The 112,159-nt window shown below is 74.9% G+C and carries 103 protein-coding genes, 1 pseudogene and 1 riboswitch (1 of these 105 cut by a window edge); of the genes and pseudogenes, 59 read left to right on the top strand and 45 right to left on the bottom strand.

Annotated features, from left to right (window positions below; all coding sequences use genetic code 11):
* Positions 1-109: pseudogene (locus ABD358_RS28435) on the top strand (HAD-IC family P-type ATPase); the annotation flags it as partial.
* 109 nt (positions 110-218) lie between these two features.
* Here the strand turns inward: ABD358_RS28435 and ABD358_RS15875 are convergent.
* Positions 219-392: a hypothetical protein gene (locus tag ABD358_RS15875; protein ID WP_344631667.1), complete on the bottom strand. Its 174-nt coding sequence runs from the start codon at positions 390-392 to the stop codon at positions 219-221.
* A gap of 220 nt (positions 393-612) precedes the next feature.
* Entirely contained in the window at positions 613-1,860 is a 1,248-nt protein-coding gene (locus tag ABD358_RS15880) for a DUF1266 domain-containing protein (RefSeq protein ID WP_344631668.1), read from the bottom strand.
* Positions 1,861-2,028: 168 nt separating this feature from the next.
* Between ABD358_RS15880 and bla the strand changes: the two genes are divergently transcribed.
* The gene (bla, locus tag ABD358_RS15885) at positions 2,029-2,952 is read left to right on the top strand and encodes a class A beta-lactamase (protein WP_344631669.1); all 924 of its coding nucleotides are present in this window, start codon (positions 2,029-2,031) and stop codon (positions 2,950-2,952) included.
* Positions 2,953-3,013: 61 nt separating this feature from the next.
* The gene (locus ABD358_RS15890; protein ID WP_344631670.1) at positions 3,014-4,684 is read left to right on the top strand and encodes a pentapeptide repeat-containing protein; all 1,671 of its coding nucleotides are present in this window, start codon (positions 3,014-3,016) and stop codon (positions 4,682-4,684) included.
* A gap of 466 nt (positions 4,685-5,150) precedes the next feature.
* Here ABD358_RS15890 and ABD358_RS15895 read toward each other — a convergent pair whose 3' ends face one another.
* From ABD358_RS15895 to ABD358_RS15905, 3 genes are all read right to left on the bottom strand, one after another.
* The gene (locus ABD358_RS15895; protein WP_344631671.1) at positions 5,151-5,429 is read right to left on the bottom strand and encodes a GlsB/YeaQ/YmgE family stress response membrane protein; all 279 of its coding nucleotides are present in this window, start codon (positions 5,427-5,429) and stop codon (positions 5,151-5,153) included.
* A gap of 507 nt (positions 5,430-5,936) precedes the next feature.
* A complete protein-coding gene (locus ABD358_RS15900; RefSeq protein ID WP_344631672.1) occupies positions 5,937-6,359 on the bottom strand; it encodes a DUF1622 domain-containing protein in 423 nt (140 codons plus the stop codon).
* Positions 6,360-6,686: 327 nt separating this feature from the next.
* Positions 6,687-7,688, bottom strand: a complete 1,002-nt coding sequence (locus ABD358_RS15905) for a phosphotriesterase family protein (protein ID WP_344631673.1) — start codon at positions 7,686-7,688, stop codon at positions 6,687-6,689.
* A 160-nt stretch (positions 7,689-7,848) separates the two neighbouring features.
* On the opposite strand from ABD358_RS15905, the gene ABD358_RS15910 reads away from it, so the two are divergent.
* The 7 genes from ABD358_RS15910 to ABD358_RS15940 all read left to right on the top strand — a co-directional run bounded on the left by ABD358_RS15910 (position 7,849) and on the right by ABD358_RS15940 (position 14,276).
* On the top strand, positions 7,849-8,481 hold the full coding sequence (locus ABD358_RS15910; protein ID WP_344631674.1) for a TetR/AcrR family transcriptional regulator: 633 nt from the start codon (positions 7,849-7,851) through the stop codon (positions 8,479-8,481).
* 93 nt (positions 8,482-8,574) lie between these two features.
* Complete coding sequence (locus ABD358_RS15915; RefSeq protein WP_344631675.1) at positions 8,575-9,789, top strand: acyl-CoA dehydrogenase family protein; 1,215 nt, start codon at positions 8,575-8,577, stop codon at positions 9,787-9,789.
* Positions 9,786-10,673 carry an SDR family NAD(P)-dependent oxidoreductase gene (locus tag ABD358_RS15920; RefSeq protein ID WP_344631676.1) on the top strand — a complete coding sequence of 296 codons (888 nt, stop codon included), beginning with the start codon at positions 9,786-9,788 and terminating at the stop codon, positions 10,671-10,673. Before ABD358_RS15915 ends, ABD358_RS15920 begins: the two co-directional genes overlap by 4 nt.
* Positions 10,670-11,422 carry an SDR family oxidoreductase gene (locus ABD358_RS15925; protein ID WP_344631677.1) on the top strand — a complete coding sequence of 251 codons (753 nt, stop codon included), beginning with the start codon at positions 10,670-10,672 and terminating at the stop codon, positions 11,420-11,422. The genes ABD358_RS15920 and ABD358_RS15925 overlap by 4 nt, the downstream gene beginning before the upstream one ends.
* 1 nt (position 11,423) lies before the next feature.
* Positions 11,424-12,533 carry a phosphotransferase family protein gene (locus tag ABD358_RS15930; RefSeq protein WP_344631678.1) on the top strand — a complete coding sequence of 370 codons (1,110 nt, stop codon included), beginning with the start codon at positions 11,424-11,426 and terminating at the stop codon, positions 12,531-12,533.
* A 43-nt stretch (positions 12,534-12,576) separates the two neighbouring features.
* Positions 12,577-13,248: a histidine phosphatase family protein gene (locus ABD358_RS15935; protein WP_344631679.1), complete on the top strand. Its 672-nt coding sequence runs from the start codon at positions 12,577-12,579 to the stop codon at positions 13,246-13,248.
* Between the two features lie 59 nt (positions 13,249-13,307).
* On the top strand, positions 13,308-14,276 hold the full coding sequence (locus ABD358_RS15940) for an NADPH:quinone oxidoreductase family protein (protein ID WP_344631680.1): 969 nt from the start codon (positions 13,308-13,310) through the stop codon (positions 14,274-14,276).
* A gap of 114 nt (positions 14,277-14,390) precedes the next feature.
* On the opposite strand, the gene ABD358_RS15945 is transcribed toward ABD358_RS15940, so the two are convergent.
* From ABD358_RS15945 to ABD358_RS15980, 8 genes are all read right to left on the bottom strand, one after another.
* Positions 14,391-16,610 (bottom strand): NADP-dependent isocitrate dehydrogenase, encoded by a 2,220-nt coding sequence (locus tag ABD358_RS15945; protein WP_344631681.1) that lies wholly within the window; start codon positions 16,608-16,610, stop codon positions 14,391-14,393.
* A gap of 200 nt (positions 16,611-16,810) precedes the next feature.
* The gene (locus ABD358_RS15950) at positions 16,811-17,593 is read right to left on the bottom strand and encodes a LysM peptidoglycan-binding domain-containing protein (protein WP_344631682.1); all 783 of its coding nucleotides are present in this window, start codon (positions 17,591-17,593) and stop codon (positions 16,811-16,813) included.
* Positions 17,594-17,636: 43 nt separating this feature from the next.
* A riboswitch (cyclic di-AMP (ydaO/yuaA leader) is annotated at positions 17,637-17,810 on the bottom strand.
* Positions 17,811-18,257: 447 nt separating this feature from the next.
* Positions 18,258-18,716, bottom strand: a complete 459-nt coding sequence (locus ABD358_RS15955; RefSeq protein ID WP_344631683.1) for an SPW repeat domain-containing protein — start codon at positions 18,714-18,716, stop codon at positions 18,258-18,260.
* 194 nt (positions 18,717-18,910) lie between these two features.
* Entirely contained in the window at positions 18,911-19,669 is a 759-nt protein-coding gene (locus tag ABD358_RS15960) for an ABC transporter ATP-binding protein (protein WP_425576351.1), read from the bottom strand.
* Between the two features lie 31 nt (positions 19,670-19,700).
* Positions 19,701-20,669: an ABC transporter ATP-binding protein gene (locus tag ABD358_RS15965; protein WP_344631684.1), complete on the bottom strand. Its 969-nt coding sequence runs from the start codon at positions 20,667-20,669 to the stop codon at positions 19,701-19,703.
* Positions 20,666-23,518 carry an ABC transporter permease gene (locus tag ABD358_RS15970; protein WP_344631685.1) on the bottom strand — a complete coding sequence of 951 codons (2,853 nt, stop codon included), beginning with the start codon at positions 23,516-23,518 and terminating at the stop codon, positions 20,666-20,668. The genes ABD358_RS15965 and ABD358_RS15970 overlap by 4 nt, the downstream gene beginning before the upstream one ends.
* A gap of 1 nt (position 23,519) precedes the next feature.
* A complete protein-coding gene (locus tag ABD358_RS15975) occupies positions 23,520-26,885 on the bottom strand; it encodes an FtsX-like permease family protein (RefSeq protein WP_344631686.1) in 3,366 nt (1,121 codons plus the stop codon).
* A gap of 68 nt (positions 26,886-26,953) precedes the next feature.
* A complete protein-coding gene (locus ABD358_RS15980) occupies positions 26,954-27,553 on the bottom strand; it encodes a LysE family translocator (protein WP_425576352.1) in 600 nt (199 codons plus the stop codon).
* A gap of 525 nt (positions 27,554-28,078) precedes the next feature.
* On the opposite strand from ABD358_RS15980, the gene ABD358_RS15985 reads away from it, so the two are divergent.
* Complete coding sequence (locus tag ABD358_RS15985) at positions 28,079-29,416, top strand: aminotransferase-like domain-containing protein (protein ID WP_344631688.1); 1,338 nt, start codon at positions 28,079-28,081, stop codon at positions 29,414-29,416.
* 128 nt (positions 29,417-29,544) lie between these two features.
* Here the strand turns inward: ABD358_RS15985 and ABD358_RS15990 are convergent, their stop codons facing one another.
* Both ABD358_RS15990 and ABD358_RS15995 read right to left on the bottom strand, forming a co-directional pair.
* Positions 29,545-30,039, bottom strand: coding sequence for an NUDIX hydrolase (locus tag ABD358_RS15990; protein ID WP_344631689.1), 495 nt, complete (start codon positions 30,037-30,039; stop codon positions 29,545-29,547).
* Between the two features lie 104 nt (positions 30,040-30,143).
* On the bottom strand, positions 30,144-30,935 hold the full coding sequence (locus ABD358_RS15995; RefSeq protein WP_344631690.1) for a glutamate racemase: 792 nt from the start codon (positions 30,933-30,935) through the stop codon (positions 30,144-30,146).
* Between the two features lie 317 nt (positions 30,936-31,252).
* Between ABD358_RS15995 and ABD358_RS16000 the strand changes: the two genes are divergently transcribed.
* Together ABD358_RS16000 and ABD358_RS16005 are read left to right on the top strand one after the other, a co-directional pair.
* Complete coding sequence (locus ABD358_RS16000; protein WP_344631691.1) at positions 31,253-31,747, top strand: DUF6643 family protein; 495 nt, start codon at positions 31,253-31,255, stop codon at positions 31,745-31,747.
* 36 nt (positions 31,748-31,783) lie between these two features.
* Positions 31,784-32,617 carry an MOSC domain-containing protein gene (locus tag ABD358_RS16005; RefSeq protein WP_344631692.1) on the top strand — a complete coding sequence of 278 codons (834 nt, stop codon included), beginning with the start codon at positions 31,784-31,786 and terminating at the stop codon, positions 32,615-32,617.
* Positions 32,618-33,073: 456 nt separating this feature from the next.
* Here ABD358_RS16005 and ABD358_RS16010 read toward each other — a convergent pair whose 3' ends face one another.
* Positions 33,074-34,387, bottom strand: a complete 1,314-nt coding sequence (locus ABD358_RS16010; RefSeq protein WP_344631693.1) for a helix-turn-helix domain-containing protein — start codon at positions 34,385-34,387, stop codon at positions 33,074-33,076.
* 373 nt (positions 34,388-34,760) lie between these two features.
* Here ABD358_RS16010 and ABD358_RS16015 point away from each other — a divergent pair, with 373 nt between their 5' ends.
* Both ABD358_RS16015 and ABD358_RS16020 read left to right on the top strand, forming a co-directional pair.
* Positions 34,761-35,345 carry an Rv1733c family protein gene (locus ABD358_RS16015; protein WP_344631694.1) on the top strand — a complete coding sequence of 195 codons (585 nt, stop codon included), beginning with the start codon at positions 34,761-34,763 and terminating at the stop codon, positions 35,343-35,345.
* Between the two features lie 146 nt (positions 35,346-35,491).
* Positions 35,492-37,957: a right-handed parallel beta-helix repeat-containing protein gene (locus tag ABD358_RS16020; protein WP_344631695.1), complete on the top strand. Its 2,466-nt coding sequence runs from the start codon at positions 35,492-35,494 to the stop codon at positions 37,955-37,957.
* Positions 37,958-38,160: 203 nt separating this feature from the next.
* Here the strand turns inward: ABD358_RS16020 and ABD358_RS16025 are convergent, their stop codons facing one another.
* Complete coding sequence (locus tag ABD358_RS16025; RefSeq protein ID WP_344631696.1) at positions 38,161-39,087, bottom strand: LysR family transcriptional regulator; 927 nt, start codon at positions 39,085-39,087, stop codon at positions 38,161-38,163.
* Between the two features lie 170 nt (positions 39,088-39,257).
* Here ABD358_RS16025 and ABD358_RS16030 point away from each other — a divergent pair, with 170 nt between their 5' ends.
* Positions 39,258-40,709, top strand: coding sequence for an MFS transporter (locus ABD358_RS16030; RefSeq protein ID WP_344631697.1), 1,452 nt, complete (start codon positions 39,258-39,260; stop codon positions 40,707-40,709).
* Positions 40,710-40,858: 149 nt separating this feature from the next.
* On the opposite strand, the gene ABD358_RS16035 is transcribed toward ABD358_RS16030, so the two are convergent.
* Complete coding sequence (locus ABD358_RS16035) at positions 40,859-43,270, bottom strand: hypothetical protein (protein ID WP_344631698.1); 2,412 nt, start codon at positions 43,268-43,270, stop codon at positions 40,859-40,861.
* A gap of 220 nt (positions 43,271-43,490) precedes the next feature.
* Here ABD358_RS16035 and ABD358_RS16040 point away from each other — a divergent pair, with 220 nt between their 5' ends.
* The 3 genes from ABD358_RS16040 (at position 43,491) to ABD358_RS16050 (ending at position 46,131) form a co-directional block, all read left to right on the top strand.
* On the top strand, positions 43,491-44,360 hold the full coding sequence (locus ABD358_RS16040) for a DeoR/GlpR family DNA-binding transcription regulator (protein WP_344631699.1): 870 nt from the start codon (positions 43,491-43,493) through the stop codon (positions 44,358-44,360).
* Positions 44,361-45,039: 679 nt separating this feature from the next.
* Complete coding sequence (locus ABD358_RS16045; RefSeq protein ID WP_344631700.1) at positions 45,040-45,381, top strand: hypothetical protein; 342 nt, start codon at positions 45,040-45,042, stop codon at positions 45,379-45,381.
* A 168-nt stretch (positions 45,382-45,549) separates the two neighbouring features.
* Complete coding sequence (locus tag ABD358_RS16050) at positions 45,550-46,131, top strand: ATP-binding protein (protein WP_344631701.1); 582 nt, start codon at positions 45,550-45,552, stop codon at positions 46,129-46,131.
* 223 nt (positions 46,132-46,354) lie between these two features.
* Here ABD358_RS16050 and ABD358_RS16055 read toward each other — a convergent pair whose 3' ends face one another.
* Positions 46,355-47,587, bottom strand: a complete 1,233-nt coding sequence (locus ABD358_RS16055; protein ID WP_344631702.1) for an ROK family protein — start codon at positions 47,585-47,587, stop codon at positions 46,355-46,357.
* Positions 47,588-47,681: 94 nt separating this feature from the next.
* On the opposite strand from ABD358_RS16055, the gene ABD358_RS16060 reads away from it, so the two are divergent.
* A complete protein-coding gene (locus ABD358_RS16060; RefSeq protein ID WP_344631703.1) occupies positions 47,682-48,416 on the top strand; it encodes a maleylpyruvate isomerase family mycothiol-dependent enzyme in 735 nt (244 codons plus the stop codon).
* 193 nt (positions 48,417-48,609) lie between these two features.
* A complete protein-coding gene (locus ABD358_RS16065) occupies positions 48,610-49,395 on the top strand; it encodes an AfsR/SARP family transcriptional regulator (RefSeq protein ID WP_344631704.1) in 786 nt (261 codons plus the stop codon).
* 365 nt (positions 49,396-49,760) lie between these two features.
* Here the strand turns inward: ABD358_RS16065 and ABD358_RS16070 are convergent, their stop codons facing one another.
* Positions 49,761-50,495 (bottom strand): TetR/AcrR family transcriptional regulator, encoded by a 735-nt coding sequence (locus tag ABD358_RS16070; protein WP_344631705.1) that lies wholly within the window; start codon positions 50,493-50,495, stop codon positions 49,761-49,763.
* Between the two features lie 156 nt (positions 50,496-50,651).
* Between ABD358_RS16070 and ABD358_RS16075 the strand changes: the two genes are divergently transcribed.
* Positions 50,652-51,116, top strand: coding sequence for a nitroreductase family deazaflavin-dependent oxidoreductase (locus tag ABD358_RS16075; protein WP_344631706.1), 465 nt, complete (start codon positions 50,652-50,654; stop codon positions 51,114-51,116).
* Between the two features lie 55 nt (positions 51,117-51,171).
* On the opposite strand, the gene ABD358_RS16080 is transcribed toward ABD358_RS16075, so the two are convergent.
* Positions 51,172-52,380, bottom strand: a complete 1,209-nt coding sequence (locus ABD358_RS16080; protein WP_344631707.1) for a geranylgeranyl reductase family protein — start codon at positions 52,378-52,380, stop codon at positions 51,172-51,174.
* 159 nt (positions 52,381-52,539) lie between these two features.
* Here ABD358_RS16080 and ABD358_RS16085 point away from each other — a divergent pair, with 159 nt between their 5' ends.
* Entirely contained in the window at positions 52,540-53,901 is a 1,362-nt protein-coding gene (locus ABD358_RS16085) for a dipeptidase (protein ID WP_344631708.1), read from the top strand.
* Positions 53,902-53,988: 87 nt separating this feature from the next.
* Here ABD358_RS16085 and ABD358_RS16090 read toward each other — a convergent pair whose 3' ends face one another.
* Positions 53,989-55,017: an NUDIX hydrolase gene (locus ABD358_RS16090; RefSeq protein WP_344631709.1), complete on the bottom strand. Its 1,029-nt coding sequence runs from the start codon at positions 55,015-55,017 to the stop codon at positions 53,989-53,991.
* A gap of 83 nt (positions 55,018-55,100) precedes the next feature.
* Complete coding sequence (locus tag ABD358_RS16095; protein ID WP_344631710.1) at positions 55,101-56,042, bottom strand: ROK family protein; 942 nt, start codon at positions 56,040-56,042, stop codon at positions 55,101-55,103.
* A 194-nt stretch (positions 56,043-56,236) separates the two neighbouring features.
* On the opposite strand from ABD358_RS16095, the gene ABD358_RS16100 reads away from it, so the two are divergent.
* The 3 genes from ABD358_RS16100 to ABD358_RS16110 all read left to right on the top strand — a co-directional run bounded on the left by ABD358_RS16100 (position 56,237) and on the right by ABD358_RS16110 (position 58,547).
* Complete coding sequence (locus ABD358_RS16100) at positions 56,237-57,235, top strand: LacI family DNA-binding transcriptional regulator (protein WP_344631799.1); 999 nt, start codon at positions 56,237-56,239, stop codon at positions 57,233-57,235.
* A 143-nt stretch (positions 57,236-57,378) separates the two neighbouring features.
* Complete coding sequence (locus ABD358_RS16105; protein WP_425576348.1) at positions 57,379-58,149, top strand: SDR family NAD(P)-dependent oxidoreductase; 771 nt, start codon at positions 57,379-57,381, stop codon at positions 58,147-58,149.
* A gap of 26 nt (positions 58,150-58,175) precedes the next feature.
* The gene (locus ABD358_RS16110) at positions 58,176-58,547 is read left to right on the top strand and encodes a MerR family transcriptional regulator (RefSeq protein ID WP_344631801.1); all 372 of its coding nucleotides are present in this window, start codon (positions 58,176-58,178) and stop codon (positions 58,545-58,547) included.
* Between the two features lie 95 nt (positions 58,548-58,642).
* On the opposite strand, the gene ABD358_RS16115 is transcribed toward ABD358_RS16110, so the two are convergent.
* The 4 genes from ABD358_RS16115 to ABD358_RS16130 all read right to left on the bottom strand — a co-directional run bounded on the left by ABD358_RS16115 (position 58,643) and on the right by ABD358_RS16130 (position 61,686).
* Entirely contained in the window at positions 58,643-59,605 is a 963-nt protein-coding gene (locus ABD358_RS16115; protein ID WP_344631711.1) for an electron transfer flavoprotein subunit alpha/FixB family protein, read from the bottom strand.
* Between the two features lie 57 nt (positions 59,606-59,662).
* Positions 59,663-60,448: an electron transfer flavoprotein subunit beta/FixA family protein gene (locus tag ABD358_RS16120; RefSeq protein ID WP_344631712.1), complete on the bottom strand. Its 786-nt coding sequence runs from the start codon at positions 60,446-60,448 to the stop codon at positions 59,663-59,665.
* A gap of 110 nt (positions 60,449-60,558) precedes the next feature.
* Positions 60,559-61,137, bottom strand: a complete 579-nt coding sequence (locus ABD358_RS16125; protein WP_344631713.1) for a flavin reductase family protein — start codon at positions 61,135-61,137, stop codon at positions 60,559-60,561.
* Between the two features lie 99 nt (positions 61,138-61,236).
* Entirely contained in the window at positions 61,237-61,686 is a 450-nt protein-coding gene (locus tag ABD358_RS16130) for a TlpA family protein disulfide reductase (RefSeq protein WP_344631714.1), read from the bottom strand.
* A 155-nt stretch (positions 61,687-61,841) separates the two neighbouring features.
* Between ABD358_RS16130 and ABD358_RS16135 the strand changes: the two genes are divergently transcribed.
* Positions 61,842-62,249 carry a DUF4395 domain-containing protein gene (locus tag ABD358_RS16135; protein ID WP_344631715.1) on the top strand — a complete coding sequence of 136 codons (408 nt, stop codon included), beginning with the start codon at positions 61,842-61,844 and terminating at the stop codon, positions 62,247-62,249.
* 146 nt (positions 62,250-62,395) lie between these two features.
* A complete protein-coding gene (locus tag ABD358_RS16140) occupies positions 62,396-63,115 on the top strand; it encodes a lysophospholipid acyltransferase family protein (protein ID WP_344631716.1) in 720 nt (239 codons plus the stop codon).
* A gap of 59 nt (positions 63,116-63,174) precedes the next feature.
* Here ABD358_RS16140 and ABD358_RS16145 read toward each other — a convergent pair whose 3' ends face one another.
* The 3 genes from ABD358_RS16145 to ABD358_RS16155 all read right to left on the bottom strand — a co-directional run bounded on the left by ABD358_RS16145 (position 63,175) and on the right by ABD358_RS16155 (position 66,517).
* Positions 63,175-64,290 (bottom strand): threonine aldolase family protein, encoded by a 1,116-nt coding sequence (locus ABD358_RS16145; RefSeq protein WP_344631717.1) that lies wholly within the window; start codon positions 64,288-64,290, stop codon positions 63,175-63,177.
* Complete coding sequence (locus tag ABD358_RS16150) at positions 64,269-65,042, bottom strand: SDR family NAD(P)-dependent oxidoreductase (RefSeq protein WP_344631718.1); 774 nt, start codon at positions 65,040-65,042, stop codon at positions 64,269-64,271. The genes ABD358_RS16145 and ABD358_RS16150 overlap by 22 nt, the downstream gene beginning before the upstream one ends.
* A gap of 62 nt (positions 65,043-65,104) precedes the next feature.
* Entirely contained in the window at positions 65,105-66,517 is a 1,413-nt protein-coding gene (locus ABD358_RS16155; protein ID WP_344631719.1) for a DUF6421 family protein, read from the bottom strand.
* 367 nt (positions 66,518-66,884) lie between these two features.
* Here ABD358_RS16155 and ABD358_RS16160 point away from each other — a divergent pair, with 367 nt between their 5' ends.
* Positions 66,885-67,568, top strand: coding sequence for a glycerophosphodiester phosphodiesterase (locus ABD358_RS16160; protein ID WP_344631720.1), 684 nt, complete (start codon positions 66,885-66,887; stop codon positions 67,566-67,568).
* On the opposite strand, the gene ABD358_RS16165 is transcribed toward ABD358_RS16160, so the two are convergent.
* Positions 67,552-68,133, bottom strand: coding sequence for a GNAT family N-acetyltransferase (locus tag ABD358_RS16165; protein WP_344631721.1), 582 nt, complete (start codon positions 68,131-68,133; stop codon positions 67,552-67,554). The two genes, ABD358_RS16160 and ABD358_RS16165, sit on opposite strands and share 17 nt — an antisense overlap.
* A gap of 66 nt (positions 68,134-68,199) precedes the next feature.
* Here ABD358_RS16165 and ABD358_RS16170 point away from each other — a divergent pair, with 66 nt between their 5' ends.
* From ABD358_RS16170 to ABD358_RS16195, 6 genes are all read left to right on the top strand, one after another.
* Positions 68,200-68,592, top strand: coding sequence for a VOC family protein (locus ABD358_RS16170; protein WP_344631722.1), 393 nt, complete (start codon positions 68,200-68,202; stop codon positions 68,590-68,592).
* Between the two features lie 135 nt (positions 68,593-68,727).
* A complete protein-coding gene (locus tag ABD358_RS16175) occupies positions 68,728-69,300 on the top strand; it encodes a DUF5134 domain-containing protein (protein ID WP_344631723.1) in 573 nt (190 codons plus the stop codon).
* A gap of 82 nt (positions 69,301-69,382) precedes the next feature.
* Entirely contained in the window at positions 69,383-70,324 is a 942-nt protein-coding gene (locus ABD358_RS16180) for a M56 family metallopeptidase (RefSeq protein ID WP_344631724.1), read from the top strand.
* A gap of 91 nt (positions 70,325-70,415) precedes the next feature.
* On the top strand, positions 70,416-71,093 hold the full coding sequence (locus ABD358_RS16185; protein WP_344631725.1) for a phosphatase PAP2 family protein: 678 nt from the start codon (positions 70,416-70,418) through the stop codon (positions 71,091-71,093).
* 2 nt (positions 71,094-71,095) lie between these two features.
* Positions 71,096-71,818 (top strand): HAD family hydrolase, encoded by a 723-nt coding sequence (locus tag ABD358_RS16190; RefSeq protein ID WP_344631802.1) that lies wholly within the window; start codon positions 71,096-71,098, stop codon positions 71,816-71,818.
* Between the two features lie 142 nt (positions 71,819-71,960).
* The gene (locus ABD358_RS16195; protein ID WP_344631726.1) at positions 71,961-72,620 is read left to right on the top strand and encodes a TetR/AcrR family transcriptional regulator; all 660 of its coding nucleotides are present in this window, start codon (positions 71,961-71,963) and stop codon (positions 72,618-72,620) included.
* Here the strand turns inward: ABD358_RS16195 and ABD358_RS16200 are convergent.
* A complete protein-coding gene (locus ABD358_RS16200) occupies positions 72,611-74,095 on the bottom strand; it encodes an LVIVD repeat-containing protein (RefSeq protein WP_344631727.1) in 1,485 nt (494 codons plus the stop codon). The two genes, ABD358_RS16195 and ABD358_RS16200, sit on opposite strands and share 10 nt — an antisense overlap.
* 187 nt (positions 74,096-74,282) lie before the next feature.
* On the opposite strand from ABD358_RS16200, the gene ABD358_RS16205 reads away from it, so the two are divergent.
* Complete coding sequence (locus ABD358_RS16205) at positions 74,283-75,026, top strand: DUF305 domain-containing protein (RefSeq protein ID WP_344631728.1); 744 nt, start codon at positions 74,283-74,285, stop codon at positions 75,024-75,026.
* A 115-nt stretch (positions 75,027-75,141) separates the two neighbouring features.
* Positions 75,142-76,521, top strand: a complete 1,380-nt coding sequence (locus tag ABD358_RS16210; protein WP_344631729.1) for an FAD-dependent oxidoreductase — start codon at positions 75,142-75,144, stop codon at positions 76,519-76,521.
* 51 nt (positions 76,522-76,572) lie between these two features.
* On the opposite strand, the gene ABD358_RS16215 is transcribed toward ABD358_RS16210, so the two are convergent.
* Positions 76,573-76,932, bottom strand: coding sequence for an ArsR/SmtB family transcription factor (locus ABD358_RS16215; RefSeq protein ID WP_344631730.1), 360 nt, complete (start codon positions 76,930-76,932; stop codon positions 76,573-76,575).
* A 110-nt stretch (positions 76,933-77,042) separates the two neighbouring features.
* Here ABD358_RS16215 and ABD358_RS16220 point away from each other — a divergent pair, with 110 nt between their 5' ends.
* The 5 genes from ABD358_RS16220 (at position 77,043) to ABD358_RS16240 (ending at position 81,938) form a co-directional block, all read left to right on the top strand.
* Positions 77,043-78,125, top strand: coding sequence for an NADH:flavin oxidoreductase/NADH oxidase (locus ABD358_RS16220; RefSeq protein ID WP_344631731.1), 1,083 nt, complete (start codon positions 77,043-77,045; stop codon positions 78,123-78,125).
* Positions 78,126-78,193: 68 nt separating this feature from the next.
* Complete coding sequence (locus tag ABD358_RS16225; protein WP_344631732.1) at positions 78,194-78,871, top strand: uracil-DNA glycosylase; 678 nt, start codon at positions 78,194-78,196, stop codon at positions 78,869-78,871.
* On the top strand, positions 78,868-79,887 hold the full coding sequence (locus ABD358_RS16230) for an N-acetylglucosamine kinase (RefSeq protein WP_344631733.1): 1,020 nt from the start codon (positions 78,868-78,870) through the stop codon (positions 79,885-79,887). The genes ABD358_RS16225 and ABD358_RS16230 overlap by 4 nt, the downstream gene beginning before the upstream one ends.
* A 143-nt stretch (positions 79,888-80,030) precedes the next feature.
* Entirely contained in the window at positions 80,031-80,981 is a 951-nt protein-coding gene (locus tag ABD358_RS16235; protein WP_344631734.1) for a sirohydrochlorin chelatase family protein, read from the top strand.
* Between the two features lie 267 nt (positions 80,982-81,248).
* Positions 81,249-81,938 carry an HAD family hydrolase gene (locus ABD358_RS16240; protein WP_344631735.1) on the top strand — a complete coding sequence of 230 codons (690 nt, stop codon included), beginning with the start codon at positions 81,249-81,251 and terminating at the stop codon, positions 81,936-81,938.
* Positions 81,939-81,958: 20 nt separating this feature from the next.
* Here the strand turns inward: ABD358_RS16240 and ABD358_RS16245 are convergent, their stop codons facing one another.
* On the bottom strand, positions 81,959-82,576 hold the full coding sequence (locus tag ABD358_RS16245) for a TMEM175 family protein (RefSeq protein ID WP_344631736.1): 618 nt from the start codon (positions 82,574-82,576) through the stop codon (positions 81,959-81,961).
* A 345-nt stretch (positions 82,577-82,921) separates the two neighbouring features.
* On the opposite strand from ABD358_RS16245, the gene ABD358_RS16250 reads away from it, so the two are divergent.
* Positions 82,922-83,161, top strand: coding sequence for a hypothetical protein (locus tag ABD358_RS16250; RefSeq protein ID WP_344631737.1), 240 nt, complete (start codon positions 82,922-82,924; stop codon positions 83,159-83,161).
* A gap of 74 nt (positions 83,162-83,235) precedes the next feature.
* On the opposite strand, the gene ABD358_RS16255 is transcribed toward ABD358_RS16250, so the two are convergent.
* On the bottom strand, positions 83,236-83,658 hold the full coding sequence (locus ABD358_RS16255; RefSeq protein WP_344631738.1) for a YjbQ family protein: 423 nt from the start codon (positions 83,656-83,658) through the stop codon (positions 83,236-83,238).
* 93 nt (positions 83,659-83,751) lie between these two features.
* On the opposite strand from ABD358_RS16255, the gene ABD358_RS16260 reads away from it, so the two are divergent.
* The gene (locus tag ABD358_RS16260; protein ID WP_344631739.1) at positions 83,752-84,912 is read left to right on the top strand and encodes an NAD(P)-binding domain-containing protein; all 1,161 of its coding nucleotides are present in this window, start codon (positions 83,752-83,754) and stop codon (positions 84,910-84,912) included.
* Positions 84,913-84,994: 82 nt separating this feature from the next.
* On the opposite strand, the gene ABD358_RS16265 is transcribed toward ABD358_RS16260, so the two are convergent.
* A complete protein-coding gene (locus tag ABD358_RS16265) occupies positions 84,995-86,011 on the bottom strand; it encodes a LacI family DNA-binding transcriptional regulator (protein ID WP_344631803.1) in 1,017 nt (338 codons plus the stop codon).
* Between the two features lie 156 nt (positions 86,012-86,167).
* On the bottom strand, positions 86,168-86,488 hold the full coding sequence (locus tag ABD358_RS16270) for an L-rhamnose mutarotase (RefSeq protein WP_344631740.1): 321 nt from the start codon (positions 86,486-86,488) through the stop codon (positions 86,168-86,170).
* Positions 86,489-86,731: 243 nt separating this feature from the next.
* On the opposite strand from ABD358_RS16270, the gene rhaI reads away from it, so the two are divergent.
* The 8 genes from rhaI (at position 86,732) to ABD358_RS16310 (ending at position 96,404) form a co-directional block, all read left to right on the top strand.
* A complete protein-coding gene (rhaI, locus tag ABD358_RS16275; protein WP_344631741.1) occupies positions 86,732-87,892 on the top strand; it encodes an L-rhamnose isomerase in 1,161 nt (386 codons plus the stop codon).
* A 4-nt stretch (positions 87,893-87,896) separates the two neighbouring features.
* The gene (locus ABD358_RS16280) at positions 87,897-89,951 is read left to right on the top strand and encodes a bifunctional aldolase/short-chain dehydrogenase (protein ID WP_344631742.1); all 2,055 of its coding nucleotides are present in this window, start codon (positions 87,897-87,899) and stop codon (positions 89,949-89,951) included.
* A 96-nt stretch (positions 89,952-90,047) separates the two neighbouring features.
* Positions 90,048-91,538, top strand: coding sequence for a rhamnulokinase (locus ABD358_RS16285; protein WP_344631743.1), 1,491 nt, complete (start codon positions 90,048-90,050; stop codon positions 91,536-91,538).
* Positions 91,529-92,317 carry a (Fe-S)-binding protein gene (locus tag ABD358_RS16290; protein ID WP_344631744.1) on the top strand — a complete coding sequence of 263 codons (789 nt, stop codon included), beginning with the start codon at positions 91,529-91,531 and terminating at the stop codon, positions 92,315-92,317. Before ABD358_RS16285 ends, ABD358_RS16290 begins: the two co-directional genes overlap by 10 nt.
* The gene (locus ABD358_RS16295; protein WP_344631745.1) at positions 92,314-93,861 is read left to right on the top strand and encodes a lactate utilization protein B; all 1,548 of its coding nucleotides are present in this window, start codon (positions 92,314-92,316) and stop codon (positions 93,859-93,861) included. The genes ABD358_RS16290 and ABD358_RS16295 overlap by 4 nt, the downstream gene beginning before the upstream one ends.
* The gene (locus ABD358_RS16300; protein ID WP_344631746.1) at positions 93,858-94,511 is read left to right on the top strand and encodes a LutC/YkgG family protein; all 654 of its coding nucleotides are present in this window, start codon (positions 93,858-93,860) and stop codon (positions 94,509-94,511) included. The genes ABD358_RS16295 and ABD358_RS16300 overlap by 4 nt, the downstream gene beginning before the upstream one ends.
* 118 nt (positions 94,512-94,629) lie before the next feature.
* Positions 94,630-95,922, top strand: coding sequence for an exo-beta-N-acetylmuramidase NamZ family protein (locus ABD358_RS16305; protein ID WP_344631747.1), 1,293 nt, complete (start codon positions 94,630-94,632; stop codon positions 95,920-95,922).
* A gap of 146 nt (positions 95,923-96,068) precedes the next feature.
* Entirely contained in the window at positions 96,069-96,404 is a 336-nt protein-coding gene (locus tag ABD358_RS16310) for a hypothetical protein (RefSeq protein ID WP_344631748.1), read from the top strand.
* On the opposite strand, the gene ABD358_RS16315 is transcribed toward ABD358_RS16310, so the two are convergent.
* Complete coding sequence (locus ABD358_RS16315; RefSeq protein WP_344631749.1) at positions 96,377-96,892, bottom strand: O-acetyl-ADP-ribose deacetylase; 516 nt, start codon at positions 96,890-96,892, stop codon at positions 96,377-96,379. The genes ABD358_RS16310 and ABD358_RS16315 overlap by 28 nt on opposite strands.
* Before the next feature lie 115 nt (positions 96,893-97,007).
* Complete coding sequence (locus tag ABD358_RS16320) at positions 97,008-97,682, bottom strand: ThuA domain-containing protein (protein ID WP_344631750.1); 675 nt, start codon at positions 97,680-97,682, stop codon at positions 97,008-97,010.
* A gap of 85 nt (positions 97,683-97,767) precedes the next feature.
* Here ABD358_RS16320 and ABD358_RS16325 point away from each other — a divergent pair, with 85 nt between their 5' ends.
* Both ABD358_RS16325 and ABD358_RS16330 read left to right on the top strand, forming a co-directional pair.
* A complete protein-coding gene (locus ABD358_RS16325; protein ID WP_344631751.1) occupies positions 97,768-98,160 on the top strand; it encodes a VOC family protein in 393 nt (130 codons plus the stop codon).
* 11 nt (positions 98,161-98,171) lie between these two features.
* A complete protein-coding gene (locus ABD358_RS16330; RefSeq protein WP_344631752.1) occupies positions 98,172-98,585 on the top strand; it encodes an NUDIX hydrolase in 414 nt (137 codons plus the stop codon).
* Positions 98,586-98,613: 28 nt separating this feature from the next.
* Here the strand turns inward: ABD358_RS16330 and ABD358_RS16335 are convergent, their stop codons facing one another.
* From ABD358_RS16335 to ABD358_RS16345, 3 genes are all read right to left on the bottom strand, one after another.
* The gene (locus ABD358_RS16335; RefSeq protein ID WP_425576349.1) at positions 98,614-99,036 is read right to left on the bottom strand and encodes a nuclear transport factor 2 family protein; all 423 of its coding nucleotides are present in this window, start codon (positions 99,034-99,036) and stop codon (positions 98,614-98,616) included.
* Between the two features lie 52 nt (positions 99,037-99,088).
* Positions 99,089-100,936, bottom strand: a complete 1,848-nt coding sequence (locus ABD358_RS16340; RefSeq protein ID WP_344631753.1) for an ABC transporter ATP-binding protein — start codon at positions 100,934-100,936, stop codon at positions 99,089-99,091.
* A gap of 122 nt (positions 100,937-101,058) precedes the next feature.
* A complete protein-coding gene (locus ABD358_RS16345) occupies positions 101,059-101,811 on the bottom strand; it encodes a L,D-transpeptidase family protein (RefSeq protein WP_344631754.1) in 753 nt (250 codons plus the stop codon).
* A gap of 170 nt (positions 101,812-101,981) precedes the next feature.
* Here ABD358_RS16345 and ABD358_RS16350 point away from each other — a divergent pair, with 170 nt between their 5' ends.
* The gene (locus ABD358_RS16350) at positions 101,982-103,850 is read left to right on the top strand and encodes an ABC transporter transmembrane domain-containing protein (protein WP_344631755.1); all 1,869 of its coding nucleotides are present in this window, start codon (positions 101,982-101,984) and stop codon (positions 103,848-103,850) included.
* On the top strand, positions 103,847-105,628 hold the full coding sequence (locus ABD358_RS16355; RefSeq protein ID WP_344631756.1) for an ABC transporter ATP-binding protein: 1,782 nt from the start codon (positions 103,847-103,849) through the stop codon (positions 105,626-105,628). Before ABD358_RS16350 ends, ABD358_RS16355 begins: the two co-directional genes overlap by 4 nt.
* Positions 105,629-105,678: 50 nt before the next feature.
* On the opposite strand, the gene ABD358_RS16360 is transcribed toward ABD358_RS16355, so the two are convergent.
* Positions 105,679-106,473: a metal-dependent hydrolase gene (locus ABD358_RS16360; protein ID WP_344631757.1), complete on the bottom strand. Its 795-nt coding sequence runs from the start codon at positions 106,471-106,473 to the stop codon at positions 105,679-105,681.
* Positions 106,474-106,594: 121 nt separating this feature from the next.
* Between ABD358_RS16360 and ABD358_RS16365 the strand changes: the two genes are divergently transcribed.
* Both ABD358_RS16365 and ABD358_RS16370 read left to right on the top strand, forming a co-directional pair.
* On the top strand, positions 106,595-109,108 hold the full coding sequence (locus ABD358_RS16365; RefSeq protein WP_344631758.1) for a DEAD/DEAH box helicase: 2,514 nt from the start codon (positions 106,595-106,597) through the stop codon (positions 109,106-109,108).
* Between the two features lie 34 nt (positions 109,109-109,142).
* A complete protein-coding gene (locus ABD358_RS16370) occupies positions 109,143-110,018 on the top strand; it encodes an acyl-CoA thioesterase (RefSeq protein WP_344631759.1) in 876 nt (291 codons plus the stop codon).
* On the opposite strand, the gene ABD358_RS16375 is transcribed toward ABD358_RS16370, so the two are convergent.
* Together ABD358_RS16375 and ABD358_RS16380 are read right to left on the bottom strand one after the other, a co-directional pair.
* Positions 109,905-110,903: a DUF6397 family protein gene (locus tag ABD358_RS16375; RefSeq protein WP_344631760.1), complete on the bottom strand. Its 999-nt coding sequence runs from the start codon at positions 110,901-110,903 to the stop codon at positions 109,905-109,907. The genes ABD358_RS16370 and ABD358_RS16375 overlap by 114 nt on opposite strands.
* Positions 110,904-111,041: 138 nt before the next feature.
* Positions 111,042-111,434: a roadblock/LC7 domain-containing protein gene (locus tag ABD358_RS16380; protein WP_344631761.1), complete on the bottom strand. Its 393-nt coding sequence runs from the start codon at positions 111,432-111,434 to the stop codon at positions 111,042-111,044.
* A gap of 463 nt (positions 111,435-111,897) precedes the next feature.
* On the opposite strand from ABD358_RS16380, the gene ABD358_RS16385 reads away from it, so the two are divergent.
* Positions 111,898-112,159 carry the 5' portion of a hypothetical protein gene (locus ABD358_RS16385; RefSeq protein WP_344631762.1) on the top strand. The gene runs 542 nt beyond the window's last position, so 262 of the gene's 804 nt are visible here — the first part of the coding sequence; the start codon lies at positions 111,898-111,900; its stop codon lies beyond the right edge, outside the window.

A 112,159-nucleotide genomic window follows, 5' to 3' on the forward strand; every position in this document is an offset into this window, starting at 1 on the left:
CGCCGCCGGCCTGCTCAACCCGATGATCGCCGGAGCGGCCATGGCCTTCTCCTCCGTCTTCGTCGTCACCAACAGCCTCCGCCTGCGCGCCTTCCGCGCCCAGAGCTGACCGCAGGCGCAGGGCCGGTCCCCTCCGGGAGGGGACCGGCCCCGCGCCTGCGGGGGCATCGAGCGGGCCGTGTCCACGGAGCCTCGCGCGGACACACGGAGCCCGAGGTTCAGGCCGGACGCCCCCGCCCGGCGGCCCGCGCGGCGGCACCCGAGCCCAGGAGGGCCGCCCCCGGGCCGAGCACGGGCAGACCCGGTCCGGGAAGGACGTACATGACCACTCCGGCCACCGCGGCCACCGCGCCGAGCTCCATCAGGGCGGCGCCGAGCCGTGAAAGGGACATGCTTCTCTCCTCGGTTCCCGTGCGCGCGGCACACGTCCGCGGACGCCTCACCGGACGAGCCGCCCACCCGGAACGCCGTCGCCGCACGGCGGATCATGGCGCACCGGTGGTCCGGTCGCGGTCAAGGGGCCGGGCCGGAGCACGATCCGCCTCGCGGTGTCCCGGGATCCCGCGCGGCGAGCGGCTTCGCAGGGGCGGCGGCCCGGCACGGCTCCGGCCCCTACCAGGGGATGGTGAGCCAGGGGCTCCCGGGGTCGGTGGTGAGGACCCGGTGGGCCCGCAGCATGTCCTCGTACCAGACGCCGAACTCCTCGTCGTCGAAGTGGAGGCAGCGGCCGAGGACGTAACCGGCGGAGAACGCCTCCCACGACCTGTACGTCACCTGGGCGACCCGGCCCGCCCGCACCACGGCCTGCTCGGCCTCCGCGACGTCGCAGAACCGCGCGCCCAGGCCCCAGCGCGCCATCTTCGACGCCCGGCCGTAGTCCCAGGCGAGGACGGAGGCGACGTACTCGCCCTCGCCCAGCAGCCCGTCCGCGCGGAAGCGGGCCTCGTAGCGGACGACACGGCCGATGAGCCGCTGGAGCCTGCGGGTCTCCGCCTCGGGGTCGGGGAGGTCCTCCGCGCCGCGTGCGGCGGCCTGCCCGATGCGGTCGCGCACGACGCGGCCGACCACCTCGCGCCAGTGGCCGATCCCGACGGGACCGCCGTACTCGCGCGCGACCGCCCGCCGGACCTCCAGCACGAACTCCCAGGCCGAGTTGCTCATCTCCCCCTTCAGCAGCCGCTCCTGGGCGGACATCCACTCCTCGCGGGTGGTGATGCCCCACCACTCCTCCAGGCGCCGCCGTTCGCCGCCGAAGCCCGTGCCGTGCCAGCCCATCGCGTTCCACAGGGAGCCGTTGTGCACGCACAGCAGCGCCCCGCAGGCCAGGCCGCGCGCCACGGGCCCCTGGTGCACGCCGCCGGTCCGCAGGGTGCGCAGGGTGCCCCGCTGCGCGTCCCGCGACACCCTCTCCGCGTGGTGGGTCCACATCCGCCGGTGTTCGGGGGTCGCCGCGAAGTACGCCTCGCACGGGCTGCCGGGGTCGACGGCCAGCCACCAGTCGTGGTTCTCCCACCGCTCGGCGTACCAGCCCAGCGAGTGCTCGAAGAACACCGGGTCCGGCGCCGGGCAGGGGAGCATCCCCTCGGTCAGGACCGCCACGTAGTGCCGGCGCGTCCTGGGGTCCCAGTAGGGGAAGAAGCCGAAGTACCCGGGATTGGCGTCCACCCACGGGCGGGGCAGCGCGTGGAACAGCCTGGCCCCGGCCAGGACGTCGAAGTACCCGGCCCAGTCGCCGCGCGCCTTCGCCTCGTACAGCCTCTGCTCGACGTCGGTGGGCGGCTGCCACGGTGCGTACGGCGGGCTCTGCGGCCCTTGTCCCGCCGCCGTCCCCCCGGCGGCCGCTCCGCTCCAAGTACTCATGACCGGTTCACTCTACAGAGTGAACCGGTGACCCTCCGGTCGGCGACGGGGCAGCCGGATCGCGGGGACCGGTGCGTTTTCGGCCAAGGTCGCCTGGGGGAGAACCACCGCCGGACGCCGGGGTGTCCTCTCCCCCGGAAGTGATCACCGAGCCGAGGAGAAACGATCGTGCAGACCTCGACGACACGCCCGAGCCGCCGCTCGGTACTCGCCCTGGGAGCCGGAACCGCCCTGGCCGCGGCCGTGTCCACGGGCGGGACGGCCGTCGCGGCGCGGCCGGGCGCGGAGGACGGCCTCTCCCAGGCGCTGGGCGAGCTGGAGCGGGAGCACTCCGCCCGGCTCGGTGTGTACGCGCGGAACATGGCCACCGGACGCGGCGTGCGGTACCGCGCGGACGAGCGCTTCCCGATGTGCTCGACGTTCAAGACGCTCGCCGCCGCGGCCGTCCTCAGGGACCTCGACCGGCACGGCGAGTACCTCGCCCGGCGCATCCACTACACCGGGGCCGACGTCGAGGAGTCGGGCTACGCCCCGGTCACGGGCGAGGAGGTGAACCTGGCGAACGGCATGACCGTCGCCGAGCTGTGCGAGTGCTCCATCACCCACAGCGACAACGCCGCGGCGAACCTCCTGCTCCGCGAGCTGGGCGGGCCGACGGCCGTCACCCGCTTCTGCCGCTCGCTCGGCGACCGGACGACCCGGCTGGACCGGTGGGAGCCGGAGCTGAACTCGGCCGAGCCGTGGCGTGTCACCGACACCACCAGCCCGCGCGCCATCGGCCTGGACTACGCCCGGCTCGTCCTCGGCGACGCGCTCGCGCCCCGGGACCGGCGCCTGCTGACGTCGTGGCTGCTCGCCAACACCACCAGCGTCGACCGCTTCCGCAAGGGCCTTCCCGCGGACTGGACGCTCGGCGACAAGACCGGCGGCGGCTCGTACGGCACCAGCAACGACGTGGGCGTCGCCTGGACGCCGGACGGGACCCCGATCGTGCTGGCCGTCCTCACCACCAAACCGGACGACGCGGAGGCCCCGGGGGACAACCCGCTCATCGCGAGGACCGCCGCCCTGCTGGCGGAGGCCCTGGGGTAGGAGCCGCCCGGCGGGGCGGCGGGCCGGGAAACCACCCGCCGCCCCGGAACGTCCACAGGACATGACGCCCGCACGTCCCGAACCGCCGCCCGCCGCCCCGCCGGCCTGGCCGCACTGCGGGCACCGGTCCGGCCCGGACGACCCGGCCGGGTGCCGCGGTGCCCGCGTCGCCGGACACGGCGCCTGCCTGGCCCACCTGGACGAGACCGACCGCGCCGCCCACCTGGCGTCCCTCTCCCCCGGCGACGACGTCGACCACCGGGGCACGCCCTTCACCGAGGACCTGCTGAACCGGTTGCTCGACGCCCTGCGCGATCCCGGAACCGGCCGGCCGCTCATGGGGACCGCCCGGTTCGACGAGGCATCCTTCGCCGGCACCGCCTGGTTCAACAGGGCGTCCTTCTCCGGCGAGGCATGGTTCGCGGGCGCGGTGTTCGCCGGCGACGCCCGGTTCGGCGGGGCGCGCTTCCTCGGCGACGCCTGGTTCGCGGGAGCGGTCTTCTCCGGCGACGCCTGGTTCGACGGAGCGGCCCTCGCCGGCGCCGACTTCGCCGACGCCTCCCTCTCCGGCGACGTCTGGCTGGACAGGGTGACCCTCACCGGCGACCTCCGGCTCGACAGGGCCCGGTTCGAGGGGGCGTCGCACCTGGGGCCGCTGGTGTGCGGCCGCACGGTGTCGCTGGACAGGGCGGTGTTCGGCGTGCCGGTGACGGTGGAGGTGGCCGCCCGCAGGATGAGCTGTGTGCGCACCCGGTGGCAGTCCACCGCCACGCTGCGGCTGCGCCACGCCGAACTGGACCTGACCGACGCCATCTTCGAGTACCCGGTGGCGGTCGCCGCCCGCTCCGCGCCGTTCTCCCGCTCCTGGGGCGACCCGCTGCCGGAGTCGCCCCTGGCCGGCCGGGACCCCGGGGTGCGGCTGACGTCCGTGAGCGGAATCGACGCCGCGCACCTGGTGCTGCAGGACGTCGACCTCGGCGGCTGCCGGTTCGCCGGCGCCGTCCACCTCGACCAGCTCCGCGTCGACGGCTGGTGCACCTTCGGCAGCACCCCCGCCGGATCCCGGCGGTGGAGTCCGCGGCGCACCCTGGCCGAGGAGCACCACTGGCGGGCACGCACCGGCCGCACCCCCGCCCGGACCCGCGGCTGGACTCCCCCGCCCGACGGCGTCTCCGTCCTGCAGCCGGCCGCGCTGGCCGCGCTGTACCGGCAGATCCGCAAGTCGCTGGAGGACGGCAAGAACGAACCGGACGCCGCGGACTTCTACTACGGCGAGATGGAGATGCGCCGTCATGACACCACCCGCCCCCGGGGCGAGCGGGCGCTGCTGGCCGCGTACTGGGCGCTGTCCGGCTACGGGCTGCGCGCCACCCGCGCGCTGGGGTGGCTGCTGGGGGCCATGACCGCCACCGTTCTGGCGCTGATGCTGTGGGGGCTGCCGGCCGAGGTCCCCCGGCCGACCACCACCGGCCGCCAGGTCGCCTCCGGGCAGACCCTCACCCTGGTCACCGACACCCCGGATCCGCGCAATCCCGCCGGCCCGTGGTCCGGGCGCCTCACCGCCGAGCGGTTCGAGAAGGCGCTGCGCGTGGTGATCAATTCGGTGGTGTTCCGCTCCTCCGGCCAGGACCTGACCACCGCCGGCACCTACACCGAGATGGCCTCCCGCTTCGCCGAGCCCGCTCTCCTCGGTCTCGCGGTCCTCGCCGTCCGCAGCCGCGTCAAACGCTGACGGACCGTCCGTCCCGCGGCGGGCGGCCGGCGGCGGCCGCCCGCCGCCAAGGGCGGTTCGGCGGGCGGAAGTCCGGCAGGGACGGGGAGGACGCGGAGGGAAAAGGGAGGTGCGGAGGGGAAAGGGGGCACCCGGCGGGAAAGGGCCGTCTTCCGCTGCGGTGCGCCGCCGGGAAAGGAATCCCTTCCGGAATCCTCCCGCGGTCTCCGCGGAGGCGGGTGGTGTCCGCCGGAGACGGCGGTCCGCTCCCCGTCCCGGATCCGATCCCGAATTCCCCTTCCGGGGGCCGTGGCTGATTCCGCGGCAGAGGCCGGGGCGGCCGTGGTGAACGGCCGCCCGGAAGTCCGCCGTTCACGCGACCGGCCCCCGGCGGTCCGCTCTGGCGAGGGGACCGCCGGGGGCCGGCTTCCGGGACCGCCCGTGCGGCGAAAGGTCTTTCACCGGCCACCGCATGACCGGTGCCCGGTCAGGCGTGGACGCGGTTGTGGCTGCGTCCGGTGACCGCCCGGTAGATGGCGAGCACGATGACCGAACCGATGATGGCGGCTATCCAGGTGGACAGTTCGAAGAATCCGTCGATCGAATCGACGCCGAATATCACCTTGCCGAGGAAACCGCCGAGGAGACCACCCACGATACCGATCACCATGGTGACGAGGATGCCACCGGGGTCCTTGCCCGGCATGATGGCCTTGGCGATCGCTCCGGCGAGCAGACCGATGAGAATCCACGCGATGATGCCCATGTCTGGGTACCTCCTTGTCGTCTTCACGGGACCGCCTTGCCCTGGACACGACATCCAAACGGAGGAATTCGGCGGAAGATGGCGAGCACCGGGCTGAGCAGCGGATTTCCCGTCAGAAATCTCACGGGTTTCCGGGTTGGCGGACTTCCGGACCGGGTCCGCCGGCTGAACGCCCCGGCTCCGGGAATCCGGAGGGGAACACGCCCCGCCCGCGCGCCGGCACGGCGCGGTCCGGCGGCGGACAGGCCCGGCGACCGGTTCGCGGACGGCGGTCGCGGCGCCCGCGGCGGCCCGGCTTTCCGGGCCTGCGGCGGCCGTCCCGCCGGGCCCCGCCCGGGACGCCGGGCCGCGCGGAAACGACCGGGGCGGCGAACGGGCCGGGAGGGGTCCGGAAGAGGCGGTCGCCACGGCCGCCACGGCCCGGCGTTCCGGGCCGTGGCGGCGGGCACGAGGGGCGGGTGCGAGGGGCGGGTGCGAGGACAGCCGTGGAAGCGTTCGCGGGAGTGGTCACGTGGAGGACGCCGGGCGGCGCGGGCCCGCCTCCTCCGCCTCCCGCTCCCTCCGGTGCTCGCGTTCGATCTCGGCGCGTTCGGCGGCGATCTCCCGGTTGAGGAAGAAGTTGAGCGCGGTCCGGATGGCCGCGAGCTGCCCGATCTCGGCGAAGCTCGGCGCGACGGCCGTGCGCAGCACGTCCCCGGCGAGCTGGAACTCCAGCCCCAGGGCCAGGAAGCGGCCCAGACCGAGCCGGATCCGGCTGAACCGGCGGTGCGGGAGCCCGCCGCGCACCGCCGCCGCCAGGAAGCGGCCGAAGACCCAGACCGCGCCCGCGAAGATGATCAGGGCGCCGGCCGCCTCCACCAGCCTCACCAGGAGGTCCACCGCCTCCCGGAGGGCGGACTCCGGCAGCACTTCCTCCAGGGGCACGTCCATGACCGGCCGGGTACCCCTCCCCGCCCGTTCATCCTGGCGGGCACCCGTATTCTCCGTATCGCCCGGGAGTGTCGCGGATCACGCCGGATTCGGCTGTTCGGTACGGAATGGCCGGGGCGGGGTGGTGGTTGTACTCGTCGCGGGCGCCGGTGGCGGGACAGTGTCCCCGGGCCTCACCCACAGCCTGCGAGGACGATCGTCCGGCTGAAGCCTCGCAGAGCCACTCGCCGCGCAGGCGACCGCCGTCACCGGCGCCCGCACCCTGCAGACCGGCCCCGGCCGAGACTCCCCCGTCTCCGTCGGGGCCTTTCCACGCCCGGCGCGGTCTCAGCGCGCGGCGGACTCGAAGAGGCGGCGCGGGTTGTCGGTGAGCATCGTGGTGATCTCTGCCTCGGTCACGCCGCGCTCCCGGACGTAGGGCAGCACCTCCTGGCCTATGTGCAGGTAGTGCCACTGCGGCAGGAACGGCATGACGTCCGGGTCGATCCAGTCGAGGTAGCAGGAGGCGTCGTGCGAGAGCACCATGCTCTCCGCGTAGCCGCGGCGGCACATCTCGACCAGGGTGTCGGCGCGGGCCTCGAAGGTGGTGCCGAGGTTGAGGCCGAAGCGGTCCATGCCGAGCAGGAAACCGGCGTCGGCGAGTTCGGCGAGGTGGTCGCAGTCGGTGGTGTCGCCGCTGTGGCCCAGCACCACGCGCGCCGGGTCGACGCCCTCCTCGTCGCACAGCACCCGCTTGACCTCCAGCCCGGTCCGGCTCCCGGGGTGGGTGTGCACGGTGACGGGGGTGCCGGTGCGGTGGTGGGCGGCGGCGACGGCCCTCATCACGCGCTCGACCCCCGGCGTCATGCCCTGCTCGTCGATGGCGCACTTGAGCATGCCGGCCCGCACCCCGGTGTCCGCGATGCCCTCGGTGATGTCCCGGACGAACATCTCCACCATGGGGTCGGGCACCTCGGCCCCCAGCGCCTCGTTCAGCGCCGGCCCGCGGTGGCGGAAGAAGAAGGGGACGTCGTCGTAGGTGTACAGACCGGTGGCCACGACGATGTTCAGCTCGGGCACCCGCTCGGCCACGCGCCGGATGCGGGGGATGTACCGGCCCAGGCCGACGACGGTGGGGTCGACGATGGTGCGCACGCCCGAGGCGGCCAGGGCGCGCAGCCTCTCCGCCGCGTCGGCGACGCGTCCCTCCTCGTCGCCCCACTCCTCCGGGTAGTTGGCCTGGACGTCGGCGGTGAGCGTGAAGATGTGCTCGTGGACGTAGGTGGGGCCCAGGTCGGCGGTGTCCACGGGGCCGAGGACTGTGTGCACCTGGGCGTTCGCCTGGGTCATCGGGGGCGGCTCCTTGTCGGCGGGCGCCAGTGGCGGGCGCGGTCGTCGTGCGGTGGCCGCCGAGCATAGGCAGGTACTGAGCAATGCTCAATGGGCGCGCCCCCGCCCCGGCCGGGCCCGTGTTTTGCCGGCCTCCGGAGAGCGGGTTACTGTCGCCCGCATGAGCGCCGATCCCGTCCGCACCCGTGTGCGTCTGAGCGCCGAGGACCGCCGCGGGCAGTTGATCGGCATCGGGCTGCGGCTGCTGGTCACCCGGCCCATCCACGAGTTGTCGGTCGACGAGGTGGCCGCCGAGGCGGGGATCTCGCGCGGGCTGCTGTTCCACTACTTCCCGACCAAGCGCGACTACTACGCGGCGGTGGTCCGGGCCGCGGGGCAGCGGCTGCTGACCCATGCCCGCCTGCCCGGGGAGGGCGGGCCCGAGGAGCGGGTGCGCGCCGTCGTCGAGGGGTTCGTCGGCTTCGTCCGGCGGCGCCGCGCCAACTACGTGGCCCTGGTGCGCGCCGGGGCGGGCGGGGACGACCTCGTCCTGGAGGTCTTCGAGGACATCCGCGCCACCCTGGCCGACCGGGTGCTGGAGGCGCTGGGCGAGCCGTCCCCCGATCCGATGGTGCGGCTGGCGGTGCGCGGCTGGCTGGCGATGGCCGAGGAGATGGCGATCGAGGCGCGCGACGAGACGGTGTCCGCCGACGGCCTGGTCGACTTCCTGGTGGACGGTCTCGGCCGCCTCCTCGCCCCGCTCGCCCGGCACCGGTCCCTCGGCCCCGGCGGGCGTCCCCACGACCGTACGTGATCCGGGCCACCCCGCGGTCCTGCTGTTGAGCATTGCTCAGCAGGTTGGCTACTCTCGCGTCACAACGACGTCGCCCCAGGCAAGGAGCCGGTCGTGGACTTCGCCCACTCGCCGCGGGCGCGGGAGTACATCGAGCGTGTCGCCGCCTTCGTCGACACCGAGATCGTCCCGCGCGAACACGACTACCTCCGGGCCCTGCGCGGCCGGGCCGACCGCTGGGCGGTCCCGCCGCTGATCGAGGACCTCAAGGCCAAGGCCCGTGAACAGGGCCTGTGGAACCTCTTCCTGCCCGACGAGCGGTACGGCGCCGGGCTGAGCGTGACGGAGTACGCGCCGCTGGCGGAGCTGATGGGCCGCTCCCCCATCGCGCCCGAGGTGTTCAACTGCAACGCCCCCGACACCGGCAACGCCGAGGTCCTGCTCCACTACGGCAGCGACGAGCAGCGCGAGCGGTGGCTGGAGCCCCTGCTGGAGGGGCGGATCCGCTCGGCGTTCTGCATGACCGAGCCGGACGTGGCCTCCTCCGACGCCACCAACATGGAGGCGACGGCCGTCCTGGACGGGGACGAGGTGGTGCTCGACGGCCGCAAGTGGTGGAGCACCGGCATCGGCCACCCCGACTGCCGGTTCGTGATCTTCATGGGGCTGACGGACCCCGGAGCCGACCGCCACCGGCGGCACTCGATGGTCCTCGTTCCCGTCGACACCCCCGGGGTGCGGATCGAGCGGATGCTGCCGGTCCTCGGCTACCTGGACGAGCCCTACGGCCACGGCGAGGTCTCCTTCACCGGCGTGCGGCTGCCGCGCGACGCGATCATCGCCGGGCCCGGGCGCGGCTTCGAAATCGCCCAGGGCAGGCTGGGACCGGGCCGCATCCACCACTGCATGCGCCTGATCGGGATGGCCGAGCGCGCGCTGGAGATGGCCTGCCGCCGCGCGACCGCGCGCACCGCGTTCGGCAAGCCGCTGGCCAACCTCGGCGGCAACCGCGAGCGCATCGCCCGGGCCCGCATCGCGATCGACCAGGCCCGCCTGGCGGTGCTGCACACCGCCTGGCTGCTGGACACCGCCGGGCCGCTCGGGGCCTTCGGCGGGCTGTCGCAGGTCAAGGCATCGGTCCCGGCCATGGTGCAGAGCGTCGTGGACACGGCCATCCAGCTCCACGGCGGAGCCGGCCTGTCCGACGACACCCCGCTCGCCGGCTTCCTGGCCGCCGCCCGGGCGCTGCGCCTGGCGGACGGTCCCGACGAGGTGCACCTCGGCGTGGTCGCCAGACTGGAACTCGGCAAGTACCGGGAGCGGACATGACGCGGAACGGGGAAACGGGCACCCGGGTGCTGGTCACCGGCGCCGCCTCCGGCCTGGGCCGGGCCATCGCCGCCCACTACGCGGCCGCCGGCTGCCGGGTGCTGGTCACCGACCTGGCCGAACCCGCCGCACTGCCCGCCGGGCAGACCGCATGGCACCGGCTGGACGTGCGCTCCGACGCGGAGTGGGCCGCGGTCCGCCAGTGGTGCGAGACCCACTGGGGCGGGCTGGACGTCCTGGTCAACAACGCCGGCGTCGCCGCGGCGGGCCGTGTCGAGCGGATCGAGGACGCCGACTGGGACTGGATCCTCGACATCAACCTGCGCGGCACCGTCCGCGGCTGCCGGGCCTTCGTCCCCGTCCTCAAGCGGCAGGGCGGCGGGCACATCGTCAACATCGCCTCCCTGGCGGGGCTGATGAACCTGCCGGGGATGTCGTCCTACAACGTCTCCAAGGCCGCCGTGATCTCCCTGTCGGAGACCCTGCGGCACGAACTGGCGCCCTGGGGGGTCCACACCACCGTGGTGTGCCCCGGGTTCGTTCCCACCGGCCTCGACAGCGGCCTGCGCAGCCCCGACCCGGTCCTCGCCGACCAGGCCGCCCGCCTGATCCGGAAGGGCTCCTTCACCCCCGAGCAGGTGGCCGCGCAGGTCGCCGACGCCGTCGCCCGGCGCCGCTTCCTGGTGCTCACCCACCCCGAGGGGCGCAGGGCGCTGCGCGTCAGGCGCCTGTGGCCGGCGCTGGTGGACCGGCAGATCGCCGCGGTGTGGCGGCGCACCAGGACCAAGCTCGACGAACAGGACGCGCAGGACGCGCGCGGTGCCCGGGACGGCGCACCGGACGGCGCACCGGACACGGAAGGCACAGGGGAACGATCGGCATGAGCCCCCGCAGGAGCATCCTCATCACCGGAGCCAGCGCCGGGCTGGGCGAGCGGATGGCCCGCGACTTCGCCGCCATGGGCCGCGACCTCGCCCTGTGCGCCCGGCGTACCGACCGGCTGGAACGGTTGCGGGAGGAACTGCTCGCCGCCCACCCCGGCATCACGGTCGCGGTGCGCGCGCTCGACGTGAACGACCACGACGCCGTCTTCGAGGTCTTCCGCGCCTTCCGCTCCGACCTGGGCTCCCTGGACCGGGTGATCGTCAACGCCGGGCTCGGCAAGGGACAGCCCATCGGCACCGGGCGCTTCGACGCCAACCTCCAGACCGCGCGGACCAACTTCACCGCCGCGCTCGCCCAGTGCGAGGCCGCCGTGGAGGTCTTCCGCGAGCAGAACGCCGGCCACCTGGTCGTCGTCTCCTCGATGAGCGCGATGCGGGGCCTGCCCCGCAACCTCACCGCCTACGCGGCCTCCAAGGCCGGTGTCGCCGCGCTCGCCGAGGGCATCCGCGCCGAGCTGCTGCGCACCCCCATCAGGGTCACCACCCTCTTCCCCGGCTACATCGCCTCCGAGATGAGCGGCCGCTCGGGCCGGACGCCGCTGATGGTCTCCACCGAGAGGGGCGTCCGCGCGATGGTGCGGGCCATCGAGGCCGAACGGGCCCAGGCGAAGATCCCCGCCTGGCCCTGGGTGCCCCTGGGGTTCGCCATGCGGCACCTGCCGCTGTCCGTCGTCTCCAGGATGAGCTGACATGGGCCGCACCGACGACGGGAACGGCAGGGACGACACCGGCGGCAGGGAGGCGGCCCTCGACCGGCGCGGCGCCGTCCGCGCCGAGGACGCCTTCGACGTCGCCCGCGTGGACGCCTGGCTCAAGGAGCACGTGGCCGGCCTCGACGGCGCCCCGGAGGTCACCCAGTTCTCCGGCGGCGCCTCCAACCTCACCTACCTGCTGCGCTACCCCGGCGCCGAACTGGTCCTGCGCCGGCCCCCGGCCGGGCGCAAGGCCTCCTCCGCGCACGACATGGCCCGCGAGTACGACGTCCAGCGGAAGCTCAGGCCGGTCTTCCCGTACGTGCCCGCCGTCCGCGCCCTGTGCCGGGACCCGGAGGTCATCGGCTGCGACTTCTACGTCATGGACCGCGTGCCCGGCCTCATCCTGCGCGGCCGCCTGCCCGCCGGGACGACGCTGGGCCGGGCGCGGGCGCGCGAGCTGTCGGAGACCTTCGTCGACACCCTCGCGGACCTCCACGGCATCGACCCCGGAGCCGCCGGCCTGACCGGCCTGGGCAAGGGCGCCGGCTACGTCCGCCGCCAGGTCGAGGGCTGGACCCACCGCTACGCCCGGGCCCGCACCTGGAACACCCCGGGCTTCTCGAAGGTGACCGCCTGGCTCGCCGACAACCAGCCCGACGACGTGGCCATCCGTGTGATCCACAACGACTGGCGGCTGGACAACATCGTCCTGGAACCGGACACCCTGCGCGTGACCGGCGTACTGGACTGGGAGATGGCCACCCTCGGCGACCCGCTGATGGACCTCGGCAGCGCGCTGGCCTACTGGGTGCAGGCCGACGACGACCGGGTGGCGCGCGCCACCCGCCGCCAGCCGAGCCACCTGCCGGGCATGCTCACCCGTGCCGAGATCGTCGAACGCTACTGCGACCGCACGGGCCTGCCCGCCGACAACTGGGCCTTCTACGAGGTCTTCGGGCTGTTCCGGCTGGCGGCCATCGCCCAGCAGATCTACTACCGCTATCACCACCGGCGGACCCGCAACCCCGCGTTCCGCAACCTGTGGCTGGCGGTCAACTACCTCGACTGGCGCTGCCGCCGCGTCATCGCCCGGTCCCGCCTCTGAAGCAGAGCCCCCGAGCAGGAACCCCGACACCAGGAGGGCAGCGATGCCGGTCATCCATCTGGTCCGCCACGGTCAGGCGTCGTTCGGCGCCGGCACCGCGGAGGGGTACGACGTGCTGTCGGACCTCGGCCGCAGACAGGCCGAGGTCGCCGGCGCCGAGCTGGCCCGGCGCGGGCCGCGCGACCCGGTCGTGGTCTGCGGCACCCTCAACCGGCAGCGGGACACCGCCGAGGTCCTGATGAAGTCCGCCGGGCTGGCGGGGACGCCGCGCACCGACCCCCGCTGGAACGAGTACGACCACATCGGCCTCGTCGAGCGCTACGGCACGGCCGCCGGCGGCGCGGGGACGGACGTCCCCGCCGGCGACCGCGGTGTCCAGGCCGTGCTCGACCGCGCGCTCGAAGCGTGGATGGCGGACACCGGCGACGGCGGCTGGGAGCGGTTCGCCTCGGGCGCCGCCGAGGCGCTGCGGGAACTGGCCGCCGGCCTCGGGCCCGGGCGCGACGCCGTGGTGGTCACCTCGGGAGGGGTGCTGGCGGCCCTGTGCGGCGGCCTGCTGTCCGCGCCCCCGGCCGGGGTGGTGGCGCTGAACCGGGTGGTCGTCAACGCCGCGATCACCACCCTCGTCGCGGGCTCCTCCGGCATCAGCCTGCTGTCCTTCAACGACCACGCCCACTTCGCCGGGGACCGGCGCCCGCTGCTCACCTACCGCTGACCGCGGCCCGTCCCCGTCCGACCGATCCCGCGATCCCACGACCCCGCGAAGGAATCCTCATGCGCGCAGTACAGGTGGTCTCCCTCGACGGCCCCGGAGCCGTCCGCGTCGCCGACGTCGACGACCCGCGTCCGGCCCCGCACCAGGTGCTCATCGACGTCCACGCCGCCGGCGTCACCTACCCGGACGTCCTGCTGACCCGGGGGCAGTACCAGATCAAGCCCGAGCCGCCGTTCGTCCCCGGCTCCGAGGTGGCCGGCACCGTCGCCGAGGCCCCCGAGGGGTCCGGCTTCCGGCCCGGCGACCGCGTCGCCGCCTTCCCCGGCTTCGGCGGCTTCGCCGAGCGGGTCGCCGCCGACCCGGCGGTCGTCTTCCCGCTGCCGGAGCGCCTGTCGTTCACGGCCGGGGCCGGGGTGCCGATGAACTGCCTGACGGTCCACTTCGCGCTGGTGCGACGCGGCCGGCTGCGGTCCGGGGAGACCGTGCTGGTGCACGGCGCCGCCGGCGGCGTGGGCACGGCCGCGGTCCAGCTGGCGCGCGCCCTGGGGGCGAGGGTGATCGCGGTGGTCTCCACCGAGGCCAAGGCGGAGGTCGCGCGGCGGGCCGGGGCGCACGAGACGGTGCCCGTCGAGGGCTTCCGGCAGGCGGTCGCCGAGCTGACCGGCGGACGGGGCGTCGACGTCGTCGTCGACCCCGTGGGCGGGGACCGCTTCACCGACTCGCTGCGCAGCCTCGCCCCGGAGGGCCGCCTGCTGGTCGTCGGCTTCACCGGCGGGGAGATCCCCACCGTGAAGGTCAACCGGCTGCTGCTGAACAACATCGAGGTCGTCGGGGTCGGCTGGGGCGCCTTCTGGCTGCCCCGCCCGGAGTACCTGCGCGAGCAGTGGAACGAGATCCTGCCCCATCTGGAGGCCGGCCGGCTCGACCCGCTCATCGGCTCGACCCACCCCCTGGAGGGGGCCGCGGACGCCCTGCGCGAACTGGACGGGCGCGGCGCCGCGGGCAAGGTCGTCCTCCTCACCCGTTAGGCGACCGCCAGGTGCCCGTCAGGCACACCGACCGCCGCTTCTCCCGGGAACGGGACCGCCCCGGCCGGACGGAAGTCCGGCCGGGGCGGTCGCGCCCTGGGAGGGCCGGCGCCGTCAGCCGAGGGCCGCGACGGCCTGGTTGAAGGTCTTCGACGGGCGCATCACGGCCGAGGCCTTGGCGTCGTCGGGCCGGTAGTAGCCGCCGATGTCGGCCGGCGAGCCCTGCACCGCGATCAGCTCGTCGACGATCGTCCGCTCGTTCTCCGAGAGCGTCTCGGCGAGCGGGGCGAACGCCTCGGCGAGCTCGGCGTCGTCGGTCTGGCGGGCCAGCTCCTGGGCCCAGTAGAGGGCCAGGTAGAAGTGGCTGCCGCGGTTGTCGATGCCGCCGACGCGGCGGGTGGGCGACTTGTCCTCGTTGAGGAAGGTGGCGGTGGCGCGGTCGAGGGTGTCGGCGAGCACCTGGGCCTTGGCGTTGCCCGTGGTCTGCGCGTAGTGCTCGAAGCTGACCGCCAGCGCGAGGAACTCGCCCAGGCTGTCCCAGCGCAGGTAGTTCTCCTTGACGAGCTGCTGGACGTGCTTGGGCGCGGAGCCGCCGGCGCCGGTCTCGAACAGGCCGCCGCCGTTCATCAGCGGGACGACGGAGAGCATCTTGGCGCTCGTGCCGAGCTCCAGGATCGGGAACAGGTCGGTCAGGTAGTCGCGCAGCACGTTGCCGGTGACCGAGATGGTGTTCTCGCCGCGGCGGATGCGCTCCAGGGAGAACTTGATGGCGTCGACCGGCGCCATGATCTCGATCCGCAGGCCCTCGGTGTCGTGCTCGGCCAGGTACTGCCGGACCTTCTCGATCAGCTTGGCGTCGTGGGCGCGGGTCTCGTCGAGCCAGAACACCGCCGGGTCGCCGGTGGCGCGGGCGCGGGTGACGGCGAGCTTGACCCAGTCCTTGATCGGGGCGTCCTTGGTCTGGCACATGCGGAAGATGTCGCCGGCGCCGACCGTCTGCTCCAGGACCACGTTGCCGTCCTGGTCGATCGCCCGCACCGTGCCGGTGGCGGGGATCTCGAAGGTCTTGTCGTGGCTGCCGTACTCCTCGGCCTTCTGGGCCATCAGGCCGACGTTGGGCACCGAGCCCATCGTCGCGGGGTCGAAGGCGCCGTTGGCGCGGCAGTCCTCGATGACGGCCTGGTAGATGCCGGCGTAGGAGCTGTCGGGCAGGACGGCGAGGGTGTCGTGCTCCTGACCGTCCGGGCCCCACATGTGGCCGGAGGTGCGGATCATCGCCGGCATGGAGGCGTCGACGATGACGTCGCTGGGCACGTGCAGGTTGGTGATGCCGCGGTCGGAGTCGACCATGGCCAGGTCCGGGCCCTCGTTCAGCTCGGCCTCGAAGGACTCCTTGATCTTCGCGCCCTCGGGCAGCGAGTCCAGGCCCTTGAAGATGGCGCCCAGGCCGTCGTTGGGGCTCAGGCCGGCCGCGGCGAGCGTCTCGCCGTACTCGGCGAAGGTCTTCGGGAAGAAGGCGCGCACCACGTGGCCGAAGATGATCGGGTCGGAGACCTTCATCATCGTGGCCTTCAGGTGCACGGAGAACAGCACGCCCTCGTTCTTGGCGCGGGCGACCTGCTCCTTGAGGAACTCGCGGAGCGCCGCCACCCGCATGACGGCCGCGTCCACGACCTCGCCCGCCAGCACCGGCACCGACTCGCGCAGGACGGTGGTGCTGCCGTCGTCACCCGCCAGCTCGATGCGCAGCGAGCCGTCCTTGGCGATGACCGCGGACTTCTCGGTGGAGCGGAAGTCGTCCTGCCCCATGGTGGCGACGCTGGTCTTGGACTCGGGCGTCCAGGCGCCCATGCGGTGCGGGTGCGTCTTGGCGTAGTTCTTCACCGAGGCGGGGGCGCGGCGGTCGGAGTTGCCCTCGCGCAGGACCGGGTTGACGGCGCTGCCCTTGACCTTGTCGTAGCGGGCGCGGATCTCGCGCTCCTCGTCGGTCTTGGGGTCGTCCGGGTAGTCCGGCAGCGCGTAGCCCTTCTCCTGCAGCTCGGCGATGGCGGCCTTGAGCTGCGGGATGGAGGCCGAGATGTTCGGCAGCTTGATGATGTTGGCCTCGGGCTTCTTGGCCAGCTCGCCGAGCTCGGCGAGCGCGTCGCCGATCCGCTGCTCCTCCTTGAGGTACTCGGGGAAGACGGCGATGATCCGCCCGGCCAGGGAGATGTCACGGCTCTCCACAGGGACACCGGCCTTCGCGGCGTACGCCTGGACCACGGGCAGGAACGAATACGTCGCCAGCGCCGGGGCCTCGTCGGTGTATGTGTAGATGATGGTCGAGTCAGTCACCGGGTGCTCCGCTCCACGTCTGCAACATTGCTCGACATCAAGATATCCCGCGATCGGCCCTTCATCGACAGGACCCCGCCCCTCGTGCGCGGTGCGGACGGGCCGGCTCGCCCGGCCGGCGTCCGGCACGGGGCGGACGCGGCGGAGGACCGCGGGCCATCCACGCCCCGCGGTCCTCCCGTTCTCGGCTGCCCGTCGGGTCAGTAGGGGCCGTTGACGTTGTCGATCGATCCGTAGCGGTCGGCCGCGTAGTTGCAGGCGGCCACGATGTTGGCCACCGGGTCGTACTGGCTGTGGGCGGTGCCCGCGACGTGGTAGGCGTCGAAGGTCGGCTTGATGACCTGGAGGAGGCCGATGGAGGGGGTGCCGCGCTGGGCGTTGACGTCCCAGTTGTTGATCGCGTTCGGGTTGCCGCCCGACTCGCGCATGATGTTGCGGTGGATGCCCTCGTAGGTGCCGGGGATGCCGTTGGCCCTCATGACGTCCAGGGCCTCGCGGATCCAGCCGTCCAGGTTGTCGGGGTAGGACGTGCTCTTCGCCGGGGTCTGCGCGGCCTGGGTCCGCGCGGCGGCGGGGGTGGCCGTCCCCTCGGCCTGTCCGCCGCCCTGCCCGGCGGTCCGCTCGGCGGCGAGGGTGAGCTTCTGGCCGGGGAAGATCAGGTTCGGGTCGTCCCCGACGGTCTTCCGGTTGGCGTCGTAGACGGCTCTCCAGCCGCCTTCGACGCCGTGTCCGACGGCGATCCCGTGCAGCGTGTCGCCGTCGGCGACGGTGTAGGAGTCGGCGGCCCTGGAGGCCGACGGGGAAGCGGAGGCGGACCGCGGCGCGGTCTCCGCCCGGGGGGCGGTCCGCTTCTGCTCGGCGGGGGCGGTGTCCTGCACGGCGGCGGGAGCCGCGTTCGCGCTGCCCGCGGCGATCAGCGGCGCGGCGACACCCGCGCCGCCGGCCGTGAGCACGAGGGAGAGACGGGAGAACTGACGGGACATCAAAGGGGTCCGCGGACGTCGGTGGCGGCCTCGAGACATGGGGGTGTCCTCTCCTGCGCCTGCGAGGTTAGCTGTCGGATTCGGGCCGGAGAGCCCGGCCGATTTCCGCCGTGCCGGAGCACATCGAAATCGGCTTCACCCCTAGCCGGGCCGGCTGGAAGCACGGCACGGCAATGTGTGGTTTCCCCGCTCCTGCCGCGTTCGGCTGCTGCCTTTCCACCGGCCGGGCGGCAGGACTCGGCGTCCCCGGCGGTGGAGCCTCCGACTCGGACGGAGGCCAGGACACATAAACACAGCCGGTCAGCGCAGACAAGGCGCGCCGGGACGGGCGGCGGGCGCCCCGGCGCCGGACCGCGGCCCCCGGCCACGGAATGCACCGGATCTCCTTCCGAGCGTGATTGCGCTGAAACTCCGGAAAGAAGTCGAATACCCCTGCGACATGGGAAATCGAAGAAAAAGCGCATGACGATCTCTCGGCGCGGGCAAACGAAGGACCGGGGAGTGTGATTCCCGGCACACCGCCCGCCGCGCCGTCTTTACATTGCCCCATAGAGGACTTGGCGATTTTATTCGGAGAAAAGGCGCACAAGGCGCATTTCACGGAAACCGCCGGGGTGTGTCCCGTCCGTACGGCGGCAGGACGGGACACACCCCGGCGGAGGCGTCAGCCGCCCTCCGTCTTCTCCGCCCCCGTACGGCGGCTGCGGAGGTACAGCAGCATGCTCACCAGCGCCAGGGCGATCAGCACGATGCCCGTGACGATCTCGTTCACGTGGGCGGCGGCGGGGGCGGTGTCGTCGCCCCCGTAGGCGATGACGAGGGGCGACAGCAGCATCCAGAGGCCCAGGAGGAGGATGATCAGGTCCGACAGCATTCCGCGCCGGCGCATCATCCCGGCCCCCGCGATGAACACCACCAGGAGGCCGACGCCGGTCTCGTTCCGCTGGGCGTCCACCGCGGCGTCGCTGAAGGGGTAGCGCAGGGGCCACGACGCCACGAGCAGCCAGATGCCGGTCAGCAGCATCAGCAGGTTCACGATCCGGTCCCGTGCCCCGACCGAGCCGGGCAGGAGCGAGGGTTCCCGGACGGACGTGCGTCCGGGCGGGGAGGAATGACGGGCCACGACGACTCCTTACAGGTCCACCACCGCCATCCTGCTGCCGGTTCCTCCCCGGCGCCCGATATGCACCGCCGTTCCGGTTGCCCCGCGGAGCCCGCGGCCCCTGCCGCCCGTCGCCGCCCGTACGGCGGTCCGCCCCGCCGGGCCGCCCCGCCGGGCGGACACCACCAGGGGAGGACGCCGCAAGGGCCGGCGCCTCACGCCCCGCCGGCCTCCGGGTCCGCCGCCTCGGCCACCACGCCGTCGCGCAGTTCGAGCACCCGGTCCGCGCGCGCCAGCAGACCGCCGTCGTGCGTGGTCATCAGGACGGTGACGCCCTCGTCGTCCACCACGGCCCGCAGCAGGTCCATCACCGCCTCCCCCGTCTGCGCGTCGAGCTGGGCCGTCGGCTCGTCCGCGATCAGCAGCGCCGGCCGGTTCGCCAGCGCGCGGGCGATCGCCACCCGCTGCTGCTGGCCTCCGGAGAGCTCCCCGGGCCGCTGGGCGGCGTGCTCCCGCAGACCGACCAGGGAGAGCAGGAGGTCCACCCGCTCCTCCCGCTCGCGCCAGGGCACCCGGCGCATCCGCAGCGGGACGCCCACGTTCTCGGCCGCGGTCAGGACGGGGACGAGGCCGAAGGTCTGGAAGACGAACCCGATGCGGTCGCGCCGGAGTGCCGCCGTCCGCCTCTCCCCGAGCCCGGCCAGGTCGACGCCGTCCACGACGACCCGGCCGGCGTCGGGCCGGTCCAGGCCGCCGATCAGGTTCAGCAGCGTCGTCTTCCCCGCGCCCGAGCGCCCGCGCACGGCCACCAGTTCGCCCCGGGGCACCTCGAACGTCGCCCCGCGCAGGGCGCGCACGGCCGCCGGTCCGCTTCCGTAGGTGCGCACCAGGTCCCGGACGGCGACCATGGGCCCCGGAGCCCCCGTCCGCTTCCCGCCGCCCTCCTCGGGCGTTCCGGCACCGGTGTCGGGCATGTCGTCCTCCGCCTGGGCGGTCGTCGTCCTCTTACGCGTCATGGGAGTCGTCCCGGTGGACGGTGATGTGGTCCGGCTGCAGGGCGACGCGGGCCCGGTCGCGGATCGACAGCCTCTCGGCGAACCCGGCCGGGAGCTGCAGCCGGCCGGCCCGGTCGACCGTGACGTACTCCTGCGCCACGAGGACCTCGTCGCCGTGCTCGTCGAGCGCCGCGCGGCGCAGCACCTCGGAGGACGTCCGCCCGTCGCGGATGGCGATCGTGCGGCGGACGGCCGAGGCGACCGACGCGTCGTGCGTGACGATCAGGACGGTGGTGCCCAGTTCCTCGTTGGCCGTCCGCAGGGCCGTGAGGATCTCGTCCGCCGCCCGCGAGTCCAGCTCGCCGGTCGGCTCGTCCGCCAGGAGCAGCGCGGGGGCGTTGGCCAGCGCCACGGCGATGGCCACGCGCTGCTGCTCGCCCCCCGACATCCCCTCCGGCCGGCGGCCGTGGCAGTGGCCGACGCCCAGCAGGTCCAGCAGCTCCCGTACCCGTCCGGCCCGCTCCCGCCGCGGCACCCGGCCGCCGGCCAGCTTCATCGGGAGCAGCACGTTCTGGGCGGCCGTCAGGTACGGCAGCAGGTTGCGGGACGCCTGCTGCCAGACGAACCCCACCACCTCGCGCCGGTAGCGCAGCCGGGCGGCCGCGTCCATCGTCACCAGGTCGAAACCGGCGACCGAGGCGGCTCCCGCCGACGGCGTGTCGAGCCCGGCCAGGATGTTCAGCAGCGTGGACTTGCCGCTTCCCGACGCGCCCACGAGCGCCGTCAGCTCCCCCCGCCCGACCAGCAGGTCCAGTCCCTGGAGGGCCTGGACCTCCACGCCGTCGGCCGTGAAGATGCGCACCAGCCGGTCGCAGACGACCAGCGCGTCCCGTCCGTGCCCGTCTCCCCCGCCGTCGCGGCGCTGCGCGGCACGGCGCTCCAGCTCGGCCAGGCTGACCGGCCCCGTCGATCGGCTCAATCCCGTTCCCCCGTCCTCAACCGGTTCCCCTCCGCGCCCGCACCGCCCGCCCTGGCCTGCACGACCGCCGTCCCGCAGGCCAGGGCGAGCAGGAGCAGCGACGGCCACAGCAGCGACGCCGCGTCGGGCTCCAGGGCCACTCGTACTTCCTCCCCGACGACGGCGCGCGTCCGCGCGGTGAACGCCAGCGGGGCCAGGTCCACACCGGGACGCAGCAGCGCCGCGGTCACCAGGGCCGTCGCCGCCCCGCCCAGCACGCCGAGCACCGTCGGGGGGAGCGTCTCGGCCCACACCAGGGCGCGGGCCTGCCGCCGGCTCGCCCCCATCGTCCGCAGCCTCGTCAGGAGCGCCCGGCGCCCGGGCGCCGTCTGCGTCAGCCACAGCAGCAGCGCGAGCGCGCCGTAGCCGGCGCCGGCTATGACGGCGGCCCCGTGGATCCGCGCGGTCCCGTCCTGCAGGGGGCCGGACTCGTAGCCGGCCTCCCGCTCGGAGCGCAGGGTCACCGCGATGCCGTCGCCCGCGCGGCGGGCCTCGTCCCGCAGCGCGCGGCCGTCGATCCCCGAGCCGCTCACCAGCAGCGTGGTGGGGGGCAGTGCGCCGCCGCCGCGTTCCGGAGGGTGCGCCGCGGCCGGTCCGAGGGCGGGCACGACGGCGAACTCCCCCATGGCGGCGGGGGTTCCGCCGCGGACGGCGACGACGCGGACGGGCACCGGTCCTCTGTCGGCGCCGACGGTGGCCACGTCGCCCTTGTCGAGGACGGCCGCCAGCCCCGGCGAGACGACCGCGGGGAGCGGTTCGCCCTCCCGGGCCCGGGCGAGCGCCCCGGCGGGGAAGGGGCCGTCGCCGAGGCCGGTGCGTTCGGCCAGCCGCGCGTAGGAACGCGGATCGACGGCGATCAGCGTGAAGGGCCGTGAGAGGTTGCCCTCCAGGTTCCGCCCGTGCTCGATCCGCGCCGCGGTCACCTCGCGCACCCCCGCCGTCCGGCGGATCCGCTCCTCCAGGCCGCCGGGCAGGCCGTCCGGCGCCTCCACCCGGGCGTCGGCGCCGACCTCGGCCAGGGCCGCCCGGGCGCGGCCGTCGGCGACGCCGGCCAGCACCGAGCCGCCGAAGGCGGACACGGTCAGCGCCACCAGCACGGCCAGCAGCGGCAGCAGCGAGACGGCCGGAGCGCGGCCGAGGCGGGCCAGCGCGAGGGGGAGGACGAGCCCTCTCAGCCGGGACGCGGGACGCGCGAGCATCCGCAGCGGCAGCGGGTACAGCCGCAGCAGCACCAGCGCGGCCACCACCGCCGGCAGCACGGGCGCGGCGACGGCCAGCGGGTCGGGTCCGGCGGCCGCACCGCCGTCGCCGCGCCTCCACACGGCGGCCAGCCCGCCCGCCGCCAGCACGGCGACCGTGAGTTCCAGGACCGCGCGGCGCCGGGAGGGACGCGCCGCGGCGACGTCCTCACGGGCCCGCGGGCGCGGGCGGCGGTGGGCCGCCGCGGCCAGGACGGGCAGCGCGACCTCACCGAGCGCGGCGACCGCGGCGCCCAGCGCCACCGGCACCGCGCTCCGGGGGGCCGGCACCCACCACAGCGCGCACGCGGTGCCCGCCGCGGCGGGGGGCACCGCGACGGCAGCCGTCTCCCCGAGCAGGCGGAGTCCCATGCCGGGCAGGCTCCCGCCCCGGGCCCGCAGCAGTTCCAACTCAGGCCGCCGGGCGGCGGCCGTGAGGACGCCGGCCATCACCAGGACCACCACGGCGGCGGCCCCGACGCCGGCGACCGCGGTGAGGACGAGCGACCGGGAGGTGCGGCGTTCCTCCTCGAACGCGTCCAGCAGCTCGATGAGGCCGTCGGCGTAGGTGTCGGAGTCGGCCACCGGCGAGCGGCCCAGCAGTTCCGTCTCGTCCGCGCCGCCGGTCAGCGCGGCCAGCGCCGACCGCAGGGCGGGGACGTCCGCCGCCGAGAGGGCGTCGGTGCGCACCGGATGGTGCCAGTAGGCCACGGCGCCGCCCTCGCAGCACCTCATCACCTCGCGCGCCTCGCCGTCGATCAGCGCGGTGAAGTGCCAGTACTGCGGCTGGGGCGGTGCCGCGTTGGGCACGCTCCGCAGGCTGGGCTCCAGCAGGTCGGTCTCGGCCCGCCAGTGGGCGGCGTCCCGGTCGCGGGGGGCGACGACGCCGCTGACGCGCACCGTCAGCCGGGCGCCGGTGAAGCCCTGGAGACGGACGGTGGAGCCGACCCCCAGGTTCATGGTCTCGGCGGTGCGGGCGGTGATCGCGGCCTCGACGGTGCCGTCGCGCACGTCCGGCGACGGCAGGCGTCCCGAGAGCAGCCGCATGTGCTCCTCCGTGTTCCGCGGCTGGGTGACGAGGGTGAGCCGGGGGTTCATCCTCTGGGGCTCGGGTCTGGGGAGCCCGCGCCCGGTCACCGTCACGGGGCTGCCGAGGCGGATCCCGTACACCGTCTCGTCCCGGTCCGGCGCCAGGGGCGGGCGGGCGATGTCCCACAGGTCCTGCGCGAACTCCTCCATCCTCGTCCGCAGGGGGGTCGTGCGGTCGGTCATGAGCGCGGCCCGGGGCCGGACGGCCCCGGCGACCGTGACGCTGCGCTGCTCCAGCGGGGCCCGGGCGACCGCCTCCCGCAGCGCGGCGTCCTCCTGGGCGGTGATCTGCCGCGGCACGGCGGCCGCCAGGAACGCGGTCACCATGACCAGCAGCCCCATGGCCAGGGCGGTGCCCGCCGACGCCCTCAGTCGGACGCGGACCCACGGCACGCCCGTGCCCGCCTGCGCGCGGGAGGCGCCGTCCCGGGCGGTGCGGGCCGCCTCCGGCCGCTCGGTTCCCGGCCGCTCGGTCGCCGCCATGTCAGTCCTCCGCCCTTCTCAGTGCGTCGGCGGGACGCTCCCGGCGCAGGGCTGCGACCGCGGCCACCGCCGCCGGCGCGGCCACCGCGACCACCGCCAGGACGGCGGTGAGTCCGGAGGGGAGGACCACGTCCACGCCGGGCTCCGGAGGGGACGCCTCCGCGGTCACGACGGTCAGGGGCACGACGAGGCGGGCCAGTACGGCGCCCGCCAGCGCCCCCAGGCCGACGGCCGCCACCGCCAGGAAGCTCTGTTCGGCGGCGACCGCGGCGGCGATCCGCCGCCTCGGGACGCCCAGGGCGCGCAGGACGGCGATGTCGCCGGCGCGTTCGCGCAGGGCTCCGGCCGTGACCACCGCGAACCCGGCCGCGGCGAGGACCGCGGCGGCGAGCGCGATCGCCGACAGGGCCGAGCGGGGACCGGCCCCCAGCGGGTCGGCGGCCGACTCGCGGGCCAGTTCGCCGCGCACGAGCAGCGAGACGCCGTCCGGCCTGGCGCGCAGGGCCTCGGCCGCCTTCCGGTCCTCGCCCGGTTCGGCGGCCAGCCACCATTCGCCGGGCCGCGGCCCCTGGGCGAACCGGGCCTGCACGGCGTCCTGGAGGGCTCCGAGGTCCATCAGCAGGGCTCCCCCGGCGGATCCCTCGCCGTGCAGGGGCGTGGTGGGCAGACCGCGCACCGAACCGGTGACGCGGACGTCCAGCCGGACGCCCGGGAGGTCGAGGGTGACCGTGTCGCCGACGGCGACGGCCTGGGACTCCAGGAAGGCGTCGGTGGCGACGGCTCCCGGGAGCGGGCGGGAGGGCCCGGCGGCGTACAGGACCAGCTCGGCGTGGGCACGCTCCCCGCCGGGCGGCGGCTGCGGCTGCGCCCCGCTTCCGTAGCGCGCGTCGAGCACGGCCCCGCCCCGGCCGACGGCGGGCTCACGGGCGCGCACGTCCACGTACCCGTGCTCCGGCGCGGGCTGGAAGTCGGGGTCGTCGATCCGCGCCCGCGCCTTCCAGGCGGCGTCCGCCGGCACGGTCACCGCGGCGGTGCCGCCGTCCCCGGCGACGGCCCGCAGCCCGGTGACGGTCAGCCGGAGGCCGGCGGGGCGGTCCGGCAGCGCGTGGCCGGCCGTCAGCCGCGTCAGGCGGAGGGGTTCGGCGGGGGCGCCCGCGGGGCCGGCCGCCTCCGCGAAGTCCAGTTCCAGCGTGCGGGGTTCGCCGTCGGCGGGCAGCTCTCCCAGGGAGAACGTGTGGGGGACGCCGTACCGGTCCTCCACGACGGCGGCCAGGTTCTCCCGCAGCCCGCCGGCGTCCTCCCCGCCGTCGGCCCGCAGCCGTGCGGTGATGCGCAGCCGCCGGGTCCCGTCCGGCAGGAGGAGACCGGGGTCCTGCCCGGCTTCGGGGCGCAGCGGGGGGTACAGGTCTTCCGCGGGACGGTCCGCCAGGTCGGGACGCAGCCGCACGATGCCGGCCGCCCGCCCGGTGTCCATCGCCAGCAGGGTCGCCGTGCGGTCCCCGGGGAGCGCCACCTGTTCGCGGACGACGGGCGTGGCCGAGGCGACGCCGTCCGTCTCCCCGTACACCCCGCCCTGCCCGAAGCCGGGGGTGGACGAGCCGGTGATCCGCAGGTCGGCGCCCGCGGCGTAGTCGGCCTGGTCCCGCTGGGACCGGTCCCAGCTCGCCCCCTGGCCCACGGCGAACGTGGCCGTGGCCACGGCGAGGACGCCCAGCAGGAGAGGGCCCGCGGCGCGCCCCGGGCGCCGTGCCAGCTGCCAGTGGGCGCAGGCCAGGACGAGCCCGCGGGTGCGCCCGGCCGCCCACCGGGAGGCCCGCACCGCCGCCGGCAGCAGCCGGACCGCCAGTACGGCCCCGGCCAGCAGGCAGCAGGCGGGCGCGGCGACGAGCACGGGGTCCGCGCCGGGGAACCCGTCCCTGGGCCGGGGTGTTCCGCCGCCGTCCGCGTACCGCGACAACTGGCCGTAGGCCACCGCGGCGACCGCCAGGAGCCCCAGGTCGGCCCCGGCCCGCACCGCGGCGCCGAGCGCGGGCCGGCGTATCCGCGCGGCCCGCTCCCGCACGTAGGCGCCGTGGCGGCGCAGGGCGGGCGCGGTCAGCACCGCCGCGCACCCCAGGGCCACCGCGGCGGCGACCGCCCACGTCCGGCCGTCCGCCGCGCCGGAGACCCGCACCCCGGCCCGGGCCGCGGCTCCGTGCTCCGCGATCAGGGACGCCAGGGGCCCGGCCGTCAGCGCGGCGGCGACCCCCGCGGGGACCGCCAGGAGCGCCGCCTCACCGGCCGTGAGGGCCGCCAGCCGCCGCCGGGTTCCGCCCCGCGCCCTCAGCAGGGCGTCCTCCCCGGCGCGCGACTCGCGCAGCGCCCCGGACACCAGTACCGTCGCGCACCCGGCGAGGACCGCGAGTTCGGCCATGCCCATCAGGGCCGTCGACCGGCTCGCCCGCAGCGCCCGTTCCGTCTCGTCCAGCAGCGCGGGCAGCCCGGTGGTGACGCGGAGACCCGCGGCGGACGGATCGTCGCCGAGGCGTTCCACGGCGCGCCCCGCGCTCTCCCGGAGCCTGTCGGCGCGGTCCGCGGTCACCTCCGAGAAGTCCGCCCGCGCCTGCCAGGACGCGGCCGCCGGGGCGACCCGGCCGCCGGTGAACGCCGAGGGGTCGGCGAGCAGCGGCCCGTAGGTGGTGAAGTCGAGCGTGCGGACGCCGCGTCCGGCCAGCGGGTCGAGCCGCCAGTAGGGGTCGTTCCGGTCCGCCGGGCGGTAGATCCCCGTCACCCGGACCCGCAGCGGCTCCCCCCGGAGGCGGCCGGTGAGGGTCGTCCGGTCGCCGGGGCCGAGGCCCAGGGCGCGGGCGGCCGCCTCGGGCACCGCGACCGGGACGGCGCCGGTGTCCTCCGCCGGGCCGGGGCGGTCCCCGGCGGTGAAGGACACCCGGGAGGCGTCGAAGGACGCCAGCAGTGTCAGCCGCGCGTCGTCCCCGCCGGTCCCCCGCCGCCCGTCCTGCCGTCCGGCGTCGGGCAGTTGGTAGGTGCCCGACCGGGTGCTGGAGGCGACGCGGACCGGCAGTCCGTCGAAGGCGTCCCGCGCGGCGCCGCGCACCAGGGTGTCCAGCCGTGCCAGGCCGCCGGCGCCGGCGCCGGCCTCCGCCTCCAGCAGCGTCCTCGCCGCCGACCGGTCCTGGAGCACCCGGCGCAGGCCCGCGTCGGCGACGGCGTCGGAGTACGTCCAGAGGGCGGTCAGCGCGCAGCTCGTCAGGGTGACGGTGAACAGCGCGGCGGTCGCCAGCAACCGGTGCGCCCACGTCCGGCGGACGACGAATCCCAGCACGAACGTCCCCGCACCCCCGTAGTCCGGACATCTGTTCCCGCTCACCGGGCAGGCCCCACAGTGTGCCCCATGCCGCCGGGCGGAGGAACCCCGGGAGGCGGGCTTCCCGGGGGTCAGCCGGTCGCGGCCGGTTTGGAGGTGTCCAGGGCCAGCGTGACGGCCAGCGCGCCGAGCACCGCCCCCATCGCGTAGCGCTGCGCCCTCAGCCAGGAGGGGCGGCGGGCCAGGAAGAGGGCGACGGATCCGGCCGCCAGCACGAGCGCGAGGTTGACGGCGACGCTCACCGCGATCTGGACGGCGCCCAGCGCGAAGCCCTGGAGCACGACATGGCCCGCTTCCGGATCGACGAACTGGGGGATCAGGGAGAGGTACATGACGGCGATCTTCGGGTTGAGCAGGTTCGTCGTCAGCCCCATCGCGAAGAGCCTGCGCGGGGTGTCGTGCGGGACGTCCCGCGCTGCGAAGACCGGGACGCCGCCGGGTTTCAGGGCGTTCCAGGCGAGGTGGGCCAGGTAGACCGCGCCGGCCAGTTTGACGGCGGCGTACAGGCCGGGGACGGCCACGAGGACCGCGGACAGGCCCAGGTTGGCGGCCAGGAGGTAGACCAGGAATCCCAGGGTCACGCCCGCCAGGGAGACGATCCCCGCCCGGCGCCCCTGGGTGACGCTCCGTGAGACGAGGTAGAGCATGTTGGGGCCCGGGGTGAGCACCATCCCCAGGGAGACCGTCGCCACGCCGAGGATTCCGCCCCATCCGATCACGACGGATCCCCGTTCCCCGGTCCGGGCGCGTGTTCCGTCGCCGTGCCCGCGGCCGCCCGGCGGACGCGGTGCTCCGGGAGCGGCCGGGCGGGAGTCCCGGCGGACCGCCGTGTCGTACCGGAGTCCGCGGGCGCCTGCCGCCGGGCCGTGCACTCCCCGGGCGATTCCGCCGCCCCCTGCCGGGACCGCGGACTCCCGGCGGAACCACGCCGATTGCATCGATTGCACCGAGATGGTGGGGGCGAATGCCGGTCCAGTGGTAACCGGGACTCCCAGTCCATCCGTCCGTCCTCTCTCTGCCCGGCGACTCTTCTGTCGCACTCCGGTCGCACCCCCGGAACGGACGAGAAGTCGGCCGCGGGGTGGAGTCGAGCCTAATCGGAGAAATAACTCAGAGCAACTTTCTTATTGCACTCGGTGCAATTCCGTGGTGAGATGCCGTCGGAGCGGTGCGAACGCGGAGGAGCGACGGGGAACATGAGGGACTATCAGCAGGTCGCCGACGCGGTGGCCGCGGACATCGGAGCGGGCCGCCTCCGGCCGGGCGACCGGCTCCCGCCGCAGCGGGAGTTCGCCCGCCGGCACGGCATCGCCAACTCCACCGCCGCACGCGTCTACCGGGAGCTCGCCCGCCGCGGCCTCACGGTCGGCGAGGTGGGCCGCGGCACCTTCGTACGGGCCTCCTCCGTGCCGTACGCCCCCGCTCTCGCCGAACCCGCGGACAGCAGGATCGACCTGGAGCTCAACCATCCGGTGGCCCCCGGGCAGGCCGCACTGCTGGCGGCCGGGCTCGGCGGTCTGCTGCGCCCCGACGTGCTGGAGCCCGTCCTGCGGCCCGTCGGCGCGGCGGGCACACCCGCCGCGCGCCGTGCCGCCGCCGGGCTGCTCGCCCGCGGCGGCTGGCACCCCGACCCGGCGCACGTGCTGTTCGCCGGGAACGGCCGCCAGGCGATCTCGGCCGTCGTCGCCGCGCTGGTGCCGCCCGGCGCCCGGCTGGGTGTGGAGGAGCTGACCTATCCGGTGCTCAAGGCGATCGCCGCCCGGCTCGGGGTCGTCCTCGTACCACTGGCCGTGGACGACGAGGGGCTGGTCCCCGAGGCCGTCGAGGAGGCGCACCGCGGCGCGCCGCTGCACGCCGTCTACGTGCAGCCGGTCCTGCACAACCCGCTGTCCCTCACCATGTCCGCCAAGCGCGCGGGCCTGCTCGCCGACGTCCTGTCGCGGCTGGGGATCCACGCGGTCGAGGACGCCGTCTGGGCCTTCCTCCGCGACGACCTGCCGCCCCTCGCCGCGCTCGCCCCCGAGCGGACGGTCCTCGTCGACAGCCTGTCCAAGCGGATCTCCCCCGGCCTGACCCTCGGCTTCGCGGTGGCGCCCCCCGCTCTGGCCGGCGATGTGGCAGCCGCCCTCCGCTCGGGCGGCTCGACCCCCATGCGGTTCGCGCTGGAGGCGGCGGCCCGCTGGCAGGCCGACGGCACGGTGGAGGCCCTGGTGGAGGCCAAGCGGCGGGAGGCCGCCGTGCGCCAGGAGATCGCCCGGCGCCATCTGGACGGCTTCGCGGTGCGGAGCGACCCGCACTCGTACCACTGCTGGTGGGAGCTCCCCGCACCGTGGCGGGCGGACACCTTCGTCGCCGCGGCCGCGCGTCACGGCATCGGGGTGGCCCCGGCCGCGGCGTTCGCCGTGGGGAGCCACCGCGCCCCCAGCGCGATCCGGCTAGGGCTGGCCTCACCACGGCCCGACGTGCTGTCGCGGGCGCTCGCCACCCTCGCCGAACTCGCGCGCTCCGCACCGGACACCCTCGCCGCCGACTGAGCCCCGGGCGCGGTCCCGGACCGGTGCCGTTCCGCCTCCCCGGTACCGCGGCCGCACCTCGTACCGCTTGGCACACTTTTTCCGCGGGGCGACCGCCGGGACCGGTCGGTCGCGTCGTCGGCGGTGTGTCAGCCGCCCGCGCCGCGGCTCCCCGCGGTGACCGCGAACCACGCGGGTTCGTCGCTCCTCGCCCGTTCGATGCGCCTCAGGGCGAAGTCCTCCAGCGGCGGCAGGGCGTCCGGTTCGAACCAGGCCACTTCCAGGGACTCGTCGTCGTTGACCCTCGGCTCCCCGCCGACCGCGCGGCAGCGGAAGGCGGTGTCCACGAACTGGCACACGTCGCCGTTGGGGTAGCGCACGGGGGTGAGGGTCTGCACCAGCAGCAGCCGTTCGGGGACGGCGTGGACGGCGGTCTCCTCGTACACCTCGCGGATCGCGGCGTCGGCGGGCTGCTCGCCCGGTTCCGGGATGCCGCCGATGATCGACCAGCGGCCGGTGTCGGCCCGTCTGACGAGGAGGACCCGCCCCCCGTCGTCGAGGACGACCGCGCTGACGCCGGGCAGGAAGAGCAGTTGGCGTCCCGCGCTCGCGCGCAGGTCGCGGATGAAGTCGGGAGTGGCCATACCGGGAGCCTACGTGCCTTTCCCACTGTTTCCGCGGTGGCCTCGCGGGCGCCGGGGGCCGGGTGCCGGGCGGGGGTCGGCCGCCCGGCGTCCGCGCGGTCCGTTCAGCCGGTCCGGACGGCGCCGGACGCGGCCAGCAGACGTCCCTCGGCGTAGGCGTGCGCGGGGGCGGTCAGCTCGGCGGGGCGGCCGCTGAGCAGGACGGTGAGGCCGCCGGCGGGGGCGGCCCGGGGGTCCGGTTCGGCGCCGATCCGGCGCAGTGCCTGGGCGGCGACCGCGGTGGCCGAGCCGTACAGGGCCAAAGGCGGGGCAGGCTGGGGGCGGACGGCGGCGCGGATGCGTTCGGCGACCAGCTCGTAGTGGGTGCAGCCGAGCACCACGGCCCGCACGTCCGGCGGGGTGAGGGCGGCGGCCGCGGCGACGGCCGCGTCGACGGCCGTCTCCTCGCCGCTCTCCACGGCGTCGGCCAGTCCGTGGCAGGGCACCTCGGTGACGGCCGCTCCGTTGCCGTACTCCGCGATCAGGCGGCGCTGGTAGGGGCTGCCGGTGGTGGCGGGGGTGGCCCAGACGGCGACGGGCCCGCCCGCGGCGGCGGCGGGCTTGACCGCGGGCACGGTGCCGATGACCGGCAGGCGGGGTTCCAGCTCGGCGCGGAGCACGGGCAGGGCGTGCACGGAGGCGGTGTTGCAGGCGACGATCAGCGCGTCCGGACCCAGTTCGGCGGCCGCCCGCGCACAGGCCAGGGCGCGGGCGGTGATGTCGTCGGGGGTCCGCGGGCCCCAGGGCATGCCGTCGGGGTCGCAGGACAGGACGAGGTCGGCGTCGGGTCTCGCACGCCGTACCGCGGCGGCGGCGGGAAGCAGCCCGATTCCGGAGTCCACGAGTGCGATCTTCACGGGGACCAGCGTACGCGCACGGGCCGGGGGCCGCGGCGGGGCGGCCGGTCGTCTGGGGCCGGGTGTGCGCCGCGACCCCCGGCCCGTGGGCGTGGTCCGCGGCCCGCTGCGGGCTCGCCCCGTTCGGGGCCGGGCGGCACGGCTCGCGCCGGACGACGGAATGCCGCGGGAGCTGGTCTTTTCCCAGGTCTTTACCGGACCGGACGGGCGTTTTCGTCACCTTTGCCCACAGCGGTGGTCCATGACCACGGAAACCCCGCGAAATGACCTTCTTATCGCTCTCCCCAACCAGCACATCGTGGGCTTAACTTATGAGTATGACGTCCCCCCGCAGCACCTACGGCGGTGGCTACTACTCCACGCCGTCCTTCGCTGACACCCCGATCTACGACAGCCTGGTCGCCGAGCGGGGTAGACCTCAGATCGCGCCCATCCGCGTTCCGGCGTCTCCCTACGAGCCCTCGGAACACCTGCCCGCCCTCCCGGCCGCGCTGCCCGCGCTGCCGTCCGGGCCCTCCCACCCGTCGCAGCAGGTCCCGCAGCAGGGGTACGGCTACCCGCAGCAGGGCTACCAGCCCGCGCCCGTGCAGCAGCCCGCACCGCTGCAGCAGGCGCCCGCCCCCTACGTTCCGCAGCAGGCCACCGCACCGCGGGGCGGCTACGGCTACCCGCAGCCCCAGCCGCAGATGCGTCCGGTCGCCCCCCGGCCGGTGCCGCCGCGGCAGATGCCGGCCCCCGCTCCGGCGCCGGCCGCGCACCCCGGTTCGTACGAGGAGCCGTACGGCCACCCCTACCAGGGGCGCGGTTACTGACCGACGCCTGTCCGCCCCGGGTGACAGGATGGGGGTATGACCGAGCCCAGGCTGGCCGCCCTCGTCGTCCACCCGGTGAAGGCGTTCGCGGGTGTCGGGACGGCTCGTGCCGTCGTCGAGCCATGGGGACTGTCGGGGGACCGGCGCTGGATGGTGGTCGGTCCCGACGGCGCACAGCTCACCCAGCGCGGGCATCCGCGCATGGCGCAGGCCGCCGCCGGGCAACTGCCCGGCGGCGGCCTGCGCTTGTCCGCTCCCGGGATGCGGCCGCTGACCGTCGGGGTGCCGGACCCGGCCGCGGGCCTGGTCCCGGTCGAGGTGTGGCGCACCCCGGTGGAGGCGGCGCCCGCGGCGGCCGAGGCCGCCGCCTGGCTGACGGAGTACCTGGGCACGGACGCCCGGCTGGTGCACCTCGACGCCCCCGACCGCCGGCGTCCGATCGCCCCGGGGCACGGCCTTCCCGGCGAGACGGTGTCCTTCGCCGACGCGTTCCCCGTGCTGCTCACCGCGGTGTCGTCGCTGGAGGCCCTCAACCGGCTGGTGGCTCAGGGGGACCACCCGGACGAGGGCCCGCTCCCGATGAACCGCTTCCGGCCCAACGTGGTGGTCGAGGGCACCGCGCCCTGGGCCGAGGACGGCTGGCGCCGGATCCGGATCGGCGAGGTGCGCTTCCGGGTCGCCGGACCCTGCGGCCGCTGCGTGGTGACCACCACGGACCAGGCCACGGGCGAGCGGGGGAAGGAGCCGCTGCGCACCCTGGCCCGGCACCGCCGCTCCGGCGGCCTGCTGATCTTCGGGCAGAACCTGGTCCCGGAGTGCACCGGCACCCTGCGCACGGGCGACGCGCTCGAAGTCCTCGAAGTTCTCTGAGTCTCGAAGTTCTCTGAGCCCCCGCGGCCTCCGAGTCCCCGAGCCCCTGAGGCCGCGGGTGAGGCACCCGACCGGGGTCCCGGACGGGCCGGACGGGCCGGACGCCCCGGCGGGAGACGTGAGGCGGTACGGCGGGCCGGGGTGGAACCCCGCACGCGCCGGGTCCCCGCCCCCTGGAACCGCTCGCCCTGCTCGCCGTCAAGCAGGCCGCGCGGCCCCGCCGTACCGCCTCCGCCGTCCAGGAGCGGGGCGCCGCTCCAACGCCCCGCTCCCAGGTGTTGCGCACTCCCCGGAAGGAAGGCCCTCCGGTGCCCGGCGGCCACGGGACCGCCGGCCTGGGCCGGGCCCAGGCGCCGCCGAACGGCCGGACCCAGCCGAGAACGTCCCCACGGAACGGTTGGAGGCCCGGCGCACCGGCCGTCCGCGGACGGCCGGATGGCGGTGCGTCCGGCAACGTTAGGCGCCGGGACGTTGCGGGGACGTTGCGTCCCCGCCGGGCGGCTCCCCGGAGGCGTCCGGGGCCAGTCCGTAGGCGTCGCGCAGGGCCCGCAGCCGGGCGGCGGGCACCGCCCGGGCTCCGGGGGGCAGGGCGCCGGCCAGCGCCTCCCAGACCTGGAGGTCGTCCTCGCCCCACGGGGTGCGCACCCAGCCGTCCAGCAGCGCCGGGTCGCGGCGGACGAGCAGGGCCTGCCGCAGCCGGTCCTCCAGCAGCCGCCGCAGCCGCACGACGCCGGGCGCCTCGGACGCCGGCAGCAGCGGGCCGCGGTAGGCGGCCAGCGCGGTGGGCAGGTCCCCGGCCCGCAGGGCGTCGGCGACCGTGTCGTGGTCGGTGCGCACCCGGGCGGTCAGGCGGTACGGGCGGGAGGCCAGCAGGGGGCCCAGCACCGGGCGCAGCCGGGACAGCTCGGCGCGCAGCGTGACGGGATTGATGTCGCGGTCGCCGTACAGCTCCAGGGCGAGCCGCTCGCCGGAGAGGCCCTCGGGGCGGGCCGCGAGCAGCAGCAGGATCTCGCTGTGCCGCCGCCCCAGCCGCACCGGCGCGCCGGGACCGGTGCGCAGCAGCGCCTCGTCGCGGCCCAGGACCTCCAGCAGGGGGGCCGCGTCGGCGGCCGGGGCGAGGGACGCGAGGTGGGCCTCGGCCGCGCGGGCGGTCGCCTGGACGAGGGCGAGGCTGTGCGGGGAGGCGAGGTGGTCGCCGCCGGTGATGTCCACGACGCCCAGCAGCCGCCGGGTGTGCGGGTCGTGGACGGGCGCCGCGGCGCAGGTCCAGGGCTGGACGGGCCGGCAGTAGTGCTCGGCGGCGAAGATCTGCACGGCGTGGTCGACGGCGAGGGCGGTGCCGGGGGCGTTGGTGCCGGCGGAGGACTCGGCCCAGCGGGCGCCGGGGACGAAGTTCATCGCCTCGGCGCGCCGTCTCAGCTGCGGATGCCCCTCGAGCCACAGCATCCGGCCGTGCTCGTCGCACACCGACAGCAGGTGGGCGCCGTCCTCGGCGATGGCCCCCAGCAGTTCCCGGAACAGCGGCATGACCCTCGCCAGGGGGTGCGTCGCGCGGCGCTCGGCGAGTTCGTCCTCGTCGAGTTCGACGGGGGCCAGGCGGTCCGGTTCGACCGAGGCCCTGGCCGAGCGCCGCCAGGAGGCCGCTATCACCTCCCGGACGGGCGCGGCGATCGCCCCCTCGGTCAGGAACGCCTCATGGGCGCGGCGCACGGCCCCTATCCGCTCGGCCGGATCCGCGCCCGACTCCAGTGCCAGCCATGGTTTGAGCACGGCAGCCATCGTCCTGCCCCGGGGGGTGCCACGGCAACGGGTCGACCGGCGCGGAGTGTTACGCGGGGGCGCGCGTCTTCGCGCGCGGCCCGCCCGGCCGACCCGCCGTCACCTCGCCCGTGGGAGGGCGCACATGCGCGGTCTCCGGGAGAGCCGGCCGGTGGAGGCCCCGGGGCCGTACCGTGAGGATTCCGTGACCGCGCAGGCATCCGGGACCGATAGGCTTGACGCCCGGATTCCACGAAGAGAACGCGATACTTCCGGGCACCAGGCAACCCCGGACCCGCGATGTCGCTCTCTCTTGCTGTCCACCCGTTCCCACCGGAACCGCGGGCGGGTGGGGCTCGGCAGGGAGACAAGGGGGTGAGCGGTCGTGCGATCGATCGCCGGGTTGTGGCGCTGGCGGGGCAACCCGCTGTGCCGGGGCACCGACCGGGCCGAGGGGTGGCTGGCGCTGAGCGCCGTCCTGCTGATCGCCCTGGCCACGCCCGCCGCCGCGGTGTGGGGCGGGCGGGCGGCCCACCAGGCGCTGCTGGAGACCGTGCGCGACCAGCACCGGCAGCGGCACCAGGTGTGGGCGACGGTCGCCGAGACCGCCCCGCCTCCGGAGTCCGACCCCGAGCACGGCTCCGGGCACCGGGCGGCCGCCACCTGGACGGCGCCCGACGGCCGCACCCACTCGGGGACGGTCACCACCGGCCGCGCGGCCGAGCCCGGGGACCGGCTGCGCGTGTGGACCGACGCCCGCGGCGAGCTCGTCCCGCCCCCGATGGACGAGGCCACCGCCGTCTCGCACGCCGTCCTGGCCGGGGCCGGGACGGCGTGCGTCGCGGCCGGACTGGTGGAGGCCGCACGGCGGCTGGCGGTGCGGCGGCTGCTGGCCCGGCGCTACGCGCGCTGGGAGGAGGAGTGGGCCCGGGTGGGGCCCGACTGGGGGCGTGCCGACCGGGCGAACTGACGCGGCGCCGGCGCCGGCCCGGCCGGAGTCCGCCCGCTCCGGAGCGTACGGGGACCGGTCACCCCACCGTCCGGCACGCGCTACGGTGGTGCACCTGTAGGCGGCAGCGCGATCGACGTTCGCACGAGGTTGGGGCAAGGCGGTCCATGGCACAGGGCTCGGTCCAGGTGACGTACACCGGCACGTCGCGGTGGCGGCGCCGCACGGGGGACTACGCCACCCTCTCGGACGCCCTCCGGGCCGCGGGCGACGGCGACATCCTGACCCTGGCCCCCGGAACCTACCGCGAGAACCTGGTGATCGACCGCGCCGTCACCCTGCGCGGTCCCGAGCGCGCGGAGAGCGGCTCGGTGCGGATCGCCCCGGCCGACGGCGTCGCGCTGACCGTCCGCGCCCCGGCGGTCGTGCGGGACATCAGGATCGAGGGGCAGGACGCGACGGCCCCCGCGCTGCTGGTCGAGGAGTGCGCCGCCGAATTGTCCGGCCTGCGGGTGACGACGCGTTCGGCGGCCGGCGTCGAGGTGCGGGCCGGTGCCCGTCCGACCCTGCGCCGCTGCACCGTGGACAACCCGGCCGGGATCGGCATCAGCATCGGCGGCGGCGCGGGCGGGCTGTTCGAGGAGTGCGAGGTCGTCGCGGCCGGGCAGTCCGGGATCGCGGTGCACGGCGGCGCCCGTCCCCGCCTGGAGCGCTGCCGCGTCCACCACGCCTCGGGCGCGGGGCTGTCGCTGACCGGGGAGGGCAGCGCGGCGGAGGCCGTGGACTGCGAGGTGTACGAGATCAGGGGCGCCGGGGTGCAGATCGCCTCCCGGGCCTCCGGGCACCTCACCGGCTGCCGCGTCCACCGCACCTCCGCCGACGGCGTCACCCTCGACACCGACGCCGTGCTCACCCTCGCCGACTGCGAGCTCCACGACATCCCGGAGAACGCGGTCGACCTGCGGTCGCGCTCGGTGCTGACGCTGACCCGCACCACGGTCCGCCGCTTCGGCCGCAACGGCCTGTCGGTGTGGGACCCGGGCACCCGGGTGGACGCCAACGGGTGCGAGATCGGGGAGAGCACGGGCGACTACCCTGCGGTGTGGGTGAGCGACGGGGCCTCCGCGGTGCTGGACTCCTGCCGGGTGCACGACGTGCCGGACGCGCTGTTCGTCCTGGACCGCGGCTCGCGGGCCGACGTCCTCGACAGCGACCTGGCGCGGGTCCGCAACACCGCCGTCTCGGTGAGCGACGGCGGGACCGTCCAGCTCGACGACTGCCGTGTGCGGGAGGCCGGCACCGGCGCCTGGTTCCGCGACCACGGCAGCGGCGGCACCCTGGCGAACTGCTCGATCGAGGCGGTCGGCACCGGAGTGATCGTCACCAAGGGCGCCGACCCGTCCGTCGACCGCTGCACCGTCACCGACCCCCTGGAGGCGGGCTTCTACGTCTCCGCGGAGGGCCGCGGCACCTTCACCGGCTGCCGGGTGACCGGCTCGCAGGGCTACGGCTTCCACGTGATCGACGGCTGCCGCGCGACGCTGCGCCGCTGCCGCACCGAGCGGTGCGCGCGCGGGGGGTACGAGTTCGCCGACGGGGGCGCCGCCCAGGGGGCCGGCCCGGTCGTCGAGGACTGCACCGGCGACCGGAGCGACGCGCCCGCCGTGCCCGTGCCGGATCCCGTGCCGGCCCCGGCCGTCCGGACCGCCGGCCTGCTCGGCGGCATACCCCAGCAGCCGGCCGCTCCGGCGCCCGCCGCGCCCGCCGCCCCGTCCGGGTCCGCGCCGGCCCCCGGCGGGGAGCCGCCGAGGACCGCGCGCCCGGCCAAGGAGGTGCTGGGCGAACTGGACGCGCTGGTCGGCCTGGAGGGCGTCAAGCGCGAGGTGCGGGCCCTCACCGACATGATCGAGGTGGGCCGCAGGCGGCAGGAGGCCGGGCTCAAGGCGGCCTCCGTGCGCAGGCACCTGGTGTTCACCGGCTCCCCCGGCACCGGCAAGACCACCGTCGCCCGGCTCTACGGGGAGATCCTCCACTCGCTGGGGGTGCTGGAGCGCGGCCACCTGGTGGAGGTCTCCCGGGTGGACCTGGTCGGCGAGCACATCGGTTCGACGGCGATCCGCACCCAGGAGGCGTTCGACCGGGCGCGCGGCGGTGTGCTGTTCATCGACGAGGCGTACGCCCTCTCCCCCGAGGACTCCGGGCGCGACTTCGGCCGGGAGGCGATCGACACCCTGGTGAAGCTGATGGAGGACCACCGGGACGAGGTGGTCGTCATCGTCGCGGGCTACACCGCGGAGATGCGGCGCTTCCTGGAGGTCAACCCCGGTGTGGCCTCGCGCTTCTCACGGACCATCACCTTCGGCGACTACACGCCCGGCGAGCTGCTGCGGATCGTCGAGCAGCAGGCCGAGGAGCACGAGTACCACCTCGCCGAGGGGACGGCCGGGGCGCTGCTGACGTACTTCGCGGAGCTTCCCAAGGGGCCGGCGTTCGGCAACGGCCGCACCGCGCGGCAGACCTTCGAGGCGATGGTGGAGCGGCACGCGGGCCGGGTCGCCCAGCTGGAGGACCCGGACACCGACGACCTGACCCTGCTCCTCCCCGAGGACCTGCCGCCGCTTCCGGAGCGCTGACGCCCCGGGGCGCGTCCCGAAGGCGCCGGTCGCTCCGTGGCGGACGGCGGGCCCGTCGTGCCTCGTGGCGCCCGTGCGGTGGCGCCGGGGGCGGTCGGTGCCGCAGCCGTCCGCGTGGCGCTCCGTGCGGCCGGCCGCGTCGGACCCGGGGGCCGGCCGCCGCGGGGAGTCGCCGCGCCGTCCGGCCGCTGCGGGCGCGGTCGTCAGGACCGGGCGGGGCCGCCGTTGGCCCGGAGGGCGTCGTGGACGGCCTGGACGAAGGCGCGGGTGCGGGCGGTGACGCCCGCCGTGCGCCAGACCACGGCCACGTCGGTGCGGGGGGCGTCGTCGATCGGGACGAAGGCGATGTCGGGGCGGGCGTGGTAGCGGTCCACGGATGCGGCCACCGGCGACGCGCCCTGGCCGGCCGCGATCAGCGCCAGCAGTTCCTGGAAGGTGGCCACGTCCTGTCCCCGGGGAATGGGCCTGCCGCTCGGGGTGAAGCGGGGCACGTGGAAGTCCCACCAGTAATCCGGTGCGGGTCCGGTGACGCCGAACACGGTGACACGGCTCAGGTCTTCGAGCGAGACGCGGGAGCGGCGGGCGAACGGATGGCCTGCCGGCACGGCCAGCACACGCGGCTCGGACAGCACCACCGGGCCGACGGTCAGATCCGGCTCCTCCACCGGCAGTCGGGTGATGAGCACGTCCACCTCGCCCGAGCGCAGCGGCCCGAGCGGGTCGGCGAAGTGGGTTTCGCGCATCCGGATCTCGCAGGCCGGGTGCCGGGTCCGGAAGGCGCCCAGGATCCTCGGGGTGAGCTCGCCCGCGCCCACCCCGAGGAATCCCACGTGCAGCACGCCGTCCACGCCGCGAGCGGCTGCGATCGCCCGGGCCATCGCCCGGGTCATGCCGCGGTGGAGCGGCTCGAGGTCGTCGCGGAGCCGCGCGCCCAGCGGGGTGAGCGCGACACGGCGGCTGGTGCGCTCGAACAGCGGCGCGCCGATCCTGCGTTCCAACTTCTTGATCGTCTGGCTGACCCTGGCCTGCGACAGCCGCAGCCGCTCCGCGGTCCGGCCGAAGTGCAGTTCCTCGGCCAGCACCAGGAACGCCTCCAACTCGTGCCGCTCCGGCAACACCTCTCCGTCCATAACCGGGGATTATCGACCGTTGTCCACTCCGTCGTTGTTCGCCGGTCCGTGCCGATCGATCGTGGAGGCGACCCCACCGAACGATCGAGGAGTTGAGCTGCGTGACCGCGGTAATCGACGCACCCGCCTCCGCAGACGCACGGCCCCGGGAGGCGGCGGGTGCGGAGCGCGTGTCCGGCCGGAACCTGTGGACTCTGCTGGTGGTGATGGCCGGCACCTTCGTGGCGATCATGGATTCGTTCATCGTCAACGTGGCGGTGCCCTCCATCCGCGCCGACCTGAACGCGAGCCTCGCGCAGGTGGAGTTGGCCGTCGGCGGCTACGTCCTGGTGTACGGGCTGCTGCTGGTGACCGGCGGCCGGCTGGGCGACCTGTTCGGGACGCGGCGGCTGCTTCTCGCCGGCATCGCCGTCTTCACCCTCGCCTCCCTGGCGGCCGGGCTCGCCCCCGACCCGGTGACGCTCGTCGTGTGCCGCGTGGTCCAGGCGGCCGGCGCGGCGCTGTTCTACCCGCAGGTGCTGGCCGTCCTGCAGACCGCGTTCACCGGCCGGGCGCGCGCCAGGGCGTTCGCGGTGTTCGGCGCGACGATCGGGCTGGCCTCGATCGCCGGACAGGTGCTGGGCGGCCTGCTCGTCCACCTCGACCTGTTCGGGCTGGGCTGGCGGAACGTGTTCCTGGTCAACGTGCCGTTCGGGGTGCTCACCCTCGCCGGTGTCCTCGGCCTGCTGCCGGCCGGTCGGCCGGCGGCGGGCCGGACGACCGGCCGCCGACTCGACCCGGCCGGGGTGGGCCTGCTCGGCGGGGCGCTGCTGCTGCTTTCGGTCCCCCTGGTGGAGGGGCCGCACCTCGGATGGCCCGCCTGGACCCTGGTCTCGATGGCCGCCTCCCTGCCCGCCCTCGCGGCGTTCGTGGTGTGGGAGCGACGCGTTGCCGCACGCGGCGGCAGCCCACTGGTCGACCCCGCGCTGTTCCGCAGGCGGGCCTTCTCGGCCGGGAACGCCGTCGCGCTGGCCTTCTTCGCCGGCAACGCGGGCCTGTTCTTCGTCCTCACCCTGCAGCTTCAGAACGGGATGGGCTACTCGCCCCTGGCCGCGGGAGCGGCGTTCGTCCCCCTGGCCGTGGCGTTCTCCGCTGCCTCCCTGCTGGGCCCGCGCCTCACGGACCGGCTCGGCCATCACGTTCTCACCCTCGGCTACGCGGCCAACGCGGCCGGCACCCTGGCCCTGCTCGGCACGGTCCGGGCCGCCGGGACGGAACTGACCGGGTGGGCCCTGCTGCCCGCCCTGGCCGTCATCGGCTTCGGGCAGGGCCTGGGCGTCAGCCCGCTGATCGGGACGGCGCTGGCCGGCGTCCCCGCCGAGGACGCCGGATCGGCGGGCGGCGTACTGGAGACCGCCGGGCAGATCGGGATGTCGCTCGGCGTCTCCGCTCTCGGGATGGTCTTCTCCACCGCGCTCGGCCCTGCGACCTCCCCGGCCGCGTACTCGCACGCCTTCGCCCTCACCCTGCTGGGCAACCTCGCGCTCGCCCTGGCCGCCCTGGCCCTGCTGCCGCCCCTCCTCCGCCGGAACCGCCCCGCGGACACCCCGCACTCCGCCGACGGCGCGCAGGGGGAGCGGTGAGAGCCGCCGGGATCCACGGCCGTCACGCCGGCCCGGCCGGAGATCCGGGCCGCCCGCGCGGGCCGTGACCGCGGCCGCCCGCGCGGGCGCCACGAGGCACGACGGGCCCGCCGTCCGCCACGGAGCGACCGGCGCCTTCGGGACACGCCCTAGCGGGGCCGGTCCGGTTCCCGCGCCGGCTCCGGCTCCGGTTCCCCGGCCGCGGCGGGCCGTTCCGGCGCGGGGGTCGTCCGGCCCGCCGTGGCCAGCCGCTCCAGCAGCGCCGCGCGTTCGTCGGCGAAGGCGGGGTCCGCCTGGTACTCGCCGTGGCCGAGGACCGGCGTGGGCAGGGGGTGTTCGGGGGTGCGGCCGTAGTGGAGCGGGTCCCGCAGCGGTTCGCGGTCCACGGGCGGTCCCCCGTCGTCCCCGACCATCACCGGGCCGCCGATCGGGTCGGTGAGCCGCCACAGGTTCCGCCAGCAGTCCACCTCCCGGCTCAGCGCGTTCAGCGGTCCGGGGCCGAAGCAGGCGGGGAACCAGCGTCCGTAGAGCCGTTCCAGCGGGGAGCCGTAGGTCAGCAGGGCGACCCGCCCGCGGGTGGCCGGGTCGAGCTGCCAGACGGCGGCGGCGGCCAGCACGCTGCCCTGGGAGTGCCCGGAGATCACCAGCCGCCCGCCGGTGCGCTCGGTCCAGGTGCACATCCGCCAGGTCAGGTCCGGCACGGCGCGCTCGGCGTAGCAGGGCGGGGCGAAGGGGTGGGCGGCGCGCGGCCAGAAGGTGCCCACGTCCCACAGGATGCCGATCGTGCGGCGGGCGGCGGCGTCGCGGTAGGCGCGGCGGCCCGTCGCCACGAGCAGCACCACCAGTGCGCCCGTCGCCCAGGAGCCCAGTGCCTGGACCGTCTCGGCGAGCGCGGGCAGCGGCCCCGGCCAGGTGCTCGCGGCCGGCCCGGGCGGCGCCCCGGTGAGCGCGGCGCCCGTCAGGGCTCCGGCGCCCAGCAGCAGCGTGGTGACGGCGACGGCCGCGACCAGGGCGGGGGCGGAGTCGGTCAGCCGCGCGAGGGCGACGGCCCGGGCGATCTGCCTGCTGCGGGCTTCCAGTTCGCGGGGCTCGCCCTCGTAGGAGTCGACGACGCCCGGGGTGAGCCGCCGTCTCTCCCGCCGCACGCGGACCGCGGCGGCCAGGACGAAGACGACCACGACGAGCAGCAGGACGGGGATCACGGAAGCCTGCCAGCTCAGCAGCACCGGCGGACCGGCGATGGCGCCGCCGGGCACGCCCGGGGTGCCGCCCTTGTCCAGCCAGTCCGCCACCCGCTGGGCCGCTCCCCCGGTGAGCACGCCGCCGAGCGCGCACGCCAGCAGGGCCACCGCGGCACCGCCCGCACCGCCCATGGCGCACCGTCCCTCGCACGCCCCGGGCGGTGTGGCCCGGTGCAGGACGTACGCGGCCACGGCGAGCAGCGCCACCAGCGCGCCCTGCAGGAGCGTGATCCAGGCGAAGGCGCCGGTGCCGGGCAGCCGGGCGGAGGAGGACCAGTCGGGGCGGTGCCAGGCGGTGTGCACCGCGACCAGCGCCAGGACGGCCAGCGCCGCGCCCGGCAGCACCTTCGACGCCCAGCGGTCGATCCGCTCGTCCGGCTCGGACTCGGTGCGGCCCTTGCGGACGGCGACCACCACGACCGCCGTCCAGCCCGCCGCGACGGCGGCCGCCAGCGTCCAGCCGGAGACGGCCGGGACCGTGCCGCCGCCGGGCCGGTGGTCGTGGCGGGCGGTGGCGGTCAGCAGCACGCAGGCCACCGTCAGCAGGCCGGCGGCGGTGTGGGCGGCCCGCAGCCGGGACACCAGGCGGCGGCCGTACCAGAAGCCGGGCAGGGACAGCGCGGGCCGCTCGCCCCCGGGCAGGGGCCGGGACGGGCCCGGGGGGCGCGGGGGCGGCGAGGCGGACTCGTAGGCGCTCCAGGTGCGGTGCGACAGCCACCACAGCAGGGCGGTGAGCGCGACGGGCAGCAGCGCGGCCGCGACCAGGCGGCGGCCGGGCTCCGACCACCATCCGGCGGTGAGCGGCCCGAGCCAGGACTTGCCGCCCGCGCAGCGCTCGGAGGCCGCGCACTGCCAGGCCACCAGGTCGAGGGCGACCTCGCAGGCGGCGGCGGTCAGCAGGACGGTCAGGGAGAGCGCCACCAGGCGGACCAGGACGTCGTAGACCCGCTGGGCCGGGTGGCGGGCGGGGGCGGCGGGCCGCATCCAGTGGGCGAGGTTGACGACCATGAACGGCAGCAGGAGCAGCCACAGGGCACGGGCGCTGTTGCCGGAGGTGAGGTTGGACCAGCAGTACGCCTCGGGGATCGGCCGGGCGTGGTCCGCGCGGGAGCCGTCGCGGGCGTCCTCCGGCCGGTTCTCGGCGTCGGCGTCCTCGGTGCGGCGGTGGATGCCCGCGGTGCCGTCGCCGGTGATCCGCACGGTGCGCGGGTCGCCGAGCATCTCCTGGGGCGTGGTGCCGCCGACGCCGTGCACGAGGAGCTCCAGCGCCGGTTCGCCGCGCGCCGCGCGCTGTGGTGGTACCGGCTGTTTCCCTGGCATGGTGTGTCCCCCGATCCGCGTGTGTCACCGTGTGGTCGCGGCATCCAGGATGGCGGTCCGTGTCCTTTCCGCGCAGCCCGACGGGCGCATCGGCGGGTCGCCTCGGCGCCGCGGGCGGCGCCCGGGAGGGCGCCCGGAGCCCGTGGGAGGATGGGGCCGAACAGTTGCCCGGACGGCCACCCGTACGACGGCTCGCGGACGAGAGGGGACGGACCCGCAGGTGAGCGACAACCACAACCTCCTGGCGGAGCAGCGGCGCGCGCTCATCCTGGAGGAGGTCAGACGCCGCGGCGGGGTGCGGGTCAACGAGCTGACCCGCAGGCTGAACGTCTCGGACATGACGGTGCGCCGGGACCTGGACGCCCTCGCGCGGCAGGGTGTGCTGGAGAAGGTGCACGGCGGCGCGGTGCCCGTCTCGGGGGCGAGCACCCATGAGCCGGGGTTCGAGGCGAAGTCTGCGCTGGAGTCGGGCGCCAAGGAGGACATCGCGCGGGCGGCCGCGCGGCTGGCGGCCCCGGGCAGCGCCATCGCGCTCTCCGGCGGGACGACGACGTACGCGCTGGCCCAGCACCTGCTGGACGTCCCCGGGCTGACGGTGGTGACCAACTCGCTGCGGGTCGCGGACGTCTTCCACGCCGCGCAGCGCGCGGACGGCGCCTCCGGCGGCCGGGCTCCGGCGGCCACCGTGGTGCTCACCGGAGGGGTGCGCACCCCGTCGGACTCCCTGGTGGGGCCGGTGGCGGACGCGGCGATCGCCTCGCTCCACTTCGACACGCTGTTCCTGGGCGTGCACGGCATATCCGCGGAGGCCGGGCTGTCCACGCCCAACCTGGCCGAGGCCGAGACCAACCGCCGTCTGGTGCGTTCCGCGCGGCGGGTGGTGGTGGTCGCGGACCACACCAAGTGGGGGACGGTGGGCCTGAGCACGTTCGCCTCGCTGGAGGACGTGGACATCCTGGTGACCGACGGCGGGATGCCGGAGGCGGTCCGCGCCGAGATCCGCGAGCGCCTGCCGGAGCTGGTCGTGGCGGACGGGGAGGCGGACGGCGGGGAGGACCGGCGGAAGGCCGGGACCGACCGGCCGCGGTGACCGCTCCGCGGGAGCTCGGACCGGCAGGAGGCACTTCCACGGCACGCCGCCCCGAACCCGCCGGAGCCGAACTTCGCCGGGACCGCCCCCGTGCGGCTGGTGTTCACCGCGGGGATCGCCGCACCGCCCTCGGCCGTCTTCGCCGACCTGGCCGGGACCGGGGAGCGGCCCCGGTGGTCCGGCGCGGCGACCGACGCCGGGCCGCCGCGGACGGCCGGGGCCGGGAGATCCGGCTCCGGGGCGGCGGGCGCTTCCGGGAGGCCGTGGTGTCCGCCGGGCCCGCCGGGCGCCACGCCCACCGCACCGACGCCTGCCGCACCGACGGGACCAGCGTCCCCGGCGTACGGGCGCTGTCGGAGGATCGGCCGCTGACGCCCGACGGCACCGGCACCCGGGCGCGGTACACGGCGGCGGCCGGTGGAACGGCCCTGTTCCGCGCGGTGCTGCGGCTGATCGGACCGGGCACCGGACACTCCTTCCGCGGCGCGGTGCGCGCTCCGGCGCGGCGGACCGGGCCCGGGCGCCGGGCGCAGGAGCGGGGCACACGTCGTTCACACGCGCTCTGGCGCACCGGCGGGGACGGGTGCAGACTGCATGGCGGGGCACCCGGTGGGGGTGGCACCGAGGACGGCCCTGCCGTGGCGCCGGGCCGGCGGTGACGAGTGGGAGGCGGTGCACTGTGGCGGAGCCCGAGTTCAGCGCCACCGGAGTACGGATCGCACGGTGGCTGCGTTCGCTCACCCGGGCCGGGCAGGTCGTCGTCCGCGACGGCCGTCTGGTGCTGCTGACCAGCTACGGCCGGGAGATCGACAGCGCGCCGGTGGACCAGGTCCGGGTGAGCGGGCCGTGGTACGCCGCGCAGGACCGGGTGATGGCGACCGTCAACGGCAACCGGTACGTGCTGCGTCTGAAGGGGCAGTTGCGCGACGGCCTGGTCGCCGCGCTGCGCAGGGCCGGCACCCGCGGGTCCGGGGTCCACGGGACCGGGACCGTCTCGGGACGGCGCGCGGCTCCCCGCTGATTCCCGCCCCGCTCCTGGTGCGCTTCCGGGTGTGCCGCACCGTTGACGCGCCCGACTTGCACCGTTTTATCACCTGAATCACGCTGATTTCTGTGTCGTAGCGACCGTCAGCATGCTTGACGTGCTCTCGCCGTCCGGACCCTCAACCGTCATCAGGGAGCCGCAGTCGTGATCAGTCATCCCAGCGCGTCCGGTCGACAACGGACGGTGGAGTTCCAGACCCTTCCCTCGCGGACCGGACAGGTCCGCCGAATCCTCTCGGCGCTGCTGCGCTACTGGGAATTGGAGTCCCTGGTCGAACCGGCAGCCGTCGGTGTCGCCGAGCTGATGGCCGACGTCCACCGCCGGGTGGGGCCGGACAGGCCCTGCTCCGTGGAGATCGTCCTGCTCCCCGACAGGCTGACGTTCTCCCTGCGCGGTCAGGACCCCGGGCCCTCGGGCCCGCTCGGCGCCGGGGGGCGCGGCCCGCTCCCGGCGGCCTCGTCCGGCGGCGGCCCGGGGCCGGGAGCCGGGCAGGACGACAGCGGCAAGGTGGCCTGGTTCACCCTGCCGGTGCACGCTCGGAAATCGCCGGCTCCGGTCCCGGGCGGAATGCCGGGGAAGGCCCCGGGCCGGGGTCCCCTGCCGTCCCCGGAGCCGCTGCCCGCGCCCGACCCCCTGCCGAGGCCCGAGCCGCTGCCCCGCTCCCACGCCCCGGCGCCCGCCGCCCCCGTCCGGGCGTCCGCGGGGGCCGCGCTCCAGCGCCCCTGACAGCCCGTCGTCCCGCCGGCCCCCGCCCTGTCGTCCCTCCGGAGCGGGAGGCCGGCGGGTCGCTTCCCGCCCGGGGCCGAGGCCGTCCGCAGGACCGTGGCCGCGGTCGTCGGCGGCGTCGTGCGGGAGGATCCGCCGCGCCGAGCGGCCCGGCGGGGCGGTTCGGCCCCGCTTGCCGGACGGGGATCCGCCCGGACGCGGGCGCCCCGTGCGTTGCGCGGGCTCAGCCCGCCAGCGCCGCCACCGGGTCGTCCAGGACGGGCTGCCAGGCCAGTTCGGCCGCGCCGACCAGGCTGCTGTGCTCCAGCGCGCAGGTCAGCACCGGCAGGTCACCGCTCCGCCCCCACAGGCTGCGCTCCCCCATGACGGCGTGCAGGCGCTCCGCGTTGGCCTCCAGCAGGGCGCTGTGCAGCCCGCCTAGGACGATCCGGTCCGGGTCGAGGATGTTCACCAGTCCGGCCAGGCCGAGTCCGAGCCGGTCGATGAGGAGGTGGGCCGCGTCGCGCACGGCCGGGTCGGCGGGGTACTCCGTGCGGAGCAGGTCCAGGGCCCGCCGGAGCATGCCGGCCTCCGGACCCGGGTCGCGGCCGGCCGCCTCCAGGAAGGCCAGCGGGTCGGTCTCGACGTCGAGGCAGCCCCGCCCGCCGCAGTGGCAGGGCCGGCCGTCCGGATCCACGGTCAGGTGGCCGACCTCCAGGGCCAGGCCCGAACTGCCGGTGTGCAGACGGCCGTCGAGGACCAGTGCGCCGCCGACGCCGCGGTGCCCGGTCGCCACGCACAGCAGGTCGCGGGCGCCCCGTCCGGCGCCGTGACGGTGCTCGGCCAGGGCGACGAGGTTGATGTCGTTGGCGGCGTGGCCGGCCGTGAGCGTTTCCCCGGACGGGCCGGGGACGCGGGCCTCGGCCAGGCACCGGGTGAAGATCTCGCGCACGGGCACCCCCGCGGGCCAGGGCAGGTGCAGCGGGTTGAGGGCGGTGCCCTCGGGTTCGGCGACCGCGGAGGGCACGGACAGACCGGCCCCCAGGCAGCGCCGCCCGGTCTCGCGCAGCAGGCGGGCTCCCGCGCCGACGACCTCGGTGAGGACGTGGACCGGGTCGGCCTCCACGGTGAGGCTGCCGGGCGTGGTGGCGACGATCCGGCCGCCGAGCCCGACGAGGGCGGCGCGGAAGCCGTCGGCGTGCACCTGGGCGGCGAGGACGACCGGCCCGTCGGGGTTCACCGACAGCCGGTGGGAGGGGCGGCCCTGGGAGCCGGCGGCGGCCGTGGGCCGGGAGTCGACGGTGATCAGCCCGAGCGCCTCCAGTTCGGCGGCCACCGCTCCGGCGGTCGCCCGGGTCACCCCGAGTTCGGCCGTGAGCACCGCACGGGTGGGCGCACGGCCGGTGTGCACGAGTTCCAGCGCCGGGCCGAGGGCTCCGCGGCCTCTCTCCAGCCTTGTCGTACGCGTCGGGGTCACCTCCCCATTCTCTCTTTGTCCCGCTCCCAAACAAAGCGGGGCTGCCTGCGGAAAGCGGGTGCGGAACCGTTCCGGCCGCTGTCACACTGCCCTCGTGGACATCGACCGCTACCTCGAAATCCTCGAAGCGGAGGGCGAGTTGCTGCTCGGCGCGGCCGTACGGGCGGGCTGGGACGCAGAGGTCCCCACCTGTCCCGGCTGGCGTGTCCGGGATCTGGTGGCCCACCAGGGCATGGTCCACCGGTGGGCGGGCGGCATCGTCGCCGAGCGGCGCACGGCCCCCTTCCCGCCACGGGAGGAGACCGTCCCGGACGACCGGCTGCCGGACTGGTTCGCCGAGGGGCACCGGCAGGTGCTGGAGGAGCTGCGGGAGGCGCCCGAGGACCTGGAGTGCTGGACGTTCCTGCCCGGCGCCCCCTCCCCGCGTGCCTTCTGGGCGCGGCGCCAGGCCCATGAGACGACGGTCCACCGCGTCGACGCCGAGCTGGCGGCGGGACCGGCCCCCTCCCCCGTCGACCCGCTCTTCGCCGCCGACGGGATCGACGAGCTGCTGACCGGCTTCCACACCCGTCCCACGAGCCGGGTGCGCAGCGACCGCCCCCGTGTCCTGCGGGTGGAGACCCCCGGGACCGCGTCGTGGACCCTGCGCCTGTCCCAGGAGCCGCCCAGGGTGAGCCGGGACGGCGGCGCGGCGGACTGCGTGATCAGCGGCCCGGCCGAGACCCTCTACCTCGCGCTGTGGAACCGCCTGCCCCACGGCGAGGGCCCGGCTGTCGAGGGGGACGCGGCGCTCGCCGAGCTGTGGCGCACCGCCTCCGGCGTCCGGTGACACGACTGAGGGCCCGGCCGCGTCCCCCGAAGTCCCGCCCGCACGCCTCCTGTGCCGCGGGCGTGCGTTCCTTCCCCGTGCGCCGTTCCCGGTGCGCCCGCGCGAACCGCGGGCCGTCCGCCGGAAGATCCGGTGGAAGATCCACTGGGACGCCGTTCAGGACGTAGGCTCATAGGGCAGCGAGGGAGGGCATATGACTGAGGGTCTGCGATTCGAACTACTCGGTCCGCTGCGCGCCTTGCACAACGGGACCGAGGTGCCGCTGGGGCCGCCCCGGCAGAGGGCGGTGCTCGCCGTCCTGCTGCTCCAGGAGGGACGTCCGATGTCGTACGACGCGCTGGTGGGCGCGGTCTGGGGCGACGAACCGCCGTCGCACGTGAGGAATCTGGCGCAGAAGTACGTCTCCGGGCTGCGCCGGGCGTTCGCGGCGGTGGACGGCGGGCCGGCGCCGGAACTGGTGTGGACCGGCAGCGGCTACCGGCTGGAGAACGCGCGGATCGACGACCTGGCGGAGCGTCGGACGCTGCTGCGCGAAGCGCTGATCGCACGCGAGTCGGGCGATCTGCGCCGGGCCGGCGCGCTGGCGAGGGAGGCGGAGGCGCTGTGGCGCGGCGAGTTCGCCGAGGGACTCGCCGGTCCGTATCTGGCCGGTGAACGTCGCCGGTGGGCGGAGAAGCGGCTGATGGTGCTGGAGGCCCGGCTGGAGGGTGATCTGGAACTGGGCCGGTACCGCGAGTGCGTCCACGAGTTGGCGCGGCAGGTGGAGGAACACCCCCTGCGCGAGCGGCTGGTGGGGCTGCTGATGCTGGCCCTGTACCGCAGCGGCCGGCCTTCGGACGCCCTGCTGGCCTACGAGGAGGCCAGGAGCCGGATCGCGGAGGAGAGGGGCTCGGACCCCGGCCCGGCCCTGCGGGACCTCCAGGAGCGGATCCTGCGCCAGGACCCCTCTCTGCTGCCGGCCTCGGCGCTGGCGTCGTGACGGCGGCCGGGGACAGCGCGGACCGAAGGCGGCGGCCGGTCGCACGGAGTCGGACGGCCCGGCACGCCGCCGGCCGTGGACCCCGGACGCTGCTCCCTCCCCCGTGAGCGTGTCCGGAGCACCGGCACCCCTCCCGGGCGGCACGCGGGTCCGGGGGCGAGCATGTCCGGACGGCGGCCCGGCCGACCGCCTCCTCCGCCCGGACGGCCGCCGGCGCGTGCCCGGCGGGGCGCTCCTGTGCGCCCAGGCGGTTCCGGGGAAGGTGCTGCGGGGCCGGGAGGCGCCGGGGCCGTGTCCGTCCGCGCCGGGGCCCCGGTGCCGTACGGCTGAAAGGGATGTGCGGCCGCCGGCCGTGCGCGCCCGGGTCAGGAGGCCGGTGGGGGCGCCGCGGACTCCCGGTCCCCGTCCGTCAGGCCGACCGTTCCGGCCAGGCGGGCGACGGCGTGGTCGAAGAACTCCTCACGGGCCTCGACCACCCGGTTGAACTGGCCGAATATCTCGAAACCGATCAGGCCGAACAGCTCGGCCCAGGCCGCGAGCAGCGCCGCCGTCACGGGAGCGGGCAGGTCGAGGCCGAGCCGGGCCGTGAGGAGCTCGGCGTCCTCGGCGACGGACCGGGGCACGGGCGGCCCGGCGGGTTCCCGCAGGACGCCCGCCGCGCGGGCGTCGCGGACGACGGCGACCAGGGCGAGGGCGACACGCGAGGCGGGGGCGACGGTGATCTCGGGAGCGGAGTAGCCGGGGACGGGCGAGCCGTAGATCAGCGCGTACTCGTGCGGACGGGCCAGGGCCCACTGCCGTACGGCCCGGCAGACCGCGCGCCAGCGGGCGACGGGCCTGTCCCCGTCCGCCGCGGCCAGGGCGCGTTCGGCGGTGGAGCCGATGGCGTCGTAGGCGTCGAGGATCAGGGCGGTCAGCAGCTCGTCGCGGTTGGGGAAGTAGCGGTAGAGGGCCGAGGAGACCACGCCCAGCTCGCGGGCGACCGCCCGCAGGGAGAGCCTGGCGGCGCCCTCCCGGGCGAGCTGTCTGCGCGCCTCCTCCTTGATGGCCGCGGTGATCTCGGCGCGGGCCCGCTCCCTCGCCCCTCGGATCGTACTCATGGGACCAGTGTGCCATTTCCGGATCGGCGAGCACATTCGAGAGCACTGCTCTTGTCGATTCGCGCGTCCGCGTGCAACACTGATCTCGGACGAGAGCAGTGATCTCCTCATTGACCACTGATCTCGGCCGTCGGGTTCTTCTTCCGGGAGGTCGGGATGGCGGCACAGCACGGCACGCGTCACTACAGGAAAACGGGCGTGTTCACCGGCACCGTGGTCAACGGGGCGGTGAGCCGGCTGATCCGGTGGGGCATCGGTCCGGCCGGCGCCCGGACCCTGGCGGTACGGGGGCGCAGAAGCGGGGAGTGGCGCACCACTCCCGTCAACCCGCTGGACTTCCGGGGCGAGCGGTACCTCGTCTCACCGCGCGGCCACACGCAGTGGGCCCGCAACCTGCGGGCGGCCGGCGGCGGCGAGCTGCGGATCGGCGGGCGCACGGACCGGTTCACGGCCGTGGAACTCCCGGACGCCGAGAAGCCCGCGGTCCTGCGGGCCTATCTGAAGAGGTGGCGGTGGGAGGTCGGCGCCTTCTTCGACGGCGTCACCCCGTCCTCCACCGACGAGGAACTGCTGGCCATAGCCGACCGGCACCCCGTCTTCCGGATCACGCCGGAGAAGTGACCCGGAAGACGGGGTGCCGGGGCGGCACGAGCGCCGGTGCCGGACGCCGGTCCGCTCAGCGGTCCAGCTTCTCCAGGGCCCGCCGGGCCAGGGGATGGGTGCGGACGAGTTCGCCGAGGGTGGTCGTCCCCCTCGTGATCCTCGCGAAGGCGTTCCAGGCGGGGCGGAAGCCGGTGAGCACCGCGTGCAGCATTCCGGGCCGGTGGGCGAAGACGGTGTGCATCCGGCTTCCCACCCCCATCTCCACACCGAGCCCCGACTTGATGGCGAAGGCGTAGTTGAGGGCCTGGCGGCGGGCGTCCACCGCGTCGTGCGCGTCGGCGATCCGCACCGCCCACTCCCCCGCCAGCCGCCCGGAGCGCAGGGCGAACGAGATGCCCTCGCGCGTCCACGGCTCCAGCAGGCCTGCCGCGTCGCCGCAGACCAGGACGCGACCGCGGGAGAGCGGGGAGTCCGCGGAGCGGCAGCGGGTGAGGTGTCCCGAGGAGATCGCGGGCTCGAAGCCCGCCAGGCCGAGACGGGCGATGAAGTCCTCCAGGTAGCGCTTGGTGGCGGCCCCCTCCCCGCGGGCGGAGATCACCCCCACCGTGAGCGTGTCGCCCTTGGGGAACACCCATCCGTAACTGCCGGGCAGCGGGCCCCAGTCGATGAGGACGCGCCCCGCCCAGTCCTCGGCCACCGGCGGCGGCACCGGGATCTCGGCCTCCAGCCCCAGGTCCACCTGGTCGACCTTCACCCCGACGTGCGCTCCTATCCGGCTGGCGCTGCCGTCCGCACCGACCACGGCCCGGGCCAGGACCGTCCGGCCGTCGCCGAGGACCACGGCGACGGTGCGGCGGTCGGGTACGGCCGGGCCGTGCTGCTCGACGCGGGTGACGGTGACGCCCGTCCACAGCTCCGCGCCGGCCTTCTGCGCGGACTCCACCAGGGCGTGGTCGAACTCGGGCCGGTTGACCAGCCCGAAGAGCATGTTCCGGGAGCGCCGGGTGCGGGCGAACCTGCCGTTCAGCGAGAAGGTCACCGCGTACACCCGGTCCCGCAGCGGAAGGTCGAAACCGGGCGGCAGGGCGTCCCGCGAGGGTCCGATGATGCCGCCCCCGCAGGTCTTGTAGCGGGGCAGTTCCGCTTTCTCCAGGAGCAGGACCCGGCGGCCGGCGACGGCGGCCGCGTACGCCGCCGAGGACCCGGCCGGCCCCGCACCCACCACGACGACGTCCCACACCGGGTTCTGCCGGTCCGTACCCTCGGCGTTCTCGCTGCTCACGTGTGTTACCGCTCCCGCTCTGCCGCTTCCGGTTACCGCCGCATCCTAGGACCTGCAAACGCGCGGAACCCCTGTGGGAGTATCGGCACCACGCATTCGCCTGCCGTTCGGCGACCCCGTTCCCAGGCACACAACGCAGCACCACGAAGGAGCGTTCCCATGGCGCAAGCACTGGCCGCCACCGTCGCCTCGCTGATGCCCCAGGCCCGCACCGAGCTCGCCGAGCTGGTGGCCTTCAAGTCGGTGGCCGATCCCGCACAGTTCCCGCCCGAGGAGTGCGCGGCGGCGGCCCGGTGGGTGGCGGACGCCCTGCGCGCCGAGGGCTTCACCGACGTGGCGCTGCTGGACACCCCGGACGGCACCCAGTCGGTGTACGGCCACCTGCCCGGCCCGGCCGACGCGCCGACCGTGCTGCTCTACGCCCACTACGACGTGCAGCCGCCGCTGGACGAGGCCGCCTGGCTGTCCCCGCCGTTCACCCTGACCGAGCGCGACGGCCGGTGGTACGGACGGGGCGCCGCCGACTGCAAGGGCGGCTTCATCATGCACCTGCTGGCGCTGCGCGCCCTGAAGGCCCACGGCGGTGTGCCGGTCGGCGTCAAGGTGATCGTCGAGGGCTCGGAGGAGATGGGCACCGGCGGTCTGGAGCGCTACGCGGAGGAGCACCCGGAGCTGCTGGCCGCCGACGCCATCGTCATCGGGGACACCGGCAACTTCCGCCTCGGGCGCCCGACCGTCACCGCGACGCTGCGCGGGATGACCATGGTGACGGTGCAGGTGGACACCCTGGAGGGCAATCTGCACTCCGGTCAGTTCGGCGGGGCCGCCCCGGACGCGCTCGCCGCGCTGATCCGCACCCTGGACTCGCTGCGCGCCGAGGACGGCTCGACCACCGTCGACGGACTGACCGCGGACGCCTCCTGGGAGGGGCTGCAGTACTCCGAGGAGGACTTCCGCGAGGACGCCAAGGTGCTCGACGGGGTCGAGCTGATCGGTTCGGGCACCGTCGCCGACCGGATCTGGGCCCGCCCGGCCGTCACCGTGCTCGGCATCGACTGCCCTCCGGTCGTCGGCGCCACCCCGTCGGTCCAGGCGAGCGCGCGGGCGCTGGTCAGCCTCCGGATCCCGCCGGGGGTCGACGCCGCCGAGGCCGGCAAGCTGCTCACCGCGCACCTGGAGGCCCACGTTCCCTGGGGCGCGCGGGTGCGCGTGGAACAGGTGGGCCAGGGCCAGCCGTTCCGCGCCGACACCACCAGCCCGGCGTACACCGCGATGGCGGAGGCGCTGAGCGAGGCCTACGACGGCGCCGGGATGGAGATAGCCGGGGAGGGCGGATCGATCCCGCTGTGCAACACCCTGGGCACGCTCTACCCCGAGGCGGAGATCCTGCTGATCGGCCTGAGCGAGCCGGAGGCGCAGATCCACGCCGCCAACGAGAGCGTCTCCCCCGACGAGTTGCGGCGGCTGTCGACCGCCGAGGCGCTGTTCCTGCGCAAGTACGCCGAGTCCCGGCGCGGCTGACCCCCGCCGGCCGGTGTGCCCGGCGCCGGGCACACCGGCCGGCGGGCCCGGCGCCGAAGACTTCCCGCGGCGTCGGGGCCGGCGGTCTCACGTCCCCACCGGGACGCCCGCCTCCAGGTTGAGCGTGGTCCCCCGCTCGCGTGCCCGCAGCGCCCAGCGCAGCCGGTCCATCCGCACCGGGGGCAGCAGTCCGGCCGCCTCCTCCTCGGTGACGAACCGCCAGCCGCGCAGTTCCGCGCCGGGCAGCAGCATGCCGTGGGCGGCGGACGCGGTCAGCAGGCCGCCGTCGAAGAGGAACCGCAGCCCTCCGTGGCCGGGCGGCCGGGGCGCCTCCCAGTCGACGACGAGCAGTCTCGGGGCGGTGTCCAGCCGCAGCCCCAGTTCCTCCGCCACCTCGCGCACCCCGGCGCGGGCGGGCGGCTCGCCGGGCTCGACCACGCCGCCGGGGAACTCCCAGCCGGGCTTGTAGGTGGGGTCGACCAGCAGCACCCGGTCCTCCTCGTCGAACAGCAGGACCCCGGCCGCCACGGTCTCCCCGGTCGGTTCGGGGGTCTGCACGATGTCGCAGGCGCCGTCTCCGGCGCGCACCGCCTCCGCCACCCGCTCGGCGGTCTGCCGGGGGGTGAGGAAGGTGGTGTCGACGGTGTGCGCGTCGGTCCGGAGCCAGTGCAGCGCCCGCCGGTACGCCGGCAGGTGCTCCAGGCACCAGGCGCGCACCGCCCCGCCGTCCCCGTGCTCCTCCTCCCGCCGGGCGATGCGCTCCCGCAGGATCGTTTCCTCAACGTCCAGCAGTACGTGGCGCACGGGTATGCGGCGGGCCGCCAGCCCGCCGAAGATCTCGTCCCGGTACTCCTGCCGCAACAGCGTCATCGGCGTCACCAGAGTCCCGCCCACCTCGCTGTGGAGGGCGGCGGCCGTGTCCACCACGAGCCGCCGCCAGGCGGGCAGGTCCTGGTAGTCCGTCACCTCGTCCAGACGCTTGCGCGGCAGGATCATGCGCAGCCCTGCACCGACCAGTTCGGGGTCGAAAAGGACGCTGCCGGGAAGCAGCTCGACCAGCTCGCGGGCCGCGGTGGTCTTGCCCGCGCCGAAGGCGCCGTTCAGCCAGACGATCACGGGTCCCCCTCTTCCGTCGTCCCCGGTTCACTGCCCGCTCCACCCCGCCCCGGAAACGCGCGTCCGGCCGGCGCCGCGCGCTGTCACGGGGTACGGCCCAGTGCCTCCCTGCAGGCCGCCGCGGCCCCGACGAGACCGGCGTCCGTCCCCATGACGGCGGGGACGACCTGCAGTCCCCGCACGAAGGAGAGCGTGGCGTACTCCCCCAGCGTCCGGCGCAGCGGCGCGAACAGCACCTCCCCCGCCTGGGCCACTCCTCCGCCGATCACCGCGATCTCGATCTCGGCCAGGGCCGCGGTCGCCGCGATGCCGGCCGCCAGCGCCCGCGCGGCGCGTTCGAAGGAGGCCGCGGCCACGGGGTCCCCCGCCCTGGCGGCGGCGGCGACCGCGGCGGCGCTGGCGTCGCCCCCCGGCCCGGGCCGCCAGCCCTCCGCCAGCGCCCGGCGGGCGATGTTGGGGCCGCTGGCGATGCCCTCCACGCAGCCGCGCGCCCCGCACGGGCAGGGGTCGCCGTCGAGGTCCACGCTGATGTGGCCGATGTGCCCGGCGTTGCCGGTCGGTCCGGGGTGCAGCCGCCCGCCGAGTACCAGGCCTCCCCCCACCCCGGTGGAGACGACCATGCACAGGGCGTTGTCCCGCCCGCGCGCCGCGCCCTGCCAGTGCTCGGCGGCGGTCATCGCGACCCCGTCGCCGACCAGGTTCACGGGCATCCCCCCGACCCTCTCCCGCACCCGGGCCACCAGCGGGTAGTCCCGCCAGCCGGGGATGTTGACCGGGCTCACCGTGCCCCGGCGGCCGTCCACCGGCCCGGCGCTGCCGATGCCCAGGGCCGCCACGCGCCGCCACTCGGCCGCGTCCCGCAGTTCGTCGATCACCTCGGCCACCGCCCGCATCACACTGTCCCCCGGTTCCCGGGACGGTGTGGGGCGCTGGGCGCGCAGCAGCAGCCTGCCGTCGCCGTCCACCAGCGCGCCTGCGATTTTGGTGCCGCCGATGTCGAGGGCAGCGAGAAGATCCTGGTCCATGAGCGGCAAGTCTCACTCATGCCTGACAACGTTGTCCACTCCTCTCGCCGGGCACTGCGCCGCCACACCGCCGCCCCTATGCTTCTGCGTCGTCCGCACACCCGCGTCACCGCCGACGACAGAACAGGACCGCCGTGGCCGACACCACCCAGCCCGCCCATCCCGCCCGGCGCCGCTACGGACTGCGCCCCACCATGAAGGACGTCGCCGCCCGCGCCGGCGTCGGGCTCAAGACCGTCTCCCGCGTCGTCAACGGCGAGCCCGGCGTCACACCCGACACCGAGCGCCGCGTGCAGGAGGCCATCACCGCCCTGGGCTTCCGCCGCAACGACAGCGCCCGCATCCTCCGCAAGGGCCGGACCTCGAGCATCGGACTGGTCCTGGAGGATCTCGCCGACCCCTTCTACGCCCCGCTCAGCCGCGCCGTCGAGGAGGTCGCCCGGGCCCACGGGGCGCTCTTGATCAACGGTTCCAGCGCCGAGGACGGGGAGCGCGAGAGGGAACTGGTGCTCGCCCTGTGCGCCCGGCGCGTGGACGGGCTGGTCATCATCCCCGCCGGCGACGACCACCGCTACCTGGAGCCGGAGATCGCCGCCGGCGTCGCCACCGTCTTCGTGGACCGTCCCGCCGCGCGCATAGAGGCCGACGCGGTGCTCTCCCGGAGTTTCGAGGGCGCGCGCGAGGGCGTGGCCCACCTCATCGCCCACGGCCACCGCAGGATCGGTTTCATCGGCGACCTGCCGCGCATCCACACCGCCGCCGAGCGGCTGCGCGGCTACCGTGCGGCGATGGCCGAGGCCGGGCTGCCGGTGGACGAGTCCTGGGTCGCGCTCGGTCCGACCGACCCCGGACGCGTGCGGGCCGACGCCGAACGCATGCTGGAGGGCCGGGAACCTGCCGCGGAACCGGTCACCGCCCTGCTGACGGGCAACAACCGGGTGACCGTCACCGCGGTGAGGGTGCCGGCCGTGCGGGAGCGGCGCGTGGCCCTGGTGGGGTTCGACGACTTCGAACTGGCCGACCTGCTGACCCCGCCGGTCACCGTCATCGCCCAGGAACCCGCCCTTCTGGGCCGCAAGGCTGCCGAACTCCTCTTCCGGCGCCTGGAGGGCGCCGACGACGCCCCCCGGCGCGTGGAGCTCCCCACCCGGCTGATCCCCCGCGGCTCGGGAGAGGTCCCGCCCCGCTCCTGACCGGTCGCGGCAGCGGACGGCGCCGGTCGCGCCGGGGTCCGCGAGGCGGTCCGCACCGGGACCGGAGGCGATTCGCCGAGAACCCCTCTTCCGCACGCTGCCGCGCGGCCCCTTGACCCTGCCGCAGGCGTCAGGGTCGGACGATGGCCGCCATGGAAACCGACATCGCACGGCACAGCGGCAGGACCGTCCTCGTCACCGGGGCCGGCACGGGCATCGGCCGGGCCACGGCCCGCGCGTTCGCGGACGAGGGGGCGCGCGTGGTCGCGGTGGGGCGGCGGCCGGAGCCGCTGGAGGAGACGGCCGACGGCCGGCCCGGGATCACCCCGCTGCCCGCCGACATCACCGCGGAGAACGCCCCCGAGCGCATCGTCCGCTCGGTGCTGGACTCCCACGGACGGCTGGACGTCCTGGTCAACAACGCCGGCATCGTGCTCGGCGGTCCCCTCGGCACCCTCGTGCCGCAGGAGGTCGAGTCCCTGCTCGCCACCGATCTGGTCGCGCCGGTGCTGCTGGCCGGGGCCGCCCTACCGGCCCTGGAGGCCTCGGGCGGGGTGATCGTCAACGTCGGCACGGCCGTGGGCGGACGGGCCTGGCCGGACAACTCCCTCTACGCGGCGGCCAAGGCGGCGCTGGACTCGCTGACCCGCAGCTGGGCCGTCGAACTGGCGCCCAGCGGCATCCGGGTCGTCGCGGTCGCGCCGGGCGCGATCGACACCCCGATCGGCGAGCACCGGGGCCTGACGCCGGAGCAGCGGGCCGAGGTGCGCGCGTGGCAGCTGGCGCACACCCCGCTGGGCCGGATCGGCCGGCCGGAGGAGGTGGCCTGGGCCATCACCCGGCTCGCCGCCCCGGAGGCGTCCTTCGTCACCGGTGTGGTGCTGCCGGTGGACGGCGGGGCGGTCGTCGCATGACAGTGGTGCGCCTGGAGGTGAGGGAGATGCGCATCGGCGAGCTGGCGAGGGCCACGGGGACGACGCCCCGGGCGCTGCGGCACTACGAGCAGGCGGGGCTGCTCCCCTCGGAGCGGGCGCCCAACGGCTACCGGGTCTACGACGAGCGGGCGGTGGTGCGCGTGCGCAACATCCGCTTCCTGCTGGACGTCGGGCTCACCCTGGAGGACGTGCGGGTGTTCGTGCCGTGCCTGGACGGGGACGTGGCCGCGGCCCCGCCCTCGGGGAAGGGGCTGGAGGTCGCGCTGGAGCGGCTCGCCGTGCTCGACGAGCGGATCGCCGCCCAGACGGCCGTCCGGGACCGGCTGGCCGAGGCGCTGCGGCGGGTGACGGGGGGCCGGGTGCGTCCGGCGGCCTGAGCCCGGGAGCGCCCGCCCCCGGGCACGGCCGGGGCCGCGCGGTCGGCGATTCGACCGCGCGGCCCCGGTCCGCTGCCGTGCCTCTCCGGAAGGGTTCAGCCCTTGCGGGTCTTGACCTCTTCGGTGAGCTGCGGGACGACCTGGAACAGGTCGCCGACGACGCCGTAGTCGACCAGCTCGAAGATCGGGGCCTCGGGGTCCTTGTTGATGGCCACGATGGTCTTCGAGGTCTGCATGCCGGCGCGGTGCTGGATGGCGCCGGAGATGCCCGCCGCGATGTAGAGCTGCGGGGAGACGGTCTTGCCGGTCTGGCCGACCTGGTGGGTGTGCGGGTACCAGCCGGCGTCCACCGCGGCGCGCGAGGCGCCGACGGCCGCGCCGAGCGCGTCCGCCAGGTTCTCGATGATCGCGAAGTTCTCGGCGCCGTTGACGCCGCGCCCGCCGGAGACCACGATCGCGGCCTCGGTCAGCTCCGGGCGGCCGGTCGACTCGCGCGGGGTGCGGGAGACGACCTTGGTGCCGGTGGACTTCTCGCCGAAGGTCACCGGGAGCTGCTCGACCGCGCCGGCCGCCGGGGCGGCCTCCGGGGCGGCGGAGTTGGGCTTGACGGTGATGACCGGGGTGCCCTTGGTGACACGGGACTTGGTGGTGTAGGAGGCGGCGAAGACCGACTGGGCCGCCACCGGACCCTCGTCGCCGGCCTCCAGGTCGACGGCGTCGGTGATGATGCCCGAGCCGATGCGGAGCGCCAGGCGGGCCGCGATCTCCTTGCCCTCCGCGGAGGAGGGGACCAGGACGGCGGCCGGGGAGACCGCCTCGTAGGCGGCCTGGAGCGCGTCCACCTTCGGCACGACGAGGTAGTCGGCGAACTCGGGTGCGTCGGCGGTGAGCACCTTCACCGCGCCGTACTCGGCCAGCGTGGCGGCGGCCTGCTCGGCGCCGGAGCCCAGGTGGACGGCGACCGGGTCGCCGATGCGGCGGGCCAGGGTCAGCAGCTCCAGGGTGGGCTTGCGGACGGCGCCGTCCACGTGGTCGACGTAGACAAGGACTTCAGCCATGGGAGTCGTTCTCCTGCGAGGGATGCGAGGGCGGTTGAGGGGTGAGGGACGCGGGGCTCAGATGAACTTCTGGCCCGCGAGGAACTCGGCGAGCTGCTTGGCGCCCTCGCCCTCGTCCTTGACGATCGTGCCGGCGGTGCGGGCCGGGCGCTCCGCGGCCTCGTCGACCTTGGTCCAGGAGCCGTCGAGGCCGACCTCGTCGGCGTCGATGTCCAGGTCGTCCAGGTCCAGGGACTCCACCGGCTTCTTCTTGGCGGCCATGATGCCCTTGAAGGAGGGGTAGCGCGCCTCGCCGGACTGGTCGGTCACGGAGACCACGGCGGGGAGCGAGGCCTCGAGCTGCTCGGTGGCGGCGTCGCCGTCGCGGCGGCCGGTGACCTTGCCGTCCTCCACGGACACCTCGGACAGCAGCGTCACCTGCGGCACGCCCAGGCGCTCGGCCAGCAGGGCGGGCAGCACGCCCATGGTGCCGTCGGTGGAGGCCATGCCGCAGACGACCAGGTCGTAGCCGGTCTTCTCGATCGCCTTGGCCAGCACCAGCGAGGTGCCGATGACGTCGGTGCCGTGCAGGTCGTCGTCCTCGACGTGGACGGCCTTGTCGGCGCCCATCGACAGCGCCTTGCGCAGGGCGTCGCGGGCGTCCTCGGGTCCGACGGTCAGGACGGTGACCTCGGCGTCGTCGGCGTTCTCGGCGATCTGGAGCGCCTGCTCGACGGCGTACTCATCCAGCTCCGACAGCAGACCGTCCACGTCGTCGCGGTCGACGGTCAGGTCGTCGGCGAAGTGCCGGTCGCCGGTGGCGTCGGGCACGTACTTCACACAGACAACGATCCTCAAGCTCACGCCGGCTCTCCTACATGCGTCGTCATTACTGGCTGCCTTGTCTCACAGGCAGCATAGGCGCCTGATCGGGCGGATTCCGGTCCGGTGGGGCCGGCTCTCCAACCAAGATATTACTCATCAGTACATTCGCCGTGCCCCCCGCCCTCAAGGGCGGTGAACTGTGACGTTGCCAACGATTCACGGGGGCACGGCGCCCTCGCCCGGAACGTTGAAGCGTCCCCCCGGTGCAGCAGCGGACGCCCGGCTCCCGGGACGTCCCCCGCCACCGCCTCGGCGAGGACCAGCCGGTGGTCGCCGGCCGGGACCCGGGCCACGGCGCCGCAGACCAGCCGGGCGAGCACGCCCTCCGGCACCGGCACGCCGTGCGGGCCGCGGCGCCAGCGGGTGGGCGGGGCGAAGCGGTCGGCGCCCGGACGTGCGAAGGTCTCGGCCGGCTCCCGCCGGCCCTCCCCCAGGGGGTGCACCCCCACGTGCTCCGCCCCGGCGGCGGCCGGCCGGCCGGAGGAGGCGGTGGCGATGTTGAAGGAGAGCAGCGGCGGTTCGGCGGCGACCGAGGCGAGGGAGGTGGCGGTGAAGCCCATGGGACGGCCGCGGCCGTGGGCGGTGACCACGGCGACCCCCGCGGCGTGCCGCCGGAAGACGGCTCGCAGCAGCGCGGGCCCGGCGTCCGCGGCTCCCGGCGCGCTCATCTGAGATCCCCTGGCCACACCGTGTCACCCTGACGACAGCGGGCGATCCCCGTCAAGCACGGCTCCGGCGAATGGGACCAGGGTCACCCGTGTCGCGCGTCACCCGGCGGCGGGACCGCCCGGTCGCTCCGGCCGCACCGCCTCGCCGAGCGCGGCGATGACGTCGGCCCTGCGCGGCTGTCCGGCGGCCCGCCGGACGATCCTCCCGCTCGCGTCCAGCACCAGGACGGTGGGCGTGCGCATGATGCCCAGCTCCCGCACCAGGTCCAGACGGGATTCCGCGTCGATCTCCACATGGGCGACGCCCCCGACCATGCCGGAGACCTCCGCGAGGACCCGCCGGGTGGCCCGGCAGGGCTGGCAGAAGGCGCTGGAGAACTGCACCAGCGTGGCCTTCTCGCCCAGCCTGTCCGCACCGATCTCCCCGGCGGTCAGCCGCCGGCCCTCGTCCCGTCCGCGCACCGTCATCCTTCCGTCCCGTCGTCCTCTCAGCGCCCCGAAGGCGCCGGCCAGCGCCAGCACCGCCAGGCACACGACCAGTCCCGTCATCCCGCCCCGCTCCGTCCGTGCCGCCCGGTTCGCACCCCGTCCTCCCGGGGCGCGGCGCCGTCGGCGCCCTCCACCGTCTCCCACAGCGTCCGCGGCCGTCCGCCGATTCCCGCGTCCCGCCCCTTCCCCACCGCGCGGTGGGGAATGCTGGCGGCATGGACATCGACACACGAGGACCGAGGTTCGGGGCGGCCGTGACCACCGCGGTCCTGGCCGCCGTGCTGGTCACCGGGAGTTCCCGGCTGCTGGCCGCGCAGGCGCTGGTGTTCGCCGCCGGAGCGGCCCTCGGCGTGCGGCGCTCGCCGTACGGGCTGCTGTTCCGCTTCCTGGTGCGGCCGCGGCTCGGCCCCCCGAAGGAGTTCGAGCACCCGGCGCCGCCCCGGTTCGCGCAGGGCGTCGGGCTGGTCTTCGCGCTCGTGGGCCTGGTGGGGTACGGCGCGGGACCGGTGTGGCTGGGCATGGCGGCGACCGCCTGCGCCCTCGCCGCGGCCTTCCTCAACGCCGTCTTCGGGTACTGCCTGGGCTGCGAGATGTACCTGACGCTGCGCCGGGCGACGGGCTGAGGCGGCCGGCGGGCCGGGCCGGCCGGCGGACGTGACGAGGATCTCTCACCTCCGGTACTGGCCAGGTAAGTTACGCCAGCGTAGGTTCGGGTAGGCCGACCGGGAGAACCCTCCCCGGACAAGCACTTCCAGAAGGGTCCTCCCATATGGCAGAACTCGTGTATCCACCCGTCATCGGCGCCGCCCGCACCCTGTTCAAGGCGCTCGACCTGCGCTTCGACATCGAGGGCACCGAGCACATACCGCAGCGCGGCGGCGCGGTGCTGGCCAGCAATCACATCGGCTACCTCGACTTCGTCTTCGCTGGCCTGGCGGCCCGGCCCGCCAGGCGGCTGGTGCGCTTCATGGCGAAGGAGTCGGTCTTCCGGCACAAGGTGTCCGGGCCGCTGATGCGCGCCATGAAGCACATCCCGGTGGACCGCTCGCAGGGCGAGCACGCCTACCGCCACGCGCTGAAGGCGCTGCGTTCGGGCGAGATCGTCGGCATCTTCCCCGAGGCGACGATCTCCGAGTCGTTCACCCTGAAGAAGTTCAAGTCGGGCGCCGCCCGGATGGCGCAGGAGGCGGGGGTCCCGCTGCTGCCCGTCGCCCTGTGGGGGACGCAGCGGCTGTGGACCAAGGGCCACAAGCGGGACTTCGGCCGCAACCACTTCCCGATCACCATCCGGGTGGGCGAGCCGATCCGGGCCGCCGCGGGCGAGTCGGCGGCCCACGTCACCGAGCGGCTGCGCACGCGGATCCAGGAGCTGCTGGAGGCGGCGCAGCGGGCGTACCCGGTGCGGCCCAAGGGGCCGGACGACACCTGGTGGATGCCCGCCCACCTGGGCGGCACCGCACCGGCTCCGGCCGAGGCCGGGGTCCGCTAGCCGGGCCCGCGGGGCGCGGCCCGGCCCGCGCCCCGGCCCGCGGCGGAGGCCGGCGGCCCCTACCGGGCCATCTCCTCCCTCAGGGCGGCGACGAAGCCGTCCACGTCCTCCTCGGTGGTGTCGAAGGAGCACATCCAGCGCACGTCGCCGGCCGCCTCGTCCCAGAAGTAGAAGCGGTGGCGCTTGCGCAGCCGCTCGCCGACGTCGTGCGGGAGCCGGGCGAAGACGGCGTTGGCCTGGACGGGATGGAGGATCTCCACCCCGTCGACGGTGCGCACCCCCTCGGCCAGCCTCCGCGCCATGGCGTTGGCGTGGGAGGCGCTGCGCAGCCACAGGTCGCCGGCGAGCAGCGCCTCGAACTGCACCGACACGAACCGCATCTTGGACGCGAGCTGCATCGACAGCTTGCGCAGATGTTTCATGGCCCGTACCGCGCCGGGGTTGAGCACGACGACGGCCTCGCCGAAGAGCATGCCGTTCTTGGTGCCGCCGAAGGACAGCACGTCCACACCCGCGTCCGTGGTGAACTCCCGCATGGGGACGCCGAGCGAGGCGGCGGCGTTGGCGATGCGGGCGCCGTCGAGGTGGACCTTCATGCCCCGCTCGTGGGCGTGCTCGCAGATCGCCCGGATCTCCTGCGGGGTGTAGACGGTGCCCAGTTCGGTGTTCTGGGTGATCGAGACCACCTGCGGCATCGCCCGGTGCTCGTCGTCCCAGCCGTACGCCTCCCGCTCGATCAGCTCGGGGGTGAGCTTGCCGTGCTCGGCGGGCACGGTGAGCAGCTTCAGCCCGCCGACGCGTTCGGGCGCGCCGCACTCGTCCACGTTGATGTGGGCGCTGTCGGCGCAGATCACCGCTCCCCAGCGGTCGGTGAGCGCCTGGAGGGCCACGACGTTGGCGCCGGTGCCGTTGAAGACCGGGAAGGCCTCCGCCCCCGGTCCGAAGTGGGCGCGGAAAACCTCCTGGAGGTGGGCGGTGTAGTCGTCGCCGCCGTAGGCGGTCTGGTGGCCGCCGTTGGCGAGGGCGAGCGCCGCCAGGATCTCCGGGTGCGTGCCCGCGTAGTTGTCGCTGGCGAAGCCGCGCACCCCGGGGTCGTGGCGGCGCCGGGCGTCCGTCGCGGCGGGGGCCGGGGACGTCTCGGCCGGGTGGTCTTCTACGGTTGCGGGGTCAGCCACAGGCGGTGTCCGTTCACTTCCTCGGCGGGCTTGTCCCATACGTCGGTGACGGCCTCGGCCAGGTCCCTGACATCGGTGAAGCCCGCGAACTTGGCGTTGGGGCGCTCGGCGCGCATGGCGTCGTTGACCAGCGCCTTGACCACCAGGATGACAGCCGCGGCCGGCGGTCCGGCGTCCGCCCCCTTGCCCGCCTTGCGGAAGGAGTCCGCCAGCGCCAGGGTCCACGCCTCGGCGGCGGCCTTGGCCGCGGCGTAGGCGGCGTTGCCCGCGGTGGGCCTGGTGGCGCCGGAGGCGCTGATCAGCACGTAGCGGCCCTTGCCGCTGCGGCGCAGCGCGCCCTCGAAGGCCAGGGAGGTGTGCTGGACGGTGCGGACCAGCAGCTTCTCCAGCAGGTCCCAGTGGGACAGGTCGGTCTCGGCGAAGGCCGCCGAGCCGCGCCAGCCGCCCACCAGGTGCACCAGTCCGTCGACCCGCCCGTACTCCTTCTCGATGCGGGTGGCCCACTCGCGGGTGGCGTCCGGGTCGAGCAGGTCGATGATGTCGCCGGTGACCGTGGCGCCGCCGTGGGCGAACCGGGCCCTGTCCACGGCGGCGGCCAGGCGCTCCGCGTCGTAGTCGGCGGCCACCACCGTGGCTCCCCTCTCGGCCAGCCGCAGCAGCGCGGCCTGTCCGGCCGGGCCCGCGGCGCCGGCCACGGCCACGACGGCACCCTCCAGGGGGCCTCCGTTGCCGTTGGTGAAAGTGCTGGTCATGGTGGTCGCCCCTCTGCTCTGTGCGGTCCCGGCGGTTCCGGTGTTCCCCGCGGTCACGGCGCTCACGCCGCGACCGGGACGGCGGACTCGGCGGTGATGCCCTTCGTCGAGGCGATCACGTTCTTCAGCTTCCTGGCGAGGGCCTCGTAGAACATGCTCAGCGGGAACTCGTCGGGGAGCACCTCGTCCACCAGCTTGCGCGGCGGCAGGCTCAGGTCCAGGGCGTCCGGGCCCTTGGCCCAGACCGAGCCGGGGTGCGGGGCGAGGTACGCCGACACCAGTTCGTACGCCTTGAACCAGTGGACCAGCTTCGGGCGGTCGATGCCCTCCCGGTAGAGGGTCTCGATCTCCTCGCGCAGGCGCGCGGTCACCTCGCGGGCCCGCTGCCAGTCGATGCCGAGCTTGTTGTCCCTCCAGCGCAGGGCGTCGTGCTTGTGGAGGTAGGCGAAGAGCAGCTGGCCGCCCAGTCCGTCGTAGTTGCGGTTGCGCTCGCCGGTGACGGGGAAGCGGAACAGGCGCTCCAGGAGCACGGCGTACTGCACGTCGCGGCCCTGGGGGTAGCCGTCCGCCTCCAGCTTCACCGCCTCGTGGAAGGCGGTGAGGTCGCAGCGCAGCTCCTCGATGCCGTACATCCAGAACGGCTGGCGCTGCTTGATCATGAACGGGTCGAAGGGCAGGTCGCCGTGGCTGTGGGTGCGGTCGTGGATCATGTCCCACAGCACGAAGGTCTGCTGGGCCCGGTGCTGGTCGGTGAGCAGGCCGCGGGCGTCCTCGGGCAGTTCCAGCCTGGTGACCTCGCAGGCGGCGTCGATCACGCGGCGGAAGCGGGCGGCCTCGCGGTCGCAGAAGATGCCGCCCCAGGTGAACCGCTCGGGCGCCTCGCGCACGGCGACGGTCTCGGGGAAGAGGACGGCGGAGTGGGTGTCGTAGCCGCTGGTGAAGTCCTCGAAGGTGATGCCGAGGAAGAGCGGGTTGTCGTAGCGGGTGCGCTCCAGCTCGGCCAGCCAGTCCGGCCAGACCACGCGCAGGACGACGGCCTCCAGGTTGCGGTCGGGGTTGCCGTTCTGCGTGTACATGGGGAAGACGACGAGGTGCTGGAGGCCGTCGACGCGCCGGGACGCGGGCCGGAAGGCCATCAGGGAGTCGAGGAAGTCGGGGACCGCGAACCCGCTCTCGGCCCAGCGGCGCAGGTCGGTCACCAGCGCGCGGTGGTACTCCTCGTTGTGCGGCAGCAGCGGGGCGAGTTCCTCGACGGCGGCCACGACGCGGTCGAGGTGCCGCTCGACCTGGGACCGGGAGGGGGCGCCCTCGGCGCCGAAGTCGATGGAGCCGTCCTTGGACTGGGCCGGACGGATGGCCTCGACGGCCTCCTTGAGCGCCGCCCAGGCCGGGTGGGCCACGACGCGGTCGGCGGACGGGCCGACAGCGGACAGAGCACCGCCCGTCGTCGCTGCGGGCGAAAGGATTTCCGTCATCACTACCCCTTCACAGGAGAAACTCTTGTCGCAGCACCGTAGCTGCGGAGACTTCCCCGATCAACCCAAGATCAAGGAAATCCTTCTGCACTTCTCCAACAAGACCGATGTTTTTCCTGTCCTGGGCGTCTGAAACGGAAGACATGCCTGTAAAAGCAGGGCAAAGCAGCCTCTGCCGCCTGTTTCCCCGCCCCCTTCCGGCCCTCCCGGTCCCCTCCCCCGCCTCTCCGGGGGGCCGCGGCGGACGTCCCGCCGCCCGCCCGCCGCGGCCCCCCGGAGGGCGGGCGGCGGAAGGACACGGCTACCCTTGCGGCCCGTACGCACCGTCCGTCCCGCCGCCGGCGCCGCAGGAAAGCGAGAACGCACCGTGCCACTGCTCACCGTCGGGCACCGCGGAGTGATGGGTGTCGAGCCGGAGAACACCCTGCGCTCCTTCGTCCGGGCCGACCGCGAGGGCTTCGACGTGATCGAGCTGGACCTCCACCTGAGCCGGGACGGCGCGCTGGTGGTGATGCACGACGCGGACGTGGACCGCACCACCGACGGGTCCGGCCCGGTGGCCGGGATGACCCTGGCCGAGCTGCGCGGACTGGACGCGGGCCGGGGCGAGCGGATCCCGGTCTTCGAGGAGGTCGTGGACGCGGTCTCCGCGCCGCTCCAGGCCGAGATCAAGGACCGCGCCGCGGCCCGGGTGCTCGCCGGGACCATCGAGCGGCGCGGGCTCCACGACCGCGTCACCGTGATCTCGTTCCACGACGACGCCCTGCGCGAGACCCGCAGGCTCCTGCCGGAGATCCCCATCGCGCTGGTCACGGGCAGGTCCACCCCCACCGCCCCCGAGCGCGCCCTGGAACTGGGCGCCGGAATGGTCTCCTGCGAGCTGAGGCGGCTGGACGAGGACGTCGTCCGGCGCTGCCACGAGGCGGACGTCAAGGTGATCTCCTGGACGGTCAACACCGAGCAGGACCTGGCCCGCGTCCGCGAGCTGGGGCTGGACGGGGTGGTCACCGACCTGCCCGCCGTCCGCCGGGCGGTCAGCGAAGCGGCTTGACCAGCAGTTCGAACTCCAGGCCGGGGCGGCGCGGGATGCCGAAGCGCTCGTCGCCGTACGGGAAGGGGCTCCGCCTCCCGGTGCGGACGTAGCCGCGGCGCTCGTACCAGGCGATCAGCTCCTCCCGGGCGGTGATCACGGTCATGTGCATCTCCCGGGCGCCCCACCCGGCCCGTACCAGCCGCTCGGCCTCCGCCAGGACGGCCCTGCCCAGCCCTCCGCCCTGGAGGGCCGGCCGGACGGCGAACATCCCGAAGTAGGCGACGGGCTCCCCCGCCTCGGACGTCCGGCGCTCCAGCTGGCAGCAGGCGACCGGCCTCCCGTCCCGCTCGGCCACCAGCACCAGGCTGCCGGGGGTCCGGATGATCCCGGCGACGCCCTCCGGGTCCGTGCGCTGCCCGTCCAGCAGATCCGCCTCGGTGGTCCAGCCCGCCCGGCTGGCCTCCCCCCGGTAGGCCGACTCCACCAGGGCCACCAGTGCGGGGACGTCGTCCTCGGAGGCGGTCCGGAAACGGAGGTCCGCGGCGGGGAGGTTCGGGGCGTTCACGGTGTTCGGGGGATTCATGGCGCCGAGCCTATCCGGCCCGCGGACGCCCCGGCCCGGCGGACCGCCGGCGCTAGGCTCCGGTCCATGGTTCACGTACTGAGCAGCCGGGTGCTGCTGCGCCCCACCGATCCGGAGCGCTCGCGGGCCTTCTACGGCGACACGCTGGGACTGGCCGTCTACCGGGAGTTCGGCACCGGACCGGAGCGCGGCACCGTCTACTTCCTCGGCGGCGGGTTCCTGGAGGTCTCCGGCCGCTCCGAGGAGCCCCCCGCCCCGGGACTGGAACTGTGGATGCAGGTCGCCGACGTCTCCGCGGCCCACCGGGAGCTGGCCGCCCGCGGGGTGGAGGTGCTGCGGGAGCCGAAGCGGGAGCCGTGGGGCCTGGTGGAGATGTGGATCCGCGACCCGGACGGGGTGCGGATCGTCCTGGTCGAGGTTCCCGGGGACCACCCCCTGCGCCACCGGCCCGGTATCTGACCGCTCCCCTCCCGCCCCGCGCCCGGTCGTGCTCCCCGGATGCCTCCGCGCGCCCCCGTGGCGGGCCGCGGCGGCGGGCATCCTCCCCGCGGAAGCCGGCCGGGAGCCGGCCGGGACGGCCGGGGGAGGTGCGCGGTGCACGGACCTGCGTTGGTCGGCTGGCTGCTGGTGGTCCTGTGCGGCGGTGTGGGCGCGTACTGCCTGCTGCACATGCGCGGCGGTACGCCCGGGCAGCGGCGGACGGCCGCGGGCGAGGCGCTCATGGGATTCGGGATGGCCGTGATGGCGCTGCCCGCGTCGGCGGCGGAGCCGCTGCCGCCCCGGGTCTTCGCCGCGGTGTTCGGTGCCGCGGCGGTACGCGAACTGGTGCTGGCGCGGCACGCCCCGGCCCACCACCTCCACCACGCCGTCGGCGCCCTGGCCATGGTTCACATGGCGCTCGCCATGGCCGCGGGCTCCGGCCACCCCGGCGGGCACCACGCCGCCCCGGCCTGGACGCCGGCGCTGACCGGGGTCCTGCTGGCCTACTTCGCCTGCTACGTGCTGCGCACGGGGGTGCGGCTGGTCCCCTCCGGCGCCGGGGGCCCCGCCCCCGGAGGAGGGAGCGCGGAGGGCGCCGCGGCCGGCGTGCTGCGGCTGCCGGAGGTGGCGGTGGCCTGCCGTCTCTCGATGGGCCTGGGGATGTTCGCGATGCTCCTCACCACATGAGCCCGGCGGGGCTCGTGAGGCGTGCGTCACTTCCCCGCCCCGCCCGGACACGGGGCGGACACCGGCTCATAGGCTGTGCCCCATGATGGTCGCGCTCGCCCTGCTCGCCCTGGGAGCACTGGTCGCGGCGACGGCGCCGCGCGTGCTGGCCCGCGGCTCCTGGCCCGACCGCGAGCCCGTACTGGCACTGTGGGTGTGGCAGTGCGTGGTGGTCGCCGTGCTGCTGTGCTGCGTGCTGGCCATGGCCCTGTCCGCCGCGGCCGCCTGGCAGGCCGTGCGCGGACACGTCTTCGCCCCCGCCCCCAGCCGGGTCGTCGAGGCGTACGGGCTGAGCGCGTTCGGGGAGTCCTGGCCCGCGGTGGTGGCGGTGCTGCTCGCCTCCGGAGGCGTCTGGACCGCCGCGATGCTCACCCGGGAGATCCGCGGCGCGCGGCTCCGGCGCCGCCGGCGGCGGGCCGAACTCCTCGACCGCGCCCCGCTGCTGCCGGGCGAGGAACCCGGTTCCGGGGAACGGCTGGTGGTGCTGGAGAGCGACCGTCCGGACGCCTGGTGGCTGCCGGGGGACAGGTCCCGGCTGGTGGTCACGACCGCGGCGCTGCGACGGCTCGGGGGGCGGGAGCTCGACGCGGTCCTCGCCCACGAGCAGGGGCACCTGCGCGCCCGTCACGACTGGCTGCTGCACTGCTCCTCCGCGCTCGCCACGGGTTTCCCCCGGGTGCCGGTCTTCCGCGCGTTCCGGGACCAGGTGCACCGGCTGGTGGAGCTGGCGGCCGACGACGCGGCCTCACGGCGGTGCGGGCGTCTGGCGGTGGCGCTGGCGCTGGTCGAGCTGAACGAGGAGCGCGGGATCTTCGCCCCGTACGCGCCGCACCGCGCGCAGGTGCCGCAGCGGGTCGACCGGCTGCTCGCCGCCCCGCCCCGGCTGTCGGTTCTCCGGCGGCTGCGGTTGACCGCACTGGCGTCGCTGGTCCCGCTGGTGCCGCTGGTGGTGGCCTTCGTCCCCGGTCTCAGAGCGCTGGGGTGAGGTCCCGGTCCGGAGCGGAGTGCCGGGCCCCGCGTGCCCCGTACGGCCCACCGGTGGTTTGGACGCCCGTCCACGGGCGACGATCGGATGCATGGCCTCCCCTTCCCCTCGTCTCACCGCGGTGGTGTGCGCGGCCGTGGCGGCCGTGCTCTCGGCGCTCGTCGCGACGGGCTGGGACCCACTGCTGGCGTTCGACGCCCGCGTCGCCTCCGAGCTGCACCGCACCGCGCACGCCGAACCCGGGTGGACCCGGCTCAACCGGCTGCTGACCGACTGGGTGTGGGACCCCTGGACCATGCGGGCCCTGCTGACCGCGGTGTTCCTGTGGCTGCTGCTGCGCGGCGAGTCGCGCACGGCGTTCTGGGTCGCGGTCACCGCGATCGCCGGCACCTTCCTCCAGCAGGGGCTGAAGGCTCTCTTCGACCGCGACCGCCCCCGCTGGGACCGCCCCGTGGACTCCGCGGAGTTCGCCGCGCTGCCCTCCGGCCACGCCATGACGGCGGCGCTCACCTGCGGCCTGCTGCTGTGGCTGGTGCACCTGTACACGGTCCGCCGGGCCGTGCGCCGGGCGGTGCTGTGGGCCGGCGCGGTCACCGTGGCCGGGGTGGGCTTCACCCGGGTCTACCTGGGTGTGCACTGGCCCACCGACGTGATCACCGGCTGGCTGCTGGGCATCGCCGTGGCCGCGGCCGCGGCCGCGCTGTGGCACCGGCACGGGACCACGCCCTCTGTCCGCCGGGGAGGCGGACCGGAAGGATCGTCCCCGTGACGATCAGAGGTGTGCTCTTCGACTTCTCCGGAACCCTGCTGCGCGTCGAGCCGGCCGAGACCTGGCTGCGCGCCGTCCTCGACGAGGCGGGCCTCGTCCTGCCCCGCGGCGAGACGGCCCGCCTCGCATCTGCGCTGGAGGAGGCCGGCGCCCTGCCGGGCGGCGCCCCGCCCCGCACCGTCCCCGACGGCCTGCGGGAACCGTGGAGGGACCGCGACCTCGGCGCCGCCCTCCACCGCGCCGCCTACACCGGACTGGCCCGCCGGGTGCCGCTGCCGCGACCGGAGCTGTACGACGCGCTCTACGACCGGCACATGCGGCCGGAGGCATGGCGGCCCTACCCGGACACCGCCGAGGTACTGGGGGCGCTGCGCGAGCGCGGGGTGCCGGTGGCGGTGGTGAGCAACATCGGCTGGGATCTGCGGCCGGTGTTCCGCGCCCACGGCCTGGACCGCCACGTGGACGCCTACGTGCTCTCCTTCGAACACGGTCTGCGGAAGCCCGACCCGGGGATCTTCCGGCTGGCCTGCGACACCCTGGGCGTGGATCCCGGGGAGACGCTGATGGTCGGCGACAACCCGCACGCGGACGCGGGGGCCGCCGCGCTCGGGTGCTCGGTCCACCTGGTCGACCACCTGCCCTGCGACCGGCGTCCCGACGGGCTGCTGCCGGTGCTGGAGCTGGTCCCCCGGCCCGGGACGCACCCCGGCCGGAAATCCCCGTGACGACGGGACGGAGAAGGGCCGGGCTCGGGCGATCCCCCGCGTCGCCCGAGTCCGGCACAGCCCGGGGTCCGGTCGTTCACCGTCCGGCCCCGAGGACCCACGAGTATATTGGCCCGTAGCCAGTCAACGCAGGAGTTACAGGATGTCCCCTCGCAGCGCATCGGTCAATGAGGAATTGCGCCGACGGTCCCGCGAGCGACTGCTGGCGGCGACGGTGGAGCTGGTCGACGAGCACGGCTACGAGGCGACCACTCTGGGGGACATCGCCGACCGGGCGGGCTCGGCGCGGGGGCTGGTGTCGTACTACTTCCCCGGCAAGCGGCAGCTTCTCCAGTCGGCCGTCCACCGGCTGATGCACCTCACCCTCGCGGAGGCCCTGGAGCGCGAGCCGCTGCCGACGGGGCCGGAGGCCGGGCGGGAACTGCTGGCCCGCGCGATCGACGCCGTCCTCGGGCTCGCCCGTGACCGGCCGACGCTCATGCGCACGCACATGGCCGGGATCCTCCAGCAGGAGGGCTTCGTCCAGTGCGACGAGCAGCGGCGCCTGGCCGCGCTGCTGCGCGACACCGTCGCCCGCTACGGATCGTCCGACCCCGACACCGACTACCCGATGCTGCGCGCGCTGCTGATGGGGGCGGTCTTCGCCGTCCTGCTGCCCGGGGCGCCCATGCCCGCGGCGCGGCTGCGCGCCGAGCTGTTCGGGCGGTACGGGCTGGACTGGGAGCTGGGGTTCCCGCCGGACGCCCCGGAGCTGGAGGCGTCCGGCGGGATCTCACTGCTGCCGCTGACGGGTCAGCGGTAGTCGGGCTGGGTCTGGGCGTTGAACTCCCGGAGCCTGACGCGCTCGGCCCCGGCGATGCGCCGGTCCCGGATCTCCAGCACGTCGAAGCCCATCTGGATGTCGTTCGAGTAGACGTGGCCGTTGTAGTAGTACGCCGACCAGGAACCGCCGAGGGTGTTCGGGTCGGAGTACGGGCCGCGCTCGAAGTAGCCGATCTCCCTCGGCTTGGTCGAGTCGGTGAACTCCCAGACGGAGACACCGCCCTGGTACCACGCCTGGACCATGATGTCGCGGCCCTTGACCGGGATCAGCGAGCCGTTGTGGGCGACGCAGTTCTCGGTGTCGGCCTGGTGGCGGGGGATCTTGAAGTAGCTCTTGAACTCCAGCTTGCGGTCGTCGCCCTTGCCGGTGATGTGGTAGATGCCGTTGGCGCCGCGCTTGTCGCCGACCTCGGCGTTGCAGGTGGCACCGGCGCCGCCGCCCAGTTCGTCGGTGAAGACGACCTTGCGGCCGTTCTCGCTGAAGGTCGCCGAGTGCCAGAACGCGAAGTTCTCGTTGTCCTGGACCCGGTCGATGACGCGGGGCTCGGCGGGATCGGAGACGTCCATCAGGATGCCGTCGCCCATGCACGCGCCCGCGGCGAGCTCCAGCTCGGGGAAGACGGTGATGTCGTGGCAGCCCGTGGTCGGGACCATGGTGTTCGGGTTCTGCGGCGCGCCGGGGTTGCCGCCGTCCGGGAAGAGGACGGGGAAGTCGACGACCGCGGCCTTCTGCGGGGCCTTGCGCGGCACCTTGACGATCGAGATGCCGTCGTGCGGCGGCTGGCAGTCGGGGAAGGTGGCGTCCGGGAAGTAGGAGGAGACGTAGACGTAGACGTTCCTGCGGTCGGGCACCAGCGTGTGGGTGTGCGAGCCGCAGGCGGTCTCGACGGCGGCGACGTACCGCGGGTTGCGCTTGTCGCTGATGTCGAAGACCTTGATGCCCTCCCAGGCGCTCTTCTCCGTCGGCGGCTTCGCGGTGCTGTTGCAGGAGTCGTCGCTGCGCGAGGAGTCGGTGGACAGGAAGAGCAGGTCGCCGGAGACGGAGATGTCGTTCTGCCCGCCCGGGCAGAGGACCTGGCTCACGATCTTCGGGGACTTCGGCCGGCTGATGTCGTAGACGGTGAAGCCGTCGTAGTTGCCGGCGAAGGCGTAGCGGCCCTGGAAGGCCAGGTCGGTGTTGAAGTTCTTCAGGGCGCCCTTGGGCAGGTTGGCCAGGTGGGAGACGTTCTTGCTGTGGACGACCTCGTCCACGCCGGGGATCTCGCCGCTTCTGATGGCGGCCTCGGCCTCCATGCGGTCCTGCTTCGATGCCTTGCCCGAGGTCGCCGGAGGGTTGTCCGGGTCGGGGATGGCCGCCGCCGGTCCGGCGGTGAAGAGCGTGGCCAGCAGGCCGAACACGGCCGCTGCCGCGCCGAGGCGTCTGCGCCGTGCGCGGGGTATGGGCAACGACGTCACTGCTTCCTCCCTGTCAATCCGCGTTCCTCCGCTCCGAGTTGGGCGGGTGACGGACTCCGGCAGTATGGCCTCTCCCACCCCTGTCCCGACAGTGAAAAACGAACACGGTGCCGATAGTCGGTGTCCGGTGCGGGCGTGTCCGTGCCAGGATCGGGGGAACCGGCGTACCCGTGCCACAGGAGGAAGAGTGACGGACCGTCACAGATCCCGGCTCCCCTTTCCCGCGCTCCCGTCCGCGTCGGCCGCACTGACCGTGGTGGCCCTGCTGACGGGACTGACGGGGCTGACCGGTTGCGACGACGGCGCCGGGAAGGCCGCCCCGGCCGGCGGCGGACCGTCCGTGATCGCCCCGGGCGAACCGGGGGAGGCCGCCGAGACGCTCTCCGCCGAGGAGGCCGCGAAGGCGGGCGAGAGGCTCGACCCCGAGCCCAACGACGCGGACTTCGCGTACGTCACGATGATGATCGAGCACCACGGTCAGGCACTGGTGATGACCGGTCTGGCCGAGAAGCACGCGAAGTCGGACAAGGTGCGCCGGCTCGCCGACCGGATCTCCTCGGCCCAGCGGCCGGAGATCCGGGCGATGCGCAGCTGGCTCGCGCGCAACGACGGAGACGACGGGGAACACGGCGAGCACGAGGGGCACGGCGGCGACCACGGCGGGCACGGCGGTGACGGTGACCACGGCGGTCACGGCGGCGCGTCGATGCCGGGCATGGCGACCGAGGAGCAGCTCGACGAGTTGCGGGCCGCCCGCGGCGAGGAGTTCGACGAGCTGTTCCTGAAGCTGATGATCGCCCACCACGAGGGAGCGGTGTCGATGGCCGAGGACGCGGTCCGCGAGGGCCGGGACACCCAGGTGCAGGAGATGGCCGGCGACGTGGCCGTCCAGCAGAGCGCCGAGATCACCCGGATGCGCGCGCTGCTCTAGGCCGGGACGCGTCCGGACCCCGCCCGGCCCCGCGGCGGGCGGGGTGCCCGCGCCCACTCCCGCCCGCCGCCCCGCGGTGGGATGCTGGAGATCTCCGGCCGGAAGGAGCCGTGCGGTGAACGGTCCGCTTCGTGTCGCGGTGGTCGGGTCGGGGCCCAGCGGGGTCTACACGGCCCAGGCCCTGGTGGAGGGGCCGAGGGACGTGGCGGTCGACGTGCTCGACCGCCTGCCGTGCCCGTACGGCCTGGTGCGCTACGGCGTCGCCCCGGACCACGAGAAGATCAAGTCGCTGCAGGGCACCCTGCGCCGGGTGCTGGAGCACCCGAGGGTCCGTTTCCTGGGCAACGTCCCGGTCGGGCGGGGCGCCGGCGAAGACGCCGGGGGCGGCGTGGGCACCGCGGAGCTGCTCTCCCTCTACCACGCGGTGGTGTACTGCGTCGGCGCGGCGGCCGATCGGCGGCTCGGCATCCCGGGCGAGGACCTCCCGGGCAGTTTCTCGGCGACCGACTTCGTCTCCTGGTACAGCGCCCATCCGGACGCCGCCGCGCGCCGTTTCGCCCTGGGTGCGCGGTCGGCGGTGGTGATCGGGGTGGGCAACGTCGCCGTCGACGTGGCGCGCTTCCTGGCGCACGGCGCCGACGAGCTGCGCGGCACCGACGTACCGCAGGCGGCGCTGGAGGCGCTGGCCGCGGGGGCGGTGGCCGATGTGCACATGGTGGGGCGGCGCGGCCCGTCCCAGGCGAAGTTCACCACCAAGGAGCTGCGCGAGCTGGACACCCTGCCGGGCGCCGAGACCGTGGTGCGCCGGGAGGAGCTGGAGCTCGACCCGGCGTACGCGGCCCCGGAGTCCTCCCTGCCCGCCGCCGTCCGCCGGAACCTCGCCGTGCTGGACGGCTGGGCGCGGCGGGAGCCGCGGGGCCGGGCCCGCCGCGTGCGGCTGCGGTTCTTCCTGCGGCCCGTCGAGGTGCTCGGCGGCCCGGAGGGCTCCGTGCGCGCGGTGCGTTTCGAGCGGACGGCGCCGGACGGGCTCGGCGGCGTGACCGGAACGGGTCGGTACGAGGAGATCCCGGCGGGTCTGGTGCTGCGGTCGGTGGGCTACCGCGGCGTCCCGCTTCCGGGCCTGCCCTTCGATCCGGCGACGGGGACGGTGCCCCACGAGGCGGGGCGGGTGCTGCGCGGCGGGGTCCCCTCGCCGGGCGAGTACGTCGCGGGGTGGATCAAGCGCGGTCCGACCGGGGTGATCGGCACCAACCGGCCGTGCGCGAAGGAGACGGCGGGCTCCCTGCTGGAGGACGCCGACGCCCTGCTCGGCCGCCGGGTCTCCGGGGCCGATCCGCTGGAGGCGCTGCGGGCGTCGGGCCGCGAACCGGTCGGGTGGCACGGCTGGCTCGGCATCGAGGAGGCGGAGGCCGAGCTGGGCCGGAGCCTGCGCCGCGGGAGGGTGAAGATCCCCGACTGGGAAGGGCTGCTGGCGGCGGCGCACGGCGCCGGCTGACGTCCCGCGCCGCGGGTCCGGTCCGCGCTTCTGCCGCGGCCGGCCGCCGGGTCAGCCTCCGAGGCGGTCCGCCTGCCGGGCCGCCGCGGTGAGCACGCTGTCCAGCAGGCCGGGGAAGAGCCGCTCCAGGTCGTCGCGGCGCAGGGTGCTCATCTTCGCCGTGCCCCGGTAGCACTGGCGGATCACGCCGTTCTCGCGCAGCACCCGGAAGTGGTGGGTGGTCGTGGACTTGCTGACCGGCAGGTCGAAGACCGAGCAGGCCAGGTCCTCCCCGGCGGCCGCCAGGTAGCGGACGATCCGGAGGCGCACGGGATCGGAGAGCGCGTGCAGCACGCCTTCCAGCCGGATCTCGCCGGGAGCCGGGTGGTCCAGTTCTCGGGCGGCGGGAGGGCTCTGGGTTCGGGGCGTCACGCCTTCATGGTACGAGATTCATCGTAGTTTGACACCTGCCGTAATACGATGCTTATCGTAGTACGGCTGGAAGCCGGAGCACCCGGCCCGGACCTTGGAAGGAAGACACCGTGAGCGCGCTGTTCGAGCCGTACACCCTGCGGTCCCTGACCATCCCCAACCGCGTCTGGATGTCGCCCATGTGCCAGTACTCCGCCGAGCCCACCGGGCCGGAGGCGGGCGTCGCCCGCGACTGGCACCTCGTCCACTACGGGGCGCGGGCGACCGGCGGCACCGGACTGATCCTGGTGGAGGCCACGGCCGTCTCGCCCGAGGGCCGGATCAGCCCCGGGGACCTGGGCATCTGGAACGACCGGCAGGTGGAGGCGCTGCGGCGGATCACCGGCTTCCTCAAGGCCCGGGGCACCGTCCCCGGCATCCAGCTCGCCCACGCCGGACGCAAGGCGTCGGCCGACGCCCCCTGGCGGGGCGGAGCGCCGCTGGACACCGACCGGGGCGGCTGGCTCCCCCTCGCACCGAGCGCGGCGCCCTTCGACGAGGGGCACCCGGTGCCGCACGAGCTGACGCACGAGCAGATCCAGGACATCGTCGGCCAGTTCGCGGACGGCGCGCGCCGGGCCCTGGCGGCCGGGTTCGAGGTCGCCGAGATCCACGGCGCGCACGGCTACCTGATCAACGAGTTCCTCTCCCCGCACAGCAACCGGCGCACCGACGCCTACGGCGGAAGCTTCGAGAACCGCACGCGCTTCGCCCTCCAGGCCGTGGACGCGGTGCGGGAGGTCTGGCCGGAGGAACTGCCGCTGTTCTTCCGGATCTCGGCCACCGACTGGCTCGACGGGGACGGCTGGACCGCCGACGACACCGTGCGGTTCGCCGCGGTGCTGCGGGAGCACGGCGTGGACCTGCTGGACGTCTCCACCGGCGGCAACGCGCCCCGGGTCCGCATCCCGGTCGGCCCGGGCTACCAGGTGCCCTTCGCCACCCGCGTCAGGGCCGAGGCCGGACTCCCGGTGGCGGCGGTCGGCCTGATCACCGAACCCGAGCACGCCGAGAAGATCGTCGCCAACGGCGAGGCGGACGCGGTGCTGCTGGGCCGGGAGCTGCTGCGCGACCCGCACTGGGCGCTCCGCGCCGCGCGGGAGCTGGGCGAGGGCGTCGGGCGCGTGCCCGAGCAGTACCGGTGGGCCCTGTGACCCGCCGGGCTCCTCTCGCCCGGTGACCGGCTGAGAGGAGCCCGGCCCAGCCAGTAGAGTGGCCGCCCGTGGCAGCACGACCCTTGAACGAGATCGTCGAACCGGGCTGGGCCAAGGCGCTGGAGCCCGTGGCCGGGCGCATCGCCGCGATGGGCGACTTCCTGCGGGCGGAGATCGCCGCGGGGCGCACCTATCTCCCGGCGGGACCGAACGTGCTGCGCGCGTTCCAGCAGCCCTTCGACGAGGTACGGGTGCTCATCGTGGGCCAGGACCCGTATCCCACACCGGGCCACGCCGTGGGGCTGAGCTTCTCGGTCGCCCCCGAGGTGCGCCCCCTGCCCGGCAGCCTGGAGAACATCTTCCGGGAGCTGCAGAGCGACCTGGGGCTGCCCCGGCCGTCCAGCGGCGACCTCACCCCGTGGACGCGGCAGGGGGTGCTGCTGCTCAACCGGGCGCTGACCACCGCGCCGCGCCGGCCCGCCGCACACCGCGGCAAGGGCTGGGAGGAGGTCACCGAGCAGGCGATCCGCGCCCTGGTGGAACGCGGCAAGCCGCTGGTGGCCGTCCTGTGGGGGCGCGACGCGCGGAACCTCCGCCCCCTGCTGGGCCCGTACCCGGCCGTGGAGTCCGCGCACCCCTCCCCCATGTCGGCCGACCGCGGGTTCTTCGGCTCGCGCCCGTTCAGCCGTACCAACGAGTTCCTGGTGCGGCAGGGTGCCCAGCCGGTGGACTGGCGGCTTCCGTGACCGGCTGGGTCCTGGGCGTCGACTCGGGCGGCTCCGGGCTGCGCCTGGCGCTGGCCCGAACCGCCGCCGGCCGCGAGACGCCGGTGGCCGCCGCCACCGCGACCGCGGACGGGCCGGTGCGGACCGGCCCGTCCGGCATCGACGCGGACCACCTGCTGGAACTGGTGCTGCCCCGGACCGCGGCCCTGCTGTCGGAGCTCCCGGAGCCGCCGGACGCGGCGCGGGAGGACGGACCCGACGGCAAGCGGTCCCCCCGGATCGTCGCCGTGTGCGTGGGCGCGGCGGGCATGGCGACGCTCGGCGACGGGCTGCGCACCGTGCTGCCCGGCGCGTTCGCCCGGGAACTGGGGGCGCGACGCGTGGCGCTGGCCGCCGACGCCGTGACCGCGTACGCCGGAGCACTGGGCGAGCGGCCCGGCGCGGTGGTCGCCGCGGGCACCGGAATGATCGCCACCGGCACGGACCTGCGCGGCTGGCGGCGGGCCGACGGCTGGGGCCACCTGCTGGGCGACTGCGGCGGCGGCGCCTGGATCGGCCGCGCCGGACTGGAGGCCGCGCTGCGCGCCCACGACGGCCGGGAGGGCGGGTCACGCTCCCTGCTCGCCCGCGCCGAGGCCGTCTTCGGTCCGCCCGCATCCCTGCCCGGGATGCTGTACCCGCGCGCCGACCGCCCGGCGGTGCTGGCGTCGTTCGCCCCGGAGGTGGCCCGGTGCGCCGGGGAGGGCGACCCGGTCGCCGTACGCGTCCTGGAGGAGGCCGCCGCCCAGATCGCCACGACCGCCGCGGCGGTCTGCCCGCCGGAGGAGGGCAGCCCGGTCGCCCTGACCGGCGGGCTGCTGGGGCTCGGCGGACCGCTGCTCGCCCCGCTCCGCCGGGAGCTGGCCTCCCGGCTGCCGCACGCCCGCACCGTGCCGGCGGCCGGCGACCCTCTCGCCGGGGCGCTGCTCGTCGCCGACCGGCTGGCCCGGGACGCTCTGCGGCTGCCCGCCGATCCGGCCTTCCTCCACCTCGGATGACGATTGCGTATCGGATCGCAAACATCCCGGACGACGGCGCAACCGGATCGGTCACCGCGACGCGCGGGAGGAAAGGGGACAGACCGGGACTGCTCCGCCCCGCCCGAACAGTCCGGCCCGTCAAGGCATTAGCATGCGGCGCCATGAGCACCCCCACTGGGCCCGCAAATGGCCTGCCCGTACGAATGCCGCGTCCCCGCCAGCCCGGACGGCACCGCCGGCCCGAGCCCGTCGCCGCGCCCGAGGGTGCGCCCGCGCTGGTGCTGGCCGTCCCCGGGGTGCCCTCCGGCACCTCCAGGAGCCTCGCCGAGGAGATCCTGAGCATCGCCCGCTCCGAGCTGCCCGGCCTCGACGCCCGGATCGGTTTCGTGGACGGCGACGACGGGGAGTTCCCCGCCCTGCAGAGCGCGCTGGCCCAGGCCGCGGCCGAGCACACCGCCCGCGCCGCCCTGCTGGAGAACCAGGCCGCGCAGTCCGAGGACGAGGGCGAGCCCGCCCGGCCCCGGCTCCAGGACGCCCCCGCCGTGGTGGTGGTCCCGCTGCTGGCGGGCCCGGACAGCGCCCAGATGCGCCGGATACGCCAGGCCGTGCTCGCCAGCGGCTCCGGCGCCGAACTGACCGACGTGCTCGGCCCGCACCCGCTGCTGGCCGAGGGCGTCCACGTGAAGCTCTCGGAGGCGGGACTGGCCCGCGCCGACCGCGCCCGGCTGTTCACCGTGGCAACCGCCGCGGACGGCATCATCCTGGCCGCCATGGGCGGCGAGGAGGCCGTGCAGGCGGCCGGGATCACCGGGATGCTGCTGGCCGCCCGTCTCGCGGTGCCGGTGCTGGCCGCCGGGCTGGACGAGGACGGCTCCGTCTCCCGCGTCGCCCAGCAGCTCCGCGAGTCCGGTTCCCAGCAGCTGGCGCTGGCGCCCTGCCTGATCGGCCCCGAGATCCCCGACGGGCTGCTGGACTCCGCCGCGAAGGAGGCGGACTGCCCGGTGGCGGAGCCGCTGGGGTCCTACACCGCGGTGGGAAAGCTGGTCGCCTCCGCCTACGCCGTGAAGCTCGGCATCGCCCAGCGTTCGCCCCAGGGGGCGCCGGTCCGCTGACCCGGACCGGCCCCCGGCCGGTCCGGCGGACCCCACCGCCCGCGCGGCACGCGGCGTCCGGGCCGCACCGGGTGCTCACCGGCCGTGCGGAGCCCGCGCCCGGCCGGGCACGCCGCCGTGCCCGTGCACGTTCCCGGCGGCAGGCGGTCGCGGCGGGCCCGCCCGCCGGCGGCGCACGTCCCGCCCCCTTCCCGGCGGGGGCCGGGCTCCCGGCCGTTCGGGGCCGCGCCCGTCCGGGCCGTCCCAACTCCCTGGCATGCTGGTGCCATGAGTGCCCCTCCCGCCCTCGCGGTGATCTTCGACCTCGACGGCACGCTCGTGGACAGCGAGCCCGCCTACCACGAGGCGGGCCGGCGGCTTCTGGCCCGGTACGGCGTGACCGGCTTCACCTGGGAGGAGCACACGCGGTTCATCGGGATCGGCACCCGTGAGACCCTGGCGGCGCTCCGCGCGGAGCACGGGATCGACGCCCCTCTGGACGAGCTGCTGGAGGGGAAGAACCGCATCTACCTGGAGCTGGCGCGCACCTCGGCCGCCGCGTTCCCCGGAATGCGGACGCTGGTGGAGATGCTGCACGCGGCCGGGTGTCCGATGGCCGTCGCCTCCGGTTCGTCGCGGACCGCGATCGACGCGGTGCTGGCCGGCGCCGGTCTGGACGGTCTGCTGCCCGTGCGCGTCTCGGCCGAGGAGGTCGGCCGGGGCAAGCCCGAGCCTGACGTCTTCCTGGAGGCCGCGAGACGGCTCGGCGTCGAGCCTGGGCGGTGCGCGGTGGTGGAGGACGCGCCGCCCGGGGCGGAGGCGGCCCGCCGCGCCGGGATGCGCTGCGTCGCCGTCCCCTACCTTCCGCAGACGGCCGGCGACCCCGCCTTCGCGGCGGCGGGGCTGTGCTTCCCCGGGGGCCAGTCGGAGTTCGACGCCCGGGTGGCGTACGACTGGCTGACGGCCCCGGGGCGCTGAGCCCGGCGGGGCGGCCGGGCTCAGCGCCGGCGGGCGCGTGCCGCCGGCCGGCTCTCCAGCACCGCGAGCGGAACCGCGGCGGCCCAGCTCCAGATCGCGGCGGTCGGCGAGACCGCCGCGATGCCCACGGAGAGCAGGAAGACCAGGGCCTCGGCGGGGAACGGCACCCGCCGCCACCAGGCGCCCGCCGTGCGGCGGGCGATGTCCGCCTCCATCGCGTAGAGGACCGTCGAGGCCGTGCCGATGACCGCCCCGTACAGACCGGGGCCGACGAACTCGTCGCCGTAGTCCTGGAGGACGGCGGTGGGGAACGGGATCAGGGACACCAGGGCGAGGAACGCCACGTTGAGCCAGAACAGCCGGGCGTCGATCCGCTCGACGTCCCGCAGCACCGCGTGGTGGGCCCGCCAGAACAGCGCGATCACCACCGCGCTCAGCAGGAAGGTCCCCACCTGGGACAGGAGTTCGCCCACCGCCTGGCGCAGTTCGGCTCCCCGGAGCCCCTCGGGCAGCTCGATGCCCAGAACGAGCAGCGTCATCGCGATGGCCACCACGCCGTCGGTGAGGGCGAACACGCGCTGTGCCGGCACGAGGCGTCGCCGGGGCCGGGCGGACGGGTCCCGCGGACGTTCGGTCATCGACCCGTGGTAGCACGGCCCGGCCCTCCGGACCGCGCCGTCCCGGCGTGTGTCCTCTCGCCGTTGGGCCGACCGGGGCCCGGGGCGTCTCCGGCGGTGTCCCCCGGCTCCGCCGGCGCGGCCTGCTCGTGGCGGCGGACCTGGGCGGCGGAACACCGGGGAAGTACGGAACCTGCCCCTCGGGGCCCCGGACGGGCAGAGGTGACGTGATCGCCGCGTACGGTCCGCCCGGAACCGCGGGGATCCGCGGCGACCGGTCCGCGACAATGCCGTGGACGACGAGGTACCGGGCGACGGGTACGGCACATCGGCTCCTTCCGCCCGGATTCGGTGAGGTGACGGCTTGTGAACATCGCCCTGGGCGCCCTGGACGCCGTGGTGACGGACGCCCCGCTGCCGTTCACCCCGCGCCTGGCCCTGATCACCCGGCCCCTGGTCGAGGGGGTGATGGACAAGGAACCGGACGCCTGGCACCGGTTGCGCACGGCCGAGCGGGCCCTGCGCGGCCGGCGGGAGGACCGGCGCAGAGCCGGGATCCTGCACCGGCTCGTCACCCGCCTGATCGAGGACCACGAGCACTGGTGACGGGCCCCGCGTCCCGGCTGTGGCCGGGCACCCGCCGTGCGGCCGTGGTGCACCGGCCCTCCCGGGACCCCGCCCTACCCGAGGAAGGACAGCCGCACCCGGCGGTCCGGGTTGTCCTTGTTCGTGTCCACCAGGCAGACCGACTGCCAGGTGCCCAGCTCCAGCCGGCCCCCCACCACCGGCAGGGTGGCGTGCGGCGGGACGACGGCCGGCAGGACGTGGTCGCGGCCGTGCCCGGGGCTGCCGTGGCGATGGCGCCAGCGGTCGTCGGCCGGCAGCAGGTCGCGCAGCGCGGCGAGCAGGTCGTCGTCGCTCCCGGCGCCGGTCTCGATGATCGCGACGCCGGCGGTCGCGTGCGGGACGAAGACGTTGAGCAGTCCGTCGCGGCCGTCGGCCACCTCGGCGAGGAAGCGCTCGCAGTCGCGGGTGAGGTCGGCGACGGTCTCGGACGAGCCGGTGGCGACGTGGAGGATGCGGGTCGTGAAGCGATCGCTCATGATTCCATCCTGGCGTCTTCCGCGGGGTTCCCGTTCGCGTCCGCTCGGTCGCGTGCCGGGAAGTTTCGGTCTTCCCCCATGGTTTCTTGAAGTATGAACCACTTGGTGGCCGGGAACGGGACCGGAGCCCACGGGGCCGAGGTCGAGGTCGTGGTCGTCGGCGCGGGGCAGGCGGGCCTGGCGAGCGCGTACCACCTGCGGCGCGCCGGGTTCGAGCCCGGCCGCGACTTCGTGGTCCTGGACCGCTCCCCGCGTCCCGGCGGGGCCTGGCAGTTCCGCTGGCCCACTCTCACCTACGGCCGGGTGCACGCCATGAACGCCCTGCCCGGCATGGAACTGGCCGGCGCCGACCCCGACCGCCCCTCCTCCGAGGTGGTCGGCGAGTACTTCGCCGCCTACGAGCGCGCCTTCGGCCTGCGGGTGCGGCGCCCGGTCCGCGTGCGGGCGGTGCGCGAGGCGGGGGACGGACGGCTGCGGGTGGAGACCGACGCCGGCACCTGGACCGCCCGGGCCCTGATCAATGCGACCGGCACCTGGGACCGGCCGTTCGTGCCCCGGGTGAAGGGGCAGGAGACCTTCGCCGGACGCCAGGTGCACACCTCCCGGTATCCGGGCCCGGACGCCTTCGCGGGCGAGCGCGTGGTCGTCGTGGGCGGCGGCACCTCCGCCGTCCAGCACCTGCTGGAGATCTCCCGGGTGGCGGCCGCCACGACCTGGGTCACCCGCCGCGAGCCGGTCTTCGTCGAGGGCCCCTTCGACTCCGGGCGCGGGCGCGCCGCGGTCGCTCTGGTGGAGGAGCGGGTGCGGAACGGCCTGCCGCCGCGGAGCGTGGTGTCGGTGACGGGGCTGCCCATGACGGAGGAGATGCGCCGCGCCCGCGACAGCGGGGTGCTGCGGCGGCTTCCGATGTTCGACCGCGTCACCCCCGAGGGGGTGGTGTGGGACGGCGGGCGCTCGGTGGCGGCCGACTCCATCGTGTGGGCGACGGGTTTCCGCGCCGCGATCGACCACCTGGCGCCGCTGCGGCTGCGCGAGCCGGGCGGCGGCATCCGGATGGAGGGCACCCGGGTGGCCCGCGACCCGCGGATCCACCTGGTCGGCTACGGCCCCTCGGCCAGCACGATCGGCGCCGGCCGCGCGGGCCGGGCCGCGGTGCGGGACGTCCGCGCCTTCCTCTCCCGCGCCCGGGAGGGCGGGAGGGACGCCGTCACCGCCCGCGGGGGCGCGCCCGTCCGGGGAGCGGCCGCTCGGTAGCCCGCGGGCCGCGCGCCTGCCCGGCGCACGGGGGTGCGGCGCGTCCTCCGCCGTTCCTCCGGCCCGCAGCGCGCCGGGGCGGTCAGGGCTGCGGGGTGGAGATGCTGGAGTCGCGGACGACCAGTTCGGGCCGGAGCACGATCCGCTGGTGCCGGTGGCTCCCGGCCTCCTCGCCGGTCTCCTCGATGAGCAGGTCGGCGGCCGTCTGGCCCATCCGGGCGGCGGGCTGCCGGACCGAGGTCAGGGGCACGGCCGCCGCGGCGGCGAACTCGATGTCGTCGTAGCCGACCAGCGCGATGTCGTCCGGAACCGAGACCCCGGCCGCGAACAGCGCCTGGAGGACCCCCAGGGCCAGCAGGTCGTTGGCGCAGAACACCGCCGTCGGACGCGGCGTCATCCCCAGCAGCCGGGCGCCGGCGTCCCGTCCGGCCGTCACGTCCAGCCGCTCGCCCTCGATCCGGCGCAGCGACTCCTCCGGAAGTCCGGCCTCGCGCAGGGCCTCCAGGGCGCCGGTGTACCGGTCGCGGCACTGCGACAGGTGCATCGGCCCGCTCACGTAGACCAGTTCCCGGTGCCCCTGCGCCAGCAGGTGCCGGGCGGCCAGCGCCCCGCCCGTGATGTCGTCCACCGACACCGAGCAGCCCTCGGCGCTGGGCACCACCCGGTCCACCACGACGTAGGGGATGCCGTGCCGCCGGAAGTCGGCCAGGTTCCGGCCGCTGGTGTCGGCGGGAATGATCAGGACGCCCCGCACCCGCTGCTCGGCGAAGAGGGCGAGGTAGTCGGCCTCCTCCGCCGGGCTCTGGGCGCTGTTGCACAGCATCACGCCGAGGCCCTCCCGGCGGGCGGCGCGTTCGGCGCCGGTGGCGACGTCGGCGAAGAAGGGGTTGGCCATGTCGAGCACCAGCAGCGCGATGATCCGGCTCCGGCCCGCCCGCAGGTGCCGTGCCGACTCGCTGCGCACGTACCCCAGTTGGGCGATCACCGCCTGCACCCGGGCCCGGGTCTCCTCCGCCACCATCTCCGGACGGTTGATGACGTTGGAGACGGTACCGACCGACACCCCCGCCTGACGTGCCACGTCCTTGATCCCCACCATGCGCGCCACGAGTCCGACCGTCCCCTGACCTGTGTGTTGTCCGCGGCGCCTGCCTGCGGGCCGCGCGCCCATGCTACGCACCGTGCCCGGTGCCGCACCCACCCCGGGCGGCGCGGGTCCCTTCGCCTCTTCTTCCCCGCCTCCCGGCCGGGCCGTTCAGTCCAGGTGGAAGACCTCGGTGAGCGGCCTCATCGCACGGTCGGGGAGTTCGCCGTCCGGGGACTCGAAGAACTCCGCCATCTCGGCCTGCCAGCGGGCGTTGACCTCCGTGGCCTCCATGGCGGCCCGGGCCGCCTCGAAGTCCTCGGTCTCCAGGTAGCCGACGAGCAGGCCGTCCTCGCGCAGGAAGAGCGAGTAGTTGTGCCAGCCCGCCTGCCTGAGGGCGTCGAGCATCTCCGGCCAGACGGCGGCGTGGCGCTCGCGGTACTCCGCCATGCGGTCGGGCCGGACCTTCAGCAGGAAACAGACGCGCTGCACGGGACTCCTCGTTCCCCGGTGTCGCACCGGTGCATGAAAGGTTTCACTCTGATCGCACGCACCGTAGAGGCGCCCCTCCCCCGCGTCAACGGCCGTGCATGCGAGCGATCACGGAATTCTTCCATCGAGGCGGGTGGTGCCGCAGGCCGCCCCGTCGGCCCTCTTGACACTCCTTCCGGCGCCCCCTAGCTTTCCCGCAATGAAACGATTCATGACTCTGCCTGGCACCGGGAGCGCTGACGCATGACCGCCGTGTCCGCCGTGAAGGCGGCCCTCAAGAACCAGGCCATCGAGACACCCTCGTGGGCCTACGGCAACTCCGGAACGCGTTTCAAGGTGTTCGCGCAGCCCGGCGTGCCGCGCACTCCGCAGGAGAAGCTGGACGACGCGGCCAAGGTGCACGAGTTCACCGGTGTCGCGCCGACCGTGGCCCTGCACATCCCCTGGGACCGCGTCGACGACTACGCCGCGCTGGCGAAGCACGCCGAGGAGCGCGGGGTGCGGATCGGAGCGATCAACTCCAACGTCTTCCAGGACGACGACTACAGGCTGGGCAGCGTCTGCCACCCCGACGCGGCCGTGCGGCGCAAGGCGCTGGACCACCTGCTGGAGTGCGTCGACATCATGGACGCCACCGGCTCCCGCGACCTGAAGCTGTGGTTCGCGGACGGCACCAACTACCCCGGTCAGGACGACATCCGCGCCCGCCAGGACCGGCTGGCCGAGGCCCTCGCCGCGGTGTACGAGCGGCTGGGCGAGGGCCAGCGGATGCTGCTGGAGTACAAGTTCTTCGAGCCCGCCTTCTACACCACCGACGTCCCCGACTGGGGCACCGCCTACGCCCACTGCCTGAAGCTGGGCGAGAAGGCGCAGGTGGTGGTGGACACCGGGCACCACGCGCCGGGCACCAACATCGAGTTCATCGTGGCCGTGCTGCTGCGCGAGGGGAAGCTGGGCGGCTTCGACTTCAACTCCCGCTTCTACGCCGACGACGACCTGATGGTCGGCGCCGCCGACCCCTTCCAGCTCTTCCGGATCATGTACGAGGTGGTGCGCGGCGGCGGGTACGGGCCGCAGACCGCCTTCATGCTCGACCAGTGCCACAACATCGAGGCCAAGATCCCCGCGATCATCCGCTCGGTGATGAACGTCCAGGAGGCCACCGCCAAGGCGCTGCTGGTCGACCGCGAGGCGCTGGCACGGGCGCAGGAGTCCGGCGACGTACTGGGCGCCAACGCCGTCCTGATGGACGCCTACAACACCGACGTACGGCCGCTGCTGGCCGAGCTCCGCGAGGAGACGGGCCTGGACCCGGACCCGGTCGCGGCCTACCACCGCTCGGGATGGGCCGAGCGGATCACCGAGGAGCGCAAGGGCGGCCGGCAGGCCGGCTGGGGGGCGTGAGGACATGACCGAGCACACCACGGAACGGAACGAGACGGTCGAGGCGCTCCTGGCGCGCTCCCACCGGCTCGGCGCGGACCCGCGGAACACCAACTACGCAGGCGGCAACACCTCGGCCAAGGGCACCGTCACCGACCCGGTGACCGGCGGTGACGTGGAGCTCCTGTGGGTCAAGGGCTCCGGCGGCGACCTGGGCACGCTCACCGCGCAGGGCCTGGCGGTACTGCGCCTGGACCGGCTGCGCGCCCTGAAGGACGTCTACCCGGGGGTGGAGCGCGAGGACGAGATGGTCGCCGCGTTCGACTACTGCCTGCACGGCCGGGGCGGCGCGGCCCCGTCCATCGACACCGCGATGCACGGCCTGGTGGACGCCGCCCACGTGGACCACCTCCACCCCGACTCCGGCATCGCCCTGGCGTGCGCCGCCGACGGCGAGAAGCTGACCGCCGAGTGCTTCGGCGACCGCGTGGTGTGGGTGCCCTGGCGGCGTCCCGGCTTCCAGCTCGGGCTGGACATCGCCGCGATCAAGGAGGCCAACCCGCAGGCGATCGGCTGCATCCTGGGCGGGCACGGCATCACCGCCTGGGGCGCCACCTCCGAGGAGTGCGAGCGCAACTCGCTGGAGATCATCCGCACCGCCGAGGCGTTCCTCGCCGAACGCGGCAGGCCCGAGCCCTTCGGTCCGGTGCTCGACGGATACGGGCCGCTGCCGGAGGCCGAGCGGCGGGAGCGCGCCGCCGCACTGGCCCCCCACATCCGGGCGATCGCCTCCGCCGACCGGCCGCAGGTGGGCCACTTCACCGACTCCGAGGCGGTGCTGGACTTCCTCTCCCGCGCCGAGCACCCGCGGCTCGCGGCCCTGGGCACCTCCTGCCCGGACCACTTCCTGCGCACCAAGGTCCGCCCCCTGGTGCTGGACCTGCCGCCGAGCGCGCCGGTCGAGGAGGCGATCGCCCGGCTGAAGGAGCTGCACGCCGAGTACCGGGAGGAGTACCGGGCCTACTACGAACGGCACGCCACCCCCGACTCCCCCGCGATGCGCGGCGCCGACCCGGCGATCGTCCTCGTCCCGGGCGTGGGGATGTTCTCCTTCGGCAAGGACAAGCAGACCGCCCGGGTGGCGGGCGAGTTCTACGTCAACGCCGTCAACGTGATGCGCGGCGCCGAGGCGGTCTCCGCCTACTCCCCGATCGAGGAGTCGGAGAAGTTCCGCATCGAGTACTGGGAGCTGGAGGAGGCCAAGCTGCGCCGGATGCCGGCGCCCAAGCCGCTGGCCACCCGGATCGCCCTGGTCACCGGCGCGGGCTCCGGCATCGGGAAGGCCATCGCCCGCCGGCTGGCCGCCGAGGGCGCGTGCGTGGTGGTCGCCGACCTCGACGGCGAGAAGGCCGGGGAGGTCGCCGAGGAGCTCGGCGGGCCCGACCGGGCGGTGGCGGTGACGGTGGACGTCACCAGCGAGGAGCAGATCGCCGAGGCGTTCAAGGCGGCCGTCCTCGCCTTCGGCGGCGTGGACCTGGTGGTCAACAACGCGGGCATCTCCATCTCCAAGCCGCTGCTGGAGACCACCGCGAGGGACTGGGACCTGCAGCACTCCATCATGGCCCGCGGCTCCTTCCTGGTCTCCCGCGAGGCCGCCCGCGTCATGGCCGCCCAGGGCATGGGGGGCGACATCGTCTACATCGCCTCCAAGAACGCCGTCTTCGCCGGTCCCAACAACATCGCCTACGGCGCCACCAAGGCCGACCAGGCCCACCAGGTGCGGCTGCTGGCGGCCGAGCTGGGCGAGCTGGGCATCCGCGTCAACGGCGTCAACCCCGACGGGGTGGTGCGCGGCTCGGGCATCTTCGCGAGCGGCTGGGGCGCGCAGCGCGCGGCCGTCTACGGGGTGCCGGAGGAGAAGCTCGGCGAGTTCTACGCCCAGCGCACCCTGCTCAAGCGCGAGGTGCTGCCCGAGCACGTCGCGAACGCGGTCTTCGCCCTCACCGGCGGCGACCTGTCCCACACCACCGGGCTCCACGTCCCGGTCGACGCGGGCGTCGCCGCGGCCTTCCTCCGCTGACGCCCGCCCCCTGTGACACCTGTCCGGCGACCGCGTGCCCTGTCATGCCACCGCGGTCGCCGGGCGGGTCCCAACCCGCCCATCCGTGAGGTCCCCTTGTCCCCATCCCCACCCGGTCCCCTGTCCTTCGCCGCCGTCGACCTGGGCGCCTCCAGCGGGCGCGTCATGGTGGGCACGGTCGGGCCCGGCACCCTGGAACTGCGCGAGGCGCACCGCTTCCCCAACCGCCCGGTCCGTGCCGCGGGCACCCTGTACTGGGACGTCCTCGGCCTGTACCGGGGGGTGCTGGACGGGCTGCGGGCGGCGGGGAGGGCCGCGCCGAAGGGGCGTCTGGCCTCCGTCGGCATCGACTCCTGGGCGGTGGACTACGGGCTGCTGGACGCCTCGGGCGCGCTGCTGGGCAATCCGGTGCACTACCGCGACGGCCGCACCGGGGGCGCCGCCGAGCGGGCCGCGGCCGTGATGCCCCCGGAGGAGCTGTACGCGGCCACGGGCCTGCAGCACCAGCCGTTCAACACCCTCCACCAGCTCACGGCGGCGCGGGGCACGCCCGCCCTGTCCGCCGCCCGGCGCCTGCTGCTGATCCCCGACCTGATCGCGTACTGGCTGACCGGCGAGCCGGGCACCGAGCTGACCAACGCCTCCACCACGCAGCTGGTCGACCCGCGCACCGGGGACTGGGCGCGTGACGTGGCGGACGCGTTCGGCGTCGACCTGTCGCTGTTCCCGCCGCTGCGCCGGCCGGGGGACCCCGCCGGGGAGCTGCTGGACGAGGTGCTGGAGGAGATCGGGCTGGCCGGTCCGGTGCCGGTCACGGCCGTCGGCTCGCACGACACGGCCTCCGCCGTGGCCGGGGTGCCCGCGGACGGCGGCCGGGCGTTCGCGTACATCGCCACCGGCACCTGGTCGCTGGCCGGCGTGGAACTGGACGCCCCGGTGCTCACCGAGGAGTCCCGCCGCGCCAACTTCACCAACGAGCTGGGCGTGGACGGCACGGTCCGCTACCTGCGCAACATCATGGGCCTGTGGCTCCTCCAGGAGTGCCTGCGCGCCTGGGAGGCCGACGGGCTGCGACCGGACCTGGGGACGCTGCTGCGCGAGGCGGCGAAGGCGCCGGCGCTGCGCTCGGTGGTGGACGCCGGCGATCCGGGCTTCCTGGCACCGGGCCGGATGCCCGAGCGCGTGGCCGAGGCCTGCCGCCGCACCGGGCAGCCCGTCCCCCGCGATCCGGGCGAGACGGTCCGCTGCGTGCTGGACTCCCTGGCCCTGGCCCACCGCAGGGCCGTCGCCGACGCCCAGCGGCTGTCGGGGCGGGAGGTGGAGGTGGTGCACGTCGTCGGCGGCGGCGTCCACAACGAGCTGCTGTGCCAGTTGACGGCCGACGCCTGCGGGCTGCCGGTGGTCGCCGGCCCGGCCGAGGCGGCGGCCTTCGGGAACGTCCTGGTGCAGGCGCGGGCGGCCGGCGCCGTCCGGGGCGACCTGGCCGCGCTGAGGTCGCTGCTGCGCGCCGCGCAGCCGCTGCGGCACCATGAGCCCATGGGCGACCGGGAGGCCTGGCGGCGGGCGGAGGCCGTGATATGCGCGTAGCACTGTTCGTGACGTGTGTGACCGACACGCTCTACCCGGGCACCGGGCGGGCCACGGTCGCCCTGCTGGAGCGGCTGGGGGTGGAGGTGGACTTCCCTGCGGCGCAGAGCTGCTGCGGGCAGCCGCAGTTCAACACCGGCTACCGGCGCGAGGCCGAGCCGCTGGTGCGCCGCCACGCCGAGGCGTTCCGCGGCTACGACCACGTCGTCACCCCGTCCGGTTCGTGTGCGGCGATGGTGCGGGAGAACCATCCGCGCATCGCCGCCCGCTCCGGTGACGCCGCCCTGGAGCGGGCCGTGGCCGAGGTCGCGCCCAGGACGTACGAGCTGAGCGAGTTCCTGGTGGACGTGCTGGGGGTGACGGACGTCGGGGCGTACTACCCGCACACCGTCACCTACCACCCGACCTGCCACGGGATGCGGACGCTGGGGCTGGGCGACCGTCCCCGCCGGCTGCTGGAGAACGTGCGCGGGCTGGAGCTGGTCGAGCTGCCCGGCGCCGACCAGTGCTGCGGTTTCGGCGGGACGTTCGCGGTGAAGAACGCGGCCGTGTCGGCGGCGATGGGCGCGGACAAGGCGCGCAACGTCGAGGGCACCGGGGCCTCGGCGGTGTGCGCGGTCGACAACTCCTGTCTGATGCACATCGGCGGCACCCTGTCCCGGCGGGGCTCGGCGGTCCGGGCCGTCCACCTCGCCGAGATCCTGGCGGCCACCGAGGACGGCGCGGGACACGGCTCGGGACGGAGCACGCGGGACGGCATGGGGAGGAACGCGCGATGAGCGGCCGGACGTACCTGGGCATGCCCGCCTTCCCCGAGGCCGCCGCCCCGGCCACGCGGAACACGCGGCTGCGCGGCAACCTGCGCCACGCCACCGGAACCATCCGCGCCAAGCGGGCGAAGGCCGTCGCCGAGCTGTCCGACTGGGACGCGCTGCGGGCCGCCGGCGCCGCGATCAAGGACCGGACGCTGCGCCACCTCGACCGCTACCTGGAGCAGCTGGAGGAGTCGGTCACCGCCGCGGGCGGCACCGTGCACTGGGCCGCGGACGCCGCCGAGGCCAATCGGATCGTCGCCGGCCTGGTCAAGGCCACCGGCGAGCGGGAGGTGGTCAAGGTCAAGTCGATGGCCACCCAGGAGATCGGGCTGAACGAGGCGCTGGAGGCGGAGGGCATCCGCGCCTACGAGACCGACCTGGCCGAGCTGATCGTCCAGCTCGGCCGGGACCTCCCCTCGCACATCCTGGTCCCGGCCATCCACCGCAACCGCGGCGAGATCCGCGACATCTTCCGCGAGGAGATGGCCCGCTGGGGCCGCCCGGCGCCGGAGGGCCTGAGCGACGACCCGGCCGAACTGGCCGAGGCCGCCCGGCTGCACCTGCGCGAGAAGTTCCTCCGCGCCAAGGTCGGCATCTCCGGCGCCAACTTCATGGTCGCCGAGACCGGCACGCTGGTGGTGGTGGAGTCCGAGGGCAACGGGAGGATGTGCCTGACCCTGCCCGAGACCCTGATCTCGGTGGTCGGCATCGAGAAGGTGGTGCCCACCTGGCGGGATCTGGAGGTCTTCCTCCAGACGCTGCCGCGTTCGTCGACGGCCGAGCGGATGAACCCCTACACGTCGATGTGGACCGGCACCACCGACTCCCGGACCGCCGACAGCCCGCGCGTCTTCCACTTGGTGCTGCTGGACAACGGCCGCACCGACGCCCTCGCCGACACCGTCGGCCGCCAGGCCCTGCGCTGCATCCGCTGCTCGGCCTGCCTGAACGTCTGCCCGGTCTACGAGCGGGCGGGCGGCCACGCCTACGGCTCCGCCTATCCCGGTCCGATCGGCGCGATCCTCACCCCCCAGCTGCGCGGAACCGCCAGTGAGCTGGACGCCTCCCTGCCGTACGCGTCCTCGCTGTGCGGCGCCTGCTACGAGGTGTGCCCGGTCGCCATCGACATCCCCCAGGTCCTGGTGCACCTGCGGGAACGCGTCGCCGAGGGCGGCGAGGTGACGGTGCGGGGGCAGCGCACGACGATCCGGCCCGCGCGGGGCCACGCCGCCGAGCGCGCCGCGATGCGCGCCGCCCGCTGGGCCTTCGACCATCCGCGGGCGCTGCAGGCCGGGCAGCGGCTGGCCGCCCGCACCCGCCGGCTGCATCCGCGGCGGCTGCCGGGGCCCGGCAGCGCCTGGACGGCCACCCGGGACCTGCCCGCCGTCCCGGCCGAGTCCTTCCGCGACTGGTGGCGGCGCACCCGGGAGCCGGAGGGGGTCCCGGGGAGGAACCGGCAGGGACAGGGAAAGGTCCGGAAGGCCCGGGAAGAGAGGGACGAACGATGAGCAGCCGTGACGTGGTGCTGGGCCGGATCCGCCGCGCGCTGGCCGACGTGCCCCGCTCGGAGGCCCCGGACGGCGTCCCCGTCGCCCGGGAGTACGAGCGCGCCCACGTCCCGGACGGCCCCGGGGCGTCCGGTGCGCTCGTCGACCTGCTGGCGGAGAACCTGGCCGACTACCGGGCCCTGGTGCACCGCACGGACGGCGACGGGCTGCCCCTGCTGCTGTGCCGGCTGCTGCTCGAACGCGGCAGCGGAACGGTGCTGGTGCCGCCCGGTCTGCCGCCGTGGTGGCTGAAGGCCGCCGACGCCACCCGCATCCACGACCGGGCCGGCTCCACACCGCGGGAGCTGGACGCGGTGGACAGCGTGGTGACCGGGTGCGCGGTGGCGATCGCGGAGACCGGCACGATCGTGCTGGACGGCGGCCCCGACCAGGGGCGCCGCCGGATCACCCTGATCCCCGACCACCACATCTGCGTGGTGCGGGTGCCCGGCCAGGTGGTGGCGTCCGTGCCGCAGGCCCTGGAACGTCTGGACCCCGCCCGCCCGCTGACCTGGATCTCCGGTCCCTCGGCCACCAGCGACATCGAACTGGACCGGGTCGAGGGCGTCCACGGCCCGCGCACCCTGGAGGTCGTGCTGCTGACCGAGTGACCGCTGCCGCCGCCGCGGGGCCCCGGCATTGCGCTGTCGGGGCCCCGTCATTGCTCTACACCTCTGTCACCGTGCGTGGCCCCTTGTCGCTCACGGCACACGCGGCTAGCTTCCCGGCATGCCCTCCCGCCGATCGCTCCTCGCAGCCGGCACGACCGCCGCGCTGGCCTCCCCGCTCGCCTCCCCCGCCGCCGGGGCCGTCGCCGGCCGGTCCGGCGGGCGGTCCCGCGCACAGGGCGTCGTCCCCGGCGCCGACGTCGCGGCCGCCCGCGGCTGGTCCGTGCTGCGCGGCCGCAGGGTCGGTGTGATCAGCAATCCCACCGGTGTCCTGCGCGACACCGGCCACATCGTGGACTCCATGGCCGCGCGCGACGACCTGGACATCGTGGGCGTGTTCGGCCCCGAGCACGGTTTCCGGGGCAGCGCGCAGGCGGGCGGGTCCGAACCGGAGTTCACCGACCCGCGCACCGGGCTGACGGTGTACGACGCCTACGGCGCGAACGCCGCGAAACTGGCCGAACTGTTCACCAGGGCCGGCGCGGACACGATCGTCTTCGACATCCAGGACGTCGGCGTCCGCTACTACACCTACATCTGGACCATGTACGGCGCGATGGTCGCCGCCCGGTCGACCGGCGCCCGGTTCGTGGTGCTGGACCGCCCGAACCCGGTCGGGCGCCGGGCCGACGGCCCCCTGATGACCGAGGAGTTCACCTCGGGCGTCGGCGCCGAGGTGATCATCCAGCAGCACGGGATGACGGTGGGCGAGCTGGCCCGCTACTTCAACGGGGAGCTGCTGCCGAAGGAGGGCGGAGGCGGCACGGTGGAGCTGGAGGTGGTTCCGGTGCGGGGGTGGGACCCGTACTCCACCGCCCACGAGCACGGTCTGCCCTGGGTGCCGCCCTCCCCCAACATGCCGACCCCGGACACGGCCGTCGTCTACGCCGGAACGGGCTACTTCGAGGGCACCAACCTCTCGGAGGGGCGCGGCACCACCCGCCCGTTCGAGTTCATCGGCGCGCCCTACCTGGACCACCGCTACGGCGACCGGCTCAACGCGCGGAACCTGCCGGGGGTCCGGTTCCGCGAGGGCTACTTCGTGCCCACGTTCGGCAAGCACTCCGGCGCCACCTGCGCGGGCGTCCAGATCCACGTCACCGACCCGCGCCGCTACCGGCCGATCCCCACGGCGGTCGCGATGCTGGTGGAGGCCCGCCGCTACCCCGGTTTCGCCTGGCGCCAGGACTCCTGGGACGCCGAGCGCCCGTTCTGGATCGACAAGCTCTCCGGCTCCCCCCGGCTGCGCGAGATGATCGACGCGGGCGAGGACGTGGACGGGATCACGGCCGCCTGGCGCGACGAGGTGCGGGCCTTCGAGCAGACGCGGCGCGCGTACCTGCTCTACCGGTGACGCGGTGCGGACGGCGCCGCCGGGCGGTGCGCGGGCCGTCCCGCACCGGCTGTAACACCGCGTTCTTGCGCAAGTCGTCGGAACGTATTGCGCGTCCGCGAGGCTGGGACTCCGTCACACCCCTCGAGATGTGTGGAGGAGCCGCCGTGCTGCGGATCGTCACCCCGCTCACCGCCCTGCCCCTCGTCCTCCTCGCCCTGGCCGAGCCCGGCCGGGACGCCGGGGAGGACGAGCCCCCGGCGCACCCCGGGCTCGTCCCGGACTGGCACTGCACCATGGTCTCCGGCGGCCGTGACGACCTGTACGGCGGCATGTACGGCGACCTGTACACCGTCCAGGTGGTCCACCAGGCGCCCCGCGGGGACGCCGCGGACCGCTCCCGCCGGGCCCGCCCTTCCGGCGGGAGCCGCCCCCCGGGGACCGGGGCCGTGCCGGCCGCGGTCGCCGGGGCGCGTCACAGCGCCGCGGTGAAGGCGTCGTAGGCCTGCGGGCCGAACAGCACGAAGCGGATCTCCTCGAACGCGTCGTCCCCCTCGGTCTCCTCCCGCACCGTCGCCAGCGCGATGCGGGCCCCGTCGTCCACCGGCCATCCGTAGACGCCGGTGGAGATCGCGGGGAAGGCGACGGTGCGGGCGCCCAGTTCACGCGCCACGCGCAGCGACTCCCGGTAGCAGGACGCCAGTTGGCCGGACCGGTCCTCGGCCGGCGACCAGACGGGTCCCACCGTGTGGATCACCCAGCGCGCGGGCAGCCGGCCGGCCGTGGTGGCCACCGCCCGGCCGGTCGGCAGGCCCTCGCCGTACCGGGAGGCGCGCAGGGCGCGGCACTCGGCGAGGATCTCCGGCCCGCCCTTGCGGTGGATCGCCCCGTCGACGCCCCCGCCGCCCAGCAGGGAGGAGTTGGCCGCGTTCACGATCGCGTCGGCGGACTGCTCGGTGATGTCGCCCGGAACGAGATGGATCGTCGCCATGGATCCATCCTGCCACCGGCCGGTTCGCCGGCCCGGTGGCGGAATCGGCCCTCCGCCGCGGCCCCGGGCCCGGCGGGGGGCCGGTCCCCGCCTCCGGCTGCCCGTCCCGCCGGGCTCAGGACGGGACGGGCAGCCGGGCCGCCCAGACGAGCCCGCCCAGCAGGTGACGGCGGAAGACGGGGTCGGCGTAGGACTCCGCGGTGTGGCCGAGGGCGGTGTAGAAGGAGCGGCCCCCGGTGTTCTCGTGGCACCACACCAGCGGGTGGTCCTCCCCCATCCCGCCGCCCTCGTAGCTGGCCTCGTCGGCGGAGACCAGCACCCGCACCCGGCCGCGCGGGCTGGAGCGGAAGTCGTACCACTCGTCGGTGAACGGCCAGATGGGGCCCAGGTGCGCGGTGGCCGGGTGGTCGCGGTCCTCGACGACCGCCACGCCCGGCTGGAGCGCGGGGTGCCGCTCGAAGCGGGCGCCGAGCAGTTCCCCGTACCAGGGCCAGTCGTACTCGGCGGTGGTCGCGGCGTGGACGCCGACGAAGGCGCCGCCCCCGGTGACGTACGACCGCAGGGCCTCACGCCCCTCCGGGGTGAGGACGTCGCCGCTGGTGGAGAGGAAGACCACGGCACGGCAGTCGCCCGCGGCCAGGGCGGCGGCGAGCGCGTCGGGGTCCTCGGTGGCGGTGACGGTCAGGCCGTGCTCGCCGCCGAGCGCGCGGAAGGCGTCGACTCCGTGCGGGATGGAGTCGTGCCGGTAACCGGTGGTCCGGGTGAAGACGAGGATCCGGGCGAGGCTCATGGCCCCATGATCTCCCACGCTCCCGTCGCGGGGGCGTCGGCGTGGCCGGGCCGCCGCCGGGCCCCCAGCGGCTAGGCTCGGAAGTATGCCCGCACGCCTCAAGGACCTCGTCGTGGACGCCGGCGACCACCAGGCGCTCGCCGACTGGTGGTGCGCCGCGCTGGGATACGAACGCCGCAGGACGCTGGGGCAATCCCCGCGACCGCCGGAGTGGCCGGTGGCCATCCACCACCCGCAGGACGCCGGGCCGGTGATCTGGTTCAACCCGGTGCCCGAGCCGAAGACGGGCAAGAACCGGGTCCACTTCGACGTGTGGGGCGACACCGAGGAACTCCTCGGGCTGGGCGCCACCCTGGTGCGGCGGCGCGACCGGGAGATCGAGTGGGACGTCCTGGCCGATCCGGAGGGCAACGAGTTCTGCGTGTTCTCCCCCCGGCGCGAGGCGCGTGTCCCCGGTCCGGGCGGGGTCGTCCGGTGACGGGCGGGCCCATGACCGGCCCCGGCACGCGGCTCGTCGACACGGTGGCGTGGGTGCACCTGCGCGACGGCATGGTCCTGGGCGCCCGTACGCGCGGCAAGGACCTCTTCTACATCCCCGGCGGCAAGCGCCACGACGGGGAGAGCGATCTGCGGACCCTGCTGCGGGAGGTGGAGGAGGAGCTGACCGTGGCGCTCGTGCCCGGCACGGTCGCCCACCTGGGCACGTACGAGGCGCCGGTCGACGAGCACACCACCGGCGTGGTGGTCCGGATGGCCTGCTACACGGGCGAGTACCGCGGGACGCTCGCCGCGGCCGGCGAGATCGAGGAGATCGCCTGGCTGTCGTACGCCGACTACGACCGGGTGCCTCCGGTGGACCGGCTCGTCTTCGACGACCTGCGCGCGGCGGGACGGCTGTCGTGACCGCGCCGCCGCGCGGGACGCCGGCGCCTCAGTAGCGTTCCACCAGGTGTTCCCGGCCGGCCGGCGGCTCGTACGGCTCGGGCCAGAAGTCGACGACGCTCTCGATCAGGCCGTCGTCGCCGAGGGTGAAGAAGGACAGGCCCGTCTCGGTCCCGCCCTCCGCCGTGAAGCTCGTCCAGCTCACCCCCCGGCGCTCCTCGGCCACGATCCTCTCGACGGTCACCCGCCAGTCCCCGGGGTACTCCGCGTTGAAGCGGACGTACGCCTCCCGGCCGCGGACGCGCTCGCGGGTCTGGGGGATCTCGTAGACGACGTCGGGCGCGAGCAGGGCGCCGAAGGCGCTCCAGTCCCGGTCCTGCGCCGTGGACCAGTACCGTTCGATCACCGTCCGGGCGCCGGCCCGCGCGTCGCTCCGGATGTCGCCTCTGCTGTCGTTCCGCGTTTCGGCCATGGCACCGGAGCCTGCCACACGGCGCCGGCAACGGCCGGCCCCGGGGCGGGGATCAGGCCGAGGCCGCCTCCACCGCCCCCGGGCCCGGCGTCCCGGACTCCGGGAGGACGGCGTCGCGCCGCAGCAGGTCCGCGTAGCGGCCGCCCCGGGCCAGCAGCTCCTCGTGGGTGCCGCGCTCGGCGATCCGTCCGCCGTCGAGGACGACGATCTCGTCGGCGTCGCGGATGGTGGACAGGCGGTGGGCGATCGTCAGCGTCGTACGGCCCGCCGACAGGGCGTCGACGGCCCGCTGGACGGCCTGCTCGGTACGGGTGTCCAGGGCGCTGGTGGCCTCGTCGAGGATGAGGACGGGCGGGTCGCGCAGGATGGTCCGGGCGATGGCCAGACGCTGCTTCTCCCCGCCGGAGAAGCGGTAGCCGCGCTCGCCGACGAGGGTGTCGTACCCCTCGGGCAGCGAGGCGATGTGGTCGTGGATCTGGGCGGCGCGGGCCGCGGCCTCGATCTCGGCGTCCGTGGCGTCGGGCCGGGCGAAGCGGAGGTTGTCGGCGACGGAGGCGTGGAAGAGGTAGGTCTCCTGCGACACCACGCCCACCGTCCGGGCCAGGGAGTCGAAGTCCAGGTCCCGCACGTCGATCCCGTCGATGGTCACCCGGCCGCCGGTGACGTCGTACAGCCGGGGCACCAGGTAGCTCAGCGTGCTCTTGCCGGATCCGGTGGGGCCGACGACGGCGAGGCTGCCGCCCGCGGGGACGGTCAGGTCGATGCCGTCGAGGGTGGGGGTGTCGGCGGACGGGTCGTAGGAGAAGGTGACGTTCTCGAAGCGGACCTCTCCGCGCGCCCGCTCCAGCCGCACCGGACGGGCCGGTTCGGTGATGTCCACCGGCATGTCCAGGTACTCGAAGATGCGCTGGAAGAGGGCCAGGGAGGTCTGCACCTGCACACCGGTGTTCAGCAGCGAGACGGTGGGGCGCAGCAGCCCCTGCTGGAGGGTGACGAAGGCGACCAGGGTGCCGATGGAGAACACCGGGCCGCCGACGTGCAGGAGCAGGCCCGCGGCCCAGTACAGCAGCGCCGGGATGGCCGCCATGACGATGCCGATGACCGACATCCGCCAGCGCCCGGCCATGTTGGAGCGGATCTCCAGGTCCACCAGCCGCTCGGACTCGTCGGCGAAGGCGCGGGTGAGGGAGTCGGCGCGGCCCATGGTGCGGCCCAGCAGGATGCCGCTGACCGACAGGGACTCGGTGACCATCGCCGACATCGCGGCCATCTGCTTCTGCCGCCGGGTGGCGATCTTCTTGCGCTCGCGGCCGACGCGCCGGCTGATCCAGACGAACAGCGGCAGCAGGGCGAGGGAGACGAGCGTGAGCCGCCAGTCCAGCGCGAGCATGGCCACCACGGTCGCCACCACGCTGGTGAGGTTGGAGACCAGGGAGGTCGCGGTGGAGGTCACCGTGGCCTGCATGCCGCCGATGTCGTTGGCGATGCGGGACTGGACCTCGCCGGTGCGGGTGCGGGTGAAGAACGCCAGGGGCATCCGCTGGAGCTTGGCGTAGACCTCGGTGCGCAGATCGTGCATGACGCGCTGGCCGACCGTCGTGCTGATCAGTGTCTGGAGGACGTTGAAGACGCTGGTCAGCACTGCCGTGGCGATCATTCCCAGGGCGAGGAGGGACAGCAGTCCCGTGCGCTGCCGGGGGATCGCCACGTCGAGGATCTCGCGCAGCAGGAAGGGGGAGGCGACCGAGACCAGCGAGGACGCGCCGACGAGCAGCCCGACGACGGCGAGGCGGCCGCGGTAGGGCCGGAAGAGGCCGAGGATGCGGCGGATCTGGGCGGGCGGCTGGGGCGCGCCCTTCTCCCGGGGCGGTGGTGTCCAGGCGGGTTCGTGGGGGTGCAACGCGCTCCTTCGGCGGCTGTGGGACGACGGTGGCCGATTCACCAGCGTACGGTCGGCCGCCGGGCTCCGCGCCGCGCGGCGGCGCGCCCGCGCCTCCCGCCGTGTCCGGCGCACCGGCCGTTTCAGGACGCCAGGCTCTCCCCGTCCCCCATGACCACGACCGGGTGCTGCGCCGGGTCGAGGGTGCGCAGCAGGTGCTCCATGGCGGCCCGGGACACGCTCACGCAGCCGGAGGTGCCGCTGCCGTGGTCCATGTGCAGCCAGATGCTCCCGCCCTTCTCCCGGCCCAGCGGCCGGGTGGGGTCGTTGGGCGGGGTGCCCCTGACGCGGTTGTAGTCGATGGCGATGACGTGGTCGAAGTCGTGCCAGTGCGTGCGCGGCCAGTGGCGCGGCGCGGCGAAGGCGTCGGAACGGGTGTACGGCAGCTTCGTCCCGGGGTCGGGGAGGACCCCACCCGCGTCGGAGAGGGTGAAGACGCCGACCGGGCTGCGCTTGTCGTTCTCGCGGTGGTCGCGGGTCCAGCCGCGCTTTCCGTTGTGGGCGGGCCACCGGCGTTCGCGTGACCAGGTGTCGCCGTGCCGGGTGTAGAGGACGACCTCTGCCTCCGCGGAGTCCTCGTCCTCGCCGTGGACGGCGACCACCTGGCGGGTGGCGGCGGGGATCTCGCGGTGGAGGCGGTCGCCGACTCCCGGGATGCGGCGGAACTCGGTGGGGGACGGCGAGGGCTCCGGCGGCGCGGCGGGGCGGGGCTCGCCGGCCGCCGTCCGGTCGCCGCCGCCGCAGCCCGTGAGCAGGGCCAGCGCCGCCACGGCGGCGCAGACGGCCGGGACCGCACACCGTACGCCCTGTCCGGGTCCTGTCATGGTTCTCGGCATGCCGTCCATCGTCGCACTCCGTGCGCGTCCCGCCGCAGCCGTTCCGGGCGGCCGCGGGCGTTCGCGGCCGGTTGCGCGCGGACGCGTGGAAAACCCTTTGCCCCCGGCCCGTCACCGAGGGGAGCCTTGCACAGTTGCACCTGCTCCCCCGAGACCGTCCAGGGACGCCCATGCGAATCCGCGACCTCCCCCATCCCGACCCCGGCGTTCCCGACGTGCGGTCCGGTTTCCGCCTCCTCGTCTGGCTGTGGCGCTCCCAGCTCGGCGGCCAGCTGAAGGCCCTGGCCTGGGGCACCCTCCACATGGCGGCGGTCGCCTCCTTCCCCCTGGCCGTGGGGGTGGCCGTGGAGGCCGCCGCCGCGGGTTCCGGGGAGCGCCTGGTGTCGGCGGGCGGGCTGATGCTGGTGCTGGGGCTGGCGGTCACCGCCGGCGACACCATGCTGCACCGCGCCGCCATCACCAACTGGATCACCGCGGCGGCCCGGATGCAGCAGTTGCTGGCCCGGCGGGCCGCCGGGCTGGGGGCCGCCCTGACCCGCCGGGTGGCGGCCGGGGAGGTCGTCGCAGTCTCCACTGGTGACATCGAGAAGATCGGCTGGTGCGTCGAGAGTGTCTCCCGCTTCGGGGCCGCGCTGCTGACCGCGGTCGGGGTGTGCACGGCCCTGACGGTGTACGAGCCGGTGCTGGGCGGCATGGTGTCGGCCGGCATGCTGGTCCTGGTGCTGGCCGTGCTGCCGCTGCTGCCGGTGGCGACCCGGCGCGCGGACGCGCAGCGCGCGAAGGCCGGACGGGCCACCGAGCTGGCCGCGGACACGGTGGCCGGGCTGCGGGTGCTGCGCGGCATCGGCGGTGAGGAGCTGTTCCTGGACCGGTACCGCACGGCCTCGCAGGAGGTGCGGCGGGCCGCGGTGCGCACCGCGCGGATGTGGTCGCTGATCGACGCGGTGCAGGTGCTGCTGCCGGGCCTGCTGCTGCTCTCGGTGGTCTGGTTCGGCACGCGGATGGCGCTGGACGGCCGGATCGCGGCGGGCGAACTGGTGACGGTGTACGGCGCCGTGACCTTCCTCCTCTTCCCCCTGCGGCTCTTCCAGGAGTTCGCCATGGCGTACTCCTTCTCCCGGCCGTCGGCGAAACGGGCCGCCCGGGTCCTGGCGCTGCGCCGGGAGGCGGGCGGCGCCGCGGGCGCCGGGGAGGGGACCGGCGGGGGCGCCGGGGAGCACGGCGTGCCGCGCGGTGACCTGTACGACCCGGTGAGCGGGCTGCTGGCGCCGGCCGGCCGGCTGACCGCGGTGGTGTGCGGCGACCCCGACGCGGCCGGGCGGCTCGCCGAACGGCTGGGCGGGCACGACGGCGTGGCCGGCGGCGGGGCGCCTTCAGTGCTGCTGGGCGGTGTCGCCCTGGACGAGGTGCCGCTGGAGGCCGCCCGTACCGCCGTTCTGGTGCAGGACAAGGACCCGGTCCTGCTGTCGGGCACGCTGCGGGAACTGCTCGACGTGCCCTCGTCCGGCAGGATCACCCCCGGCCGGGCGCTGGACGCGGCCCAGTGCGGGGACGTGCTCGACGCCCTGGCGCGTTCCGGCGCCGGCACGGACGGGGATCCGATGCGGTCGCGGATCACCGAGCGCGGCAGGTCCCTGTCGGGCGGCCAGCGCCAGCGGCTGGCACTGGCCCGGTCGCTGGTCGCCGACCCGGAGGTGCTGGTGCTGGACGAGCCGACCAGTGCGGTCGACTCGCACACCGAGGCCCGGATCGCCGGCGCGCTGCGCCGCCTCCGGGCGGGCCGCACCACCGTGGTGTTCTCCTCCAGCCCCCTGCTCCTGGACCGGGCCGACCGGGTGGTGTTCGTCCAGGGCGGCGAGGTGGCCGCCGCCGGCACGCACCGGGAGCTGCTGTCCGGCGTACCGGAGTACCGTGCGGTGGTCACCCGGGAGACCGAGGGCGCCGGCGACGGTGCCGGCGACCGCACCGACGACCGCACCGACGGCGGCTCCGCCGCGCGAGGGCCGCGGCGTCGCGAGCACCTGGAGGAGACCGCATGATCGGCGTCGAGCCCCCTCGGTACGACCCGGCCGCACCCGAATCGGCCGCCACCCTGCCGGTCGGCTCGCCGCGGACCGTGCGGGCCTACACCGGGGAACTGCTCCGGCGGCACCGCCGGGCATTCGTGCTGCTGGTGTCGGTGAACACGATCGCGGTGGTGGCCTCCATGGCCGGTCCCCACCTGCTGGGGCGTGTGGTGGAGGACCTCTCCTCGGGGGCGCGCGACCTCCGTCTGGAGCGCACCGTCGCCCTGTTCGCCGTCGCCCTGGCCGTCCAGGCCGTCTTCGTCCAGCAGGTGCGGCTGCGCGGTGCGATGCTGGGCGAGCGGATGCTGGCGGACCTGCGCGAGGACTTCCTGGTCCGCTCGGTGAGGCTGCCGCCGGGCGTCCTGGAGCGGGCCGGGACCGGGGACCTCCTCTCCCGGATCACCACCGACATCGACCGGCTGGCGAGTGCCGTGCGCGAGGCGGTGCCGCAGTTGTCGGTCGGCGTCGTCTGGGCGGGGCTGCTGCTGTGCGCGCTCACGGTCACGGCGCCGCCGCTGGCGCTGGCCGTCGTGATCGCGCTGCCGGTGCTGCTGGTCGGCTGCCGCTGGTACTACCGGCGGGCGCCGGCCGCCTACCGGTCCGAGGCGGCGGGCTACGCCGCCGTCGCCGGCGCGCTGGCCGAGACCGTGGACGCCGGGCGGACGGTGGAGGCCCACCGCCTGGGCCCGCGCCGGATCACCCTGTCCGAGCGCCGCATCAAGGAGTGGACCGCCTGGGAGCGGTACACGCTGTGGCTGCGGACGGTCCTCTTCCCCGTCGTCAACGCCACCCATGTGCTGGTCCTGGGATCGGTGCTGATGCTCGGCGGCCTCTTCGTGCTGCGGGGCTGGATCTCGGTGGGCGAGCTGACCACGGGCGCGCTGCTCGCCCAGATGCTGGTCGAGCCGGTCGGCATGATCCTGCGCTGGTACGACGAGCTCCAGGTCGCCCAGGTCTCCCTGGCCCGGCTGGTCGGGGTCCGTGAGATCGAGCCGGACTCCGGCGACGGCGCGGTGGTTCCCGAGGGCCGCGAGGTGCGGGCCGAGGCGGTGCGGTTCGGCTACCACGAGGGTGGGGACGTGCTCCACGGGGTGTCCCTGGACGTGGCGCCCGGTGCCCGGATCGCCCTGGTCGGTCCGTCGGGCGCGGGGAAGTCCACGCTGGGGCGGCTGCTGGCCGGGATCTACGCGCCGCGGTCGGGCGCGGTCACCCTCGGCGGGGCCGAGCTGGCCCGGATGCCGGCGGAGCGGGTGCGCGCGCACGTGGCGCTGGTCAACCAGGAGCACCACGTCTTCGTCGGCACGCTCCGCGACAACCTGCTGCTGGCGGCCCCGGACGCCGGCGACGGCGAGCTGTGGGCCGCGCTCGCCGCGGTGGACGCGGACGGCTGGGCGCGGAGCCTCCCCGACGGGCTGGACAGCGAGGTCGGCTCCGGCGGGCTGACGGTCACCCCGGCCCAGGCCCAGCAGATCGCGCTGGCCCGGCTGGTGCTGGCCGACCCGCACACCCTGGTGCTGGACGAGGCGACCTCGCTGCTGGATCCGCGCGCCGCCCGGCACCTGGAGCGTTCGCTCGCGCGGGTCCTGGAGGGACGCACGGTGGTGGCGATCGCGCACCGGCTGCACACCGCGCACGACGCGGACCTGATCGCGGTGGTGGAGGGCGGCCGGATCAGCGAGCTGGGCAGCCACGGCGAACTGGTCGCCGCGGGCGGCGCCTACGCGGCGCTGTGGCGGTCCTGGCACGGCTGAGCCCGCTCCGGACGGCTTCCCGCCGGCCGGGCCCGCCCCGGCCGGCGGGGTCAGCCGGTCAGGCCCAGGGCCCACATCCCGCTCATCGCGCCCGTGATGGTGAAGGCGGGCATCAGGACGCGCAGCTCGACCCAGCTTCCCGCCTTGAACCGCATGGACTTGGGCGGCCCCACCGGGTACCAGCGCTTGCCGCCCACGGGGATCGGCCACAGGATCGGGCAGCCGGAGACGGTGATGGCGTCGCCGACGTTGTGCACCAGGGAGCCGAGGACGATCGGCAGGCCGAGCCACAGGTACTCCTGGCCGGACCCGCCGAACAGCCAGTCCGCCCCGTTGCCCGGCTTGTTCAGGATGTCCGCCAGGATCCAGGCGCTGGTCGCGCCGAGCAGCCACACCAGGATGTCGCTGGAGACCCTCGCCGCCCGCCACAGCAGGCCCTCGACGGCCAGCACCATGTGGACGAAGAGGATGCCCAGGACCGCCCAGCGGCCCCCGAGCACCGCCAGCGCCGAGAAGCCCGCTCCCACCAGCACCGCCCACAGCCAGGTGTGGGTGAGGGTGCGGTGTCCGCCCGAACGCCGGGGATCGCCGGGCTTGCGGGTCGCCTTGTAGACCGCGCACGACAGTTTCTCGATCACCTCGCACAGCCACTTGGAGAGCGGCCCGAAGGCGCGGGAGATCGTCGCCGACTTGTGATCCAGGTCCGGGGCGAGGGCCGCGCCCGAGCAGATCAGCGCGCCGGCCACCAGGACCGGCCACGGCATCGGCCGGTCCAGGGAGTACGCCACCGCCCCCACCCCGAGCCAGGCCGCCGCCCCCGACAACGAATGCGCCGGTCCCATCATGTGCGTCCCCACCCCATCGTTTCCGCTCCGCCGCCCTGCCGGCGACACAGCGTAGCGTCAGTGATCTTCGTACGGTCGGCCGGTTCCCCCCGCGACCGCATCGGCAGGCAGTATGGAGGGCGTGACCCTTATCGATCAGATGCCGAGTACCGCCGATCCCGACGCTCTCTACGAAGCCTTCTCCCACTGGGCCGAGGGCCGGGGCATCACGCTCTATCCCGCCCAGGAGGAGGCGCTGATCGAAGTGGTCTCCGGAGCGAACGTCATCCTGTCCACCCCGACCGGCTCCGGCAAGAGCCTGGTCGCTGCCGGTGCCCACTTCGCCGCGCTCGCCCAGGACAAGGTCACCTTCTACACCGCGCCCATCAAGGCGCTGGTGTCGGAGAAGTTCTTCGACCTGTGCAAGATCTTCGGCACCGAGAACGTCGGCATGCTCACCGGCGACGCCTCGGTCAACGCCGACGCGCCGGTCATCTGCTGCACCGCCGAGGTCCTCGCCTCCATCGCGCTGCGGGACGGCGCGGACGCCGACATCGGCCAGGTCGTGATGGACGAGTTCCACTTCTACGCGGAGCCGGACCGGGGCTGGGCCTGGCAGATCCCGCTGCTGGAACTGCCGCAGGCGCAGTTCGTCCTGATGTCGGCGACGCTCGGCGACGTGAGCCGCTTCGAGGAGGACCTGACCCGGCGCACCGGGCGGCCGACCGCCGTGGTGCGCTCCGCCACCCGGCCGGTGCCGCTGAGCTACGAGTACCGCACGACCCCGCTGACCGAGACGCTCACCGGGCTGCTCGAGACCCACCAGGCACCGGTGTACATCGTGCACTTCACCCAGGCACAGGCGGTGGAGCGCGCCCAGGCGCTGATGAGCATCAACATGTGCTCGCGCCAGGAGAAGGACGAGATCGCCAAGCTGATCGGCAACTTCCGCTTCACCACCCGGTTCGGGCGGAACCTCTCCCGCTACGTCCGGCACGGCATCGGCGTGCACCACGCGGGGATGCTGCCGAAGTACCGGCGGCTGGTGGAGAAGCTGGCGCAGGCGGGTCTGCTCAAGGTGATCTGCGGCACCGACACGCTGGGGGTGGGCGTCAACGTGCCCATCCGCACGGTGCTGTTCACCGCGCTGACCAAGTACGACGGCAACCGGGTGCGGGTGCTGCGGGCCCGGGAGTTCCACCAGATCGCGGGGCGCGCCGGGCGGGCGGGCTTCGACACCGCGGGGCTGGTCGTCGCCCAGGCGCCCGAGCACGTCATCGAGAACGAGAAGGCCCTCGCCAAGGCCGGTGACGACCCGAAGAAGCGCCGCAAGGTGGTCCGGAAGAAGGCGCCGGAGGGTTTCGTCAACTGGAGCCAGAACACCTTCGAGAAGCTGATCGCCTCCGAGCCGGAGCCGCTCACCTCCCGCTTCAAGGTGACCCACGCGATGCTGCTGTCCGTCATCGCGCGTCCCGGCGACGCCTTCCAGGCGATGCGCAAGCTGCTGGAGGACAACCACGAGGACCGCCGCAGCCAGTTGCGCCACATCCGGCGGGCGATCGCCATCTACCGCTCGCTGCTGGACGGCGGGATCGTCGAGCAGCTCGCCACCCCGGACGCCGAGGGGCGCACCATCCGGCTGACCGTCGACCTCCAGCAGGACTTCGCGCTCAACCAGCCGCTGTCCACCTTCGCGCTGGCCGCCTTCGAGCTGCTGGACCCCGAATCCCCCTCGTACGCGCTGGACATGGTCTCCGTCGTGGAGTCCACCCTGGACGACCCGCGGCCGATCCTCGCCGCCCAGCAGAACAAGGCCAGGGGCGAGGCCGTGGCGCAGATGAAGGCGGACGGCGTCGAGTACGAGGAGCGCATGGAGCGGCTGGCGGACATCGGCTACCCCAAGCCGCTGGAGGAGCTGCTCTTCCACGCCTACGGCGTCTACCGCAAGAGCCATCCCTGGGTCGGCGACCACCCGCTGTCCCCGAAGTCCGTGGTCCGCGACATGTACGAACGGGCCATGACCTTCGGGGAGTTCGTCTCCCACTACGAACTGGCCCGCACCGAGGGCATCGTGCTGCGCTACCTGGCCAGTGCATACAAGGCGCTGGAGCACACCGTGCCGGACGACCTGAAGTCCGAGGACTTCCAGGACATCGTCGCCTGGCTCGGCGAGATGGTCCGCCAGGTCGACTCCAGCCTGCTGGACGAGTGGGAGCAGCTCGCCAACCCCGAGGACGAGACGGCCGAGGAGGCCCAGGACCGCGCCGACCAGGTCAAGCCGGTCACTGCCAACGCCCGTGCCTTCCGCGTCCTGGTGCGCAACGCGATGTTCCGGCGGGTGGAGCTGGCGGCCCTGGACAAGTTCCGGGAACTGGGCGAACTGGACGCCGAGTCCGGATGGGACGCCGACGCGTGGGCCGAGGCCATGGACGCGTACTGGGAGGAGTACGACGAGCTGGGCACCGGTCCGGACGCCCGCGGGCCGAAGCTGCTGCGGATCGAGGAGCACCCCGAGGACGGCCTGTGGAAGGTCCGGCAGACCTTCGCCGACCCCGCCGGCGACCACGACTGGGGCATCTCCGCCGAGGTGGACCTCACGGCGTCCGACGCGGAGGGCCGTGCTGTGATCAAGGTTCTCGACGTGGGACAGCTGTGACGGCGGCCCGGGAGCGAACGAGGGAGCACCGACGATGACCGACCCCCACAGCCCGACCGAACGCCTGGTCGATCTGCTGGATCTGGAGCGGATCGAGGAGAACATCTTCCGCGGCCACAGTCCCGACGAGCCTCTGCAGCGCGTCTTCGGCGGCCAGGTCGCCGGGCAGGCTCTGGTCGCGGCCGGGCGCACCACCGACGGGGACCGCCCGGTGCACTCCCTGCACGCGTATTTCCTCCGCCCGGGAGTGCCCGGGGTTCCGATCGTGTACATGGTCGAGCGGGTGCGCGACGGGCGGTCCTTCACCACCCGCCGTGTGGTGGCCGTGCAGCAGGGCCGGACGATCTTCAACCTGACCGCCTCCTTCCACCGGGGTGAGCAGGGTTTCGAGCACCAGCTGCCGATGCCCGGCGTACCGGATCCGGAGTCGCTGCCGAAGCTGGCCGACGAGGTCCGCGAACACCTGGGCACGCTGCCCGAGTCGCTGGAGCGCATGGCGCACCACCAGCCCTTCGACATCCGGTACGTGGAGCGGCTGCGCTGGACGCCGCAGGAGCTGGAAGGGGTGGAGCCGCGCAGCGCGGTGTGGATGCGGGCGGTGGGGCCCCTGGGCGACGACCCCCTCGTCCACACCTGCGCCGTCACCTACGCCAGCGACATGACGCTGCTGGACGCGGTGCGCCTTCCGGTCGAACCCCTGTGGGGGCCGCGCGGTTTCGACATGGCCTCGCTGGACCACGCGATGTGGTTCCACCACCCGTTCCGCGCCGACGAGTGGTTCCTCTACCAGCAGGAGTCACCCGTCGCCACCGGGGCCCGCGGGCTCGCCCGGGGGCAGATCTTCGACCGGCGGGGCCGGCTGCTGGTGTCCGTGATGCAGGAGGGCCTGTTCCGGCGGGCGGGCGGCTGACCCCCTCCCCGTCCGCCCGTCCGGGGGCCGGGGCAGCGGGCGTGCCGACCGTGCCGTGCTCAGGGCCAGGGTGAGGCCCAGCCGGTGCCAGAGGATCTCCTCCTCCCCGTCGGCCGTGAGCAGTCTTCCGACGACCTCCCGGGCGGCGAGGGAGTCCGGCCGGACGGGTGCCAGATCGGGCCGGAGTTCCTCCAGCCGGGCCCGTTCGGCCTCGTCCGGCACCACCTCCTCCACCGTCTGCGGGGCGAGCACGGCGGCGTGGGCGGCGGCCGCCGCCCACGGGTCGTCCGTTCCGCGCAGCACCTGGGCGATCCGGCGGTTGCGCCAGTGACGCGGGCGCCGGTCCTCGCCTTCGGCGAGCAGGCGCCGCAGCCCCTCGGGCAGGGCACCGCCGAGCAGTTCCGGCTGCTGCTCGGCGGTGTCCCGCAACTCGGCCGCCAGGTAGAACCACACCACGGACCGGTACCGGTTGAGGGAGAAGCGCACCGGCCCGAAGCAGCCGGCCCGGGCGAGCCGGGCGAAGCGCGCCGGGGAGACGCCCAGCAGCGCGGCGCCCTCCCGGGCACCGACCAGGCGCAGCCGCCGCCGCAGTGTGGCCGGAAATCCCTCCTCGGCGCGGAGCCGGTCCAGCTCCGCCACGGACACCCGCCGACGGCGGCCCTCCCGTTCCGGCGCCACCGTCGCCACCTCGCCGAGCTGGACGGCCAGCTCCAGCTCTCGCGGCCTCAGTCCCAGCCTCCGGTGCGCCTCGCCCAGCGGCACGGCGTCCACCGGAGCGGCCCGGACCTCCGCCTCCGTTCCCGGCGCCTCCGCCTTCCCGGACCTCACCGGCTCCGACGACGGCTCCGGGGACGGCTCCGAGAACAGCTCCAAGGACAGACCCATGGACACATTTCCCCCTCCGCAACGCCACGGTCACTGTGTGCGACGACCGTAGCCCGCCGCCGCGGCGGCGCGCGGCGCCTGTGGACAACTCGGGATCGTGCCTGGTGGGTCTGTGTCCGGTGGTGCCCGGCGGGCCGCTCAGCGGCCGTTGCGCATGGCCACGCCCAGGTGTTCGCCGACCCGGTTCACCAGCAGGGTCATCTCGTAGGCCACCTGTCCCATGTCGGCGTCCGCGGCTGCGAGCACGCACAGGCAGCTGCCGTCCCCGGCGGCCGTGACGAACAGCACTCCCTCGTCGAACTCGATCACCGTCTGCCGTACCCGGCCCACGTGGAAGTGCTCGCCCGTTCCCCTGGCCAGGCTGTGCAGCCCGGAGGAGACGGCGGCGAGGTGCTCCGCCTGGCTTCTCTCCAGGCCCTGGCTGGCCGCCGTGACCAGTCCGTCGTTGGAGAGCACCAGCGCGTGCCGCACCGACGAGATCCGCTGCGTCAGATCGTCCAGGAGCCAGTCCAGTTCACTGCTCAGGGCCATGCCCGGTTCCCCCTTCTCATGGTCATGCCGTGCCAGCCTTACCCACGACAGGCGTCCGGGCAACCACCGTTCCGGCCTGCCGAGGCCACGGCCGGAACCGGAAGGACAGGTACCGGGGCCGGGAGCGGGGAACGGCATCGGCTATGGACCAGGAGGGACGCAGGACGAGGGCAGGACGGGGCAGGACGGACCGGGGCGGGACGCGGGTGCGGGAGTTCTCCGAGCGGGCCGCCGGGCGGGAGATCCGGTCCCCCGGCGGCGGCCACGGGCCGCCGTCCGGTCTCCTGCGCCGGCACGGACGACCGCTGCCCGGCGCTGTCCGTGCGCGCCTGGCGCGCGGCCGGCCCGTCCGCCTCCACGCGCTCCGATGCGCCCGGCCTCTCGACGCCGCCCCCGTCGCATGGCTAGGGTGCGCGGACGACCAGGAGGGTACCGATCGGTAACCGGGCGAGAGGAGGCAGGCGTGCCGGAGGCCGGCAACGGACACGACGACGCGCTGTACGTGCTGACGGCGGTGCTGCTCACCCCCGCGCGGTTCCCGAGCGTCCTCGGCGACGACTACCCCGAGGCGTGCGCCGCGCTCGGGCTGGAGCCGTACGCGGAGGGCTACGGCCTCGTCCTCGGGCAGGACGGGCAGGGAGCCCGCTGGACGGTCGCCACGGAGGACGTGTCCCTCGTGGCCTGTGCGATCGCCGCCTGGGACTGCGGTATGGAGTACGACCTGT

This window comes from Streptomyces glaucosporus (genome assembly GCF_039533345.1).
Lineage (GTDB): Bacteria > Actinomycetota > Actinomycetes > Streptomycetales > Streptomycetaceae > Streptomyces > Streptomyces glaucosporus.

Excerpts from the sequence above, each read along its gene's own strand:
- ABD358_RS15875 (WP_344631667.1), bottom strand. The coding sequence starts at position 392 with ATGTCCCTTTCACGGCTCGGCGCCGCCCTGATGGAGCTCGGCGCGGTG.
- ABD358_RS15880 (WP_344631668.1), bottom strand. The coding sequence starts at position 1,860 with ATGAGTACTTGGAGCGGAGCGGCCGCCGGGGGGACGGCGGCGGGACAA.
- ABD358_RS15890 (WP_344631670.1), top strand. The coding sequence starts at position 3,014 with ATGACGCCCGCACGTCCCGAACCGCCGCCCGCCGCCCCGCCGGCCTGG.
- ABD358_RS15895 (WP_344631671.1), bottom strand. The coding sequence starts at position 5,429 with ATGGGCATCATCGCGTGGATTCTCATCGGTCTGCTCGCCGGAGCGATC.
- ABD358_RS15900 (WP_344631672.1), bottom strand. The coding sequence starts at position 6,359 with ATGGACGTGCCCCTGGAGGAAGTGCTGCCGGAGTCCGCCCTCCGGGAG.
- ABD358_RS15905 (WP_344631673.1), bottom strand. The coding sequence starts at position 7,688 with ATGACCCAGGCGAACGCCCAGGTGCACACAGTCCTCGGCCCCGTGGAC.
- ABD358_RS15910 (WP_344631674.1), top strand. The coding sequence starts at position 7,849 with ATGAGCGCCGATCCCGTCCGCACCCGTGTGCGTCTGAGCGCCGAGGAC.
- ABD358_RS15920 (WP_344631676.1), top strand. The coding sequence starts at position 9,786 with ATGACGCGGAACGGGGAAACGGGCACCCGGGTGCTGGTCACCGGCGCC.
- ABD358_RS15925 (WP_344631677.1), top strand. The coding sequence starts at position 10,670 with ATGAGCCCCCGCAGGAGCATCCTCATCACCGGAGCCAGCGCCGGGCTG.
- ABD358_RS15930 (WP_344631678.1), top strand. The coding sequence starts at position 11,424 with ATGGGCCGCACCGACGACGGGAACGGCAGGGACGACACCGGCGGCAGG.
- ABD358_RS15935 (WP_344631679.1), top strand. The coding sequence starts at position 12,577 with ATGCCGGTCATCCATCTGGTCCGCCACGGTCAGGCGTCGTTCGGCGCC.
- ABD358_RS15940 (WP_344631680.1), top strand. The coding sequence starts at position 13,308 with ATGCGCGCAGTACAGGTGGTCTCCCTCGACGGCCCCGGAGCCGTCCGC.
- ABD358_RS15950 (WP_344631682.1), bottom strand. The coding sequence starts at position 17,593 with ATGTCCCGTCAGTTCTCCCGTCTCTCCCTCGTGCTCACGGCCGGCGGC.
- ABD358_RS15960 (WP_425576351.1), bottom strand. The coding sequence starts at position 19,669 with ATGCCCGACACCGGTGCCGGAACGCCCGAGGAGGGCGGCGGGAAGCGG.
- ABD358_RS15970 (WP_344631685.1), bottom strand. The coding sequence starts at position 23,518 with ATGGCGGCGACCGAGCGGCCGGGAACCGAGCGGCCGGAGGCGGCCCGC.
- ABD358_RS15980 (WP_425576352.1), bottom strand. The coding sequence starts at position 27,553 with ATGGTGCTCACCCCGGGCCCCAACATGCTCTACCTCGTCTCACGGAGC.
- ABD358_RS15985 (WP_344631688.1), top strand. The coding sequence starts at position 28,079 with ATGAGGGACTATCAGCAGGTCGCCGACGCGGTGGCCGCGGACATCGGA.
- ABD358_RS15990 (WP_344631689.1), bottom strand. The coding sequence starts at position 30,039 with ATGGCCACTCCCGACTTCATCCGCGACCTGCGCGCGAGCGCGGGACGC.
- ABD358_RS16000 (WP_344631691.1), top strand. The coding sequence starts at position 31,253 with ATGACGTCCCCCCGCAGCACCTACGGCGGTGGCTACTACTCCACGCCG.
- ABD358_RS16005 (WP_344631692.1), top strand. The coding sequence starts at position 31,784 with ATGACCGAGCCCAGGCTGGCCGCCCTCGTCGTCCACCCGGTGAAGGCG.
- ABD358_RS16020 (WP_344631695.1), top strand. The coding sequence starts at position 35,492 with ATGGCACAGGGCTCGGTCCAGGTGACGTACACCGGCACGTCGCGGTGG.
- ABD358_RS16025 (WP_344631696.1), bottom strand. The coding sequence starts at position 39,087 with ATGGACGGAGAGGTGTTGCCGGAGCGGCACGAGTTGGAGGCGTTCCTG.
- ABD358_RS16035 (WP_344631698.1), bottom strand. The coding sequence starts at position 43,270 with ATGCCAGGGAAACAGCCGGTACCACCACAGCGCGCGGCGCGCGGCGAA.
- ABD358_RS16065 (WP_344631704.1), top strand. The coding sequence starts at position 48,610 with ATGACTGAGGGTCTGCGATTCGAACTACTCGGTCCGCTGCGCGCCTTG.
- ABD358_RS16070 (WP_344631705.1), bottom strand. The coding sequence starts at position 50,495 with ATGAGTACGATCCGAGGGGCGAGGGAGCGGGCCCGCGCCGAGATCACC.
- ABD358_RS16075 (WP_344631706.1), top strand. The coding sequence starts at position 50,652 with ATGGCGGCACAGCACGGCACGCGTCACTACAGGAAAACGGGCGTGTTC.
- ABD358_RS16085 (WP_344631708.1), top strand. The coding sequence starts at position 52,540 with ATGGCGCAAGCACTGGCCGCCACCGTCGCCTCGCTGATGCCCCAGGCC.
- ABD358_RS16095 (WP_344631710.1), bottom strand. The coding sequence starts at position 56,042 with ATGGACCAGGATCTTCTCGCTGCCCTCGACATCGGCGGCACCAAAATC.
- ABD358_RS16100 (WP_344631799.1), top strand. The coding sequence starts at position 56,237 with ATGAAGGACGTCGCCGCCCGCGCCGGCGTCGGGCTCAAGACCGTCTCC.
- ABD358_RS16105 (WP_425576348.1), top strand. The coding sequence starts at position 57,379 with ATGGCCGCCATGGAAACCGACATCGCACGGCACAGCGGCAGGACCGTC.
- ABD358_RS16110 (WP_344631801.1), top strand. The coding sequence starts at position 58,176 with ATGCGCATCGGCGAGCTGGCGAGGGCCACGGGGACGACGCCCCGGGCG.
- ABD358_RS16115 (WP_344631711.1), bottom strand. The coding sequence starts at position 59,605 with ATGGCTGAAGTCCTTGTCTACGTCGACCACGTGGACGGCGCCGTCCGC.
- ABD358_RS16125 (WP_344631713.1), bottom strand. The coding sequence starts at position 61,137 with ATGAGCGCGCCGGGAGCCGCGGACGCCGGGCCCGCGCTGCTGCGAGCC.
- ABD358_RS16130 (WP_344631714.1), bottom strand. The coding sequence starts at position 61,686 with ATGACGGGACTGGTCGTGTGCCTGGCGGTGCTGGCGCTGGCCGGCGCC.
- ABD358_RS16135 (WP_344631715.1), top strand. The coding sequence starts at position 61,842 with ATGGACATCGACACACGAGGACCGAGGTTCGGGGCGGCCGTGACCACC.
- ABD358_RS16140 (WP_344631716.1), top strand. The coding sequence starts at position 62,396 with ATGGCAGAACTCGTGTATCCACCCGTCATCGGCGCCGCCCGCACCCTG.
- ABD358_RS16150 (WP_344631718.1), bottom strand. The coding sequence starts at position 65,042 with ATGACCAGCACTTTCACCAACGGCAACGGAGGCCCCCTGGAGGGTGCC.
- ABD358_RS16155 (WP_344631719.1), bottom strand. The coding sequence starts at position 66,517 with ATGACGGAAATCCTTTCGCCCGCAGCGACGACGGGCGGTGCTCTGTCC.
- ABD358_RS16165 (WP_344631721.1), bottom strand. The coding sequence starts at position 68,133 with ATGAATCCCCCGAACACCGTGAACGCCCCGAACCTCCCCGCCGCGGAC.
- ABD358_RS16170 (WP_344631722.1), top strand. The coding sequence starts at position 68,200 with ATGGTTCACGTACTGAGCAGCCGGGTGCTGCTGCGCCCCACCGATCCG.
- ABD358_RS16180 (WP_344631724.1), top strand. The coding sequence starts at position 69,383 with ATGATGGTCGCGCTCGCCCTGCTCGCCCTGGGAGCACTGGTCGCGGCG.
- ABD358_RS16185 (WP_344631725.1), top strand. The coding sequence starts at position 70,416 with ATGGCCTCCCCTTCCCCTCGTCTCACCGCGGTGGTGTGCGCGGCCGTG.
- ABD358_RS16195 (WP_344631726.1), top strand. The coding sequence starts at position 71,961 with ATGTCCCCTCGCAGCGCATCGGTCAATGAGGAATTGCGCCGACGGTCC.
- ABD358_RS16235 (WP_344631734.1), top strand. The coding sequence starts at position 80,031 with ATGAGCACCCCCACTGGGCCCGCAAATGGCCTGCCCGTACGAATGCCG.
- ABD358_RS16240 (WP_344631735.1), top strand. The coding sequence starts at position 81,249 with ATGAGTGCCCCTCCCGCCCTCGCGGTGATCTTCGACCTCGACGGCACG.
- ABD358_RS16245 (WP_344631736.1), bottom strand. The coding sequence starts at position 82,576 with ATGACCGAACGTCCGCGGGACCCGTCCGCCCGGCCCCGGCGACGCCTC.
- ABD358_RS16255 (WP_344631738.1), bottom strand. The coding sequence starts at position 83,658 with ATGAGCGATCGCTTCACGACCCGCATCCTCCACGTCGCCACCGGCTCG.
- ABD358_RS16260 (WP_344631739.1), top strand. The coding sequence starts at position 83,752 with ATGAACCACTTGGTGGCCGGGAACGGGACCGGAGCCCACGGGGCCGAG.
- ABD358_RS16265 (WP_344631803.1), bottom strand. The coding sequence starts at position 86,011 with ATGGTGGGGATCAAGGACGTGGCACGTCAGGCGGGGGTGTCGGTCGGT.
- rhaI (WP_344631741.1), top strand. The coding sequence starts at position 86,732 with ATGACCGCCGTGTCCGCCGTGAAGGCGGCCCTCAAGAACCAGGCCATC.
- ABD358_RS16280 (WP_344631742.1), top strand. The coding sequence starts at position 87,897 with ATGACCGAGCACACCACGGAACGGAACGAGACGGTCGAGGCGCTCCTG.
- ABD358_RS16290 (WP_344631744.1), top strand. The coding sequence starts at position 91,529 with ATGCGCGTAGCACTGTTCGTGACGTGTGTGACCGACACGCTCTACCCG.
- ABD358_RS16295 (WP_344631745.1), top strand. The coding sequence starts at position 92,314 with ATGAGCGGCCGGACGTACCTGGGCATGCCCGCCTTCCCCGAGGCCGCC.
- ABD358_RS16300 (WP_344631746.1), top strand. The coding sequence starts at position 93,858 with ATGAGCAGCCGTGACGTGGTGCTGGGCCGGATCCGCCGCGCGCTGGCC.
- ABD358_RS16305 (WP_344631747.1), top strand. The coding sequence starts at position 94,630 with ATGCCCTCCCGCCGATCGCTCCTCGCAGCCGGCACGACCGCCGCGCTG.
- ABD358_RS16315 (WP_344631749.1), bottom strand. The coding sequence starts at position 96,892 with ATGGCGACGATCCATCTCGTTCCGGGCGACATCACCGAGCAGTCCGCC.
- ABD358_RS16320 (WP_344631750.1), bottom strand. The coding sequence starts at position 97,682 with ATGAGCCTCGCCCGGATCCTCGTCTTCACCCGGACCACCGGTTACCGG.
- ABD358_RS16325 (WP_344631751.1), top strand. The coding sequence starts at position 97,768 with ATGCCCGCACGCCTCAAGGACCTCGTCGTGGACGCCGGCGACCACCAG.
- ABD358_RS16330 (WP_344631752.1), top strand. The coding sequence starts at position 98,172 with ATGACCGGCCCCGGCACGCGGCTCGTCGACACGGTGGCGTGGGTGCAC.
- ABD358_RS16335 (WP_425576349.1), bottom strand. The coding sequence starts at position 99,036 with ATGGCCGAAACGCGGAACGACAGCAGAGGCGACATCCGGAGCGACGCG.
- ABD358_RS16345 (WP_344631754.1), bottom strand. The coding sequence starts at position 101,811 with ATGCCGAGAACCATGACAGGACCCGGACAGGGCGTACGGTGTGCGGTC.
- ABD358_RS16350 (WP_344631755.1), top strand. The coding sequence starts at position 101,982 with ATGCGAATCCGCGACCTCCCCCATCCCGACCCCGGCGTTCCCGACGTG.
- ABD358_RS16355 (WP_344631756.1), top strand. The coding sequence starts at position 103,847 with ATGATCGGCGTCGAGCCCCCTCGGTACGACCCGGCCGCACCCGAATCG.
- ABD358_RS16360 (WP_344631757.1), bottom strand. The coding sequence starts at position 106,473 with ATGATGGGACCGGCGCATTCGTTGTCGGGGGCGGCGGCCTGGCTCGGG.
- ABD358_RS16370 (WP_344631759.1), top strand. The coding sequence starts at position 109,143 with ATGACCGACCCCCACAGCCCGACCGAACGCCTGGTCGATCTGCTGGAT.
- ABD358_RS16375 (WP_344631760.1), bottom strand. The coding sequence starts at position 110,903 with ATGGGTCTGTCCTTGGAGCTGTTCTCGGAGCCGTCCCCGGAGCCGTCG.
- ABD358_RS16380 (WP_344631761.1), bottom strand. The coding sequence starts at position 111,434 with ATGGCCCTGAGCAGTGAACTGGACTGGCTCCTGGACGATCTGACGCAG.